Raw genomic sequence first — 114164 nt, 5'->3', positions numbered from 1 at the left:
CGCTCGGCAGGAGGGCTCGCGCTCGTCATCATCACGATCGGCTGCTCCATGCTCATCAAGTCCGGTGCGAGGCACCTGTTCGGACCGGACGAGCGAGCGGTGCCGCCGTTCACTGCCGGCCAGCCGTTGCGGGTGGCAGGCGCTCTCATCGATCCGCAAGCGCTGTGGGTCATCGGCCTCGCGGTCGCTGCGGCGGCCGCGTTGACGGCCGTGTACCGCTTCACCAAAGTCGGGCTCGCGATGCGCGCGTGCTCGATCAGCCACGATGCTGCGCGCATCGTGGGCATCGACACTGCGCGCGTCGTGATGCTCGCGTTCGGGCTCGCGGGGGCGCTCGGCGCGCTCGCGGGGGCAGCGGTGGCCCCGGTGACGCAGACGGCCTACGACGTCGGAGCGCGCATGGGACTCAAGGGCTTCGCAGCCGCACTGCTCGGCGGTCTCGGTGACCCGGTGGGCGCGATCGTCGGCGGATTCGCGCTCGGCCTTCTCGAGAGCGGCGCTGTCGCGTTCGTCTCCGGCACGTACAAAGACGCGGTCGCGCTGGTCGTGCTGCTCGCCGTGCTCGTATTGCGGCCGCAAGGCATCGTCGGACGGCACCTCGGGGAGAAGCTGTGAAGGCGCGGTATCGCCAGGCGCTCGTGGCGCTCGGAGCGGCGGCGCTGCTCGCGGTCCCGCTCGTCGTCAGCGACCGGTACGTGCTGAAAGTGCTCACGTTCGTGGGAGTGAACTCGATCATCGTGGTCGGCCTGGCGCTGCTCTTCGGGTTCGCAGGGCAGGTCTCGCTCGGACATGCGGCGTTCTTCGGTATCGGCGCGTACGCCTCGGCGTACCTCGCAGGGACGCTTCGGATGCCGTGGCCAGCGTCGCTCGCTGGCGCGGTCGCTGTGGCCGCTCTAGCGGGGTGGGCCGTGGCCATGCCGAGCCTGCGCCTCAAAGGGCACTACCTTGCGATGGCGACGCTCGGCTTCAACGAGATCATGAGCGTCGTCTTCATAGAGGCCAAAGCAGTGACTGGCGGCATCGACGGGATGGGCAACGTCCCGTTCCCGTCGCTCGGTGCGCTGGAGCTGCGGACTCCCGCGACCCTGTACCTGCTCGTGTGGGGCGTGGCGCTTCTTGTCATCGCTGCTGCGGCGAACGTCGTGCGGCGCAAGCCAGGTCGAGCGATGCGGGCGCTCCACGCCACCGAGCCCGGCGCCGCGGCGTCTGGCGTGAACGTCGCGGCGGTGAAGGTGCAGACGTTCGCGCTCTCTGCGGCGCTCGCGGGACTCGCGGGAGCGCTCTATGCGCACACCGTCGGATTCATCTCTCCGTCCACCTTCGGCCTGGACCTCTCGATCCTGCTGATGGCGTCGGTCGTGCTCGGTGGGCGCGAATCGCTCGCTGGGCCGCTCGCGGCGATGGCGGTCTTCACGCTGCTGCCGTATGCAGGCGCGCTCGTTCCTGGCGTGTCGCGCGTCGCCGCGGAGACCATCCAAGACTGGGTGCCGGACCTGGTCGGCCTCACCGTGGTCGTCGTGCTCATCGTTAAGTCCCGCAGAGGTGGACTCACGCGACCGAGCGGCACGACGACGGACGCGGGTGATGTCCGGTGAGCCTGCTTGCGGTCAGAGGGCTGGACAAGCGGTTCGGCGGCGTGCACGCCGTCGACGACGTGAGCTTCGACGTGCACCAGCAGACGATCAAAGCGCTCATCGGCCCGAACGGTGCAGGCAAGAGCACGGTGTTCAATCTGCTCACCGGCTTCGACCGCCCAGATGCTGGAAGCGCCGTGTTCGACGGAGAGGACCTCATCGGCCGCGCGCCGCACGAGGTCGTGGGCAGGGGAGTGGCTCGGACGTTCCAGGAGAGCCGCCTGTTCGACACCATGACCGTCGAGGACAACGTGCTCGTCGGCATGCATCTTCACCTGCGCGCGTCTGTGCTCGCATCGGCTCTGGGCCTGCCGCGTGTGCGCGCCGAGGAGACAGAAGCGCGCGAACGGGCGGCGCACGTCATGCGGCTCGTGGGGATCGAGCAGCACCGGCACGTGCGAGCTGGGGACCTGCCGCACGGCATCCGACGGCTCGTCGAGGTTGCGCGGGCGCTCGCCACCCGTCCGCAGCTGCTTCTGCTGGACGAACCGGCGGCCGGACTCGACGGTCGAGAGACCGAGGAGCTCGCGCAAGCCCTGCTGCGCATCAAGGACACGGGCGTGACGCTGCTCGTCGTCGAGCACGACATGGGGCTCGTCATGGAGGTCTCCGACGAGATCGTCGTCATCGATCAAGGGCGCAAGATCGCTGAAGGCCCGCCGTTGCTCATCCAGAAGGACCCGGCAGTCCTCGAGGCGTACCTGGGCGAGGTGGCTGAGCATGCCTGAGCTCTTGGAGGTGCTCGGCGTTCGTGCGGGCTACGGGCGGATCGACGTCGTACGGGAGGCGTCCCTGTCGGTGAAAAGCGGCGAGGTGGTGGCGTTGCTGGGCTCGAACGGCGCCGGCAAGTCGACGCTGCTCAAGGCGATCGCAGGCATTCTGCGGCCGTCTGCGGGAGCGGTGCGGCTCGCCGGTGACGACGTGACGGCGCTTCCTCCGGAACGGCTCGTGCGGCGCGGGCTTGCGCTCGTACCTGAGGGGCGGATGCTCTTCGGGGACCTCACCGTCGAGGAGAACCTCGCTCTCGGCGCGTACGCGACGGGAAGCGACGCGGCAACGAGGGAGCGGGTCTTGACGCTCTTCCCGGTCCTGGCCGATCGCCTCTCGCAGCGGGCGGCGACGCTTTCCGGCGGAGAGCAGCAGATGCTTGCCATCGGCCGGGCGCTGATGTCCCGCCCGCGCGTGATACTGCTCGACGAGCCCTCGTTGGGGCTCGCGCCGCGCGTGGTGGCGCAGATCTTCGACGTTCTCGACGATCTCGTGTCTGACGGGCTCGGGGTGCTTCTCGTTGAGCAAGATGCGAACCTCGCGCTGAAGCACGCGAACCGAGGCTACGTGATGCGCAACGGACGCGTGGTCCTCAAAGGACTCGCGTCGGACCTCCGTCGCAACGATGAGGTGCGATTGGCGTATCTTGGGTCGTGGCACAGGAAGGAGCCGCCCGATGCCGATATGGAACCCTGAGTACGAGTGCATGTCCCGCGAGGAGCTGAGGGCGCTGCAGCTCAGGCGGCTGCAGGCGACCGTCGCGTGGGTGTACGACCGCGTGCCGTACTACCGGGAGCAGCTCGAAGCGCGAGGCGTGCATCCTAAAGACGTCCGCTCGCTGGACGACGTCCGGCTGCTGCCGTTCACGGACAAGACGGCCCTGCGCGACACCTATCCGTTCGGTATGTTCGCCGTGCCGTTGGACGAGGTGGTGAGGGTGCACTCGTCGTCCGGCACGACGGGCAAGCCGATCGTCGTGGGGTACACGCGGGGCGACCTGAACACCTGGACGGAGCTCACCGCACGCATCGCGTCCGCTGCTGGCGTCACCGCGAAGGACCGCGTGCAGATGGCGTTCCTGTACAGCATGTTCACCGGCGGGTGGGGCATGCACTACGGCATCGAGCGCATCGGGGCGACGATCTTCCCGGCCGGCGCGGGCAACACCGAGCGGCACCTCATGATGATGCAGGACTTCGGAACGACGGCGCTCGTGTGCACGCCGAGCTATGCGCTGTACATCGCGGAAGTCGCGGAGCAGACCGGCGTCGACATCAAATCGCTCCCGCTCCGGGTGGGTCTGTTCGGCGGGGAGCCGTCCGGTGAGGGCATGCGCGAGGAGATCGAGCGCCGGCTGGGAATCCTTGCCACTGACAACTACGGCCTGTCGGAAGTGATGGGTCCGGGGGTCTCAGGCGAGTGCGAGCACCAGTGCGGGCTCCACATGGCGGAGGACCACTTCTTGTTCGAGATCGTCGACCCTGAGACGGGCGAGCCGCTCGACGAAGGGGAGGAGGGCGAGCTCGTCATCACGACGCTCACGAAAGAGGCGTTCCCGGTGCTCCGCTACCGGACGCACGACCTCACGACGATCGACACGAGCCCGTGCGTGTGCGGACGGACGTCGGCGCGCATGCGGAAGGTGCGGGCGCGCACGGACGACATGCTCATCATCCGGGGCGTGAACGTGTTCCCCTCGCAGATCGAAGACGCGCTCATGCAGATCGAGGGCGTCGAGCCGCACTACCTCATCGTGGTGAACCGTGACGGGCCGATGGACGATCTGGAGGTGCGCATCGAAGTGGCGGAGGCCATCTTCTCCGACGCGATGGCGGACCTCGTCGGTTTCACACGTCGTGTCGCTGAGAAGATATACTCTGTCGTCGGCCTTCACGCCAAGGTGACGCTCGTCGAGCCAGGTACAATAGAGCGGACGGCAGGCAAGGCCAGAAGGGTCATCGACAACCGTCGAGCGGAGTGACGTGGACCGCACCCTCATCATCGTTCTTGGGGCAGTGCTCGGAGCGGCCCTCATCGCAGGCGCCGCCATCGGGGCGGTGCTCCTGTGGCGGCGTACGGTCAAGCGCCACCTCATCACGCTCGTCGGCCGTCGAGAAGGCGTGCGTGCGGGTCTGGAGTCGTTTGCCGCGGTCGTCAAGCACCTGGCGGACGCGAGCGACGGCGACCTGATCGCGTTCGCGCTCGACGACGCCCACGAGGACCGGAAGACGCTGCGCGAGGTCGCGTCGCGGATGCGCGTGGACGCGCTGGAGCTCGCGACGATGCCGCTTCCCAAGGAGCTCGTCCCCATCGCGGACGACCTGAGCGATGCCGCCGAGCTCATCATGGAGCAAGCCGAGGCGATCGCGAAACCAGAGGGGCCAGAGACGCTCGATGCGCTCACCGCCGTCGACATTCCTGCCATCCGGAGCTACCTCGATGCGGCCGACGCCCTGCTTGCGGAGATGAAGGCGAAGTATCGGCTGGAAGACGATGTGGTGTACGGCGGGGGGCTGTACATCTGAGGTCATGAGGGGGCGCGATGGACGAGTTCGGGCGCATCGAGGGGCGCGAGGTGCCGAGAGCGGTGCGCGTGATCGCGGCCGTCGGTGCGCTCGTCGTCGTGCTGTGGGTCGTCGCAGCGGCGTTCGCCTCGTACCAGGATGCGGTCTCTCGTTCTCGGGGAGGCTCACGCGAGGCAACGCAGACGCCGTCTGGCGCCGCCACGGAGACCAGCGAGCCGTCGACTGGAAGCCCCACCCAGCAGACGGAGGGGGAGGGGGGTGCGGCGGCCGGTTCCGGCGTGGTCGTTCTCGTCGACGGGCTCAAGCTCCGCGAGCGGCCGAGCACGGCGGCCGCCGTGGTCAAGCGGCTGAAGGCAGGCCAGCGGCTGCTGCTTCTTGAAGAGGGGACCGGTTGGTACCACGTCCGCGACATGGACGGGTCTGAGGGATGGGTGGCTGCCGGCGGCAGCTACACGCGGCTGGAGAAGTGAGAGGCCAGAAGATGGCACGAGTGTTCGGCGAAGCGAGAGATTTCTACCGCCTGCGGCTGATCCGGCTCGACGCGCAAGGGGACCTTGACTTCGAGTGGCGCGACGACATCCTCTGGCGCCGACCGCGCATCGATCTCCCGGAAGAAGTAGCAGAGTATCGCGTCGAGGCCGTCCGCCTGGACGACGAGGAGCGTGTGGCCGTCCTCGCTTCCTTCGACGACTACGACGAGGCCCTTGCCTGGCTGAACGAGACCCAGGCCGACCTCGACGAGATGACGACCGCCGAGTTCGAGGAAACCTACATCGACACGGCGTTCGAGGGGGAGTAAGCCAGCAGCACGAGGCGCAGCAGGTCGACAGGGCGGTTCTGAGACGCACTTAACATAAGATATATTATCACACATAGCGAGCACGTCTGGAGTATGGCCTTTGCGGCGGGAACGCGTGAGCCGGTCTCTTCCGGAGCGATGGTCTCGCGGAGCGCCACGAGCACGTTCGACCATGGACTCGCGGAAGACGACGACGGAGTGCGGCTCGTTGTGACGCGGACCGCACTCCGTCGCATGGACGTTTATGCCTCGCGCGCCGCATCCGACTGGACTTCGGCGGTGAAGTCTGGCGCATCGATCGCTGCGCCCTCCGGCTCCGGCGGCAGGATCAGATTCAGGACGACGCCCAGGAGCGTGGCAAGCGCCATTCCGGGGACGGTGTAGCGCCCGAGCGGGATCGTGAAACCTCCCGTCTCCATGCCGATGCCGACCACTAGCACGACGCTGGACAGGATGAGGTTGCGGCTGTGGCTGTAGTCGATGCCCGAGTCCACGAGCAGGCGAAGACCGCTCGATGCGATCAGTCCGAACAGGAGCAGCGACACGCCGCCCATGACGTTGGTTGGGATCGAGCTGATGAGCGCCGAGATCTTGGGCACGAACCCGCCGATGATGAAGGCCAACGCGCCCGCGTACCAGAAGACCTGCGTGGCGTAGACCTTCGTGACGGCCATGACGCCGATGTTCTCGGCATAGGTCGTAGACGGTGTGCCGCCGACGGCGCCAGACAGCGCGGTGGCGAGGCCGTCGCCGAACAGCGACTCTGGCAGCATGGGCGTGAAGTCCTTGCCCGTGATCTCGTTGATGACGAGCAGGTGCCCGATGTGCTCGACGACCACGACGAGCGCGACAGGCGCGATGATGAGGATCGCGTTGAGGTCGAACTTCGGATACGTGAAGTACTGCCAGGGCCAGTCGATCCACTTGGCCTGCGCGACGCCGCTGAAGTCGACCATGCCGAGCGGGATCGACACCACGTACCCGACGATGATGCCCAAGAGCACCGGTATCGTCCGCGCGAAGCCCTTGAGGTACGACGAGAATGCGATGGCGGCGAACAGCGTGATCGCAGCGACAGCGAGCCCTTTGAGGTCGACGCCCTTGGAGGGGTCGGCTCCCGGGAACATGGCCATCTTCACGGCCACTGCGGAAAGCCCGAGGCCGATGACGATGACGACGGCGCCCACAACGGCCGGCGGCAGGACCTTGTTGAGCCAGTCGGTCCCAAAGTACTTGATGATGCCAGCGACGACCATGTACACGACACCAGCGGCGACCAGGCCGCCGAGCGCAGCCGGGATGTTCTTTCCGCCGGGCCCGCCGCCGACAGCGATGAGTGGTGCGATGAAGGCGAAGCTCGAGCCAAGGTAGCTCGGAATCTTGTTGCGAACGCAGATGAGGTAGACGATGGTGCCGATGCCCGAGGTCATGAGGCCGATCCCAGGGTGCAGCCCCGTGAGGTACGGGACGAGCACCGTGGCGCCGAACATGGCCATGAGGTGCTGGACCGAGAGCGGTATCGCCTGCGCGAGCGGCAGCTTCTCGTCGGTCTGGATGACGCGAGTCTTCTCAGCCACGGCGCTCTCCTAACCGATGAGCTTCTCGATCGCGGGCAGGACGAAAGTGATGGCGAAGGCCACGGAGACGACCCACATGAGCGGGTGCACCTGCTTAGCCTTGCCGTGGAACACCTTGAGCAGCACGTAGCTGATGAAGCCAAGCCCGATGCCGTAGCTGATGTTGTAGGTCAGCGGGATGCCGACGATGGTCAGAAACGCCGGGAACGCCTCTTCAAGGTCGGTCCATGGGATGTCGCGCACCGTGCGCATCATGAGGAAGCCGACGACGATGAGCGCGCCTGCGGTGATGGGATACATGTAGTACGAGCCCTCGGGAACCGTGAACCCTGCGCCCGCGAGCTGCCCGAAGTGCACCGCGTTGCCCACGTCGTAGCCGCCGCCGATCATGGCGATCACAGGAGCGAAGAACGCGGAAAGCGCGAAGAGGACGCCGGTCACGATCGACATGAGCCCGGTGCGGCCGCCTTCCGCGACGCCTGCCGCGGACTCGATGTAGGTCGTGATCGAGCTCGCGCCGAACAGGCCGCCCACGCTTGCGGCGATCGAGTCGACGGTCAAGATGCTCCGGATCCCTGGGACCTTGCCGTTCTCGTCCACGAATCCTGCCTGCTCACCGATGGAGATGACGGTTCCCATGGTGTCGAAGAAGTCGGTGAGCATGATGGCGAAGACCATGAGGAGGAGCGACGGGGTGAAGACCTTGGCGAGCGCGATCGTCCCACCGTCCACCGTCTGGAACGGCGCGAAGAACGTGCTGAAGTCCAGCGGCGCGACGACGCCGCCCTTCGGCAGCGAGGTGACGCCCAAGATGAGCGCCGCTACGGTCGCTGTGACGATGCCCCACAGGATGTCGCCTTTGATTCGCAGCGCCATGAAGATGAGGATGGCGAGAAGCCTGATGAGGGTCACCCAGACGTACTTCTGCGTGAAGTCGCCGAGCGAGATCAGCGTCGCCGAGTTCGGCTGGATGATGCCGCCCTCATTGAGGCCGATGGTCGTGATGAACAGGCCGATGCCGACGCCGATCGCGCGCTTCAAGTCGATCGGGATGGCGTCCATGACCGCCTCGCGAAGGCCCGTGAGGACCAGGGCGAGGATGACGAGGCCCTCGACGAAGATGACGGCCATGCCGACTTGCCACGGCACGTTGGCCTGCTGGAAACCGATGACAGAGAAGGTCACGACAGCGTTCAGGCCCATGCCGGAGGCCAAGGCGAGCGGGCGGTTCGTGAACACTCCCATGCAGATGCACATCAGCGCCGCGCCGAGCGCGGTGGCGGTCGCAGCGCCAGCGAACGGGACCCCGGCCGCAGACAGGATGCCAGGGTTCACGAAGATGATGTACGCCATCGTCATGAACGTGGCGACGCCGGCAAGCACCTCCGTCTTGAGGTCGGTGCCTCGCTCCTTGAACTTGAAGAACTTCTCCATCGCACCAGTCCTTTCTGTTGGTCGTTCGTGTAGGTCACGCGATCTTGATCGAGTCCGCCGCGATGGTACTCACGTGTGCAGTCCTCACCCCCTCCAAGGCAGTCGGAGATGCGCTCGGCCATGTTATGTAAAGTACATGCGCCATCATCTGCCTGGTGACCTTCCGTTTCGGGCGTCGTCCAGATCATGGACCCACAGCGCACCGAGGTACGTGGCGCAGGGCAGTAGGCGGTCGTTGCCGAGCGCGTGCAGCAGATGGCGGGCGATCGGCGGCCGCAAGTCGAGCGACGCGAGCTCGTCGAGGGGAACGACGAGGACGGCGTCGACGGCCGGGTCGTGAGGTGTGAGGCTGTCCGTGGACGACAGCGGGCGTGCAGAGAAGGTCAGGTTGATGACGTGCCTGCTGCCGTCAGGGGCGATCGAGTCGTTCACGAGAAGAAGCTGCTCGACGGCGATGGGAAGCCCGATCTCCTCGAGCACCTCTCGTTCAAGGGCCTTATCGAGCGGCTCTCCCCACGCCACTCCTCCTCCCGGAAGCAGGGCGTACGAGGAGCCGTGCTTGTGTTGAGTGACGACGACGAGACCGCCGGGAGCGAGGATCGCAGCAGCGACGCGCACGCGCGGGGCCTCAGACGCCGGTGCTCCCAAAGCCCCCCTCCCCTCGCGTGGTCGAATCGAGCTCCACTGTCTCCACCAGGCGCACGGCAGCGACCTTCTGGATGACGAGCTGCGCGATCTTGTGGCCGCGCTTGATCTCGATGGGTTCAGTCGGGTCCAGGTTGATGGCGATGACCTTGATTTCGCCTCGATAGTGGCTGTCGATGAGGCCGGGGCTGTTGACCAGACCGAGGCCATGCTTGATCGCGAGTCCGCTCCGCGGTTGGACGAACCCCGCGTACCCCTCCGGTATCGCGACCGCGATGCCGGTAGGCACGAGTGCTCGCGCGAACGGAGCAAGCGTGACGTCTGCGGCTGCGTAGAGATCGAGCCCTGCGTCGCCCTCGTGAGCGTACGACGGGAGCGGCAGGTCTGGATCGAGGCGCTTGATGCGAAGATCCATCACCGCACGCCTCTCAGCGTCGTGGGGAGGTGCGCTTCGCAGCGCGAAGCGGCCTTCGTGAGTGCGTCTGCGCTGAAAGGCAAGACGGCCGCGGCGTCCGGATCGAGCGTCCGTTCAGGACGGAACTGCTGGATGACGTACCGCTCGCCGCCCGCGAGCGCGCGCGCGATGCGCGGGAAGTCTTCGATGGTGAGCGAACCCGGCCAGGCAGTGGTGCGGAACTCGTGCCGCACGCCCGAGCCGATGACGAGGTCGACGCTCCGCGCCACCGCCTCGGCTGAGCCTGCGACGCCGGTGAGCGCGTCGTAGCGCTCGGGCACGGTCTTCACGTCGAGCGCGACCATCTCGACGAGACGTTCTTCGAGGATGCGCTCGAGCACCTCGGGCCTGCTTCCGTTCGTGTCGAGCTTGACCGGAAGCCCCATGTCGCGAAGCGCGGCGAGGAGCTCCATCAGCCCCGGATCGGCCGTCGGCTCTCCCCCCGTGATGGCGACGCCGTCGATCCAGCCGCGACGTACGGCGAGAAGCTCCAAAAGCGGCGTGCTGTCCTGCGCAGAACCCGGAGCGACGAGGTCAGGGTTGTGGCAGTACGGGCATCGGAACGGACAGCCGCTCACGAACACGGTCGCCGCGATGCGGCCCGGCCAGTCCAGCATGCTCGCTGGCTGCCAGGCTGCGATCCGCAGTCTCGGAGCTGTCGTCGTCAGGCTCACGGCGGCCTTCCTAGTTCGCAAGGACAGCGCGGAGTTCGCTCGCATCAGGCGCTGTTCCCCGCCACGCGGCGACCTCACGTCCGGTCGAGTCGACGACGATGACCGTCGGCGTTGCCAGCACGCCGTGGAACGAGGCCTCGGCCAGCCCGTCGATCGAGTCGACGTCGTAGATCCTGAGCTGGTCGATGCCCTCGCACGCCCGTTTGGCTGCCGGGCAACGCGGGCAGTCTTCTTTCACGAACAGCTTGACTTCCACGCTTTGCACCCCTTCACGCGCTCGGCACGCCGGACAGGTCCGTGCGCACCCGGTCGTACAGCTCGGCCACCTTGCTGCGGTTCCAGGTCTGCACCTTGCTGAAGTAGCCGACGATACGCGTCACGCCGTAGACGTCGAGCGATCCGCACAGCGGGCACTGCGTCTTGAGCCCTCTGCTGGTGCGCTGGCAGGTCTCGCACACGGTGAACTCAGGGCTGAAGGCGATCTGCGCGCACTGCGTGTTGCGGAACGTCTTGACGACGAACGACTTGATGGCCTGCGGGTCCGGCTCGCTCTCTCCGAGCCAGACGTGCACGATGGCGCCCGCCTCGATGAGCGGGTGGAACCGCGACTGCTTCTCGACGCGCTCGATGTAGTCGATAGGCGCGTCCACGGCCAGGTGGACCGAATTCGTGTAGTAGCAGTGCCCGCTGGACGGGTCTCCTTTGATCGCGCGGGCGGCCTGCGTCGGCCAGTACTTCAGATCCAGCTTCGCGAGCCGATAGCCAGCGGACTCCGCCGGCGTCTCTTCGAGGACGAGGTTGATGCCGTACCGCTCGGAAAGCTCGCGGCACTTGAGGTTCATCGCCGCGACCACCTTCAGGCCGAACCGCAGCGCCTCGTCGGACTCGTGGAGCTGCTGGCCGGTGTGGACCTGCACGAGCTCGTTCAGTCCGATGAGCCCTGCGAGGTACGTGAGGCGGTCCATGTCGAGGTACGGCGAACCGTCCAGGTCGAGGGTGAGCAGACCGAGCGGGCCTTCCGCTCCGAGGTCCAGAAGTCCGCGGATGAACGCGCGCTTCTGGACGTGCGCCTTCGCGACGAGCTCGAGCGCCCGGTTGAGCTCCATGAACAGCGCCTGGTCGTTTCCGTTGGCTTTGTACGCGATGCGGGGCAGGTTGATCGTCACGTTCTGCAGCGCCGAGAAGCGCATCCGCTCCGGCGTGCTGGTCTCCTTGAGCTGCTCCTCGGAGAGCTTCAACTTGAGGCGGCAGCACTGTGAGACCGTGACCTCATCGCCCCGATCGAAGACGAAGTACGTGATGCCCTGCTTGCTTGCCACCGCGCACGCGAGGTCGAGGAACTCCTCGTGGCCCGGCGTGGTGAAGAAGTCCTCGTTGATATGCAGCAGCGGCTTCGGAAAGACGAACGTCTTGCCGTGTGCGTCGCCGCGCATGTAGACGTTGAACATGGCGCGCAAGAACGCCTGGGCCTCCTGCTCATAGTCCTTGTAGGTCTTGCCCGTGTACACGCCGCCCGGGCCGATGGCCGGCGTGTCGGCGAAGTGCCGCGGAACGTTGAAGTAGAGGTTGAAGTCGGTGAAGACGACCTGCGATCCGCGCGCGCCGGCGAGCTGGTTGAACTCGAAGATGAGCATCTGGGCCAGCTGGTCGAGCTCCTCGTCCGTCTTGCCGACAAGAAACGGCGCGAAGAAGATGTTGACGGCCTCCCAGCCGACGGCACCAGCGTAGTGCGCTTGGAGCGCGCTCGCCATCTTCACCATGTGGCCGATGAGCACCTCCGGATGTTTCGCGGGTCTGCTCACGCTCGTGATGTTCGGCAGCTTGAGCCCGTACTTCTTGATGTACTCGAGGCTGTGGCCGCCGCAGTACGGCCGGATGATGAAGCCGAGGTCGTGGATGTGGATGTCGCCCACGTAGTGCGCTTCGGCGACGTCTTCCGAGAACACCTTGCGCAGGGCGTACTCCTTGAGGATCGTCTCCGCGAGCGTCAGGTTGATCGACTCAGGGTTGTGGGTGGTGTTGCTGTTCTCCTTGTTGGCGTTCGTGATGATCTGTTCGACGTCCCACATCGGCAGGCCCAGGTGCGTATGGCGCTTGAGCGTGGTCGTCAGGCCGCGCTCGAGGAGCTCCAGGTCGACGAACTCGCGGATGATGGCCGTGGTGACCGTCAGGAGGTTCGTGCGGTCGATGCGGTCCTCGACGGCAAGCGCGATCTCCTCGGCGAGCGCCCGGTCGCAGCCGGTCTCCTTCACGAGCGAGTCTGCGATCTTCGAGCGGTCCCACGCGTCGATCTCTTGACGGGACGATGTGGCCACGAGGAGCGCGATGTCGGTCGTCTCCGCTGCCCGAGGGGCCGGCGCCGGCTTGATGACGTTGACTGTGCGTTCAAGAACCATTGCGACCTGCCTTCTGTGACGTCTTCTCCGTCCCGTGCGCCGAGCCAGAGCTCCGCTGTTTCGGCTCAACCAAGCTTCTTGAGCTCGGACGTGAACTCATCAAGGTCCTGGAACTGCTTGTACACGGACGCGAACCGGATGTACGCGACCTTGTCCAGCTCCAGGAGCCGCTTCAACACCATGTCTCCGAGGTCTTTGGCGCGGACCTCGTATCTGAACGAGTTGTGCAGCTCGGTCTCGATGTCGTCGATCAGCGCTTCGAGCTGCGCCGTGGTGACGTTGCGTTTGGCGGTGGCGACCACCAGCCCGCGCAGCAGCTTCCCGCGGTCGAACGGCTCGCGGCGCGAGTCCTTCTTGATGACCATGAGCGGCACGTCCTCGCGGCGCTCGTAGGTCGTGAACCGCTTCGCGCACTGAAGGCACTCGCGACGCCTTCGGATCGCGTCCCCCGACTCAGAGACCCGGGAGTCGACGACCCTCGTCTCTTCGTGACCGCAATACGGGCACCGCATCTGCCACCCCCACATCTAGGCCGCCTCCGAGACTAGCACACAAGATATTGCGTCGCAATGGCCAAGTCGGAATGCGTGCGGAGTTCACGACGGGCAGTGGCGAAACGGGCGCGTGCGGCAGGCATCACCTCGTCTCGTGCGGCCCGGAGCCGTCCCTGGAAGCGAGCTCGGACGCCTCCGCCACCCGGTCGCGGCCAGCATCGTCGCCGATGACGGGTATCGAGAGGGACTGCCCCGGCGAGAGGGACGCCGAGTGCAGCCCGTTCGCGGCGCGGATGGCGGCGACCTTCTCGGGAATCGTGTCGCCAGGCACAGCGCACCGTCGTGCGATCGACCACAGCGTGTCGCCCCGCTGCACGACGATCGTCACGCTCTTGACGTCCGTCGGAGGCGTTGCTGCGGCGCCCGCCGCGTGGACGATCGCAGCGATCAAGAGCGCGAGCGAGAGCACCGCCCCGAGCATCTCCAGCGTGACGGCGCATCGCGGCTCGCGCCTCGTCCTCGTGTGTTCCCTGCTCCTCATCCTCGGCTCCTGTGTCGTCGTGCGCATTCCACGCGTCATCGTACGGACGGGGTCTGACATCCATCGAACAGCCGTTCGATGGAAGCATACCGAACACGTGTTCGTATTGCAAGACGACATCGAACGCATGTTTGCATTCGTGCATGCAAGGCTGTAGACTAGGCGCGAGGGTCCCGAAGCAAGGGGGCGACATGGAGTATCAGCCACGGCTCACCCGGCGCCAGGAGCAGATCCTGGACTTCATCCGGGCCGAGATCCACCGCAAAGGGTATCCGCCGTCGGTCCGCGAGATCGGCGAAGCGGTCGGGTTGTCGTCCTCGTCCACCGTCCACGCTCATCTCGCGGCGCTGGAGAAGCACGGCTACATCCGGCGCGACCCGACCAAGCCGCGCGCGCTCGAAGTGCTCGATTTCCGGGACACCGAGCGCGGCGTGGATCCTCGGTCCGTGACGGCGGTACCGCTCGTGGGGTCGGTGGCCGCGGGGCAGCCGATTCTCGCCGCGGAGAACATCGAGGCCACGCTCCCCTTGCCCGCCGAGTTCGCAGGCGATTCCACCTTCATCCTGCGCGTGCGTGGGGACAGCATGGTCGAGGCGGGCATCCTCGACGGCGACTACGTGGTCGTGCGTCAGCAGCCTGCGGCGGACAACGGCGACATCGTCGTCGCGCTCATCGACGACGAAGCGACCGTCAAGCGGTTCTTCCGCGAACCGGACAGGATCCGGCTGCAGCCGGAGAACAGCACGATGGATCCGATCTACGTGCGCGAAGCGCGCATCCTCGGCAAGGTCGTGGCGCTCTTCCGTCGGCTCTAGCCCTGCTCCGCCTCACTGCGACGGAACGGCTCGAGACGGGCCGCAAGGTCGTGCGGAACGCGCGCGATGATGACGGTGCCATCAGGCGTGTGCTCCTCGGACACCACCGTGCCGCGCTCGTGCACCGCCGAGACGAGGTCGCCGCGCGAGAACGGCAGCGTGACCTTGATCGGCTCATCGAGCCGCGCGGCCTCCTGCGCAAGGCGCTCCACGAGGCGGTCGATCCCCTCCCCCGTGGCCGCCGCGATGAACACCGCGTTCGGCCACGCTGCAGCGAGCCGTGCGCGGCTTTCGGCTGAGAGCAGGTCGCACTTGTTGAAGACGAGCACCTGCCGCCGCTCGTTCGCGCCGATCTCCGTGAGCACCTCGTTGACGGCCGTGACACGCGCAGCAGCGTGCGGCGAGGACGCGTCCACGATGTGCAGCTGCAGATCGGCCTCCCTGGCCTCTAGCAGCGTCGATCGGAACGATTCCACGAGGCCGTGCGGCAGCTTGTTGATGAAACCGACGGTGTCGGTGATCGTGGCCTCCCTGCCCATCGGGAGCTCGAGCCGGCGCGTGGTGGCGTCGAGCGTCGCGAAGAGCTTGTCCTCCACCAACACGCCAGCGTCCGTGAGCGCATTCAAGACCGTCGACTTTCCCGCGTTGGTGTAGCCGACGAGCGCGATGCGGAACACGCCGGATCCCACGCGAGCGCGCCGCTGCGTCTCGCGGTGGCGAGCGATGGAGGCGATCTCGCGCTTGAGTTCGGCGATGCGCTTGCGGGTGAGCCGCCGGTCCGTCTCGAGCTGCGACTCGCCTGCACCGAAGCGCGCGCCTCTGCCGCCGCCAAGGCGCTCGCGCTCGAGGTGCTCCCACATGCCCTTCAATCGCGGCAGCTGGTATTCAAGACGCGCGAGCTCCACCTGCAGCTTGCCCTCGTAGCTGACGGCGTGCTGGGCGAAGATGTCGAGGATGAGCGCGGTGCGGTCGATGACGCGAACGTCGGGAAGCAGCCGCTCGAGGTTCGCCTGCTGGCTCGGCGTGAGCTCTTCGTCGAGCACGACGACGCCAGCGTTACGCTCCTTCGCCAACCGCGCGACCTCTTCGGCCTTGCCTGTGCCGATGAAGGTCTTCGCTTCCGGACGCGCGAGACGCTGCGTCACCGTGCCGACCACCTCGAGCCCTGCTGTATCTGCGAGGCGCGCAAGCTCGGCGAGGTCCTCTTCGATGTCCCACGCGTACGGACGCGCGTCTCCGACCCGTTCGACGCCGACCAAGACGGCGCGCTCCCGGCGTTCGTCCGTGGCAGGTTCGTATCCAGTGGCCCGTTCGGGCATCCGGTCCGTGTGCGACCCCCTCAGAGGGTGTTCTTGATGCGCTCGAGGGCCTCCTCGAGCCGGTCGTCAGGAGTGGTGAGGCTGATACGGACGTACCCCTCGCCGCTCGGTCCGTACGCGTTGCCGGGTGCCACGATCACGTTCGCCTCGTCGAGCACCTTCTCGGCGAATGTGGCGGAGGTGTACCCCTCGGGCACCCGCGCCCACACGTAGATGGTGGCCTTCGGGGTCTGCGCGTGAAGCCCGATGCGATGCAGGGTGTCGATGACGAGGTCTCGGCGACGCTGATACAGCGCGCAGAGCTCCTGGATCGAGTCCTGCGGCCCGAGCAGCGCCTCGATCGCGGCGTCTTGGATCGCGGTGAACACACCGGAATCGATGTTGCTCTTCACGGTGCCGAGCGCCTTGATCGCCTGAGCGTTGCCGGCGGCGAACGCCACACGCCAGCCGGTCATGTTGTACGCCTTCGACAGGCTGAACAGCTCGATGGCGACGTCCTTCGCTCCGGGCCGTTCCAGGATGCTCGGTGCGCGATACCCGTCGAACCCGATCTCGGAGTACGCGTTGTCGTGGATGAGGAGCAGGTCGTGCTCGCGCGCGAACGCGATAGCGCGATCGAAGTACTCCTCGGTCGCGATGGCTGAAGTGGGGTTGTTCGGGTAGCTCAGGAACATCATCTTCGCCTTCGCGAGCACCTCAGGCGGCGTGCTCTCGAAATCAGCGAGGAATCCGTTCTCTTCGGTCATCGGCATGAACCAGCTCTGCCCGCCCGAGAGGATGCCGCCGGTGTGGTACACGGGGTATCCAGCGCCCGGCACGAGCGTGTAGTCGCCCGGGTCGACGAACGCAAGGAAGACGTGCGCGATACCTTCCTTGCTGCCGATGAGTGCGAGGACTTCGGTGGCCGGGTCCACGTCGACGCCGAAGCGGCGTCGCATCCACTCGGCTGCCGCCTCGCGGTAGCGCTTGGCACCGAAGTACGAAGGGTACTGGTGGTTCTTCGGGTCGCGGATGGCGCGTGCCATAGCGTCCACGATGTGGTCCGGCGTCGGCGTGTCGGGGTCGCCGATGCCGAGCGAGATGACGTCGATGCCCTGCGCCTGCTTCGCCTCCTTCTTGCGGTCGATCTCGGCGAACAGGTACGGCGGGAGGTTCGCGATACGGGAAGCGGTTCTCACGGGCGTGACATCTCCTTCGTTGCTCGCATCGGCGCGTTCGGTCGGTCGAAGCCGGGTTGCGCGTAATGGTAGCAGAACCCGCTCACTCTTCGGCTATGTCGATCGCGCCAGAAAAGACGGTGGTCGCTGGGCCGGTCATATACACACGGTCGTCCTCGTGCCAGCGGACGACGAGCTCGCCGCCGGGCAGCTCGACGGTGGCGGAGCGGCCGGTGCGGCACGACAGCACCGCTGCCACGACCGTCGCGCACGCGCCCGTGCCGCACGCGAGCGTCTCGCCGACCCCCCGCTCCCAGACGCGCAGGCGGATGCGCGAGTCGTCCACCAGCTCGGCGAACTCGACGTTCGTGCGCTTCGGGAACGCGGGGTGCGTCTCCACGGCCGGGCCGACGGTGTCGACCGGCGCCGAGTCTACGTCGTCGACCCAGATCACGGCGTGCGGATTGCCCATCCCGACGGCGGTGATGCGGACCGTCCCCTGCGGCGTCTCGAGCGGGCAGTCGTATACCATGTCCCCAGGCAGGTCCACCGGCACGTCTTCAGGCGCCAGCGCAGGGACCCCCATGTCGACCGTGGCGACCGTCATGCGGCCGGCACCGTCCCGTTCGAAGGTGACGTGCTTCACGCCCGCGAGCGTCTCCACGGCGACGCGTGTCGCGTCCGCGGGCACGATGCCCGTGTCGACGGCGTGTTTCACCAGGCATCGGATGCCGTTGCCGCACATCTCGGCGAGCGAGCCGTCGGCGTTGAAGAAATGCATGTACAGGTCTGCGTCAGCGCGCATCGCGCGGCGCACGACGATGAGGCCGTCTGCGCCGACGCCGAAGTGCCGGTCGCAGATCCATTCCACCGCGGTCGGGTCGAGGTCCAGGCCCTCGTCGAGATCGTCGATCACGACGAAGTCGTTGCCGATACCGTGCATCTTCACGAATTCGAGCCGCATCGTTCCTCCTCGGCGTCGGTGTCGTGCGTGTCCGCTGATTCTACCAGCCGAAGCGCGTCGGCACGCACGTCTTCGGGCGACCGTCCGGTGACGTCGATCCAGCGGATGCGGGGGTCAGCGCGGAACCAGGTGAGCTGGCGTTTCGCGTAGCGACGGGTGGCCTGCCTGATGGCCGCTACGGCCTGGTCGAGCGGAGCGCCCTTTTCGATCACCGGCACGAGCTCTTTGTAGCCGATGGCCTGCCGTGCGGTGAGCGCTTCACGGTAGCCGCGCACGAGCAGCGCCCGGACCTCGTCGAGGAGCCCCGCTTCGAGCATCGCGTCAACGCGCGCGTCGATCGCGGCGTACAGGAGATCGCGTCGCATCACGAGGCCGATGAGCACCGTCGGGTAGACGCTCGTCCGCACGGAGAACCGCGACGCCTGTTCCGCGTATGAGACCCCGTGCGCGGCCATCTCGAGCGCGCGGACCGTCCGGCGGACGTTGTTGGGGTGGATGAGCGCGGCTGAGGCCGGGTCGATGCGTGCGAGGTGTGCGTGCAGCCCTTCTGCGCCGAGGCGTTCGGCGAGCGCCTCGATCTCTTCCCGCACAGGCGAGGCGATCTCGCCGGACGGGAAGCGCATGTCGTCGAGCGCAGCGCGGACGTACAGGCCCGTCCCGCCGCACAGCACGGGGACCCGGCCGCGGGCCACGATGTCGTCGATGGCTCGCCGGGCGTACTGCTGGTACATCGCGGCGGAAAACGGCGTCCCGGGATCGGCGAGGTCGATGCAGTGGTACGGCACGCGCCGCTCCGCCGGAGGCACTTTCGCGGTGCCGATGTCCATCCCGCGATAGACCTGCATCGAGTCGGCGCTCACGACCTCGCCGCCGATGCGCTCAGCGAGAGACTCGGCGAGCGCTGACTTGCCGACGCCGGTCGGACCGACCACCGCTATGACGCGTTGGATGCGCTGGCGCCCCGCAGTCCCTGCCATCACCGGTACCGGTCCACCTGGAAGCGTTCGAGACGGACGTGCTCGCCTGGCGCGATGCCGGCTTTGCGCATGGCGATCGCGACCTGCTGCTCGGGCGTGTCGACGCCCTCGAGGTCCGGGAGGAGGAGCCCGCGACGCCAGTCGGCGCTCACGATGACTCCGTAGCGCTTCGGGTCGAGGTCCGCAAACGAGCACGGCTCTGGCTCGTGCAGAACGTCTACGGAGATCTCCAGGTCGTCGAGCTCCTCAGGCGAAAGCGGCGGGAAGCGAGGATCAGCAGTCGCGGCCTGGATGGCGTTGTGGACGATCTCTTGCGCGAGCGTCGGCGCCGTGGGGGCGATGGTGCCGATGCACCCGCGAAGCTCGTGGCCGCGGTGGAGGCTCACGAACGCCCCGGCAGGCTTCGCGAGGAGCCCCTCTGCTGGCCCCGGGTCGATGACGCGCCTCGTGCGCACGTACGACTCGATGGCGCGACGCGCGAGCGCCACCGGCGGGGACTCCTCGTCGCCAGGCATCCCGCCGCGGACGCCGGCCTCGGGCGTGGCGAGCTCGTCGAGGAGCGCGGCGTCTCCCGCCACCGCGGTGAGGTAGCCGACGCCCCACGGGCCCTCGTACGCGAGGACGCGCGTGGCCGCGTTCGGCACGAAGCCGGAGAGCGTGACGAACGAGCGAAGCCCGCACTCTCCTGCTTCCTCCGCAAAGGCGAGGTCGGTGTTGGCGAGGTCGTCCAGGCGGCCGTGTTTGAGAGCATCGACGAGCATCGCGTCGAACACCGCGCCGCGGGGAGAGTATCCGGCAGGCGCGCTCGGTGTCAGGCGATGGCTGCAATCGCCGCTCGCGACGAAGGCCGCCCGGCGACCGAGGCGTTCGGCCGCTTCAGCGATGACGTTCCCGAACCGGCGGTGCTCGGCAAGCGGAAGCCACGACAACGAGAGCACGACCACGGGACAGCGGCCGTCAGGATCGAGGAAACTCATCGGCACAAGGTATCCGTGGTCGAGGACGCCGGGATGCAGCGCCGGATACCCTGCGCGGTCGATCACGGGGATGCCTGCGTCTGACGCGTCTTCGAGGATGGCGCTCGCGAGCGCTTCGTCGGTACGGGCGGCGATACGGACCTCCGGTGCGCGGAACTGCGCAAGCGAGCCCGCAACGCGCGGGGACGTCTCCACGACGAACGCGTCGGAGACCGCAGGAGCGTGCGGGGACATCACCACCAGCACGTCGGGGTCGAAACGCCGAAGCATCTGCGCGGTTTCACGCATCGCTGCAGCAGAGGCCTCGGTGACGCGCGCGTCCGCTCCGCCGACCTCGGGCACCATGATCGGCGGATGCGGCGCGATGACGCCGAAGAACCTGCGTGACATCGTGCTCACCTCCGGCACGAGCGTTCCCTAGCGGTGTTGATACCCAGCGACCCGGCCGACGAGGTGCCAGGCGTGCGCTTCGGTGACCTCCACGGGGACGAGCGTGCCGACGAGACGGTCCGGGTCTGCGTCGTCGGGCACAGGCGCGTGGACGAGCTTGTTGGTGCGCGTGCGCCCAGCGAGCATCGCAGCGTCGCGCTTCGAAGAGCCTTCGACGAGGACCTCCACCGTGGAGCCGACGAGGGCGAGGTTCTTCTCGAGCGCCGTACGCTGCACGATCTTCACGAGCCGGTCGAAGCGCTCCTGGGCGACATCGCGCGGGACTTCGTCTCCCATCGTGGCTGCTCGTGTGCCGGGGCGTGGCGAGTACAGGAAGGTGAAGAGCTGGTCGTAGCGGCAGCGGCGGACGAGGTCGAGCGTGTCTTCGAAGTCCTCGTCGGTTTCGCCCGGGAACCCGACGATGATGTCGCCTGAGAGCGCGAGTCCCGGTACCGCGGCGTACGCCCGCTCCACGGCTTCAAGGTACTGCTCTTTCGTGTAGCGGCGATTCATCGCCGTCAGGACGCGCGTCGAGCCGCTCTGCGCAGGCAGGTGCAGGTACTCGCACACGGCAGGCTCTTCAGCGATGGCGGCGAGGGTCTCGTCCGAGAGGTCTTTCGGGTGGCTCGTGACGAAGCGGACGCGCGCGACGCCGGTGCGCGCCACGGCCCGCAGGACCTCCGCGAAGCGCGGCGTGCCGTAGAGGTCGCGACCGTACGAGTTCACGTTCTGACCGAGGAGCGTGATCTCGACGACCCCATCGTTCACGAGGCGCTCCGCTTCGGCCACGACGTCCTCGAACGGCCGGGAGCGCTCACGTCCTCTCGTGTGCGGCACGATGCAGTACGAACAGAAGTTGTCGCATCCGACTGCGATGGGAAGCCACGCGTGCCAGCGGGTCTCACGGATCGACGGCGTTGCCTCGAGGTCGCGCCTCTGCGAGTCCGGCACGGCCGCCACGCGCCCGCGCGAGTCCGCCGCGCGCCGGACAAGGTCCGCGATCTCCGCGACATTGTGGGTGCCGAAGACGACGTCGACGTGCGGGAGGAGCGCGAAGAGGCGCTCCTTCTCGTGCTGCGCAACGCAGCCGCCGACGGCGATGACGAGGTCCGGGTTCGCGGCCTTGAGCGGTTTGAGGGTCGCGACCTGGCCGCGGAGGCGCTCCTCGGCGCCCTCGCGGACGGCGCAGGTGTTGAAGACGATGACGTCAGCGCGGCGCAGGTCGTCGACGGGTTCGAGGCCGAGCTCGGACTCGAGCAGCCCGGCGATGTGCTCAGAGTCGTGCTTGTTCATCTGGCAGCCGAACGTCACGATGTGGTAGGTCTGCACAGCTCACACTCCCTGGTCGTGGCAGGCTCGTGACTCGGCTCGCGCCACGATCTCGGCGATGACGGTGTCGGGGGCGTCTCCTGCGCCGAGGCGCGCCGTGTCACCGGGGTGGCCGTGGAAGTCCGAGCCGCCCGTCGCGACGAGGCCGCGGTCCATCGCGAGCCGAGCGAGCGCGAGGCGCTGCTCATGGGTGTGCTGCGCGTGGTATGCTTCGATGCCGTCGAGGCCGGCGGCGATGAGGGTGTCGATGAGGTCGAGCACGCCGCTCACCGCAGGGTGCGCGATGACTGCGAGGCCTCCCGCTTCGTGCACGAGGTCGATGACGGCGGCGGCATCGGGGACGTCTTTCGGCACGTAGTGCGGCCGCCCGCGCCCGATGAGCTCGGTGAAGGCAGCGCCTACGGACGGGACAGCGCCGTTGTCGACCAGCGCGAGCGCCACGTGGGTGCGCCCCACGGACCCTCCGTTCGCGTGCGCGAGCACGGCGTCCATCGAGATTGGAAAGCCCGCCGATGCGAGCGAGGCGACCATGCGTTCCGCTCGCCGCACGCGCTCCGCGCGCTGGTCCGACAAGAACCGCTGGAGCGAGCCCGAGTGCGGGTCGATGCAGTACCCGAGCACGTGCACCGAACGGCCGTCGTCCGCGCGCGCGGAGAGCTCCACTGCTGGGAGGACGCGCAGACCGCCTCGCCGCTTCGCTTCTGCGCGCGCCGCAGCAACCGAACCGACGCTGTCGTGGTCGGCGATCGCCATCGCGACAAGCCCGGCGTATGCCCCCATCTGGACGAGCGTTGCGGCGTCGTATGCTCCGTCGGAGGCGATGCTGTGTATGTGCAGGTCGACCGCCATCGCGGTTCGGAAGCGCTAGCCGTGACGCGCTGCGCGCGGCTCGACGAGGAGGCGGATCGCAGTGCGCTCCTCGCCGTTGATCTCGATGTCGGCGAACGCCGGCGTGCACACGAGGTCCTGGCCCATTGGAGCGACGAACCCTCGGGCGATGGCTACGGCCTTGATCGCCTGGTTCAGCGCGCCAGCACCGACGGTTTGGATCTCGACAGCTCCGTGTTCGCGGATGACGCCCGCAAGCGCGCCTGCGACGGAATTGGGGCTGGACTTGCTGGAGACCTTGAGGACTTCCACGTGCGCCTCCTGCTGCATCGATCGTATGGTCTCGCTACGGCGTGGGCTGCGATGTTCGAGCGTGGCGACTGGTTCTTGGGGCACATAGAGTATACCGTCAGACCGGGCAGGCCCGCCACGGTCCTATTCGTCCTTCTCGATGAGGAAGCGGACCCGGATCTCGTCGCCCAAGACCTTCACCTTCGGGTCACCTTTGAGGCGAAGGTAGTACCGCTCCGCGAGGACGTCGAAGGCTTCCTCCAGTTCGGCGGCGAACGCCGCTAGGTCGTGCGCTGCGATCTTGAGAGAGCGGCGGTCGCGGTAGATGTCAGGGCGCGCCTGCGCAGGCGTTCGGGGCCGTGGCGCGACGGCGTCCAAGACGCACGGCAGCGGGTCGATCTCGCCAGCAAGGATGCGGTGCGCGGAGCGCTCGGAGATCTCCAGCCCGATGTCGCAGCACACCTCGGCGAGCTCTTCGGCGTCCGCGCACACGGCGGGACGCTGCCAGATGGGGACGGCGGAAGGATCATCGCAGAACAGCAGGTCGCTTGGCTCGAGCACGGATCGCGCGACAGAAGCGAGCGTAGCGACGATCTCGACGACCGAGCCCAGGTAGACCTCGACCTCGGGGTGCTCGCACGAGAACTCGGTGACGCGGCGAGCGATGTTGTGCGGGCCGCGGACGACGTGCAGGTTGCCAGCCTCGTCAGGCTCGACGTCGGGCCACGAGGACTGATCAGCGCGCTCGAGCAGATGCGTCAGGTCGGCTGTGACCGATATCGCGCACCCTTTGTGCGGCGCCGAGCACGCGATGCGCGCGGTGCGTGCGTTGGAGCGGACCGAGAACAGCGCCATGCCCCTGCCGTGGACCCCCCAGCGGTCGACGACCATGGTCTCGAGCTTGCTCGTGACGCGCGGCTCGAAGACGGCCTCGTGCAGATGCTCCGGGATGCCGACGCCGTCGTCGATGACCGTCATGCGTCGCTCGTCCCCCTCGCGGGTCGTGGCGACGAAGATGCGCTGCGCGTGCGCGTCGCGGGCGTTGCGGAGGAGCTCGACGACGACGTCTTCGACGCTGCGGATGTCGTGCTTGGCCTGCCGCCGCTCAGCCTCGGAGACCTTGAGCCGGACGAATCCGTCGCCCAAGGTCTCCTCGACTTTGAGGTATGCGTCTCCAGAGACTGACGAAACGAACTCTATGAGCCGCTCCGCATCGTCGCTCATCGCGCGTGCACCGTTCTACTTCGCGTACTCGACGGCCCGGCTCTCCCGGATGACCATGACCTTGATCTGGCCGGGGTACTGCAGCTCTTCTTCGATCTGCTTCGCGATCTCGCGAGCCAGCACCGTGGATTCGGCATCGGAGATCTCGTCCGGTTTGACCATGACGCGGATCTCCCGGCCCGCCTGCATCGCGTACGACTTCTCCACGCCCTTATGGGACTCAGCGATCTTCTCGAGCTTCTCGAGGCGCTTGATGTAGCTCTCGAGCGTCTCGCGGCGGGCGCCCGGACGTGACGCCGAGACAGCGTCAGCGGCCTGGACGATGACGGCCTCCACCGTGGCCGGCTCCACGTCGGCGTGGTGTGCTTCGATGCAGTGGACCACTTCCGGAGACTCGCCCAAGCGTCGAGCGAGGTCGGCTCCGATCGTGGCGTGCGGACCTTCGATCTCGTGGTCGATCGCCTTGCCGATGTCGTGCAGGAGGCCGGCTCGCTTGGCGATCTTCGGGTCCACGCCGAGCTCGCTCGCGATGACGCTTGCGAGGTACGCGACCTCGAGCGAGTGCTTGAGGACGTTCTGGCCGTACGAGGTGCGGAACTTGAGGCGCCCGAGCGTGCGCACGAGGTCTGCGTGCAGGTTCGGGATCCCGACCTCGAGCGCGGCCGCCTCGCCAGCGTCGCGGACCTGCTGCTCGACGAGCGCTGTCGCCTTGGCGAACATCTCTTCGATCCGTGCGGGATGGATGCGACCGTCGGCGATGAGTCCCTCGAGCGTCACGCGACCGATCTCGCGACGCACTGGATCGAACGACGACAGGATGACGGCTTCGGGCGTGTCGTCGATGATGAGGTTGATGCCGGTGAGCTGCTCGAAGGCGCGGATGTTGCGGCCCTCGCGTCCGATGAGCCTGCCCTTCAGGTCATCGGACGGGATGTGCACGACGGACACTGTCGACTCAGCGGTGTGGTCGGCTGCGACACGCTGGATCGCGATGCTCACGATGTTGCGCGCCTTGCGCTCGGCTTCCTCGCGGGCCCGGGTCTCGGCCTCGCGGATGATCATCGCAGCGTCGTGCGTCACGTCCTGGCGGATGCGCTCCAGGAGCACTTGGCGTGCCTGCTCGGTCGTCATGCCTGCCAGGGCCTCGAGGCGTTCGCGCTCCTGAGCGATGGCTTCCTGGAGGTCCTTCTCCATCTTCTGGACCTGGCCCTGCATGCTGGAGAGCTGGTGCTCGCGCTTGTCGAGGGCCTCGGCGCGGCGCTCGAGGGCCTCCTCGCGCTTCATCAGGCGGTTCTCAAGGGCGGCGAGCTCCTTGCGGCGCTCGTTGCTCTCCTCCTCGGCCTGAGCCTTCATCTTGAAGATCTCGTCCTTGGCCTCGAGGAGCATCTCCTTCTTGGCCGTTTCGGCCTGGCGCTTCGCGTCTTCGAGGAGCCGTTCGGCGGATTCGCGGGAGCGCGCAATCGCGTCGGAGACGAAGTAGCGGTGAGCCAGGTAGCCGATAGCCACGCCGAGGACGAGGGAGACGATGATGTACACGAAGACCATGTGTCCCCTCCTTCCATTCGCGTCGAACGATGCGGGCGCGTGGGCTCTGTGCTGTGCGCGCGGCCTGCGCCGGAAGGGAGGGGTGCGATCTCCCCATCTCGACCGGTCAGCGCCGGACGCCCGTGCGCCCGGCAAGTGCGATGGAACACATGAGGACTCGGCTCGACGCCTATGTGCGTTCAGCAGGGCCACAAGACCCTGCATCAGAAGTGGTCGGTACCGGTTCCTGCATGTATAACGATGTCTGCGAAAGACATCGCTTCGATCACATTTGCCGTGCTCATGGTACCTGGCAGACGGGTGCAGCGTCAAGGACACGACCGGGCGTGTGGACGCCGATCACTCATCGGCAGGGCCGTCGTCAAGATCGTCGCCGGCGTCACCTACGACCTCGCGAGCGGCCCGGTACGCATCGGTGGGCTCGAAGCCACGGCGGACCAGGCGCGCAGCCAGCCGTCGCGCGTCGTCACGAGGCCGCACGAGGCGCCTGGCCGCCGATGTGGCGTCCGTGCCGATGCCTTCGTCTGCTGCTGCGCTCAAAGCAGAAGCGATCGACGCGTCGGGCAGTCCGGCGCGCGCCAGGTCGCGCCAGACGACACGCGGACCGTATCCGGCGCGCAACCGCGACCGCGCGACGGCCTCGCCGAAACGGGCGTCGTCGAGGAGGCCGGTCTCGACAAGGCGAGCGACGACGTCGTCGATCGCCGCACGCTCGTACCCGTCTTCCGCGAGCCGCTGAGCGACTTGCGCCGTGCTGAAGTCGTGGTACGACAGCAGCTTCAGGGCGCGCTCGCGTGCGGCCGTGCGCTCGGCCTGCTGGCATCGGGTCGCGAGGTCATCGAGATCCACGTCATCGCCGACCTGGATCGACAACGCGGCGACCACCGCGGCAGAGGTGGTGCGGAAGGGCGCCCCGTCGATCCAGATGCGCCGCGCTCGCTTCGAGCCGGGCAGCCGCTCGATGTCGGTGATGCGCCCTAGGCGCGTCATGCCTCGTTGTCGTCCTGTCGAACGGGATCCGGCAGGCCGATCTTCTCGCGGATCTCGCGTTCGATGCGGTCCCGGATGTCCGTGTGCTCACGCAAGAAGTCCTTGGCCGCCTCCCGGCCCTGGCCGAGGCGTTCTTCGCCGTAGGTGTACCACGCACCGGACTTCGCGACGACGCCCTCTTCGACGCCGAGGTCGAGGAGGCTTCCTTCCTTCGAAATCCCCTGGCCGTACATGATGTCGAACTCGGCCTGCTGGAATGGCGGCGCGACCTTGTTCTTGACGACCTTCGCACGCACCCGGTTCCCGACGATCTCGGACCCCTGCTTGATCGAGTCGATGCGCCGCACGTCGATGCGCACCGACGCGTAGAACTTGAGCGCTCGGCCGCCGGAGGTGGTCTCCGGGTTGCCGAACATCACGCCGACCTTCTCGCGGAGCTGGTTGATGAAGATGCAGGTCGTGTTCGACTTGTTGAGCGAGCCAGCGAGCTTGCGCATCGCCTGGCTCATGAGGCGCGCCTGGAGGCCTACCGTCGTGTCCCCCATCTCGCCTTCGAGCTCCGCGCGCGGTACGAGCGCCGCGACGGAGTCGACGACGACGACGTCGATCGCGCCGGAACGGATGAGCATGTCCGCGATCTCCAGCGCCTGCTCGCCCGTGTCTGGCTGCGAGATGAGGATCTCGTCGATGTCCACACCGAGGCGGGCCGCGTAGGTGGGATCGAGGGCGTGCTCAGCGTCGATGTATGCCGCGATGCCGCCCATGCGCTGCGCTTCCGCGACGATCTGCAATGCGAGCGTCGTCTTGCCCGAGGACTCCGGGCCGAAGATCTCGACGATGCGTCCCCGCGGGACGCCGCCGATTCCAAGGGCTGCGTCCAGCGCGAGCGACCCCGTCGGAATCGCGCTGATGCCTGCGACGGCGGCGTGCTCGCCCAACCGCATGAGCGAACCCTTGCCGAACTTCCGCTCGATCTGCTCACGCGTCAGATCGAGCACCTTCTCCTTCTCGCTCTCCATGGCTTCTCTGCTCCTTCGACCCGTGTCGGGCGACCCCTGAGGCACCTACCACGCTATACGAACATCTGTTCGATGTCAATCCCCGTGAAGCGGCAGACGGCCGATGGCTTCGTAGACCGGCCCACGAGGAGTGAGCGTGCTCGAGTAGAGTATGACCTCCCCCACTGACACGATGCCCTCGGACGCGCGTTGCGAGAGGACCTCGGATGCTTGAGCGAGTGCATCGTCTGGCGCAGTCCTCGGCCGCCGTGCTCGAACGAGCGTGACGTGCGCAGCGAACGGCCTCCGCGGCGGTTCGATGCCGTAGTTTTCCGCAGCGTCGGTCACGATGCCGGCAATCTCTGCTGACTCGTGCTCCCCTGCTGCGAGCGTCGCCCAGAGCATGGTGGCAGAACGCCCCCGCGGGGACGCGACGACCGTCCCGAGCGCAACCGTGAACGGCCGACGCGTGCGCAGTCCGTCTGCCGCGTGCGCGGCGATCGCCTCGACCCGCTCGCGTGGATGCTCGCCCAGGAACGCGAGCGTGAGGTGGTAGTTCGCTGGAGGGACCCACTTCTCACAACGCCAGGACGGCGCAGCGTCGCGGAACGCGTCGCACGCGTCCGCGAGCAGCGAGCGCGCGGGCTCGCTCAACGCGATGCCGAAGAACGCCCGCACGGCTACATCCGTTCGAGCGCGAGGCGAAGATGGTCGAGCGCGTGGACGGTGGCGCGCTGGCGCACGCCCTGCCGGTCGCCCGTGAGCATCAGTTGGTGCGCCTGGACGCCCTCAGGCGTCGCAACCGCGACCCATACCAGGCCGACAGGCTTCTCGGGCGTGCCGCCGCCAGGCCCAGCGATGCCCGTGGTCGCGACCGCCACCCGTGCGCCCAGCCCGCACGCGCCGCTCGCCATCGCCTCGGCCGTCTCGCGCGAGACGGCGCCGTGCGTCCGAAGCGTCTCGTCGGGGACACCCAAGAGCGACTGCTTGAGGTCGTTGCTGTACGCGACGACGCCGCCGACGAAGACGTCGGATGCTCCCGGCACGTCGGTGATGGCCGACGCTACCATCCCGCCGGTGCACGACTCGGCGGTGGCTATCTTCGCGAAGGTCGCGCGCGCAAGGCGCACGACCGCCTCGGGCAGCGACGCGCCGTCCATCGAGTAGCACGCTTCGCCGAGCGCGAGCGCGGCGGCCTGAGCGGCCTCGACGAGCACGTCTTTGCCTGCTCCGGCGTCAAGCAGGACGACGTCGACGAGCGCTGGCGATGCGAGCAGCGTGAGGTCGACGCCCGGGAACGCCCTGATGGCCTCTTGGACGCGGACCTGGGCGTCCGACTCTGCGATACGAGCGCAGCGGAGGACGACGGGCTCGGGCACATGCTTGGCTGAGGCCAGGACCTGCGCGAGCATCGGCTGCATCTCCGAAGGCGGTCCGGGAAGCAGCACGACGGTGCTCGTGGCGGTCTCGATGATCTGCCCCGGCGCCGTGCCGGTCTGAGGCTCGATCACGCGCGCACCGTCGAGCACGTCTGCCTGTCGCAGGACCTGCGCGCGTGCGCGCTCATCGACGTGGCGCTCGGCGGCCGCCGCAAGGCGCTCTGAGAGCGCTGGGTCGCGCCGGAGCGGACGGCCGAGCGCCTGCGAGGCGGCTTCGCGCGTGACGTCGTCGTGCGTGGGGCCGAGGCCCCCAGTGACGATGACGAGCGCGTTGTCGCCCGCGAGGCGCGCGATTGCACGGGCGACCGCATCAGTGTCGTCGGCCACGCTCACGGCTTCGGTGACACGGTAGCCGGCCTGCGCGCAGGCCGCCGCGATCGATGCGGTGTTGGTGTCGACACGAAGCCCGACGGTGAGCTCCGTGCCGACGGTGACGATGGCTGCTTCACGGCGATCAGGCATCGGTCCCTCCCTGCGACCACGGTCCAGCAAGGATGTCCCGCGCGTGGTAGAAGTAGTCCACCATCGATGCGACGGTGGCGATCATCGCCGCCGCCATGACGACCCAGGCCACGATGCCGAACGCGTGCGCGACCGAGGCGCCCGCGACGTCGGTGATAAGCGAGCTGTCCTTCACGATGAACGCAAGGATCGCGACCGTCTGCAGCACCGTCTTGGCCTTCCCGTAGACCGACGCGGCGATCACCCGGCCCTCGGCCACTGCGACGAGTCGAAGCCCTGAGACGACGAGCTCGCGGCTGATGATGAGCACCGCGATCCACGACGGCAGCCGTCCAAGCTCCACCAGCGCCACGAGCGCGGCCGTGACGAGCAGCTTGTCGGCGATCGGGTCGATGAACTTCCCGAAGGTCGTCACCTCGTTGCGCGACCGCGCGAGGTACCCGTCCACCGCATCGGTCCCCGCGAGCAGCGCGAAGACCGCAGCGGCAAGCCACGGCCCCCACACGGGGAGCTTCGCCAGCAGGATCGCCAGGAAGATGGGTATGAGCACGACGCGAGCGAGCGTCACGCGGTTCGCGATGCTCCGAAGCGGGCTCACGGCACCACCTCCCCGTACAGGTCGTATCCGTGGGAGTCGACGATCCGGACAGACACGAAGGTACCCGGACGCGCTGTTCCGGGAAAGAGGGTAAGCCCGTCGATCTCCGGCGCCTGACCCTCGGTGCGACCGGCTGCGAGGCCGTCCTCCTCCCCTTCGACGAGAACGCGGAGCGTGCGTCCCACCCAGGTCGATGCGCGCTCGACGCCGATTGCGTCCGCGAGGTCGCGGACCTTCTGAGCGCGCGCCTTCCTCGTGCGTGCCGGGACCCGGCCGGGAAGCTGGGCGGCTTTCGTGCCGTCTTCGGGCGAGAACGCGAACACGCCGACGTAGTCGAACCGCGCGACGGAGAGGAACCGCACGAGCTCGTCGACGTCAGCCCGCGTCTCGCCAGGGAAGCCGACCATCACTGTGGTGCGCAGGACGACGTCGGGCACAGAGGCGCGGATGCGCTCGACGAGGCGCAGGAGCGATCCGGCGTCGCCTCGCCTGCCCATCGCGCGCAAGACGCTGCGTGATGCGTGCTGGACGGGCACGTCGAGATACCGGCAGACCTTGTCGTGCGAGGCGATGGTCTTGAGCAGGCGGTCGGTCACGCCGTCTGGCTGAAGGTACATCAGTCGCACCCGGAAGTCGCCGTCAAGAGCGGCGATGCGAGCGAGAAGGTCGGGCAGCGTCTCGCCATCGCCGAGGTCGACGCCCCACCGCGACACGTCCTGGCCGACCAAGACGATCTCGCGCACGCCCGCCCGTACGAGACTGTCCGCCTCCGCGATGAGCTCGTCTGCCGGACGGCTGCGGTAGCGCCCACGGATGGCGGGGATCGTGCAGTACGAGCATCGCCGGTCGCACCCGTCGGAGATCTTGAGGTACGCGGTCGGCGTCGGGATCGCACGCGACGCGGGGCCCGGCTGCACCGGGACGCCCATCAGCTCGGCGATGACGGCAGCGATGCGTTCTTCCTCGGCGACGGGCACGAACACGTCCACCTCGGGAAGCTCGGTCGCGAGCTGCTCGTCGCGGTAGCGTGACGGGAGACAGCCTGCGACAATGAGCCGCCGTCCCTCGCGCGCGGCTTTCCACTCGGCGGCAGCGAGGATCTCGTCGATCGCTTCCTCGACGGCGCTTTGGATGAACGCGCAGGTGTTCACGACGAGGACGTCGGCATCATCGGGCGAGGCTGCGATCCGGAACGTTCCGGCAAGGGCGCCTGCCATCGCGTCGGAGTCCGCCTCGTTCTTCGGGCACCCGAGCGTGACGAAGGCGACAGACGGCCTCATGTGCGGGCGCTCATCGGTAGTTGGTGAACTGCAGCGGGATGCCATAGTCCTGTGCCTTGAGGTGCGCGATGACACCTTGGAGCTCGTCGCGGCTCGCGGAGAACACGCGGACCTTGTCCCCTTCGATGGCAACCCGCACCTTGCGCTTGAGGTCACGGACGTCTTTCGAGATCCTCCGAGCGACGTCGTCCGGGATGCCGTTGACGATCGAGGCGGTGACGCGGACCGTGCCGCCCGACGCGGACTGCACGTTCCCCCAGCTCAGCGCCTTCAGATCGATGCCGCGCCGCACCAGTTTGCTCGCGAGCACGTCCTTGACCTGCCGCAGCACGAAGTCGCTCGGGGCCGTGAGGGTGAGCTCGGCCGCCTTTCGGTCCAAAGACAGCGTGGCTCCCGTGTCTTTCAGGTCGTAGCGCTGCGCGATCTCCTTGACGGCCTGCTGGACCGCGTTGTCGACCTCTTGGAGGTCGACCTGCGAGACGACGTCGAAGCTCTGTTCCTTGGCCATGGCGTTCCTCTCAGGGCGATACGGTGATGGTGGCGACGCCGACGCCGCCAGCGCTTGCGAATGATACCGGAACACCGTCTTTGGTGAGCGTGACGGCGCTCGGCTTGCCGGCTCTGACGACGGCCTGGCGCTCGGCGGTCCACTCCTTGGCGGAGCCGCCGGTGAGCGTCCCTTCGTATGCGACACGGCCGTCGATGGTCACGCGGATCCATGAGGCCGCGCCTGCGGCGACGGCGACCTTCACGACGAACGGCTGTCCGGCGGCGACGCTCTCTTCTGCGGCCGGCGCTTCAGAGGCGTTGGGCGTTTCGGCCTCGGTTGAGACGGCCCCGGGCGAGACCGAAGCAGGTGCCGATTCCGGCGCGGTCTCCGCCGGCGGCACAGGAGGGACCTGGTCGGACGGTCCGCCCAGCAGACGCGCGACCCATGCCACGAGCGACACGGCGATCACGACCGCGATGGCCGCGATCCAGATACGCTTCGGCACCGCGTGTGCCTGGTGGCCGAGCGGGACGACCGACTCCATCTCGGGCATCTCAGAAAGCCGAACGCCGGGTGCCGCCTGTCCGATGTCGCGCTCGTACTCTGCGAGGAATGGCGCAGGATCGAGGCCGAGCGCCTTGGCGTACGCAGAGATGTAGCCCCGGGTGTACGCAGGCGCTGGCAGCTCGTCGTGCCGGTCGTGCTCGAGCGCGTCGATCTTGGAGGCCATGATGCGCGTCGCAGCGCAGATGTCGGCCATGCTCTTGCCACGAGCCCGTCGCTCGTCGGCCAATCGTTGCCCGACAGGCACGGCGACCTCCTTCCTCGTTGCGCGCTCACTCGTCCGACGCGCGGTCCTCGCGGTCGAACGCCTTCATCGCCTCAAGCTCCTCCACGTCCACGAGCACCTCGCGGGGCTTGCTCCCGTCCGGCGGCCCGACGACGCCGCGGGCCTCGAGCATGTCCATGATGCGTCCGGCACGGGCGTACCCGACCTTCAGCCGCCGCTGCAAGAGCGAGGTGGATCCCATCCCCGTGGTGACGACGAGATCTGCGGCCTCCCACAACAGCGGGTCCTCGTCGGCGTCGGCGTCGGCCGCGCCTCCCTGCGTCACTTTGAGGTGCAGGATCTCCTCGTGGTAGTCGGGCTCCGCCTGGGCCTTCAGGTGCTCCACGACGGCGACGATCTCGTCTTCGGTGACGAACGCGCCTTGGATGCGTTTGGGTTTCGGCCACACCGGCATCGAGAACAGCATGTCGCCTTGGCCCACGAGCTTCTCGGCCCCTGGCTGGTCGAGGATGACGCGGCTGTCGATGCCGGAGGAGACGGCGAACGCGATGCGGTTCGTGATGTTCGTCTTGATGAGCCCGGTGATGATGTCGGTGCTCGGCCGCTGGGTCGCGACGACCAAGTGGATGCCCGCGGCCCGCGCAAGCGCCGAGAGGCGGCAGATCGAGTCTTCCACCTCTTTGGCTGCCACGAGCATGAGGTCGGCGAGCTCGTCGATGACGATCACGATGTACGGCATGGGCTGCGCGCCATCGGGGGCGCGGCCATCGTGGACGGCGGCGTTGTACTGCGCGATGTTGCGCGCATTCGCCTTCTGCAGCTGCTTGAGGCGGGCCTCCATCTCCCCGACCGCCCATGCCAGCGCAGAGGCGGCTTCCTTCGGCTCGGTCACGACCGGCACGTACAGGTGAGGGACGCCGTTGTACAGGCTGAGCTCGATGCGCTTGGGGTCGATGAGGATGAGCCGCACCTCTGCCGGCGTGGCACGCATGAGCAGCGACATCAGGATGGCGTTGATGCACACGCTCTTGCCGGTGCCAGTGGCGCCCGCGATGAGAAGGTGCGGCATCGGCGCGAGGTCCACGAGCACGGGCTCCCCGGCGACGTCCTTGCCGATGCCGAGCAGAAGCGGGCTCGGGTGCGCAGCGGCCCCGGTCTCGAGCACGTCAGCGAGCGTGACCGTGAGCCGGCGTTCGTTCGGCACCTCGATGCCTACGTAGCTCTTGCCCGGTATCGGCGCGAGGATGCGGATAGTGGGCGCAGCCAGCGCGAGCGCGAGGTCGTCGGCGAGGCGGGCGACCTGGCCGACCTTCACGCCGCGGGCGATCTCGACTTCGAACATCGTGACCGTGGGACCGGGGATCCAGTCCACGACGCGCGACGGCACGTCGAAGGTAGCGAGCGTCTGCTCGATGGCCTGCGCCGTCGCTTTGAGCTCGCGCTCGTTCGCGCGGTGCGCCCCCGGAGCCGATGCGTTGCGTTTAAGCAGGCTCATGGGCGGGAGCTCGAACCCTTCGGCCGGTCGGGGCGCAACGACGGCAGTCGTCGGCACCGTGACGCGCCTCGCCTCCGGATCGGTCCGCCGCCGCTGACGCGCGGCCGGAGGCTCGACGTCCGGTGTTGGGGACGCATCGGAAAGCGGAAGCGTCGGCTGTTCGGGCGCGCGTCTGCGCTTCGCGTGCGGTTCGAGAGCGGCAGGCTCTGCTGGCGTCCGGCGAAGCACGCGCGCCAGCCGTTCGAGCAGCTCCGAGACGGACATCCCGGCGATGACGAGCCCGACGAATGCGAGGGCCACGAGGAGCACGTACGCTATAGCGCCGCCGAAAAGCGTCCGCACGGCCCACGCAAGCGCGCCGCCGACGTATCCGCCGCGCGCGACGAGCACGTCCGGCTCCCAGAAGACGGCAGACGGCGCGCCGACGGAGGCGATCGAGATGACCGACAGCAGTAGCAGGCCGAGCCCGCCGCCGACACGGACCTCGTTCACGCGGACGGAGCGGACGAAGAAGCTCGCGCCCCAGAGCAGCACCGCGATCGGCAAGACGTATGCGCCGATGCCGATGCCGAGCGTGAGCGCGCGGGCGACGTATCGCGGGACGAGCCCGGTCTGCGGGCTTACGACCGAGATCGCGAGCGCGAGCGCTGCTGCGCTGAGGACCACGCCGGCGATCTCGTTACGGGTGTCCTCGTCCAAAGCGCGCGCAGGCGGCACGGAACGGCTCCGCGTACGACGCGCGTCGGTAGAGCGCGCTGGGCGGCGCGTGCGTGCGTCTGAGCGTGCCATCGTCACCCCTTCTGCGCGAATCCCGCGAACACGAGCATACCTGCTCCGAGCAGTCCCGTATACGCCGCAAACACCCACAGGCCGTGCCGCTTCACGAGCCCCAGCAGTCCGGCGATCGCTGCATAGCCGGCGATGGCGGCGGCAGCGAATCCTGCAATCGACGGCGCCAGGCCAGGGAGCGACGCGGAGCCGGACAGAAGATCGAGCCCGTCTTTCGCTGCAGCAAGCGCGATGATCGGGATACCGCACAGAAACGAGAACCTGGCGGCCGTCTCGCGCGACAGTCCTGCGAACATCCCGGCGGCGATCGTGGAGCCCGACCGTGAGACGCCCGGCAGAGGGGCGATACCTTGCAGGGCGCCGATGAGGAGGACGGGCGCTGCTCCGAGCGAGGCCGGGGGCTCAGCGCGGGGGCGCATGCGGGAAAGCCCCTCCCCTGCAGCCAAGAGCGCGGCCGTCAGGAGGAACCCCGCTCCGATCCACGCGATCGATTCGCTCGCTGGCTGGACGACAGGAGAGATCGCGAGCGCGACTGCTGCGCTCACGACGGTCACCCCTGCGATCCGCACGAGCGTCCGCCGCTCCTGCGCGTCTTTCGGCCGCTTCGAGGTCACGGACCTGGCGAGCGCCAGAAGGTCGCTTCGGAAGTACACGACCATCGCGAGCAAGGTGGCGACGTGCAAAAACACCTCGAAAGTGAGGTCGGGCTTCATGCGGAACAGGTGGTAGACGAGGGCGAGGTGGCCGTCAGAGGAGATCGGCAAGAACTCCGTCACGCCTTGGACGGCTCCGAGCACGATGGCTGCGAGCACGTCCACCTCAGACCTCCAAGACGACGGGGATGATCATGGGCCGCATCCGGCTGCGCTCCCACACGAACGAGGACAGCGAGTCTCGGAGCACCTTCTTGATGACACCGTGGTCTGTCACGCCTTCGGCCGCTGTGCGCGCGAGCGCCTTATGGACGCGCGCCCGCATCTCCGAGACGACGTCGACCTCGTCCGACCCGGTGAGCACCACGCCCCGCATCACGATCTCGGGCTCTGCCGCGACAGAACCCGTCTGCGAGTCGATGACCACCACCACCATCGCGATGCCGTCGCTGGAGAGCACCTGCCGGTCGCGCAACACGACCTGGCCGACGTCGCCGACCGACAGCCCGTCGACGTACTTGACGCCGCTTTCCACGTGTTCCGCGACGCGTGCCCCGGTCTCGTCGATCTCGAGGCACTGCCCGTTTTCGAGCACGAAGACGGAGTCCTCGGGCACGCCAACGGAGGCGGCGAGGCGGGCGTGCGCGTGCAGGTGATGCGTCTCCCCGTGGACAGGCACGAAGTAGCGTGGACGCGTCATGTTCACCATGAGCTTGAGCTCCTCGGCAGCTCCGTGACCCGAAACGTGAACCTGAGCCGAACCCTTATCGATGACGTTCGCGCCGGCCTTGTACAGGCGGTTGATGACGCGCGAGACGGCCTTCTCGTTGCCAGGCACCGGAGACGCGGCGATGATGACCGTGTCGCCCGGCTCGACCGAGACCGTCTTGTGGTCGCGGTTTGCGATGCGCGCGAGCGCGGACAGAGGCTCGCCTTGGCTTCCAGTGCACAGCACGACGACCTTCTCTGGCGGCAGGTCGCGCATGTCGTACGCGTCGAGGATCTCGCTTTCGGGGACGTTGAGGTACCCGAGCTCGCGCGCGATGCGGGTGTTGTTCACCATCGAGCGGCCGGTGACGACGATCTTGCGGCCCGATGCGAGCGCCGCGTCGCAGACCTGCTGGACGCGATGGATGTGCGACGCGAACGAGGCCACGATGATGCGCCCAGAGGCCTGCGCGAAGATCCTGCGGAGCGTCTCTCCTACCACCGCTTCGCTCGGCGTATGGCCCTGCCTGTCGGCGTTGGTGGAGTCGCTCAGAAGCAGCGTGACGCCGCCCCGTCCTGCCTTGGTGAAGCCCGCGTAGTCCGTGAGCCGTCCGTCGATCGGGGTCTGGTCGAGCTTGAAGTCGCCGGTGTGCAGCACCGTGGCCACCGGCGTGCGGGCGAGCACGGCCACGCCGTCCGGGATCGAGTGGTTCACTGCGAGGAAGTCCAGCCCGAACGCGCCGAGGCTGACATGGCTTCCAGGCTTGACCTCGCGAAGCTTCGCTTTCGTGAGGCGGTGCTCTTCGAGCTTGCCCTTCACCAGGCCGAGGGTGAGGCGGGTACCCAAGACCGGCACCGGCTGACCGAGGTCTTTGAGAAGGTACGGGAGCGCCCCGGTGTGGTCTTCGTGGCCGTGGGTGATGACGATGCCGCGCAGCTTCTCTTTGCGCTTCAGGACGTAGGAGTAGTCGGGGAGGATGAGGTCGACTCCTGGGGTGTCGTCGTCCGGGAACATCAGCCCGGCATCGATCACGATCATGTCGTTGCCGAGCTCGAGCACGGTCATGTTCTTGCCTATCTCGTCGAGCCCGCCGAGCGGGACGACGCGCAGGCGTTCTTTTCGTTTCGTCATACTGCTGTCTTCGTTCTCCTTCTCTCCCGTTCGCGCGTCCTGCGCGGCAACGGTCAGGCGATCATGCCGAGGTGTCGCATCACGCGCGCGAGCTCGGCAGTCTGTTCGGGCGTGGCTTCGACCAGCGGCAGCCTCAGGCCGCCGACGGGAAAGCCGAGCAGTTCGAGCGCCTTCTTGACCATGATGGGGTTGCTCGTCAGGAAGAGCGCTTTCATGAGCGGCAGCAGCTCGAGGTGGATCCGGAGCGCCTTGGTGTGGTCGCCGTCGGCCTGGGCGTACACCATCTCGCGGAAGCGACTGCTCGCGATGTTGCCGATGGTCGAGATGACGCCGGTGCCGCCGAGCGCCATCATCGGAAGCGTGAGCTCGTCGTCGCCAGCGAAGACGTCGAATCCCTCCGGCGCTTCGGCGATGACCGCCGCGGCCTGCGCGAGGTCCGGGTTCGCCTGCTTGAGCGCGACGATGTTCTCCACGTCGTGCGCGAGGCGCAGGATCGTCGCTGGCTCCATGTTGATGACGCAGCGGCCGGGGATGTTGTACAGCACCACCGGCAGGTCCACCGCCTCGGCGATCGCCCGGAAGTGGCGGTACAGCCCTTCTTGCGGCGGCTTGTTGTAGTACGGCACGACCGCCATCAGGCCATCGACGCCGAGCTTGGCCACATCGCGAGCGAAGGCGACCGAGTCCTCCGTGCAGTTGTCGCCCACGTTGGCGATCAGCGGCGCCCTGCCGTCCACGGCCTCGATCACGGCCCGGAACAGGTCCATCTTCTGGTCGTAGAACACCGTGGGCGACTCCCCCGTGGTGCCGCACAGCACGAGGGCGTCCGAGCCCTCGTCCAGGATCCGAAGCGCGAGCTCCTGGGCGCGGGGCAAGTCCAGCTCGAGGTCAGGCGTGAACGGCGTGACCATCGCAGTGATGAGGCGGCCGAATCGCGGTGTTTCCATGGCGTGCTCCCTATCCGTCATCGCGGCAGGACGCGGCGGTACCTCCGCGGGTCCCACGCGAGTATTGTGCCACACCCCGCGCGAGGATTCCTGCCCCGCCTCACGCGTCCGAGCCGAGCCCGAAGCCCTCGTGCAAGGCCCGGACCGCGGTCTCGGCTGCGTCGTCCGGTACCAGCACCGAGATGGTTGTGTGGCTGTCCGCGGACTGCAGGATCGGGACGCCCGCCTCGTGCAGGTACCGTGCGACGCGCGCCATCACGCCCGGGACTCCGTGCATGCCCGCCCCGATGAGCGTGACCTTGGCGAGCGGCTGCTCGATAGCGAACGCTCGACCCAGCCGCTGGAGCGCGTCGCTGGCAGTCGGGACGTCGGAAGCGGCCACGGTGAACACGAGCCGGCCGTCGGTCGGAGTGAACATGTCGAGCGAGACGGACGCGTCCGCCATGGCCTCGAAGACGGCCGTCTGGGCGCTCGTGTGCGCGAGCGACCCGGCGGGAGCGTCGAGGTCGACGGCGAACCGAGCGACACCGCGCATGTGCGACACAGCGGTGGCCACCGAGCGAGGCTGGTACGCGGCGATGTCGGCGACGAGCGTCCCCGGGTGGTCGGAGTAGGTGTTCTTGACGCGGACCTCGATGCCGCTTGCGGCCGCGAGCTCGGCTGCGGGGGTATGCACGACGCGCGAGCCGTGCTGCGCCATCTGGTGCAGCTCGTCCGAGCGTATGACGGCGAGCACAGACGCCTCAGCGCACGCGCGAGGATCCGCCGTCATCACGCCGTCCACGTCCGTGTAGATCTCCACCGACTGCGCGTCGAGCGCGATGCCGAGGGCACAGGCGGTCGTGTCGCTGCCGCCTCGCCCGAGCGTCGTGACGCTGCCGTCGGGGCCGACGCCCTGGAAGCCCGCGACGACCGGCACGGCCCCTTCCGCGAGCGCAGCCAGGAGCGCGCCCGGGCGCACCTCCAAGACGGTGGCGTTCTCGTGCGCCTCGTCGGTGATGACGCCTGCTTCAGCTCCCGAGAACGCGCGCGCCTCGACGCCTGCAGACCTGAGCTCGCTTGCCACGACGACGGCCGAGATGGTCTCCCCGACCGAAGCGAGGAGGTCGCGCTCGCGCGGCGATACCGGACGGGCGGCAACCAGGTCGAGGAGCGTGTCGGTCGCGTACGGAGCGCCCCTGCGTCCCATCGCGGAGACGACCACCACAGGCCGCGTGCCCGCTTCGAGGTGTTCGACGACGCGCCGAGCGAGCACCTGGCGGCCCTCAGGCGTGGCGACAGAGGTGCCGCCGAACTTCATGACGACGATCGGGCCTGAGCTGCTAACCGTCACAGGATCTCCTCGAGACCGACGACGAGGCCAGAGCGCTCGCGGACGGCCCGGATCGCCATGACCACGCCAGGCATGAAGCTGGTGCGGTCGAGCGAATCGTGACGGATGGTGAGCGTCTGGCCCGGGCCGCCGAAGATGACTTCCTGGTGCGCGACGAGGCCCGGCAGCCGCACCGAGTGCACCGTGACGCCGGCGACGACCGCGCCGCGCGCCCCGTCGGCGACCTCGGACTCCCGTCCGGGCGCAGCGGGGACGACCGTGCGCGCCTGCGAGATCCCCTCTGCAGTCCTGATGGCGGTGCCGGACGGTGCGTCCGCCTTGCGGTCATGATGCAGCTCGACGATCTCGACGTGCGGTAGGTAGCGAGCGGCCTCGCGTGCGAACCGCATCATGAGGACAGCACCGATTGCGAAGTTCGGCGCGACGAAGACGCAGACGCCCTCAGGCGCGCCTTCGGCGATTTCCTCGAAGGTCGCAATGGGGACGCCCGTGGTGCCCACGACGCAGTCGATACCGGAAGACGCTGCGGCGCGGACGTTGGCTGCGACCGCTTCGGGACGCGTGAAGTCGACGAGCACGTCAGGCGAGCTTGCTTCTATTGCGTCTCGCAGGTCTCCCGTCACGCGGATGCCTTCGACCGCCTCGCCTGCGTGCAGCGGATCGACGGCGGCCACGACCGTCATGTCGGGTTCTGCGGTGACCGCCCGAACCACCTCACGGCCCATCTTCCCGCTCGCTCCTGTGACCACGACTCGGATCATCGTTCCCACCCCCGGTGCTCACTGAACAAGGTCTGCCACCGCGTCGGCTTGCAACGGCGCGATCATCGCGAGCGTCTTCGGCTGCGAGAACAGCGACTGCGCAAGCGCGTGGACGTCGCTGGCCGTGACCGCATCGATGCGAGCGACGAGCTCGTCGATCGACAGGATCTCGGTGTCCGTGGCGGCGCTCTTGCCGAGGCGGGTCATGCGCGAGCGCGTGTTCTCCAGTGACAGCACGAGCTGGCCTTTCATGTTCTCGCGCACGCGCTCGAGCTCCTCGTCGCTCACGCCGTCTGATGCCAGTCTGGCCGCTTCTTCGCTCACGATGCGGACGACCTCGCGCGCGTTGTCCGGCCGGGTGCCAGCGTACACCACGAACTCGCCCGCATCGAGGTACAGCGAGTGGTACGAGTACACCGCGTACGCAAGGCCGCGCTTCTCGCGGACCTCCTGGAAGAGGCGCGAAGCCATGCCGCCGCCGAAGATGCCGTCGAGCACCGCGATGACGAACCGCTGGTCCGATCCGGCAGGAAGTCCGGGGACGCCCCAGCAGATGTGCGCCTGCTCGGTGTCGCGCGTGACGACGGCGAGCCCGGGACGAGCGCTCGGCTGCGAAAGGGCCCGCGTCGGCCGTTCCGCTTTCGGGAGCGCAAGCCAGCGCGTAGCGGCGTCCCTCACGCGTTCGTGGGCGACGTTGCCGGCGGCCGCGACGAGCACGGTGCCTGTCGTGTAGTGTCGCTGCTTGAACGACACCGCCAACGGGCGGTCGAACGCGCCGACCGTCTGGCGGGTACCGAGCACCTCCTCGCCGAGCGGATGTCCCTTGAGGAGCTCCGCGGCGAACAGGTCGTGGACCGCGTCATCGGGCGTGTCGTCGTGGCGCGCGATCTCCTCGAGCACCACTTCGCGCTCCGAGAGGATCGCGTCCTCGGCCAGCGAGGCGTTCGAGACCATGTCGGCGAGCACTTCGAACGCTTCTTCGAACCGCTCGTCGATGACGCGGACGAAGAAGCAGGTGTACTCCTTGCTCGTGAAAGCGTTGAACTCTGCGCCCAGCCGCTCGAAGTGCGCTGAGATCTCCTGAGCGCTTCTTTTCGGGGTGCCTTTGAAGGCCATGTGCTCCATGAAGTGGGACATACCCGCCTCGTGCGGCGCCTCGTCGCGGCTGCCCACCCGGACCCAGATACCGACCGCAACGGACCGGACGGCATCGATAGTCTCGGTCAAGACCTCGATGCCGTCGGCGGTCGTGCTGCGATCGTAGAAAGCAGCGTTCATGCGGCCCCCGCCCTACCGGCGGCGGCGCGGTCTGCGGTCGTGCCCGTGCGCGTCGTCGCGGCGCGCGGACGGCGCAGAGGGCGACGCGCTGCCCTCGGGGACGTCGAACTTGTTGACCGCGTCAAGGCTCACCTTTCCACGGTCGTCGATCTCCAGGACGACGACCTCGACCTCGTCTCCGACGTTCAGCACATCTTCGACCTTCGCGAGGCGGCCCTTGGCCATGCGTGAGATGTGGAGCAGGCCGTCTCGGCCCGGCAGAAGCTCGACGAACGCGCCGAACGGCTGGATGGCCACCACGCGGCCGGTGAACCGCTCGCCCACCTCGACGTCGCGCGTGAGCTGCTTGATGCGCTCGACTGCCTCAAGGCCGCCAGCGTCGCGCGACGCGACGTAGACGGTGCCGTCGTCGTTCACGTCGATCTCGGCGCCGGTGGCTTCGATGATGCTGCGGATCATCTTGCCGCCGGGGCCGATGACGTCGCGGATCTTGTCGGTCGGAATCTTGATGGTGATGACCCGCGGAGCGTACGGCGAGAGGTCGGGACGCGGCTCAGGGATCGCTTCGAGCATCTTGCCGAGGATGAAGGCGCGCGCCTCCTTGGCCTGCATGAGCGCTTGGCGCAGGATGTCCACGGACAGGCCCTTGGCCTTGTTGTCCATCTGCAGCGCCGTGATGCCGTCAGCGGTGCCCGCTACCTTGAAGTCCATGTCGCCGAGGAAGTCCTCGAGGCCCTGGATGTCGGTGAGGACGGCGACGCGGTCGCCTTCCTTGATGAGGCCCATCGCCACACCGGAAACCGGCGCTTTGATCGGCACGCCCGCGTCCATGAGCGCCAGCGTCGAACCGCAGACCGAGGCCATCGACGACGAGCCGTTGCTCTCGAGCACCTCCGAGACGATGCGGATCGTGTACGGGAACTCCTCCTCCGGCGGGATGACCGGGAGCAACGCGCGCTCGGCGAGCGCTCCGTGCCCGATGTCGCGGCGCTTCGGCCCGCGCATGAAGCCGATCTCGCCGGTGCAGAACGGCGGGAAGTTGTAGTGGTGGAGGTAGCGCTTCCCTTCCATCACGTCGATGGTGTCGATGCGCTGCCACTCGGAAAGCATCCCGAGCGTCAGCACCGAGAGCACCTGCGTCTGGCCGCGCGTGAACAGGCCGGAGCCGTGGCTGCGCGGCAGGTAGCCAGCGACGCACGAGATCGGCCGGATCTCGGTGAGGCCGCGGCCGTCGGCGCGCTCGCCCTCGTCGAGCACCATCGCTCGCATGGTCTCCTTCTCGAGGCGCTTGAGCAGCGCCTTGATGTGCTTACCGTGCGCAGCGAGCTCCTCTTCGGAGAAAGCGGCCTTGATCTCTTCCTTGACGGCGGCGACGGCGTCCATGCGCGCATGCTTGTCAGGGTTGTGGAGCGCCTGGCGCATCTTGTCTGCGCCCAGCGCTCGCACCCGCTCCCACAGATCCACAGGAGGCTCGTCCAAGGCGACTTCCATGGGCGTGATGTCGATTCTCGACAGGAAGCGCTGCTGCACCGCGCAGAACTCCGCGATAGCGGTCTGCGCGAACTCGAGCGCGGCGAGCATGTCCTCCTCGGAGACCATCTTCGCGCCCGCCTCCACCATGAAGATGGCGTCTTTCGATCCGGCGACCACAAGGTCGATGTCGGAGTCCTCCGTCTCCTCGAAGGTGGGGTTCACGAGCCACTCACCGTCAGCGGTGCGCGCGATGCGCACGCCGGCGAGCGGGCCCTCGAACGGCACGCCTGCGATCATCAGCGCTGCTGACGCGCCCATGATCGAGATGACGTCGACCTGGTGCTCCTGGTCGGCCGAAAGGACGGTCGCGATGATCTGGACCTCGTTGCGGAACCCGTCGGCGAACGCCGCGCGGATCGGCCGGTCGATCATCCGAGCGGTGAGGATCGCCTTCTCGCTCGGACGGGCCTCGCGCTTGATGAAGCCCCCCGGCAGTTTGCCTGCCGCGTACATACGCTCCTCGAAGTCGACCGTGAGCGGGAAGAAGTCGAGGTCCTTCGACTCCTTGCTCGCCACGGCTGTGACGAGGACGACGCTGTCTCCCTGGCGAACGACGACTGCGCCGCCGGCCTGCTTCGCGAGCTCGCCCGTCTCCAGGGTGTAGTGCTTTCCGTACAGTTCGAACTGCTCAGTGACTTTTCCCATGCCTCTTCTTCTTCCTCTTCGTCAGCTCCGCTGCAGGAGGTTGTACCCGTGCGGCGCCCCAATCGGCAAGAAGGCGGGAGGTCTCTCCCGCCTTCTGCGAGCCGTCTTCGTCGCGGTCAGCTGCGAAGGCCGAGCTTCGCAACGATCGCGCGGTACCGTTCGATGTCCGTCTTCTTGAGGTAGTTCAGCAGCCGGCGGCGTTGGCCGACGAGCTTGAGAAGCCCGCGGCGCGTGTGGTGGTCGTGCTTATGGTACCGCAGGTGCTCGGTGAGGTCTTTGATCCGCTGCGTGAGCAGAGCGATCTGCACCTCGGGCGAGCCCGTGTCGCCCTCGCTGCGCGCATGCTCAGCGATGATCTGCGCCTTGACGTCCTTCGACAGTGCCATGTCCACCCTTTCGTCTTCGTCCGCCCACGACCGAGACGAGCGTCGGTGGGTCGCTCATCCAAGTCCTGGGTAAGTCCAGCGGACAATGATAGCACAACCTGCGTGACGCTGCCCGCTCAGCGCTCGCGGACCTGCGCAAGCAGCACCCGCGCGCGCTCCACGTCGCGAGCGATCGCGGACGAAAGCGAGTCCTCGTCCTCGAAACGCTCGAGGTCGCGGAGCCGCTCGACGAAATCCAAAGCGAGGTCGGCGCCGTACAGGTCCTCGCTCACCGGCTCCAGGAGGTGCGCTTCGATCGCAGCCGCTGCAGCGGGGAACGTCGGGGGCGACCCGACGGAGACGGCCGCAGGATACCGCTCGTCGCCGAGGACCCCCCACGCCGCATAGACGCCATCGGCCGGCGTGGCAGCATACGGGTGAGGACGCAGGTTCGCCGTCGGAGCGCCGAGGCGCGCGCCTGCCCCGCGTCCATGCACGACAAGCCCGCGCACGCGGTGCGGCCGCCCCAGAAGCATCGCCGCCGTGGCGACGTCTCCTGCACGCACGAGCGAGCGGATGCGCGTCGAGGTCACGGGCTCACCATCGACGCGGACGAGGGGCTGCGGCACGACCTCGAAGCGCCGCGTCGCGCCGAGCTCGCGCAAGGCGTCGACGTCGCCTGACGCGTTGCGGCCGAAGCGGAAGTCCTCACCGACGACCACGGCGACGGGCGTGCACGCGCGAAGGAGCGTCTCGTCCACGAACCGCTCGGGCGCCATGGACGCCGTGGCCGTATCGAACGGCACCACGACGACGGCATCGACGCCAAGTTCGGCCAGGAACGAGATCTTGTCTTCGAGCTCGAGAAGCTGCGGGGCCGCGCGGTCAGGCGCGACCACCCGGTCCGGGTCGCGGTCGAAGGTGATGACGGCAGAAGCCACGCCCTCCTCCGACGCGCGTTCGCGGCAGGCCCTGACGAGCGCCTGGTGGCCGAGGTGCACGCCGTCGAACACGCCGATGGCGGCAACGGCCCGCCCGAGCGGCAGCATCGTCGGAGCGAAGGTGAGGATTCGCGTGCTCACGGCGTCGGGACCTCCGGGAAGACAGCTTCCGGCACGAGCCATTCGCCTGCCCGCCGATAGATCGCGGCGAGCCGCCCCCGAACGCGCACGGCGACGAGCGGTTCGTCGCCGCCAGCGCTCCGGATCCGGCGACCAGCGAAGACGTCGGACGGATCGGCGTCCACCACCGGCAGGCCGAGCGCTGCGAAGGGGTCTGCGAGCACGCGGTGGATCTCTCCTGACGCGGCGGCCTCAACGCATTCGTCGAGCGGGTGCGCGTCGTCGAGGGCAAGCGCGCCTGTCGCCGTGCGGACAAGAGCGGCGAGGTGTGCGCAGGTGCCAAGAGCGCGCCCGAGGTCGCGGGCGATTGCGCGAACGTAGGTCCCTGCGGAGACAAAGACCTCTATGTCCCAGGTGCGGTGCACGGAGGAGACGCCGATGAGGCGGGCTTCGAGAACCTCGATGCTCCGCGGCTCCAGCACAAGCGGTGCGCCTCTTCGGGCGGCGCGGTGCGCCGTCACGCCGCCACGCTTGATGGCCGAATACGCGGGCGGGACCTGTTCGTGAGTTCCGACGAGCCCGGTCACCACCGCTCGAGCACGCTTCTCGTCGAACACTTCCCCCGGCACCGGCAGCTCCTCGATAGGACGTCCCTCGGCGTCGTCTGTGTCGGTGGCGATGCCGAATCGCACCGTCGCTCGGTATCGCTTCGCCGACTTCGAGAGGTACGGCTCGAGCCGCGTGTACGGGCCGATGAGGAGCACGAGGAGGCCGGTCGCCGACGGATCGAGCGTGCCGGCGTGCCCGATGCGCCGCTCGCCGGTGGCCCGCCGCATCGTCGCGACGACGTCGTGGCTGGTCATGCCAGCCGGCTTGTCGACGGGCAGGACGCCCTCGAGCCCAGTCGCCTTGCGTGCGGCCATCACGACCTCGCAGGCAGCAAGGGCAGGACGGCCGCGAGCGCGTCTGACAACGTGCCGGTGAGCGTGAAGCCGGCGGCAGCGCGGTGGCCTCCCCCGCCGAGCGCGCGAGCGACGGCTCCCACGTCGGCGCCGCCCTTGGCGCGCAGGCTGCCCTTGACGCGACCAGGCGAACACTTGAAGAGCGCCACGACGTCCGGGCCATCGACGACGCGGACCGAGTCGATGAGGTCTTCGGTCTCTTCGGGAAGCGCACCGGTCTCGTGCAGGTCGTCGTCCGTTATCCAGGAGTACGCGACCGCACCGCCTTTGACGAAGGTGAGCCGGTCCATCGTGCGGGCCTGGAGCTTGAGCGCTGCGTGCGATCGGCGCTCATAGACGTTGCTGTACACCCAGGAGGTCCGAGCGCCTGCCTGAGCGAGCTCTGCGGCAAGCAAGAACGCGCGCGGGGTGGCGTTCGCATACGAAAAGCGGCCCGTGTCCGTCATGAGCCCGCAGAAGATGCAGTCGAGCATCGCGTGGTCCGGCTCGACGGCCAGGTGCTTCAGGACTTCCCAGATGAGCGCGCTCGTCGAGGGCGCTTCCGCGTCAACGAGGTTCACGGTGCCGTATCGCGCATTGTCGGGGTGGTGGTCGATGACGACGAGCGTGGCGTTCTCAAGAAGCGCAGCAGCTTCTCCGAGCCTGCCTGGGTTCGGTGCATCGAGCGCGAAGATGAGGTCTGGGCGTCGGTCGAGCGCGCTAGCGCGCACGAAGAGCGCGGCCCCTTCGAGGAACGCATAGGTGACCGGAGCGCGCTCTCCAGACGCCAGGACGCGATCGACCGCGTGGCCCGCCCGCTCCAGCGCATGGGCGAGCGCGAGCACGCTCCCGACCGCGTCTCCGTCAGGATCGACGTGCGAGCACACGGCGATGCGCTGGGATCGGCGCACCGCGTGCGCGACAGCTTCGAGCGCAGAGACCTCAGACGTCATCGGGTCCGACCTCTCCCTGGTCGTCAACCCACTCGGGATGCCGTCTGCGCTCACGCCGGATGGCGTTCTCGATCCGCTGCCCCGCGTCGACGCTCTCGTCGATGTGGAAGCGCAGCTCGGGCAGGTACTTCATCGCAACGCGCTCCCCCAGGGTCGCACGGATCCTGCCCTTCGCGGAGTCCAGTCCGGCCAAGAGCTCGGCGTAGCGCCTTTCTCCACCGTGCGCCGTCACGAAGACGTCGGCGTAACGCATGTCGGGACTCACCTCGACGCTCGTGACTGTGGCGAGCTCCAGGCGAGGGTCCTGGAGCTCGCTCACCAGGATCTCAGCGAGCGCGGTGCGAACGGACTCATTCAGCTTGCGTACACGAGGAGCGGGCATCGCGCCTCACTCCTTCCGGGCGACCTCGACGGTCTTGAAGCCCTCGATGTAGTCACCTTCCTTGATGTCTTGGAAGCCATCGATGGCGATGCCGCACTCCGAGCCGGCGCGTACGCTCGTGACGTCCTCCTTGAAGTGGCGGAGCGATCGGATCGTGCCTTCGTGGATGACGGCGCCGTTGCGGACGACGCGCACCTGGTCGTCTGCGTTGATCTCGCCTTCGGTGACGACGCAACCTGCCACGACGCCGACCTTCGGGATCCGGAACAGCTCGCGGACTTCCGCACGTCCGGTGTCCCGCTCCTCGATGGTGGGCGCGAGCAGACCTACGCGGGCCGCGTTGATGTCCTCGATCGCCTGGTAGATGACGCGGTACAGGCGCAGGTCGACCTTCTCCTGCTCCGCGAGCGCCTTCGCCTTGGGCTCGGGTCGCACGTTGAAGCCGATGATGATGGCGTCGGATGCGTCGGCGAGCATGACGTCGGACTCGGTGATGCCGCCCACGCCCGAGTGGATGACGTTGATGCGCACCTCGGACTGGTCCATCTTGTCGAGTGCGTCTTTGAGCGCCTCGATCGAGCCCTGGACGTCGGCCTTCACGACGAGGTTGAGCTCCTTGAGCTCACCTTCGGCGATGCGCGCGAACAGGTCGTCGAGGCTCACGTGCGTCTTGCGCTGCTCCGCGAGCAGGCGCTGCTTGAGCGCGCGTTCCTCCGCGATGCGGCGCGCCTCGCGGTCGTCAGCGACGACGCGGAACTCGTCGCCGGCAGCAGGCACGCTCGACAGGCCCAGGATCTCCACGGGGTCTGCAGGACGGGCGGTCTCGACCTGGTTGCCCTTCGGGTCGACGAGTGCGCGCACACGCCCGTGACTGGTTCCGGCCACGACGGCATCTCCGACGCGCAGCGTGCCGCGCTGGACGAGAACGGTCGCAACCGGTCCGCGTCCGCGGTCGAGCTTCGCCTCGATGACGACGCCGTGGGCAGGGGCGTCTGGATTCGCCTTGAGCTCCAGCACCTCGGCCTGGAGGAGGATCATCTCCAGAAGCTCGTCGATGTTGATGCGTTTCTTGGCGCTGACGTCGACGAAGATGTTCGATCCGCCCCACTCTTCCGGGATGATGCCGTGCTCGGTGAGCTCCTGGCGCACGCGGTCCGGGTTCGCGCCGTCCTTGTCGATCTTGTTGACGGCGACGATGATCGGCACGCCTGCCGCCTTCGCGTGGTTGATCGCCTCGACCGTCTGCGGCATCACGCCGTCGTCAGCGGCGACCACGAGGACCGCGACATCCGTGACCTTCGCGCCGCGGGCGCGCATGGCCGTGAACGCTTCGTGGCCGGGCGTGTCGATGAAGGTGATCTGCTTGCCGTTGTGGTGCACGACCGACGCGCCGATGTGCTGGGTGATGCCGCCTGCCTCCGTGGCAGCGACGCCTGTCTCACGGATGGCATCGAGAAGCGACGTCTTGCCGTGGTCAACGTGTCCCATGACCGTGACGACTGGCGGGCGCGGCTTCAGGTCTTCTGGGCGGTCCTCGTAGACGATGCCCGCCTCTTCTTCAGGGGAGAGCACCTTTATCGATATACCGAGGTCCTCGGCGAGGATCTCCATGGTGGTGCGGCCGATCGGTTGGTTCACCGTAAGAAGCTCGCCCAGCATCATCAGCCGCTTGATGATTTCCGTCGTCGACAGACCCACCGCTTCGGCGAACTCGCCGACGGTGGCGCCTTCAGGGATCGCGATCTCGTTCACGGCCACGGCGGGCTTCGCTGGCTGGGTAGGCTGCGCGGCTGAAGGCGTCTCTTTGTCAGCAGCCTTCTTGGCTTTCTTCTTCTTCTTCGTGCCACCGGTGCCGGTGGCGGCGAGACGGGCCGCTTCTGCGAGCAGCCGTGCGTGACGCTCGGCCTCCTCTGCCTCACGCGCCATCTTGCGGTAGCGTTCCGCCTCCTCGGCCTCGAGCCGGGCGGCCTCTTCTTCGAGCCGCTTCCGTTCCTCGGCGGCGCGCGCTTCGGCCTCGAGGCGCTTGCGCTCCTCCTCGATGCGGCGCAGGCGCTCCTCGGCTTCGGATTTCGCTTTCGCGCGCGCTTTGTCGACCGCGGAGATGCGTGCTGGCTCGGGCCGCTCTTCGGGTTCCAGAGCGCGTTCGGTGGCAGCCTTCGCCACACGGGCTGCAGCGTGCCGCTTCGCCTCCTCTTCGGCGGCCTTGCGTGCGGCCTCTTCTTCTGCCGCCTTGCGTGCGGCCTCCTCTTCGGCGGCCTTGCGTGCGGCCTCTTCTTCTGCCGCCTTGCGTGCGGCCTCCTCGGCTTCTTGCTTGGCGCGCTCGGCCTCCATCGCCGCCTGACGCTCTGCGATGATCGGCGCCAGGTCCTTGCGGATCTTCTGGACGTAGGCGTCGTGCAGCGTCGAAGAGTGGCCCTTGGCCGGGATCTTCAGCCGCTCGAGGTGCTCCAAGAGCTCCTTGGAGCTCATCCCGAATTCCTTTGCAAGTTCGTGCACTCGAATGGCAGGCATCCGCATCACCGTCCCGATCCGAAGCGAGCGTCGCTCCCAGCGATCTGCTCGAACTCGATCCTCAACCGCTCGATGTCTTCCTCCTTGACGACGGCCCTGAGCGCGTGGCCGAGGCGGTTCTTGCGCACCGCCGCCTCGAAACACGCTTCTTTCGGGCAGACGTATGCCCCGCGCCCGCTCTTCTTGCTGGTGGGGTCGACGAAGACGTCGCCATCCGGGCCACGCACGATCCTAACGAGCTCGCGCTTGTCCGCCTCGAGCCCGCAACCCAGACAGGTGCGGAGGCTTGTCTTGGTCCGTCTCACTGGCTAGCTCTCGTCCTCCCCGCTGTGAATGCGGCAGTACCGGCTTCCCGGCAGGGCCTGGTTCCGGCAGCGGATCCCGTCTTCGGTGACGTGCGCACAGCGCCCGTCGGTCGGTTCGGCAGCGTGTCCCGCGGCCGGCACGGCCAGCCCGCTCTCCTGCGCCTGGGTCACGCTCTTGATGTCGATCCGCCAGCCGGTGAGCTTCGCCGCGAGACGCGCGTTCTGGCCTTCCTTCCCGATGGCGAGCGACAGCTGGTCGTCAGGGACGATGACCGTCGCGGTGTGCGTGTCTTCGTCGACGAGCACGGTGGAGACCTTCGCGGGCGACAGCGCGTTGCCGACGAAGGTCGCCGGGTCGTCAGACCACGGGATGACGTCGATGCGCTCACCTTTGAGCTCGGCGACCACCATGCGCACGCGGCTCCCTTTCGGTCCGACGCACGCACCGACCGGGTCGAGGCCGGGCTCACGCGAGGCGACGGCGATCTTCGAGCGCATGCCGGGCTCGCGCGCCACGCTCTTGATCTCGACGATGCCGTCGTAGATCTCGGGCACTTCGAGCTCGAAGAGGCGCTTGAGCAGGTTCGGGTGCGTGCGCGACACGACGATGGACGGCTCGTTGCCCGAGGACTTGCGCACGTCGATGATGAGCGCCTTCAGGCGCATGTTGTGGTCGTATCGCTCGTTCGGCGGCTGCTCGGACGGCGGCAGCAGCGCTTCAACGCCCTCGCGGATCTTGATGAGCGTGTAGCGGCTGTCCGACTGCTGCACCGTGCCCGTGATGCTGTCGCCGATCCTGTCGGCGTACTCCTGGAAGATCTGGTCACGCTCGGCCTCCCGGATGGCCTGCGTGATCACCTGCTTGGCGGCCAGCGCAGCGAACCGCGAGATGTCCGACGGGGTGATGTCGCGCTCCTCGTAGACCGGTTCCTCCTCGGTCCCGCCGACCGGAACGAGCTCGAACACGCGGATGCGGCCGGATTCCCGGTCGATCTCCACCCGGGCCTCGTTCTCCAGATCGAGCGTCTTGCGGTAGGTCTGCGCGAGGGTGTGCTCCAGCCGGTCGAGCATCTCGACCTCGTCGATGTTCTTCTCCCGCGCGAGCTGCTTCAGCGCTTCCATCAACTCTGAGCTCATCGTGACTCCTTGCTCTCGAACGACGAGAAGTCGAACACCAGGTGCGCCTTGCGGACGAGCGAGAACGGGATTCCCACCGTCTCGCCCTCGACGGCAAGCAGCGCCTGATCTTCGGTCCTGCCGACCACCGTCCCGGTGAGCTTCTTGTGCCCAGCGAGCGGTTCGGCGAGCGTCACCTGGGCGGTCCGGCCTGCGAACCGCTCCCAGTCCTGCGGCCTGCGCAACGGGCGCTCGACGCCCGGCGAGGAGACCTCGAGGACGTACGGCCCGACGAACAGGCCCGCGTCCTCGATGGCGTCGGAGATCCACGGGTTGGCGGCCGTTATCGCGTCGAGGTCGATCCCGCCTTCGCGGTCGAGGAAGACGCGGACGAGTGGCCGGCCTGCTCGGCCGGCGACCTCGACGGCCACGAGCTCGAGCCCGTGCTGCTCTGCGAGCGGTGCAAGCACGCGCTCGATGTCGCCTACGATGTCTCGTGCCACGCCTGCCTCCTTCCGCCCGTGTCCAGAACAAAAGAAGCGGGGGTCAGCCCACTTCTCGCAAGAACCGCAGATTTCTCCGTGCGAACGGATTCTACCATAGCCCAGGCACGCGGTGAACCCGGTGGAGCTCAGCGTTCGACGGTGAGGCGGAACACCACGGGGTTCGCAGGATCGGGACAGCACACGAGCGCCTCCCCTTCCGCTTCCCACGGGAACGCGCCGCCGAAGCGGAGCGGTTGGAGGAAGGGAAGCATGGCAGCGTACGCCCATCCGCACATGCCTGTCGGGACGAGCGCGGAGTCCACCACCCACGAGTCCCCGACTGCAAGGCCGATCGAGCACGCGCCCGAGCCGAGGATCTCGACGATCTCGATACGGACGCGCCGCCCTTCAGGCGGAGCGATGCGCTCGCTTTCCACGGCGCGTCAGCTCCTCTGGCTTTCGACGAGCATCCGAGTGCGTGCAACGGCATCGTCCACAGGAACGCTCTCGCGCTCGCCCGTTGCACGGTGCTTGATCTCCACGACGCCGGCCGAGAGCCCCTTGCGGCCGACGATGACCTGGTACGGCCACCCGATGAGGTCCGCGTCGGCGAACTTCACGCCCGCCCGTTCGTCGCGGTCGTCGATGACGGTCTCGACCCCGGCGTCCGCGAGCTCGGCGAATATGCGCTCTGCGGCGTCGGCGACATCAGCGTCGTTCGACAAAGGCAGCACGATGGCCTCCGCGGGCGCGACCGAAACGGGCCAGCAGATACCGGCGTCATCGTGGTGCTGTTCGATCACCGCGGCGAGCGAACGCGTGATGCCGACGCCGTAGCAGCCCATGATGAACGGTCGCTCCTGCCCGTTCTCGTCCGTGAACGTCGCTCCCATTGTCTCGGAGTACCGCGTTCCGAGCTGGAAGACCTGCGAGACCTCGATGCCGCGGGCGCCTTCCAGCGACGCGCCGCAGCGGGGGCAGAGGTCGCCTGGTCTGGCGGTGACCAGGTCGGCCCACACCTCGACGGCGAAGTCGCGGCCAGGGCAGGCGCCGAAGAGGTGGTAGTCGTCCTCGTTCGCTCCGACGACCCACGAGCGCTCCTCGGCAAGCGACCGGTCCGCCACGACGAGCGTGCCGTCAGGCGGCGCGACCGGGCCGAGCGAGCCTTTCGGGATGCCGTACGCGGCGAAGTCCTCCTCGTCGAGCAGCACGACGCCGGGCACCGCGCGCCCGGCCTTCACCGGGTTGAGCTCCCGGTCGCCGGGCACGCAGAAGAAGACGAGCCGCCCGTCCTCGGTCTTCCCGGCCATCGTCTTGACGGTGTCACGCTCGTCGAGGCCGAATGCAGCGGCGATGTCCGCGATCGTCCGCAGGTCGGGCGTGTGCACCTTCCGGAGCGTCTCCTCGCTCATGTGCCGCGGGCGTCCAGGCACGATGGCCTCGGCCGCCTCGACGTTCGCAGCGAATCCGCAGGAGCAGTGCACGAGCTCGGCCTCGCCCGTATCGGCGAGCGCCATGAACTCGGTCGTGACCTTGCCGCCGATCTGACCGGAATCGGCCTCGACGGCGCGCCAGACGAGCCCGAGCCGGTCGCAGATGCGGCCGTACGCGCGCGCCTGCTCGTCGTAGTGCTCCTGCAACGACTCCTGGGTGGCGTGGAAGGAATACGCGTCTTTCATGATGAACTCGCGGCCGCGCAGCAGCCCGAACCGCGGCCGCATCTCGTCTCTGAACTTGACATTGATCTGGTACAGCGAAAGCGGCAGGTCGCGGTACGAGCGCACCTCGTTGCGCACGAGCGCGGTGATGACCTCTTCGTGCGTCGGGCCGAGGCAGAAGTCGCGTCCCGCGCGGTCTTTGAGGCGCGCGAGCTCCGGGCCGTAGAGGTCCCAGCGCCCGGACTCGTGCCACAGCTCGGCCGGCTGCACGACCGGCAACAGCAGCTCCTGGCTACCGATGGCGTCCATCTCCTCGCGCACGATGCGTTCGATCTTCGCGATGGAGCGCCACGCGAGCGGCAAGAAGTCGTAGATGCCCGCCGCGACCTTCCGGATCATCCCGGCGCGCAGCAAGAGCCGGTGGCTCGGCACTTCGGCTTCGGCGGGATCCTCGCGAAGCGTGGGCGCGTACAAGCGCGACATCCTCAAAGCGGTCCGCATGCGTTCTCCTTCGTGCGAGCGGCGTGCGTGCTCAGTCCTGCGCGGCAGGTCCGATCCCCCGGTCGTGGGGGTGGTAGGTCTGAGCCAGGTGGTCGGCGCCCGTGGCAAGACTCAGGATCAAGCGCGCGACGAGGTCGTGGACGATGATCGTCGTGGTGTTGCCGTGCAGCGCGAAGGCGCGCTTGAGCGCAGGCTTCACGGCAGGGTCGCCCGTCACCTCGATGATGATGTCGATCTCGTCGCCCTTCGCCGTGAGCACGTCGGGGTACTCGGTGAAGAAGATGCCGCGCTCGCGCGCGATGCGCGCACCGGCACACTCCGGGTTCTTGTCGGCGATCCCGACGACCTCGACGTACGGCAAAGCGAGCAGCGCTTCGATGAGCGGAGCACCTGTGCGTCCCGCTCCGACGACGGCGACGCGTACCTTCTCGGCTGCCATGGCTCCTCCCTGGTCGGCAGTGCGTTGCGTGAAGGATACCAGCGCCGCCGGACGCTCGCAAAAAGGCGCGTCAGCCGCGCTCGCGCACGATGTCGTCGATCTCGGCGAACAGCGCCTCGACGATGTCGGCCTCGTCGACCTTCCGCACGGGCCGGCCGTTGCGGAACACGAGGCCGACGCCTCGACCGGCAGCGACGCCCACGTCGGCATCGCGCGCCTCGCCCGGACCGTTCACGACGCAGCCCATGACGGCGACTTTGAGCGGGACGTCGAGCGAGCGTAGACGCCGCTCCACCTCGCCGGCGATCCCGACGAGGTCGACCTCGCACCGTCCGCACGTCGGACAGGAGACGAGCTCCGGCGTGCGGCGGCGAAGGTCGAGCGCAGCGAGGATCTCCCACGCGACGGCGACCTCCTCGACCGGATTCGCGGTGAGCGAGACGCGGAGCGTGTCGCCGATGCCTTCTTCGAGCAGGATGCCGAGGCCGACGGAGGACTTCACGGTGCCGGAGAACGCAGTCCCGGCCTCGGTGACGCCGATGTGCAGCGGATACGGTACCTCGCTCGCCAGGCGCCGGTAGGCCCGGACTGTGGCCAGCACCGATGAGGCCTTGGCCGACACGACGATGTCTTCGAACCCGCGAGAGGCGACGTGCTCGCAGAAGCGCACAGCGCTCGCGACGAGCTTGTCCTCGAGCGGCCAGTCGAGATCGCGGTGCTCGGGCGCGAGCGAGCCGGCGTTCACGCCGATGCGGATCGGGACGCCTGCTTCGCCCGCCGCCTCGACGACGGCGTCGACGCGCTCGAGCGACCCGATGTTGCCGGGGTTGATGCGCACCTTGGCCGCGCCTCTCGCGATGGCCTCGATGGCGAGGCGGTAGTCGAAGTGCACGTCCGCGACGACCGGCAGCGGCGAGGCCTCGCACACCGCTTCGAACCCATCGAGCGCGTCTGCGTGCGGGATCGCCACCCGCACGATCTCGCACCCGGCGTCAGCGAGCCGCGCGATCTGTGCGAGGGTGGCCTTGGCGTCGCGGGTGTTGGTGTTCGTCATGGACTGCACGGCGACGGGCGCCCCGCCGCCGAGAGGGACGCTGCCGACGAGGACCTGCCGCGAGATGCGAGAAGGCATCGCTCTCCCTACCCTGCGAGCCGTGCGATGTCAGCGTACACGAGGTAGCCGATGAGCGAGAACAGGAGCGCAGCACCGACGACCGTGACCGCCGTGGTCAGACGACGACCGAACGGGCGGCCTGCGACGCGCTGCAGGATCTCGAAGGCGATCTTCCCGCCGTCGAGCGGCGGGATGGGCATCACGTTCATGACGCCGAGCGAGAGCGAGAGCAGTGCGACGAGCCAGGCGTAGTCGAGCGGGCCCGTCTTTGCGGCGTCTGCCGCCATGACGCTGATGCCGACGACGCTTCGGGCGTTTCTCACCGACTCGCCGAAGGTATCGGGCCGGAAGAATCCCACGATCGCCTTGAAGACGAGGCCGGTCCACACGAAGCTCTGTGACAAGGCCTTCCCCAGCGAGTAGCGCACTTTGGTCAGGCCCACGCGCACGCCGACGTACCCGTGCCCGTCCATCTGCCCGAGGGTGACGGTCACCGTGCGCCGTGCACCGTCACGGAGGTACGCGATCTCGAGCGTATCGCCCGGCTTTGACGACGCAACGGCTGCCTGGAACTCCTCCCAGGCACCGATGGGTTTGCCGTCCACGGCGACCAGGGTGTCACCCGCGCGGAGGCCAGCGGCCGCGGCCGGCGATCCAGGCTGGACCTGGTCAAGGGTCAGGCTCGGCTCGTACGTGCCGAAGGCCGACAGCACCACGGTGAACACCAGGATCGCGGCGAGGATGTTGGCGACGACGCCTGCCGAGAGCACGGCGATGCGCTTCGGCGTCGAGAGCCCCCGATAGGTGTGGGAGCGCACCTCGTCGAGCAGCTCGCGGGCGGGCCTGTGCGCGTCGAGCCCGTCGGCGAGCGAAAGCGCGTGCAGCTCGTCGCGCACGACAGCGCCCCAGTCCTCCAGGACGGCCGCGATGTCCGATGCGCGCTCGCGATCGACCATAAGAGCGCGGGAAAGCTCGCCGACGGTGATCGGGCCGCGCTCCGCGATGACGCCGAGCGCCTCTGGCAGCAGCGGGTCTTCCTCGCCTGGCTCCATGCCCGCGATGCGGACGTACCCGCCGAAGGGCACCGCTGTGATGCCGTACGTCGTCTTCTTGCCGCGAATCCGCAGAGCAGGTCCCGGGAGCCCGATCATGAACTCGTGGACCTTCACGCCGAACGCGCGAGCCATGAAGAAGTGCCCGCCTTCGTGCAAGACGACGAGTATCGAGAAGGTCACGACGCCCCAGAATATCGCGTCAAGGCCGGAAGGCCCCATTGCCGTCCTTTCGTCGTTCCGATCCTGCCCGGTTCCGAGCAAGCAGGGTGCCAGGAGCGCTCGGTCTAGAGGATACCCGCAGCTTGCGTCCTCGCCCAGGCGTCGACGGCCTCGACCTCATCGACGGTCGACGCGCGGAAGGGCTCGTGGCGCTCCATCACCGTCTCGATGACGCGCGGTATGTCGGAAAAGCCGATGCGACGCTCGAGGAAGGCCGCAACGGCGACTTCGTTGGCGGCGTTCATCGCTGCCGGCATCGTGCCGCCGGAGGCGCCCGCTTGGAGAGCGAGGTCGAGGCACGGGAAGGCCACCCGGTCCGGCTCTTCGAAATCGAGCCGTCCGATTGCGGCGAAGTCTACGGGGGGAACCGGCGCGTCCCACCGGTCCGGGTAGCTGAGCGCGTACTGGATCGGGATGCGCATGTCGGTGGCGCCGAGGTGGGCCTTCACGCTGCCGTCTGAGAACTCCACCATCGAGTGCACGCACGACTGCGGGTGCACGACGACGGCGATCCGGTCGTAGCTGACGCCGAAGAGGTGGTGCGCCTCGATGGCTTCCAGGCCCTTGTTCATGAGCGTCGCAGAGTCGATCGTGATCTTCGGCCCCATCGACCAGCGAGGGTGGCGGAGCGCCTGCTCCACCGTGACCTGCGCGATCTCGTTGGCGCTCATGCCGCGGAACGGTCCGCCGGACGCAGTGAGCCAGATACGCGCGACGCGATCGCGTCGCTCCCCTTCGAGGCACTGGAAGATGGCCGAATGCTCGCTGTCGACTGGCACCAGGGCGTCGTGCGATCGAACGAGCGGCATCACGAGGTCGCCCGCGACCACCAGGGACTCCTTGTTGGCGAGCGCCAAGCGCTTCCCGCATTCAAGCGCGGTCACGGTGGCGCGCAGTCCCGCAGCACCGACAAGCGCGTTGACGACGACGTCGGCGTCCTCGAGGCCGGCGAGCGCCGCGACCGCGTCCGGTCCTGCGCTCACGCGGGCGTCGGGCAGAAGCGTCCGGAGGTGGTCGGCGGAGGCGGCGTCGGCGATAGCGACGTGTGCTGCTCCTGTCGCAGCGGCCTGCTCGGCCAGACGCTCCACGGAGCGGTTCGCAGCGAGCGCCACCACGCGCACGCGATCCGGGTAGCGCTGGGCGACGTCGATGGTCTGCTGGCCGATGGAGCCGGTCGATCCGAGGACGGCGACGCGGATCATCGCGCACCTGCCGCAATGAGCGCGTAGTACGCCACGATGGCGACCACGATCATGCTGTCGAAGCGGTCCAGGAATCCGCCGTGGCCCGGCAAGAGCCGCCCCGAGTCCTTCACGCCGGCCTCGCGCTTGAGCCTGGACTCGGCCAGATCCCCGAGGACGGCCGCGCCGGAGGCGGCCAGACCGACGGCCGCCATCGCGCCGAGCGGAAGCCCGACGTCGGCGACCGCTCCCGTGACCGCCCACACGGCGGTGGTGAACAGGGTGCCTGCGACGAAGCCCTCCCAGGACTTCTTCGGCGAGATGGTCGGAGCCATCTTGTGGCGGCCCACGGTCGAGCCGATGAGGTACGCGAAGCTGTCGTTGGCCCACACGCTCACGACGGTCGCAAGCACGAGCTCCGTGCCGGCGTCGAGTTCGCGGATGAGCACGAGGTGCGCGAGCGAGAACCCGACGTAGGCGGCCCCGAAGACCGTCGCCGCAGTGTCGGACGCCTTCACGCGGGGGAAGGCGAGGTGCCACGCGAGGGACGCGACGATGAGCGCCCCGAAGGTGGCGCCGAGGCCTGAAAGCCCATGCATGGCCGCAGCGAACGGCATGGCGAGCACGGCGGCGATGCCGAACACCTCGTTCGGCAGGCGGTGCTCCCGCCGGAAGAGCGCGAAAAGCTCGGTGGCGGCAAGCGCCCCGACGACCGCCGCCACCGCAGCGAGCCCGTACGGACCGCCGAAGAAGATGGCGCCGAGGAACGCGACGCCGATGGCGAGCGCAGAGGCGACCCGCGCCCAGAAGTCCTTGAGCGGACGCGTGCGGGCCACGCTACAGCCCTCCGAAGCGGCGCGACCGGCGTTGGTAGTCGACGACCGCCTTGAGCAGGTCGTGCCGGTCGAAGTCCGGCCACAGCGTGGACGTCACCCACATCTCGCTGTACGCGATCTGCCAGAGCAAGAAGTTGGACACACGCAGCTCCCCGCTCGTCCGTATGAGGAGGTCCGGGTCGGGAAGCCCTGCCGTGTACAGGTGGTCTGCGACCATCTCAAGATCGATGCCGGACGGGTCCAGCTGCCCGGTGGCCGCTTTGACAGCGATCGCTCGCACCGCATCGGCGATCTCCTGACGCCCGCCGTAGTTCAGCGCGACGACGTACGTCAGCCGGTCGTTGTCGGCCGTTTGCCGCTCCGCGCGCGCGAAGGCCTCAGCGGTGCGCTCCGGAAGGCCCTCCCGGCGGCCGATCACCCGCACGCGCACGCCGAGCTTGTCGAGCGTCGTCATCTCCTGCTCGAGCACCTCGACGAACAGGTCCATCAGGTGCGACACCTCGTCTTTGGGGCGCCGCCAGTTCTCGCTCGAGAAGGAGTAGACGGTGAGGACGTCGATGCCGAGCTCGAGGGCGGCCTGTATCGTCTCGCGGATCGCCTTCACACCGGCGCGGTGTCCGGCGATGCGCGGGAGTCCGCGCTTGGTCGCCCATCGGCCGTTGCCGTCCATGATGATGGCGACGTGGCGCGGGACACGTTCGAGCGCGAGCTCGGCGAGGAACTCGCGGTCGCGTTTGGACGAGAAGAAGGCCTCGAGCGAGGCTCGGTCAGGCACGAGGTCAGACCTCCATGATCTCCTGCTCTTTGCGCTTCAGCAGCTCGTCGATCTCCTTGATGTGAGCGTCGGTCTCCTTCTGGACCTCTGCCTCCAGACGGCGAAGCTCGTCTTGCGAGATCTCGCCGTCCTTCTCCTGACGCTTGAAGTGATCGTTGACGTCGCGGCGGATGTTGCGGACCGCCACGCGCGCCTCCTCAGCGTACTGGCGGCAGAGCTTGACGAGCTCGCGACGGCGTTCCTCCGTGAGCGGTGGGAACGGGAGACGCACCACCTGCCCGTCATTGGAAGGAGTGAGCCCGAGGTCAGAGCCAAGAATGGCTTTCTCGATCGCGTTGATGGCGCTGCGATCGTACGGCGTGATGACGAGCATCTGCGGCTCAGGAACGCTGACCGAGGCGATCTGGAGGAGCGGCGTCTGGACGCCGTAGTACTCGACGGTGACTTTTTCAAGGATGGCGCTCGACGCGCGGCCCGTGCGCACACCTGCGAACTCGTGCGCGAGGGCGGCGACCGCCTTACGCATGTGGTCCTTCGCTTCGGCGAGATTCTTCACAGACATCTAGGAACCTCCTCGCACCAGGGTACCGACGCGCTCGCCATTGATGGCGCGTTCGATGTTGCCGGGTCTCTTCACGTCGAACACCACGATAGGGAGCTCGTTGTCCATGCACAGCGAAATGGCGGTGTTGTCCATCACGCGGAGTCCGCGGTTCAGCACCTCGATGTACTCGAGCTCGTCGAACTTGACGGCGTTCGGGTTCGTCACGGGGTCGTCGTCGTACACGCCGTCGACCTTCGTGGCCTTCATGATGCACTCCGCGCCGATCTCGAGCGCCCTTAACGCCGCGGTCGTGTCCGTGGTGAAGTACGGGTTGCCGGTGCCCGCGGCGAAGATGACGACTCTCCCCTTCTCGAGATGCCGTATCGCGCGACGCCGGATGTACGGCTCGGCGACGGCCTGCATCTCGATCGCCGACATCACACGGGTGAACACCCCGTGTCGTTCGAGGGCGTCTTGCAAGGCGAGTGCGTTCATCACGGTTGCGAGCATTCCCATGTAGTCCGCCTGCGCTCGGTCCATCCCCTTCGCTGAAGCCGCAAGGCCTCGGAAGATGTTGCCGCCGCCGACGACGATCGCGATCTGCACGCCCGCCTCGTTCAGGGGCTTGATCTGCGCTGCGAGGGACTCGAGCACGGCCGGGTCGATGCCGTACGAACCGTCCCCCATGAGCGCCTCGCCGGAAAGCTTGAGCAACACGCGGTGATAGCGGTGTCCGGACATCGTCCTCCTTTGCTCCGGTTCGGGCGCGGTCAACGCGATTCTAGAACAACGAGGCGACGCGTGCGCCGCCTCGTTGTCGTACGGTCACAGGATGGGGCCTCAGCAGGCCGCAGGTTCGGCGTCGCTCGTCTCGCCAAGCTGGAAGCGCTCGACACCGACGATCGATACGGTGTCGCCGAGCTCCTTGGAGACGCGTGCCACGAGGTCGCCGACGGAGATCTCAGGGTCCTTGACGAACGCCTGCTCGAGAAGGCAGACCTCCTTGTAGAACTTGTGGAGGCGCCCTTCTGCGATCTTCTGCTGGATCTGCTCGGGCTTGCCGGACTCCGCTGCCTGTGCGCGGTAGATCGCGAGCTCGTGCTCGACGGTCTCTGCCGGAACGTCCTCACGCGACACAGCGATCGGGGACGCAGCAGCCACCTGCATCGCAACGTCTTTCAACAGCGACGCAAGGGCGTCAGCGCTCGCCGTCTCGGGCTTGGTGAACGCGGCTTCGACGAGAACGCCGATCTTGCCGCCCATGTGGATGTAGCTCGCGATCGCGCCGGTGCCCGAGACTTCGCGGCGAACGAAGCGCGTGATGTTCATGTTCTCGCCGAGCTTGCTCACGGTCTCGCCGAGGACTTCCTGGACGGAGTGCTCGCGGCCGGTGAAGGTCTGGGAAGCGAGCGCCGCGACGTCGGCCGGCGCAGCGGCAGCGATGTGGGCGGCGAGGTCGTTCACGAACGCAAGGAAGTCGGCATTGCGAGCGACGAAGTCGGTCTCACAGTTGACCTCGACGAGCGCGCCAATGCGCTTGTCTTCAGAGACGTGGGCGGCCACGACGCCCTCGTTGGTGGCGCGCCCGGCCTTCTTCTGCAGCGCGGCGAGCCCTCTCGTGCGGAGGATGTCGACGGCCTTCTCGACGTCGCCGTCGGCCTCGGTGAGTGCCTTCTTGCAGTCCATCATGCCTGCGCCCGTCATCTCGCGCAGCTCTTGCACCATGCGTGCGGTTATCTCCATGGATGCCTCCTCGTGTCGTCGTGGATCGGGGCGTGTCGGCCAGGTCACTCGTCGTCGAAGACGTCTTCGATGTCCACGTCCTTGGGCTCGGCGTCAGCTGCAGCGTCGGCGTCAGCGTCGTTCGCCGGCTCGGCAGCGGCAGGCCCCTCTGAGACGGGCGCTTCTGACGGCTCGACGGACATGCCTGCGGCGCTCCGGCCGTCGATGACGGCGTCTGCGATGACGCCCGTGACCAGTGCGATCGAGCGGATGGCATCGTCGTTGCCGGGAATCACGTAGTCGACCTCGTCAGGATCGGCGTTGGTGTCGATCAGGCCGATCAGCGGGATCCCAAGGCGACGGGCCTCGGCAACGGCGATGGCCTCGCGCTTCGTGTCGACGACGAACACGGCCGACGGCAGCGTGGTCATCTCGCGGATGCCGCCCAGGTTCCGCACGAGCTTGTCGCGCTCGGCGCGGAGCTTGAGGGCCTCCTTCTTCGGCAGCGAGGCCATGGTGCCGTCGGCCTCCATCTGCTCGAGCTCGTTCAGGCGTCCGATGCGCTTCTGGATGGTGGCGAAGTTGGTGAGCATGCCGCCCAGCCAGCGGAAGTTGACATACGGCATCCCGCAGCGGCGGGCATTCTCCGCGATCGTCTCTTGCGCTTGCTTCTTCGTACCGACGAACAACACCGTGCCGCCTCTGGCGGCGAGGTCGCGGACGAAGCGGTAGGTGACGTCAAGCTCGTTGAGCGTGCGCTTCAGGTCGATGATGTAGATGCCGTTGCGTTCCGTGAAGATGTACGGACGCATCTTGGGGTTCCACCGGCGGGTCTGGTGTCCGAAGTGGACGCCCGACTCGAGCAGTGCACGCATCGATACCTTGGTCATGCGTTCCTCCTAGCGGTTGTGTCCTCCGCCTGCTTCTGCTCGACGCGGGACCGCCACGGCGGCACCGTCCGCGTCGATCCGCAGGCGTGCGTGGTTAGAAGCCGGTATAGGGTAGCACGGGCCGGCGGGCAGCGGAAGGGCCTCGCTAGAACTCGCGGCCGCACATCGGGCAGATCACGTGCGCGTCGTACCAGCCGGGCCGATCGCCTTGCGGAAGGAGTTCGATGGCCAGCTCGACCTCGCACGCGGGACACCAGAAACGGCGCGGCAGTCGTGCGTCAGCAACGAAGCATTCCGCATCGGCCTGGCGGTCGCGGACGAGGAGCTTGTACGACTTCGTGTCGGCGCTGCGTCCGCCGAGGTTGTCAAGTGCAAGCCGGATCTTCGCGGCGACATCGGCAGGCTTCGCCTGGTTCTTGATGAGGTAGTCGACCGCGCCGAGCTCGATGGCCCGCTCGACCGAGGACTCCTCGCCCAGGTTCGTGAGGATGACGACCGGGATGCCTGACAGCCGCGGGTCGGCCTTCATGGTCTCGAGCACTTCGAGCCCTCCCATGCGCGGCATGATGAGATCGAGGAGCACGAGGTCCACGGGCACCGCGCGCATCTGCTGGATGGCCTCCAGGCCGTCTGAGGCCGTGTAGACGGTGTACCCCTCCTGAGCGAGGCGGTCGTGGTAGATCCGCCGTAGGAGCTCGGTGTCCTCGACAATCAGAACATGCTCGCCAGCCATGACCTCTCCTGCCTTTCAGACTGCAGGTGCCAGTCCTTGTGCGGCGCGGATGCGAGCCCGCAGGCGCAGCACCGCCTTCGTGTGGAGCTGGCTTACCCGTGACTCGGTGACGCCCAGGATAGCACCGATCTCTTTCAGCGTGAGACCTTCGTAGTAGTACAGGGTGATGACGGCGCGTTCCCGTTCGGGAAGGCGCTCGATGGCGTCGGCCAGGATCTGGCGCAGCTCCTTGTTCTCGTAGACTTCGACGGGGTCCTCGGCTCGGTGGTCCTTGATGGCGGATGCTCCTTGTGACCCGCGGTCGTCGCGATCGTCGCGTCCGGACCAGAGCTCCTCGAACGAGACGATCGACGTGTACGAGAGCCGTGCGAGCAGGTCGTCCAGCTCCTTGATGGAGATGCCGAGCTCGGCCGCGATCTCCGCGTCGGTCGGGACGCGCTTGAGGCGGTTCTCGAGCACCAGATACGCGTTCTCGATATCACGTGCCCGGGACCGTACGGACCGGGGAACCCAGTCCAGTGCGCGGAGCTCGTCGATGATGGCGCCTTTGATGCGCGCGATCGCGTAGGTCTCGAACTTGATGCCGCGTTCGGGTTGGAACTTGTCGATGGCATCGATCAGTCCGAACACGCCGTAGGAGATCAAATCGGCGGTCTCCACCGTCTGCGGCAGGTTCGAAGAGAGGCGGCCGGCGACGTACTTCACGAGGGGCGAGTAGTTCAAGATGAGCTTCTCTCGGGCCTCGGGATCGCCAGTCTCTTTGTATGCAGCCCAGCAGCGCTCGATGTCGCTCACGGGTTGCTGCTTCATCCAGGACGCCCCTCCTGAGTGCTGCGCGGATGTGCACGTTCGTGCACTTCCTGCAGCCGCCGTATGCTGACGTGAGTATAAATCTGGGTCGTGGACAGGGCAACGTGGCCGAGGAGCTCCTGGACGGTGCGCAGGTCGGCCCCTGACTCGAGCAGGTGCGTCGCGAACGCGTGCCTGATGGCGTGCGGCGTCATGCCGGCATCGGCGGCAAGCGCGGAGAGGTACCGGGCCAGCATGCGACGGATGCTGTTGGTCGAGTAGCGGTGTCCGCGGCGGCCGACGAAGAGAGCGTCTTCGTCCTTCCCGGCAAGGAGCTTCGGCCGCGCGTCACGAAGGTACGCCCGGAGGATCTGGACAGCAAGCCGGTGCAGGGGCACGATGCGCTCCTTGGAGCCCTTCCCGAACAGGCGTGCCTGTCCGGACGCAAGGTCGACATCGGCGACGTCAAGCGCGGAGATCTCCGCCACGCGCGCGCCGGTGGCGTACGCGAGCTCGAGAACGGCCCGGTCCCGCAGACCCAGCGGTGTCGAGACGTCCGGCAGCTCCAGCAGCCGCGCGATGAGGTCGACGGGAACCGCAGGCGGCAGGCGCTCAGGGAGCTGCACGGACGCCATGGCGGCCGCAGGGTCCCGGTCCGCGAGACCGTTCTCGACGGCAAACGCGTAGAACGACCGGAGCGAGGACTGCTTGCGGGCGATGGTCGTCTTGGCGTAGCGAGCGGCCGCGAGCTCGGCGAGGTACGCGCGCAGGTCTCGTCGCGTGGCCTGTGCGACATCAGTCCCTCGGCGCTCGCACCAGTCGAGGAACTGCACGAGGTCGGTCGCGTACGCGCGGACCGTCGCAGGCGACAGGTTCCTGACTGCGGATAGGTGCGTCAGGAACGCGTCGAGAAGCGCGCTGTCCGACGGTGTGCTCATGTGGCCGAGCCTTCAGACGCGGTCGAAGCCGCTGTGCGAAGCGCTGCGAGTCCTGGTGCGACGAGCGCTTCGTGCCGGTGCGCCCAGACCGCGATGGCCTGCCTGCCTCTTGCCGCAAAGGCGGCCTTGCGGGCCCGCTTGTCTTTGATGCGCTCTTCAAGTGGCGGCAGAAGTCCGAAGTTCACGTGCATCGGCTGGTAGGGCCGGGTGGCCGGGTCGGTCGCGTAGGCGATGAGCGAGCCGAGCGCGGTCTCGCGCGGGAGCGACGACGGCGGGGCGTCGTGCGTGAGCTCGCCGGCCAGGACGAGGGCCGCCCACAGACCGGTGGCAGCAGCTTCGAGGTACCCCTCCGTCCCCGTGATCTGCCCTGCGAGCCGTACGTCCCCGTGCATGCGGACGGCGAGCCGCTCGTCCAGCACCCGCGGGCTGTCGACGTAGGTGTTGCGGTGCATGACGCCGTACCGCAAGAACTCGGCCGACTCGAGCCCTGGAACCATTCGGAACACGCGGGCCTGCTCGTCGAAGGCAAGGTTCGTCTGGCAGCCGACGAGGTTGTACATCGTCCGTTCGCGGTTCTCCGGGCGCAGCTGCAGCACAGCCCATGGCCGGGTCCCGGTGCGCGGGTCCGTGAGGCCGACAGGCTTCAGCGGCCCGAAGCGCAAGGCGTCGCGGCCCGTTCGTGCGATCTCCTCGATCGGCTGGCAGGCAGAGAAGAGATCGTCGGGCTCGAAGTCTTTCCTCACGACCCGCCGTGCGGACGTGAGCGCGTCGATGAAGCGCTCGTAGGACTCCGCATCGAACGGGCAGTTGAGGTAGTCGCTCCCCTCGCCCTTACCGTAGCGGCTCTGGAAGAAGCACACGCTCATGTCCAGGCTGGTCGCGTCGACGATCGGTGCGGCCGCGTCGTAGAACGAGAGGTACCCCGCTCCGACGATCGACGCGAGGTCGGCGCTCAGCGCGTCTGACGTGAGCGGCCCGGTCGCGACGATCACCGGTCCCGTCCGTGGCACCTCAGCCAACTCGGCGTTGATGACGCGAACGAGCGGATGCGACGCGACGATCCTCGTCACCGCCGCAGCGAAACGTTCGCGGTCGACAGCGAGCGCAGCGCCCGCCGGGACCGCGTGAGCGCGTGCGACGGCCAGGATGACGCTTCCAAGCGTTGCGAGCTCCTCTTTGAGCATGCCGGGCGCGGTCGCAGGATCCGAGCTCTTGAAGGAGTTCGAGCACACGAGCTCCGCGAAGAGCCCGGTGTGGTGAGCAGGCGTCATGCGCGCCGGTCGCATCTCCACGAGCTCGACGTCGATGCCACGGACGGCGAGCTGCCACGCGGCCTCAGAGCCGGCAAGCCCAGCTCCTATGACGGTCACGGTCGGCATGAGGGGGCGCCCTTCCTGGCGTAGAGGTCCGTGCAGTCGTCACATTCTATCCCCTGCCCTCGGTAGGTGCGTAGCAGTACCGTCCGTCGATGGACCGCCGCACGGCTCCCGAAAGCTCGAGCCGTGCGAGCGCCATGGCTGCGTCGTGGACGCTTACTGCGAGCTCGGCAGCGATCTCCTCGATGGAGCGAGGACCGGCGGCGAGCATCCGCTCGATGGGCCCGGCGCTCGCCGTGAGTTCCGCGGAGACGTGCGAGCGAGCGCCAGGTTCGAGCAGACCGCAGCGTGCGAGCGCGAGCGCGAGGTCGTCGACGTCCGCGATGACGCCGGCCCCGTCGCGGATCAGGCGATTCGTGCCCCGCGACAGAGGTGAGAGGATCGACCCGGGAACGGCGAGGACCTCGGTGCCCGCCTGGAGGGCGTGGTCGGCCGTGCTGAAGGTGCCGCTCGGAAGCGACGCCTCCACCACGAGCAGCGCGGCCGCGAGACCAGCGATGATGCGGTTCCGCTCCGGAAACGTCCATCGTGCCGGCGGCGTGCCCCACGGAAGCTCGGACACGACCAGGTGGTCGCGCCGGACCGTCTCCAGCAAGCGGCGCGCGCTGGGCGGGTAGTCCAGGTCCGCGCCGCATCCGAGGACGGCCACCGTGCGTCCGCCGCTGTCGATGGCCGCCCGATGCGCTGATTGGTCGCAGCCGACGGCGGCACCCGAGATGACCGTCACCCCGTTCGTGGCCGCCCAGCCGGCGAGGATCATCGTGCAGTCACGTCCGTACGGCGTTTGGCGGCGCGAGCCGACCACGGCGAGTCCCGGTGCGAGCAGCGAGAGGTCGCCGACGCAGTACAGCGTCGCGGGCGGCCTCTCGACGCGGAGGAGCTGCTCAGGGTAGAGCGAGTCGCCCCGGCGGACCTCGTGGCGGACGCAGCGCATCACGAGTGCTCCTCCATCCGGTACGAGAGCGCTTCCAGGAGGTGGTCCTCTTCGACGCGGGCGGCCTGGTCCAGGTCGGCGATGGTGCGCGCCGTGCGCAGCACTCGCGTGATGCCACGACCGGAAAGCCGGTGGGTGCGCGCCGCCCGTTCGAGCAGGTCCGAGGTGCGCGTGTCCAAGCGGCACGCCGAGAGCAGGTCGGCGCCGCTAAGAGAGGAGGACAGCGCGCCGCGTGTGGAGAGGGCGTGCTCGCGAGCGGCGATGACACGCTCGCGCACTGCTGCTGTGGGCTCGCCAGGTTCGGCTGCGACGATCGAGCGCGGGTCGGGCCTGTCCACGCGCACCACGAGGTCCATGCGGTCCACGAGCGGCCCGCCGATGCGTGCACGATACCGCGCGATGGCCTGCTCGGTACACGAGCACTCGCGCTCGCGGTCTCCTGCGAAACCGCACGGGCACGGGTTCATGGACGCGATGACCGTGAACCGCGCGGGGAAGGTCAGCCGTCCCTCTGCGCGGACGAGCGTGACGCTGCCGTCTTCGAGCGGGCCTCGAAGGGACTGGAGCGCAGAAGGCGCGAACTGCGGCATCTCGTCGAGGAAGAGCACCCCGTTGTGCGCGAGGCTCATCTCCCCCGGGCGCGGCGGGCTGCCGCCTCCCGCGAGCCCCGCGACGGAGCACGAGTGGTGCGGAGCACGGAAGGGTCGGACGCCGTCGAGGACGCCCCGTTCGTCGAGGCCGCAGACCGAGTAGATGAGGGCGGTCTCGAGGCGCTCTTCTGGCGTCAAACGCGGAAGGATGCCAGGCATCCTCCTCGCGAGCATCGTCTTGCCGGAGCCGGGCGGACCGACCATGAGAAGGTTGTGCCCGCCCGCAGCGGAGATCTCCAGGGCCCTGCGAGCGAGCGGCTGTCCCGCCACGTCGGCCAGGTCCGGGACGCGCGGGGCACGGTCGGCGCGGCGCCGGACAGACGCCGGCGCGACACGCGAACCGGTCTTGAGCTCTTTGAGGTGGCTGACGGTGCGGCACGGAACGCTGCCGGCCGCCTGCGCAGCGTCGTCGATACCCGGAGGCCCGACGAGCGACATCTTTGCGCGCTTGGCCGCGAGCGCGAAGGCGAGGAGCCCATGGATGCAGCGCACCGATCCGTCCAGCCCGAGTTCGCCGACGACGAGGGAGCCTGCGACCGAGTCGCCGGGAAGCTGGCGCGTCGCGACCAGTATCGCGGCGGCGATGGGCAAATCGAACCCCGTGCCGTGCTTGCGAAGCAGCGCAGGCGCGAGATTCACGAGCACCCGGCAGTTCGGGAACTCGAAGCCCGCTTCGCGAAGAGCGCTCCGAACGCGGTCCCGCGACTCTTGCAGAGCGGCATCAGGCAGCCCGACGATCCCGAACGAGGGAAGTCCGTTGGAGACGTCGGCTTGAACCTCGACGGGCAGCGCTTCGACGCCGTGGACTGACGCGGTCATCACGGTGGCCTGCATCAGACCTCCGCGGAAAACGCGTCCTTGAGGTGCCGAAGCAAGGCACGGTCGTCCGAAAGCACGCGCAGCGTGACGACGTCGAACCGCACGCGCTGCGGCGTGAGGCCCGCGTGCGACGCGTACGTCCTGGCGATGCGCACTATGCGCTGCTGCTTCGCAGGCGTCACGGCCTCCTCAGGCGTGCCTGCCCGCGTGCTCCGCCGGGTCTTGACCTCGACGATGACGAGGTCGTCCCCGTCGAGGGCGACGATGTCCGCCTCCCCCGCCTGGCATCGCCAGTTCCGCTCGATCACGGTCATGCCGACGCGCTCCAGGAATGCTGCTGCGGCGTCCTCGCCGCGTGAGGCAAGCTCTCGCCTGTCCATCTCAACCACCTCCGCGTAGGAGCATGGCAGAGGGGCCTTACCGGCATCGAAGCGCAACCTTATCGTTCGGAGTTCAGCGCCGGCGGAGGCGAACGCATCGTGGTGCCGCTGCGCGCGCGAGGCCGCAGTCCCGGAGCCTGGCCTGGCGTGCGTCGGCTAGAACAATCGACGCTGCGAGCAGGGAGCGAACGACATGCGGTGGACTGGGCTTGGGCCGAGACGTTCGAGGGCGGCGAGGTGCTCCGCGGTCCCGTATCCCTTGTGCACCGCGAATCCGTACCCAGGGTGCGCCTGGTCGAGCTCCGCCATGAGGCTGTCGCGGGCGACCTTCGCCACCACGGACGCAGCAGCGACGGAAGCCAGGAGCGAGTCGCCTTTCACGAGGGCGTACGCTTCGATGCCGAGCTCCACCGGAAGTCCGTCGATGAGCGCCAGGTGCGGGTCGACGCTCAGTCCTGCGAGCGCACCGAGCATCGCCCGCCGCGTCGCTTCGGCGATGCCGACGGCGTCGATGACGGCCGGTTCGACGTGCGCGACCGAAACGGCGATGGCGACCTGCTGCACGGCTGCCGCGACGGTCGTGCGCCTGCTGGGCGTGAGCGTCTTGGAGTCTGCAAGCCCCTGTATCTCGACGTCGCGCGGCAGGATGACTGCTGCGGCCGTGACCGGTCCTGCGAGCGCGCCGCGTCCGACCTCGTCGATCCCTGCGATCAGGCGATCGGGCCGGACGCCGAACTGAGCGAAGGGATCGAGGAAGCCCGTCCGTGGCGCCTTCCGGGAGCTCGTGTCAGACGTGCGGGGCATCGTGCCTCCGGCCTGTCGGGGAACCACGCATACGCATGCCACCGCAGAGTATAGCCCGCAAAGGCAACGGCCGCCCGGCAAGCAGGCGGCCGTTCGTCAGGCAGCGGTCGTGGGCTACCGGCGCTCCTTGATGCGGGCTGCTTTGCCCACCTTGTCGCGCAGGTAGTAGAGCTTCGAGCGGCGCACCTTGCCGCGCGAGATGACCTCGAGCTTGACGATCTTGGGCGAGTGCACCGGGAACGTGCGCTCGACGCCGACCGCGAAGGAGATCTTGCGCACCGTGAAGGTCTCACGTGCGCCAGAGCCGTGACGGCGGATGACGACGCCCTGGAACGGCTGCACTCGCTCGCGGTTGCCCTCCACGACCTTGTAGCTCACCTTGACGGTGTCGCCCACGCCGAACTCGGGGATGTCATCACGCATCTGCTGCGCTTCGATCGCGCGGATCCTGTTCATGATCGTCCTTATCCTGAGTCACTCGTCCGTCCGGTTTCAAGACACGGCGACACAGTATAGACCAGCGGTTCTTCTCGGCGCAATGGGCGCGGATCCGGGCGGTCTCAGAGCGTCGCGAAGCGAGAGAGCGGCCAGATGCGCAAGATAGCCTTGCCGTGGATAAAGCTCATGGGCACGGGGCCGAACACGCGCGAGTCGCTGCTGTTGGGGCGGTTGTCGCCCATCACCCACACGTAGCCCTTCGGGATGGTGATGGGCAGCGGGACAGGACCGGGCTCGGTGGGCTTGCCGTGCGTGTACGGCTCGTTCAAGCGCACACCGTCGACGATGACGGCGCCGTTCTCGATGTCGACGGTCTGGCCCTCGACCGCGACGACGCGCTTGATGAGCGTCGGCACCTGGCCGGTAGGATCGTCGAGCACCACGATGTCGCCGGGCTTGGGCTTCTCGAACCGGTAGATGAACTTGTTCGCGAGCACGCGCTCCTGGATCTCGATGGTGGGGATCATCGAGCCGGTCGGGATGACGTACGGCTGGACGACATAGGTCCTGACGACCGTGGCGAGCGCGAACGCGACCGCCACCATGACGACGAGCTCGAAGAGCCAACGGCCGAACGACTGCGGCTCGGAGTGCTGATCCGAGGCGTCTGCCTCCGAGGCGCTCTCGACCGCTTCAGTCGGCTGGTTCACCGCGGCATCCGCGTCCGTCTCGGCGATGTCGGCCGGGTTCGTCTGGATCTCGTCAGTCACTGCAAGGTCCCTTCGCTTGGTCCGATCTCTCTTCTATGATGCGCTCCGCGAACGCGCGTTCCTCGTCGGTGAGGTCGGCCGACGCCAGCAGGTCCGGCCGCCGCAGCGCCGTGCGCCGGATCGCCTCCAGCCGCCGCCACTGCGCGATGCGTTTGTGGTCGCCCGACAACAGGATCGGCGGCACGTCACGGCCTTCGAAGGACGCCGGCCGCGTGTACTGAGGATACTCGAGGAGACCCCACGAGAACGACTCCTCCTCGGCGGACGCAGGGGACGCCAGCACCCCCGGCTGAAGCCGCGTGACGGCGTCCACGATCACCATCGCGGGGAGCTCGCCGCCGGTGAGCACGTAGTCGCCGATCGAGACCTCGAGGTCCACGATGTCGCGAACGCGGTCGTCCACCCCCTCGTAGCGGCCGCACACGATGAGCAGGCGCTCCTTGGCTGCGAGCTCTTCGACGAGCCGCTGGTCGAGCCGACGGCCCTGCGGGCAGGTGAGCACGACGAACGGCCTCCGAGGGTCGCGCGACGCTAACTCGCGCACGGCCCGGTAGATCGGCTCGGGCTTCATGACCATGCCCGGCCCGCCGCCGAAGGGGTAGTCGTCGGTCGTGCGGTGCTTGTCGTCCGTCCAGTCCCGCAGGTCGTGCACCGCGAACTCGACGGCGCCCTTGTCGCGGGCGATGCCGAGCATGGAGCCGCCGAGCACGGGCTCGAAGATCTCGGGGAATATGCTGACGATGTCGATGCGCATGCTAGTCCTCGTCGATCAGCCCAGGCAGCAGCCTCACGGACGCGACGCGACGCTCATGATCGACGTCGAGCACCACGTCGTCGATGACCGGAAGCAGGACCTCGCCGAGCGGGCCGTGGACCACCCAGACGTCGTTGGCGCCGGTGACGATGACGTCCACGACCGTCCCGAGCGGGCCTCGCTCAGCGTCGATGACCTCGAAGCCGTCCACCTCGTCCGGCGCGGGCTCCTCCGCAGCGGGAAGGTCGCTCGCGCGAGCGAGCAGCAGCGAACCCACCAACCGCTTCGCGGTCCCCACGTCGCTGGCTTCCTGGAACGCAAGCAGGCACCCGCCCGCGTCTGCGCTTCGCACGCGCGAGACGTGCAACGGTCTCGGTGCGCCCCGCGGGGGCACCGGCCAGAGCTCAGCGCCGTCGAGGGCCGAGGCGTCAAGGCCGCGCAGCAAAAGCGCGGCGTGCACCTCGCCGTCCAGACCGTGCGTCTTCACGACTCGCGCCACGGCTGTGAACGGCGAGGCGTCCATGACCTCAGTCCAGCACCTCCACCGTGGCGTCTGAGCCGGTGAGCGAGGCAGCGGCGCGCACGAGCGTGCGCATGGCCTTGATCACCCGCCCCTGGCGTCCGATGACCTTGCCCGTGTCTTCGGGATTCGTGGCGACCTCGTAGACGACGCCGCGCTCGGAGTCGCGCTTCTGGATGCGGACGTCCTCAGGACGATCGACGAGCGACGTGACGAGGTACGTGACGAGCCCGTCGATGTCGACCGTTTCGGGCATGCTCACTCGGCCTCTTCGGCGGCCTCGGCCTCAGCAGCAGGCTCGTCGGCAGCCTCCGCCGCCGGCTCCTCGACGGCTTCCGCAGCAGGCTCGTCGACGGCTTCCGCGGCAGGCTCGTCGGCAGCGGCCTTCTGGGCCTTCACCGATGCCTGCTCCGGCTTCGGTGCGTAGGTCTTCTCGCCGCGTGCGATAGCGATCAGCTTCGCAGCGGTCTCGGTCGGCTGGGCGCCCTTCATAAGCCACGCGTCGACCTTCTCGAGGTCGATCTCGACCGTGGAAGGCTTCGTCCGCGGGTTGTAGCGGCCGAGGATCTCGATGAAGCGGCCGTCACGGGGCGCGCGGGAATCGGCAGCGACCACGCGGTAGAACGGGGCCTTCTTTGCACCAGCACGAGCAAGACGGATCTTGACAGCCAACAGTTCACCTCCGTGTCAAGCGGCAACGCCGCTGTCTGTGGACAAGAGCAGCGACCAATGATACGACACGTCCACCACGCGGTCAAAGCACGAACACCCAAACCGAAAGTGCGTTCCGACCGGTCCGTGACGCTGCATCACGCAGCGCGCATCGGCCGCCCGCGCTTGACGAGCCGCCTCACCCAGGCAGGCCCCACGGGCCAGGCAGCCGGGGCGCGCGCTTCCCCTTCTTGCCCTGCGCCTGCATCGCGGCGATCCGCTTCATCAGGCGATGCGCCTCGTGGTACTGCTTGAGCACCTGGTTCACGTCGAACACGGTCACGCCGGCGCCGGCAGCGATGCGCTGGCGGCGGGAGCCGTTGATGATCTGCGGCTTGGCGCGCTCGGCCTTGGTCATCGCCGTGATGATGGCCTCCGTGCGCTTCAGGACGCCCTCGTCGACCTCGATGTCCTTAGGAAGCTTCGCCGCCCCAGGCAGCATCGACAGGACGTCTTTGAGCGGGCCCATCTTCTTGACGGAGCGCAGCTGGTCGAGGAAGTCGTCGAGCGTGAACTGGCCGGCCTTCAGCCGTTCTTCTGCCTTGCGCGCGGCCTCCTCGTCGAACGCCGCCTGGGCCTTGTCGATGAGGCCGACGACGTCGCCCATGCCGAGGATCCGCCGCGCCATCGCGTCCGGCCTGAACGGCTCGAGCGCGTCGAGGCGCTCTCCCGTGCTCGCGAAGACGATGGGCTTGCCGGTCACCGCCTTCACAGACAGCGCCGCGCCGCCTCGGGCGTCGCCGTCGAGCTTCGTGATGATGACACCGTCGAACGAGACGCGCTCAAGGAATGCAGACGCAGCGTTGACCGCGTCTTGACCGGTCATGGCGTCGACGACCATCAACACCGCATCCGGTGCCACGGCCCTCACGATGCGCGCGGCCTCGTCCATCATCTGTTCGTCGACGTGGAGCCGGCCTGCCGTGTCGATGATGACGACGTCGCGCAGACGGTCCTTCGCGACGCGGATCGACTCCTTCGCGATGTCCACCGGATCGGCGCCGTCGTGGCGGTGCACCGGCACCCCGATCTCGACGCCGAGCGTCTCGAGCTGGTCGGCCGCCGCAGGACGGTAGACGTCGCACGCGGCGAGCAACGGATGCCGGCCCTTCGACTTCAGGTGCAGCGCGAGTTTCGCGGCGGCGGTCGTCTTGCCCGAACCTTGCAGGCCGACAAGCACGATGATGTTCGGTACCCGGCCAGACAGCGCGAGCTCCGCGCGTGTTCCTCCGATGAGCGCGGTGAGCTCCTCTAGGACGATCTTCACAACCATCTGGCCCGGGGTGAGGCTCGTGAGCACGTCTGCGCCGACGGCACGTTCCCGAACGCGAGCCAAGAACTCCTTGACGACCTTGAAGTTGACGTCGGCTTCGAGCAGCGCGAGGCGCACCTCGCGAAGCGCGGCATCGACGTCCGCCTCCGTGAGTGCGCCGCGGTTCGTGAGGCGGCTGAAGATGGCGGTGAGCCGTTCTGTCAGGTTCTGGAACATGCGCGAACAGTCCTTCCGGTTCAGGCGGGGGCGCCGACGAGCGCCTGGGCGAACTCGCGCGCATCGAAGGCGTGCATGTCCTCGATGCTCTCCCCCACTCCGATACGGACGATCGGCACGCCGAGCTCGCGCGCGATCGCGACGACGATGCCGCCTTTGGCGGTGCCGTCGAGCTTCGTGAGCACGATGCCGTCCAGCCCGAGCGACGCGTGGAACTCGCGCGCTTGCTGCACGGCGTTCTGGCCTGTGGTCGCGTCCAGGACCAGCAGCGAGCGGACCGGGACGGTCGCGCGCTTGCGCACGACGCGGTCGACCTTCTTGAGCTCCTCCATGAGGTCCTTCGAGGTGTGGAGGCGACCGGCCGTGTCGACGATGACGAGGTCGGCGCCGGACTCGGCCCCGGCGGCAACGGCGTCGAAGGCGACCGATGCCGGGTCGGATCCGCGCTCGCGCTCGACGATACGGGCGCCGCTTCGCTCCGCCCAGATGCGGAGCTGCTCGATGGCCGCGGCCCGGTAGGTGTCGGCGGAGCCGATGACGACGCTATGCCCGGCGGCGCGCGCTTCTTCCGCGAGCTTCCCGGCCGTCGTCGTCTTGCCGCTTCCGTTCACGCCGACGAGCAAGACGACCGCCGGCAGGTCGTCGAGCGGGTCCGTCCCGGCAGGCGGGAACTCGCGCGCGATGAGCTCGACGAGCTCGGCGATAGCGTCGTTCGGCTCGCGGATCTTCTCTTTGCGGGCCGCGGCGCGCAGCTTCTCGACGAGCTCGGCAGACGCGAGCGCGCCGACGTCGGCGGCGATGAGCGCTTCTTCGACGCCTGCGAAGAACTCGTCGTCGAGCGCACGCGAACGCCCGATGGCGGACGAAAGCCGCAACTGCAGCGTCTCGCGGGTCCGGGAAAGTCCGCTCGAGAGCCGGTCGAACCACGCAGCGGTCATGCGGACACCTCCGCACGCGCGCCGCGCACGGCCTGCTCCAACTTCTGGCTGACGACCTTGCTCACGCCGTCTGCTTGCATCGAGACGCCGTACAGGACGTCTGCCATCTCCATCGTCCGGCGCTGGTGCGTGACGATGATGAACTGGGTGTGCGTGCGCATGCTGTCGATGAACGTGATGAACCGGCGAAGGTTCGAGTCGTCGAGCGCGACCTCGACCTCGTCCAAGATGTAGAACGGGCAGGGGCGCGTCCGGTACAGCGCGAACAGCAGTGCGAGCGCGGTCAGCGACTTCTCGCCGCCCGAGAGGAGCGACATCTTCTGGAGGCGCTTCCCTTTCGGTTGCGCTACGACCTCGACGCCGGTGTTCTCGGGATCGTCGGGATCGGTCAGCGAAAGCGACGCCGAGCCGCCGGGGAAAAGCACGGAGAACACGTCTTGGAAGTGCTTGTCCACAAGCTCGAAGGTCTCCAGGAAGCGGTCGCGCATCTTGCGGTCGATCGCAAAGACCACCTTCTGGAGGGCCTTGCGCGACGCCAAGAGGTCGTCGAGCTGGTTCGACAGGAACTCCCGCCTGCGCTTGAGGGCCTCGTACTCCTCGACGGCGACGGGGTTGACCGGGCCGAGGTCCGCCATGCGCTTACGGAGGCGGGCAGCGGCGTCTGCGGCGGCCGCGCGATCCGTCGGCGGCTCTGTCGTGAGCGCGACCTCGAGCGGGACGCCCATCTCTTCGACGATGCGCGAGGCAGCGGCCTTCACCTGCACCTCGAGCTGGGCCTTCTCGACCCGGACCTCTGCCGTGCGCTCTGAGAGCTCGTCGATCGCGGCCTGGGCGTCGCGCACCGCCTGCTGGGCCTCGTGGATGGTGGTCCTGAGCGACTCGGAGTCCGCTTGCTCGAAGCGTGCCCGGTCGCGCAAGCGCGCCGCCCAGTGCTCGGCACGTTCGAGCAGGAGCGTGTAGAGCTCGTGCAGGGGCTGGACGCGCTCGCGGAGGACCTCGAGCGCGGCCTCGGTCTGCCGTGACTGCTCGAGGAGGCGCTCCAGCTCCTCGAGCTCGGCGATGGTGGCGGAGTGCCGGCGTTTGAGGTGCACCTGGCGTTCGGAGACGGCGGCGATCTCGACCTGGCACTCAGACAGGCGTGTCGCGAGGTCCGATTCCTCGCGGAAGCGAGCGTCGCGCTCGTCCCGGCGCACCGCGGCGACGTCCTCGAGCTCCTCGATGCGTGCAAGTCCGCGCTCGATCGTCTCCTCGAGGTGGCGCTCGAGCGGACGGTCCTTGACGGTGCGCTCCTCGATCTGCCGGAGCCTCAGGTCGATGCGCGCACCTTCCGCGTCGATGTCGGCGATGTTCTGCTCGAGGCGGCCGATCTCCTCGCGGGCCGCTGTGGCGTCGGCCGTGAGCGTGGCGATGGCCTGGGTGAGCTCGAGCAGGTCCTGCTGGGCGGCAGAAAGCGCCTCTTCGGCCGTGACAAGGTCGGCCTCTGCCTCTCCCACCGCCGATTCCGCGGCCGCGACCTCGTCCGAGAGCTCGGCTATGCGCCGCTTGCGGCTCAAGACCTGCGCGTCCTGGCTCGCCTGCGGACCCGAGCAGACCTTGCCAGACGGCCAGACGATGATCCCGTCTTGCGTGGCGTAGCGGCACGCGGGGTGCGTGCGTGCAGCCGCGAGCGCCTCATCGGCGCTCTCTACCACGCGGATGTCGCCGAGGAGGGCCGCAAGCGCACCCCGGGCGCGCTCGTCGATGGTGCGGACGACGTCGATGAGCGGGACGCCGGGACCGTCCGGGCACGCGAGCGGCTCGACGTCGACGGGCACGAGCGAGTACTCCCCGATACCGTCGTGTGAGAGGCGCGCCACCAGAGAGCCGACCACGTCCCGGGAGCTCAGCGCCACCGCGAACATGTCGCTCGCGAGCGCGTGCTCCACGAGGCGCTCGAACTCCTCGGGGACGCTGATGAGGTCGGCGAGCGGTCCGAGGACCTCGGGCGTGCGGTGCTGCTCTTGCAGCAGCCACGCGAGGCCAGGAGACGCCGAGGTGAACGCGCGGTCGATCTCTTCGAGCGCCTTGAGCTCGGCGCGGACGTCGGACAGCCTCGCACGGCGAGCCTCGAGCTCTGCGCGCCTAGACTCCACGAGCCGCACCCGCTTGTCGACGTCGGACTCGGCGAGCACCGCCTCTTTGCGCGTGCGCTCCAACCGGGCCGCAAGCGCGTCGACCCGCTCGCGGCGGGCAGAGAGCGTCTGGGCGAGCGCCGAGCGCTGCTCTTTGAGGGCTGCGATGCGCTCCACGAGCATGTCGCGCTCGAGGGTGTACGCAGAGAGCGCTTGCTGGAGCTTCGCGAGCTCCGCACGCGCGTCGTCGACCTCCTTGCGGAGCCGGCGCTGCTCACCCAAGGCCGCAGACAGCGAGTCTTCCGCTGCGAGGCGCTCCTTCTTGGCGGCCTCGGCCTGCTTGCGGAGCTCGTTCAGCTGCGCGTACAAGGCCGCGAGGCGGGCATCGGTGACCGCGCGTTCCTCGGCGATCTGCTCGAGCTCTGCGGAGCGCGTCTTGAGCCGCGACTCGCTCACGTGGATCTTCTGGCGCAGCTCGGAGAGGCGCTCGACGAGGTTCTTGCCCTTCTCTTCGAGGAGGAGAAGCCCCGAGTTCAGCCGCTCGAGCACGGACTGCAGGCGTCGGCGCTGCTCGGACAGGTCGCCGACGAACAGACCTTTCTCCTCGAGGAGCGACTGGAACTTCTGCAGTTCGCGCTCCTTCTCGGCCAATCGGTACCGGGCAAGCTCGACTTCCGCGTCGTGCTCCCGCTCGCGCTTCTCCGCGGCGTCCCACTGCTGCTGGAGCTCTTTGAGCTCACCGACAGCGAGCGCGATCTCGATCTCGCGAAGCTTCTCGACGAGCTCGCGGTGCTCCGCCGCCTTCGACGCCTGCCGTTCGAGCGGCCTGAGCTGGCGGTCGATCTCCGCCAAGACGTCACGGATGCGGTCGACGTGGACGTCCATCGATACGAGCCTGCGCAAGGCGCGCTCTTTCCGTCGCTTGTGCTTGAGGACCCCGGCGGCTTCTTCGATGAGCGCGCGCCGGTCTTCCGGCTTGGAGTTCAGGACCTCGTCGAGACGGCCCTGGCTGATGATCGAGGGGGTGTCTTTCCCAAGGCCCGTGTCGTGCAAAAGCTCCTGGATGTCCATGAGCCGCACGGGCGACTGGTTGAGGAGGTACTCGCTCTCGCCGCTGCGGAACATCCGGCGCGTGATCGTGATCTCGCTGAACTCGAGCGGCAGCGTGCCGTCGCTGTTGTCGAGCACGAGGTCGACCTCGGCCACTCCCACCGGCTGACGCGCGGAGGAACCGGCGAAGATGACGTCTTCCATCGCGTTGCCGCGAAGCGATTTGGCGGACTGCTCGCCGAGGGCCCAGAGCACGGCGTCGGAGATGTTCGACTTCCCTGAGCCGTTGGGGCCGACGATGACGGCGACGCCAGGCTCGAGCGCCAGGCGTGTTCGGTCAGCGAACGACTTGAACCCTTTGAGCGTGATCGACTTGAGGTACAACGGACGCCTTCCGGTCCTCGCCGGCGACCCAGCGCCGGTCGGTTGCGCCAGGTAATGCTATCACAGCGCGAGACCTCAGCGGGGGTCTTCGGACCGTTCGAGCGCCTCGATGGCGCGTGACGCCGCGGCCTTCTCGGCCGCACGCTTGGAGGGGCCCTCGCCACGGCCGATGGCGCGGTCTCCCACGCTGACGTCCACGACGAAGCGCGGCGCGTGGGGCGGCCCGGACGACTCGACGACGTGGTAGCGAGGCAGGCCGAGGCCGCGGGCCTGGGTCATCTCCTGGAGTGCGGACTTCGGGTCTGCAGGAGGCGCTTCTTCGACAGACGCGATGTCGCCGAGCAGCCGCTCGACGACGACGCGCGCGGCGCGCAGGCCGCCGTCGAGGTAGACCGCGCCGATGACGGCCTCGACCACGTTCTCCAAGATGGAGTCCTTCACGCGGCCGGATCCTTGCTCGCCGTGCCCGAGCGCGATCGCGTGCTCAAGCCCTGCCTGGCGCGCAGCGGCGGCGAGACGCGTGCCGGACACTGCAGCGATCTTGCGGCGCGTGAGCTGACCTTCGGGTGCGTCAGGGAAAGTCTGGAACAGGTGCTCTGCCACGACGAGCCCCAGCACGGCATCGCCTAAGAACTCGAGGCGCTCGTAGTCGGAGGCAGACGGGTTCTCCGCGGCGTACGAGGGATGCGTGAGCGCGGCAGCCAAGAGCGCCGGCTCGGCGAACGAATGGCCGACCGTGCGCTGGACGTCGTCGAGGATGTCGCGAGGGACGCTCACGGCCGTGCGAACAGCAGGCACGCGTTGTGGCCACCGAAGCCGAAGGAGTTCGACAGCGCCGCATCGACGCGCATCTCTCGCGCCACGTTCGGGACGTAGTCGAGGTCGCACTCGGGGTCGGGCTGGTCGTAGTTGATGGTGGGCGGTACGACGCCGCGCCTGATGGCCTGGACGCACACGACGGCCTCAAGGGCCCCGGCGCCGCCCAGGAGGTGGCCCGTCATCGACTTCGTGGAGGAGACGGGCGGGGCATCAGCGCCGAACACGGCCTTGATGGCGCTCGTCTCGGCGATGTCGCCGAGCGGCGTGGACGTGCCGTGTGCGTTGATGTACGAGACGTCGCGTGGCGCCATCTGCGCCTGCGCGAGCGCTTCGGCCATCGCGCGCTTGGCGCCGCTCCCATCAGGCGCAGGCGCCGTCATGTGGTACGCGTCAGCGGTGGCGCCGTACCCGACGAGCTCGGCGAGTATGTCTGCGCCCCGTGCGACGGCCGAGTCCCACTCCTCGAGCACGAGGATGCCGCCGCCCTCACCCATGACGAAACCGTCACGGCCCGCGTCGAACGGACGCGACGCGCCGGCCGGGTCCTCGTTGCGGGTCGAGAGGGCGCGTGCTGCGCAGAAGCCGGCGAGCCCGAGCGGTGTCACACCGCAGTCGAAGCCGCCGCAGATCACCGCATCGGCGGCTCCTCGGCGGATCGCCTCGGCGGCCTCTCCGATGGCGTGGTTCCCGGTCGCACACGCGGATACCGGCGCGTAGTTGATGCCCTTCGCGCCGTGGCGGATAGAGATGTGGCCGGCCGCAAGGTCGACGATCATCATCGGCACGAGGAACGGGGTCACGCGCGATGGCCCGCGCTCGAGCAACACCGAGTGTTGCTCCTCGAGGGACTGCAGGCCGCCGACCCCGGATCCCACGATCACGCCGACGCGCTCACCGTTGTTTTCGTCGATTACCAGGCCGGACTGAGCGATGGCCTCGTCGGCCGCTGCGATCGCGAACTGCTGGAACCGCGACAGGCGGCGCGCCTCTTTCGGCTCGAGCCACGGCGAGGGGTCCCAGTCGTCGAGCGTCGCGGCGAACCGCGTGGTGTACGCCGAGGCGTCGAAGTGGGTGATGTGGTGGACGCCCGACTCGCCAGCGACGAGCCGGTCGTAGATGGCGTCGGCGCCGACGCCGAGCGCGCAGACCGCGCCGATCCCAGTGACGGCCACCCTGCGTGTCATTCGCGGCTCCTTCTCATTCGGCCGGGCTCTCGGCAAGCGTCGCCTCGCGCCACTCGTCGATGAGGCGAGCGATGAGCTCTTTCACGGTCGGGACGTCGTGGACGCGGGCGGCCGATGAACCCGCGAACACGAGGCCGTTCACCACGTCCCCCTGCTGCGCCTTCACCAGTTTGTCCATGATGCAGTAGTCGCGGTGGCACTCCTTCAGGCACGCGACGCAGCGCTCGATGCGCGGCACCTCGCCCCGCTCCAGGTTCTGCACGAAGGGGTTGCGGATCGCCCTGCCGGGCAGCCCGACGGGGCTCTTGACGATCACGATGTCAGAAGCGGTCGCGTTGACGTACATCTGCTTGAATGCTTCTGAAGCAGACGACTCGACCGTCGCGGCGAAGCGGCTGCCCATCTGCACGCCCGCCGCGCCAGCGTCCAAGACCCGCTTGATGTCTGCGCCGGTGACCACGCCGCCCGCCCCGATCACCGGGACGTCGACCGCCTCGAGGATCTCGGGGAGCAGGTCGAGTATGTACCGGTCCGTCCCGAGGTGACCGCCTGCCTCGTAGCCTTCGACGATGACGGCGGAGGCGCCGAACCGCTCGGCGAGCTTCGCGACTCGCGCGCTGCCGACGATCGGCACGATCTCCACGCCCGCGTCGTGGCACCACCCGAAGACGTCGCGCGAGAATCCTGCGCCTGCGATGACGATGTCGATGCCCTCGGCGATGGCGGTCTGGACGAGCTCCTTGAACTGCCGGACGGCGACCATGACGTTGACGGCAAGAACGCCGTCCGTCTCGGCCCTGGCGCGACGCACCTCCTGGGCGAGCTCCTCAGGGGTGAGTCCCGAGCCGGCGATGACCCCGATGCCGCCCTCGCGCGCCACCGCCGCAGCCAGCGGAGCGAGCGAGATGCGCACGGCCATGCCGCCTTGCACGATGGGAAGGCGAGCGGTTCTAGCTCCGATTGTGAGATGCGGCAGTTCCACGGGGCTCCTCGTACGATGCGCCCGCCCCGCCCGATCGCGTGACCGGGCGGGGCGGATGACAGCTAGGCGTTCGCGGCGATGTAGTCGACCGCGTCGCCGACGGTCTTGATGTTCTCCGCCTCCTCGTCGGGGATGGAGATGCCGAATTGCTCTTCGAGAGCCATGACGAGCTCGACGATGTCGAGCGAATCGGCTCCCAGGTCATCGACGAACGACGCTTCGAGCGTCACCTCGTCCTCGTTCACGTTCAGCTGATCGACGATGACGTCTTTGACCTTCAGGAAGATCTCCTCGTTGTCCACCAGTCCACCTCCTCTCCCCTGCCTTCGCGAATGATACCGGAGGAATCAGACGAAGGTCATCCCGCCGTCGACGGCGATGACCTGTCCCGTGATGTACTTCGCTGCGTCGGACGCCAGGAACGCCACGGCATCGGCGATATCTTCGGGCTCGCCGAACCGCTTGAGCGCGATCGAGGAAAGGGCCGCTTCTTTGACGCTCTCAGGCAGATCGGCCGTCATGTCAGTGGTGATGAATCCTGGCGCGACGGCGTTGACCCGCACGTTGCGCGGCGCGAGCTCCCGAGCGAGCGAGCGGGCAAGTCCGAGCAGGCCGGCCTTGGCAGCAGCGTAGTTCGCCTGGCCTGCGTTGCCCACCAGCCCGACGACGGAGGAGATCATGACGATCGAGCCAGAGCGCTGCCGCATCATGACCTTCGCGGCGGCCCGCGAGACGTAGAACGCGCCTGAGAGGTTGGTCCCGATGACAGCGGCCCAGTCCTCGTCAGACATCCTCACGGCGAGGCCATCGCGGGTGATGCCGGCGTTGTTGACGACGACGTCCAGACGGCCGTAGCGGTCGGCGACCTCCGCGACCATTCGCTCAGCGGCTGCCGGATCGGACACGTCGGCCACGAACACGCCGTGCGGAGCGCTGCTGCCTTCCGACGCGAGGCGTTCGATGACCGCCTGCGCGCCAGAAGCGTCGCCTCTCACGTTGAAGGCGACCGTTGCCCCCAGAGAACCCAGCCGATGCGCGATGGAAGCGCCGATGCCGCGGTTGGCTCCCGTGACGAGCGCCACCTGTCCTTCGAGCGAGATCATGAGAGGACCTCCTCTACTGCTCGAGCAACGCCTTCGGTCTCGGCCGCGAGGGCGTGGACGCCGTCGATGCGGCGCGCAAGCCCCGTGAGGACGGCGCCCGGTCCTGCCTCGACGAAGACCTCGGCGCCGAGGTCACGCAAGGCGAGCATCGTCTCGGTCCAGCGCACAGGGCGTGCGATCTGCGCGGCGAGGCGCTCGCGGATGGCTGCTGCATCGCGCGCAGGCTCGGGAACGGCGTTTTGGACCACCGGGTAGGCCGCATCGCGGAACGGAACGTCGCGGAGCACCTGAGCGAACGCGTCAGCCGCCTGCTGCATGAGCGGCGAGTGGAAGGCGCCTGACACGGCAAGCGGGACGATCCGGCGAGCGCCTGCGGCCGAGAGCTCGCGCACGGCGTCGTCGATGCCGGCGCGGGTACCGGAGATGACGACCTGTCCGGGGGCGTTGTCGTTGGCCACCCACACGCCGGGGATTCCGTCCACGGCGGCCCGGACGACGTCCCCCTCGAGCCCGAGGACGGCAGCCATCGCGCCGGGTCTCTCGGCCGCTGCGTCGGCCATGAGCCGGCTTCGCAGCACGACGAGCTCGAGCCCTGCTTCGACCGAGAAGCACCCAGCGACCGCGAGGGCCGCGAGCTCGCCGAGGCTGTGACCTGCGAGTGCGAGCGGCTCCAGGCCCTCCGAGAGCAAGGTGACGCCCCACGCCCAGTCAGCGAGGTAAAGCAGCGGCTGCGCGACGCGAGTGTCGGCCAACGCTGCCTCATCAGTTCCCGAGGCGAGTTCCTGCAGCGGCAGGTCTGCGAGCGCTTCTGCCGCATCGAGGAGACGATCGAGGTCGGCGACGTCCGGCAGGCGCTCGAGCATCCCGAGCCGCTGCGATCCCTGTCCAGGGAAGACGATGGCGCAGGTCCGTGGCATCACGCCTCCGGCAGTCGCCCGAGCGCGCGCATGACCTCTTCGGCCTGCGCGACCATCTCGGCCACGATCTCGGCGGCAGGCTGGATGCGCTTGACCATCGCGGCTGCCTGCCCCGCCATGACGCTGCCCATCGCGACGTCGCCCTGGCGCATCGCGAGCGCAAGCTTGCCGGTCCCGAGCGCTTCGAGCTCCTCTGGCTTGTTCTCGCGGTCGAGCTCTTCGAGCATGCGGGACAGCTTGTTCTTCAGCACCCGGACGGGATGGCCGGTAGACCTGCCGGTCACGACGGTGTCCCGATCTTTGGCGCGGAGGACCATCTCTTTCACCGCGGGATGGATCGTGCACTCGGTCGCGCACATGAAGCGGGTGCCGACTTGGACGGCCTCCGCGCCGAGAGCGAACGCGGCGGCCATGCCACGACCGTCTGCGATGCCGCCGGCTGCGATGACAGGCACGCTCACGGCGTCCACGAGCTGAGGCACGAGCACCATCGTGGTGAGTTCGCCGATGTGCCCGCCCGCCTCCATGCCCTCGCCGATGATGGCGTCAGCTCCGGCCGCCTCAAGACGCTTCGCGAGCGCCACGCTGGGTGCGATCGCGAGGACCTTGATGCCGCGGTCGTGCAGGTCGTCGATGTACTTCGCGGGGTTACCGGCACCGGTCGTCACCGCGGGAACGCCCTCTTCCAGGACCATCGCTACGATGTCGTCGATGTGCGGGGTGAGGAGCATGAGGTTCACGCCGAATGGCTTGTCGGTGAGCTTCTTGGCCGTGCGGATCTGCTCGCGCAGAAGGTCGGTCGGCATGTGACCGGCGCCGATGATACCGATGCCGCCTGCGTTGCTCACGGCCGCCGCGAGCTCGGCGGTCGAGGTCCACGCCATGCCGCCTTGGATGATGGGATGGTCGATGCCGAGAAGCTTCGTCACCCGGGTGCGTAGCGCCATCTAGCGAGCCTCCTTCGTCCACCTGAGAAGCGCAGAGCCCCACGTCAGCCCAGCGCCGAACCCCACGAGGCCCACGATGGAGCCAGGACGCAGGTTCCGGCCAGTATACAGGGCATCCAACGCGAGCGGTATGGACGCGGCCGACGTGTTGCCGGTTTTCGCGATGTTCGAGAACACGCGGTCGTGCGCAAGACCGAGCCGGTCAGCGATGGTATCGAGGATGCGCTGGTTGGCCTGGTGCGGCACGAGCCAGTCGAGGTCGCCGATAGACAGCCCAGAAAGCGCGAGCGCGCGGCGGACGGAGCCGGGGATCACGCGCACCGCGAACTTGAAGACCTCTTGCCCGTCCATCTTGATGAACTGCAGGCGGCTCGCAACGACCTCCTCTGACGCTGGCATCGCGGAGCCGCACCCGGGGATCTCGAGCACGTCTGCGCGCGTGCCGTCGGCGCCGAGGTCGATCCCCAAGACGCCCGGCTCGTCGCCCGCTTCGACCACCACGGCCCCCGCCCCATCGCCGAACAGGACACAGGTCGCGCGATCGGTGAAGTCCACATGGCGCGTGAGCGCATCAGCGCCGACGACGAGCACCCGCTTCGCGCGGCCTGACTCGATGGCGGTGGTGGCCGTGTGCAGCGCGTACACGAAGCTCGTGCAAGCGGCCATCGCGTCGAGCGCAGGGCACGAAGCGCCGATCTTGGCGGCCAGGAGGCACGCAGTGGAGGGGAAGATCTTGTCTGGGCTCGAGGTGCCGACGACGATGAGGTCGAGGTCGGCTGGCGAGAGCGACGCGTCCGCGAGCGCGCGGCGCGCGGCCTCGGCGCCCAAGTCCGAGGTGGCTTCAGCTGGGTGCGCGAGGCGGCGCTCACGGATGCCCGTCCGGGTGACGATCCACTCGTCGGTAGTCTCGACCATCGTCTCGAGGTCCTGGTTCGTGAGCACCGTCTCGGGGAGGTACGAACCGATGCCGGTGATGCGTGCGTGGGTCATGCGCGTCCTTCGTCCGGGGGTGGTGCGACAGTCTACCCGTTCACCAGGCGGTCACGCGAGCCCTGACGCGGCGATGTCGCGCGCGATCTCGTCCACGAGCCCGGAGCGCGCGGCGCGCGCAGACGCTGCGATTCCCGCCGCGATGGCCTCAGGGCCAGAAGACCCGTGGCCGATGAGGCACGGCCGGCTGATGCCGAGAAGCGGCGCGCCTCCGTACGCGTCGGGGTCGAGCCGGCGTTTCATGTCGCCGAGCGCTCCCTTGAGCACTGCGGCAGCGGCGGTTCGGAGCGGCGAGGACGTCATCGCCGCTTTGATCTCAGCGAACAGGACGGCGGAGAGCCCTTCCATGACCTTCAGCGTGACGTTGCCGGTGAAGCCGTCTGTGACGACCACGTCCACCGACCCCTTCGGGACGTCGCGCCCTTCCACGTTGCCGACGAAGCCGGGGACGTGCTCGGCCAGCATCGCGTGCGCCGCCTGAGCGAGCGCCGACCCCTTCGTCGGCTCCTCCCCGATGTTGAGCAGTCCAACGGTGGGCGCGGTTGCACCGAGCATCGCGCGCGCGTACGCGGCCCCCATGAGCCCGAACTGCACGAGGTGCTCCGGCTTGCAGTCCGCGTTAGCACCGATGTCGAGCAGCACCACGGGTCGCGAAGGTGTCGGGATCACGGCTGCGATGGCCGGACGCGACACGCCCGGCGCCCTCCCGATGACGAGCGTGGCGGCGGCCATGCACGCGCCCGTGCTTCCGGCGGAGAAGAACGCGTCCGCGGCGCCGTCGCGCACGAGGCGGCACCCCACGACGATCGACGAGTCCGGCTTCTGCCGGACGGCCTTCGCGGGATGCTCGTCCATGGCGATGGTCTGCGAAGCGACCATGGGCGTGACGCGGTCGTGCTCGTTCGCGAAGGGGATGACGACCTCCTCCGGCCCCACGAGAGCGACCGCGATCGCTGGATCGTCCGCCAACGCTGCCACGACGCCCGGCAACACGACGTCAGGCGCCCGATCGCCTCCCATGGCGTCGACAGCGATCGTGAGGGAGGTGGTTCCCATGCCGTCCCTTCCAGTCAGTCCTGTGGGATGCCGCATGCGGCGAGCATCCGGTCGACGTCGACCGATGCGATGAAGATGCGGTGCATTGTATCAACCTTCGCAGCGTCATGCAGGCGGGTGTGGCCGAACAGCCCCTCGAGACGCTCGACGGCGGTCAGCGTGTCGTGCTCGACCATCACCATCGGCACGCCGAGCTCCTCTGCACGCGACATGACGATGGACGACGGCGGCATGTTGCCGGTGAGCACGATGCAGCGGGTGCTCGTCTCGAGCGCAGCGAGTTGCACGTCGGAGCGGTCACCGCCGGTGACGACGGCCTTGTTCGCCTTGCGCCGGAAGAACCGCAGCGCCTTCTCCTGTCCCATCGCTCCCACCATGAAGGTTTCGACGGGAAGGTCGAGGGAGTCGTGGGCCGTGAGAACCGTGCCGCCGAGCTCGTCAGCTATCTCCTGCACGGTGACCGACGACAAGAGCGGGTCGAACGGGACAGCGCCGAATACCGGCACGCCGACTGACGAGAGGAACGGCGTCGTCCTGCGCGCGATGAAGTCGGCGGTGTGCTCTAGGACCGCGTTGAAGATGACGCCAGCAAGCCTGTCGCCGAGCCTGCTCCGCTCGCAGACGATGGCGTCCGGCAAGTCCGCCATGCCGCTCGGGCGGTCGATCAGGACCACTTTGGCCTCGAGCATTTCGGCCACCTCGGGCGCAGACACGCCGATCGAGCTGCCTTGCGAGAGGTCCCATGGGGCCTCGACGACGAGAACGTCGTGACCGCTGCCGCAGACCTGCGCTGCCCGCACGACGGTCGGCTTTACGTCGTCGAGGCGATGCGCCAAGACGTCCTCGACGAGCGCCTGGGTCCTCACGACCGGGCAGACGGCCTCGATGGGGGCGGGCGACGGCAGCGTGGAGTTGATGTACGCGGCGTCCTTGTCGGTGAGGACGCCGCCCACTTCTACGGGCATGGTGCCGTACGGCTTGAAGTACCCGACGCGCACACCACGGGCGACGAGCTCCCGGATGAGCGACAACGCGACGCCGCTCTTGCCCGAGTAGGCCGCTGTCGAAGCGATGATGATGGGGCGCATGGTCTCACTCTCCGATCCCGATACGGACATCTGCGGCGACCGCTCCCTCGCCTTTGGGCAAGACGATGAGCGGATTGATGTCGAGCTCCGCGATCTCCGGGAAATCGCGTGCCAGCGCGGCGACGCGCACGATGGTGTCAGCGATCGCTTCGACGTCTGCGGGTGCCTGGCCCCGCGCGCCTTTCAGAAGCGGATACGCGTGGATCTCGGCGATCATCTCGGCAGCGTCGCGATGGCTTACCGGACAGAGGCGGAACGAGACGTCATGCAGCACCTCGACGTAGATCCCGCCGAGGCCGAACATGAGCACGTGACCGAAAGTGGGATCGCGCGTGAGTCCGACGATGGTCTCGGCGCCCTTCGGGATCTGCTGCTGGACGGTCACGCCCCAGATGCGGGCTTCTGGCATGCGCGTCCGTGCGCTCAGAAGCACGCGCTCGTACGCCGCGCGAAGACCGTCAGACCCGGTGACGCCGGTGATGATGCCGCCGATGTCGGACTTGTGAAGGATGTCCGGGCTTGCGATCTTCACCACCACGGGGTACCCGACCTTCTCAGCAAGGGCGATCGCTTCGTCCAAGTCGCGCGCGACGCCGCCTTGCGGGACCCGGATACCGTAGGCGTCGGCGATCCGCGTCGCTGAGATCTCCGTGATGAACCGGCGCTGAGCGGCTCGAGCGTGGTCCATCGCAGCGCGGACGACGTCACGGTCGCCCTCGACGGGCGGCGCATCGGCAGGGGCGGAAGTCTCAGCGTCCAGGCGGGTCATCATCGCGCGCAGGGCCTGCACCGCCCGCTCGGGGTACGGGTAGTTGGGCACGCCGCGCTCGCGGAGGGCGCGGATGCCCTGAGCGACGCGCTCGCCGCCCATGAACGACGCGAGGGTGCACAAACCCCGCTTCGAGGCGACGTCGGCGACAGCAGAAGCGACGCCCTCGGCGTCTGTCATGGCTTGCGGGGTGAGGACGGCGAGGACGGCACCGACGCTCGCGTCGTCGGCCACTGCGTCGAGGGTCGTCGCGTACCGTTCCGGCGGCGCGTCTCCGAGGACGTCGACCGGGTTGTACACGCTTGCTGCAGCTGGAAGCGCAGCGCGCAGGCGGCGGGTCGTCGTGTCCTCCAGCGTCGCCAGTCCAAGCCCGATGCGTTCGGCCGCGTCCGTAGCGAGGATCGCTGGGCCTCCTGCGTTGGTGACGATGCACACGGTGCGCGCCCGCGGCAACGGTTGCGTCGCGAACGCCGCTGCAAGGTCGAACAGCTCTTCGGCGCTGTGGACCTGGATGGCGCCTGCTTTGCGGAGCGCGGCCTCGTACACGTGCTTGGATCCGGCAAGGCTGCCGGTGTGGGACGAGACCGCCCGGGCGCCCGCATCGGACAGGCCGGACTTCAGGACGACCAGGGGCTTGGCGCGCGTGACCGCTCGGGCGGCATCCACGAACCGGCTGCCGTCGCGCACGGCCTCGATGTACGCGACGACCACGGCGACGGACGGGTCGTCGGCCCACGCGAAGAAGAGGTCCGCCTCGTCGACGTCCGCCTTGTTGCCGAGCGAGACGAAGTGAGAGAGACCGAGGCCTTGGCATGCGGCCTGGTCCAGGAGCGCAGTGCCGAGAGCGCCGGACTGCGAGACGAACGCGACGTTGCCCGCTGGCGGCATCGTCGGAGCGAACGACGCGTTCAGTCGCGAGCCGGGGACGATGACGCCGAGGCAGTTCGGGCCTATCAGGCGGATGCCGACGTCGCGCGCTGCTGCCGACACCGAGCGCTCCAGCGCTGCGCCCTCAGGACCGGCCTCCTTGAACCCGGCGGAAATGACGATAACAGCGGGGACTCCCATCTCCCCGCATCGTCGTACCAGTGGCTCGACGGCCGCTGCCGGCACGACGATGACCGCAAGATCCGGCGTCTCGGGCAGCGAATCGACTGATGGGAAACACGGAAGGTCGGCGATGGTGTCGGCCTTCGGGTTCACCGGGTAGAGCGCGCCTGGAAAACCGCCGGCGATGAGGTTGTCCAGCACTGTGCGTCCGACGGCACGAGGGTCGCGGGACGCTCCGATCACTGCTACCGAGCGCGGTGCGAAGACCGGTTCGAGCACGTGTGCTGCACCCCCGGAAGCAGGACGGCGCCGAAACGGCGCCGTCGTCCTACTCGGTCTCCACGATCTCCTTGCCGTCGTAGTACCCGCACTCAGGGCACACGCGGTGCGGCAGCTTGGGCTGGTGGCACTGCGGGCACAGCGAGCGTGCGGGGGCTTCGATTGTGTGGGAGGAGCGCCGGTGGTTGGTGGCCGAGCGGCCCTTCTTCCTCTTCGGGACTGGCATCGTCGTGCTCCCTTCTATCGCCACGAGGGCATTCGTCCGGAAAGATCGGTTCAAGGCGCGACGCCGAATGATAGCACAGCGGCGTCGCGGCGTCGCAACCTCAATCGTCCTCGGTGTCGAAGATGTCCTTCAACGCGGCGAAGGGCGAATCGGCGGGCGCGTCGTCGCACGTGCACGCCTCTGGTGGCTGTCCGCAGCGTGGGCAGGGAGCGCTGCAGCCGGAGGCGTGGACCGGCGCGAACGGGAACTCGACGATGAGCGCAGAGCGGACGGCAGGCAGCACATCGACCGTGGTGCCCTCGATGAACTCGTACTCTTGCTCCTCGGGAAGCTCGTCCTCTGTGCCGTGCGGCACGTAGAACCCCTCGATGGTGCCGTGGACCGGAAGGTCGAGATCGCCAAGGCAACGGACGCACGTCGTGCGCACGGTGGCATCCACGCTCCCCTCAGCAAGGACCGCGGTGCCCACGAACGTGAGCGTGACGTCGACGTGGACAGGGCCCTCAGGCACGAACTCGCTCGGACCGACGTCGATCGCGTCGAACGGGACGTCCAGCTCCTTGCGGACGCTCTCCGAAGTCGCGTGCAAGATGTCGGTCACATCGAGCAGGATCCCCGTCGGAACGGGATCAGCCACGCTGCCCGACCTTTCCCTGCAACCGGTCGCGGCCGCGCTGCACGGCCGTCAAGAGCTTGCCGAGGTTCACTTCGAGGTTGGCGAGCATCTCGTCGGCGTAGTCCTCGGCGCCGAGCCGGATCTCACGCTCCTTGGCCCGCGCATTGTCGAGGATCTCGGCCGCCTGCTGCTCTGCCAGCTTCACGATCTCCTGCTCGCTCGCGATGGCCGCAGCACGCTCGCGTGCTTCCTCGAGGATGCGGTTGGCTTCCTTCTCGGCCTCCTCAAGCATCTCCTGACGCTCCTTGACGATCCAGCGCGCCTGCTTGAGCTCGTCAGGGAAGTTCGCTCGGATCTCGTCGATGATCTCGTAGATCTTTTCCGGATCCACGAGCCGCTTCGTGGAAAAAGGCAAGCTCCGACCTTCCTCGAGGATCTCCTCGATCCGATCGATCAGCGCCAAGATGTCCATCACAACCTCCCTATCGGGGCCGCTTCAACCGCTCGGCGAGCGCTGCGCACACCTCGTCGGGCACAAGGCCACGCACGTCGCCTCCGTGCTTCGCGATCTCCTTCACCGCAGACGAGCTCAGGTATGCATACTCCGGGATCGACATGATGAACATCGTCTCGATGTCCGGGTCGAGCCGGTAGTTGAGCTGTGCCATCTGGAACTCGCGTTCAAAGTCCGTGACCGCGCGCAGCCCCTTGATGATGACGTGCGCATCGAGCCTCTGCGCGAGGTCAACCAGAAGTGTATCAAAAGGTTCGACGGAGACGTTGGGCAGATGTCTGGTCGCGTTGCGGATGAATGCGCAGCGCTCGTCCAGGCCGAAGAGCGGGCCGGAGCCCTTGTCCGCGCTCAGCGCCACGGCGACGACCAATTCGTCGAACAGGCCAGCGGCTCGCTCGATGATGTCGAGGTGGCCGTTCGTGACTGGATCGAAGGTCCCCGGGCACAACGCGCGCTTCATTCGTCGACGCTCCCCTTCCACCTGGCGATCGAAAGCCGTGTCGAACCGTACGCCTTCTCGACGGTCTCGTCGAACCCGCGCGGCCATTCGACCTCGTTGGCAGTGCTGAGCTCGTAGGCCACGACCGCCCCGGTCACGAGGCGCCCGCGTGCGCCGAGCGCGAGCACGGCCTGGACCACCTCGCGCGGTTCGATTCTATAGGGAGGGTCTGCCAAGAGCAATGAGAACGGACGCGCGGCCAGGCGGGCCGGCAACGAACGAAGCGCGTCGGCCCTCAGCACCGTCGTTCTGTCCGACAATCCGAGGGACGCGAGGTTCTGGCGGATGAGCGCCACGGCCCGCTCGTCGGAATCGACGAAGGTCGCGTGTGCGGCTCCACGCGAGAGCGCCTCGATGCCGAGCGCGCCCGTGCCTGCGAAGAGGTCGAGCACGACGGCGCCGTCCACGCCGCCGTAGCGCGCCTCCAGGATCGAGAAGAGCGCCTCGCGCACGCGATCGGACGTGGGCCGCGTGTCTCTGCCCCTGGGCGCGGCGATCCGACGGCCGCGCAGCTGACCGCCGACGACCCTCATCCGCTGTCTACCACCGTTCGTCCTGTCTGGAGCGCGCGGAGGCGGGCCCTCAGCAAAGCGTGCTCGGGGCTCGCCAGAGTTGGGTCAGCGTCGACTGATGCGCGGGCGTCCTCGCGTGCGAGAGCGAGCAGGTCCTCTTGGCCGGCGAACGAGGCGATCTTGAACGGAGGCAGGCCGCTTTGCCGCACCCCGGCGATGTCGCCCTCGCCGCGCAAGCGGAGATCGGCCTCCGCGAGCGCGAAGCCGTCCGAGGTCTCGGCGATGGCCTGCATGCGGCGACGCCCTTCTTCGGTCCGCGGGTCGGCGAAGACGAGGAACTCCCCAGGGTGCTCGCCACGCCCGATGCGGCCGCGCAGCTGATGGAGCTGCGCGAGGCCGTAGCGCTCGCCGTTCTCGACGATCATGACCGTCGCATTGGGGACGTCGACGCCCACTTCGACCACCGTGGTGGAGACGAGCACGTCGATCTTCCCTGCGCGGAAGTCCTCCATGACTGCCCGCTTCTCTGCTGGCCGCATCCGGCCCGTCAGCAGGCCGACGCGGAGGTCGGGGAATACGCTCGTCTGCAAGCGGTGCGCTTCGCGTGTCGCGGCGCGGGCCTCGGCGGAGTCCGACTCCTCCACGAGCGCGCAGATCACGTACGCCTGCCTGCCCGCGCGGACGGCGCTGCGTACGCGCTCGTACGCGTCGGCGCGTCCGGTCCGCGGGACGATGCGGGTGACGACGTGGCCCGGCCCGCGCGAGCCGGGGCGGGTCGTGAGGTAGGACGCGTCGAGATCGCCGTAGAGCGTGAGCGCCAGACTCCGGGGTATGGGGGTGGCCGTCATGACGAGGAGATCGGGCGTCACGGCGCCGCCTTTGCCGCGCAGACCGAGCCGCTGCTCGACGCCGAAGCGGTGCTGCTCGTCCACGACGACGAGCGTGAGGCGAGAGAAACGTACGTCGCGCTGGATGAGCGCATGGGTGCCGAACACAACGGCAAGCTCGCCCGAGGCGGCCTGCGCAAGGATCCGCGACCGTTCTGCTCGAGGCGTCGAGCCGGTGAGCAGGGCCCACGGGACGCCTGCCTTTTCGAGAAGCGGCCCGAGCGCGCGCGTGTACTGCTCTGCCAGAACCTCTGTCGGCGCCATCATGGCCGCTTGGGCGTGCGTGTCCGCGGCTGCGGCGAGCGCGAAGGCGGCAACGACGGTCTTCCCGCTTCCGACGTCGCCGAGCAGCAGCCGGTTCATCGGCCGCGCCGCAGCCATGTCGGCCAGGATCTCGGACACAGCGCGCTCCTGGTCGTCCGTCAGCGGGAACGGGAGCGCACGCCGAAGCGCTTCGACGCGTGCGCCGTCGACGGTGTGGGCGACCGCTGTCGTCGACGCGAGCCGTGCGTGGCGTCGCGTGGCCACCACGAGCTGCAGGTCGAAGTGCTCCTGGTAGGCGAGGCGTCGTCGGGCCACCTCGATGTCTTCCGACGAACGCGGCAGATGGATGGCACGGACGGCCCACTTCAACGGAGGAAGGTCCCGACGCGCACGGAGTCCGGAGGGCAGCGGATCGGGCACGTGCGCGAACTCCAAGACGGCGGATTCCACGATGCGCCTGAGCCAGTTCGTCGACAGGCCCTCGGTGGTGCGGTACACGGGAAGGATGCGTCCGAGCACGACCGGCGTGCCCGCGGCGCCGAGGCGCTCCAAGAACGGGTTCTTCATCTGCTTGAGCCCGTAGTCGAGCTCCATCGTCCCGGCCATGGCGACGCGGTCCCCGACCTCGTAGCGTTGGGCGATGTAGGGCTGGTTGAACCACACGCCGACGACGACACCGGTGTCGTCTGCGACGGCGATCTCGGTGACGGACAGGCGCGGGCGGGGCTGCTTCACCCGCACGTCCGCCACGGTGCCCACGATGGTCGCCTCGCTTCCGAGGGGGGCCTCGCGGACAGGGCGGACCGCGCTCAGGTCGAGATACCGGAACGGATAGTGCGTGAGGAGGTCGCCGATCGTGTGGATGCCGAGACGGCCGAGCGCCTCAGCGCGACGCGCGTCCACGTTGCGCACTACGGTGACAGGCGAGTCCCACGTCTCGGCACAGCGCGGATCGCTCGCCGTGATGCGCGAGACGAGCGCTTCTGGCATCACGGCTCCGGATAGTACACGGCTCCGACGGCGCCGGGTCCGGCGTACGTGCCGATCACCGCGCCGACGCGCCCGGTCAACACGAGCTCGTAGCGCGCGCCGGCGGCGTCCAGGGCGGATCCGAGCTCGCGGGCCAGGTCCTCGGAGGTGGAGTGGAACAACGCCAGGCGCACCGGCCTCGACGCTGAGTCCTTGGCGACTTCAGCGGCGATCTCCGCGATTGCGGCCTTCGTGCCGCGGACCTTCTTGAACGGCTCGATGATGCCGTCTTTGTTGAAGGTCAAGACCGGCTTGATGTTGAGAAGGTTCGCTGCCAGCGCCTGGGCCTTGCCAGCACGACCGCCCTTGACCAGGTACTCGAGGGTGCCGAGCGCGAAGAGCAGCCGCTGCGTCTCGACGACGTGACGGGCGGCCGCCTCCACGGCATCGGCATCGCCGCCCTTGTCTCGTTCCGAGACGGCGGCCATGACGGCAAGAGCCGTCCCAGCGGTGACGATCTTCGTGTCGATGACGCGGACAGGGACGCGCGAGGTCGCCGCAGCAAGCGTCGCGGACTCGATCGTGCCGGAAAGCGCGGACGAAAGGTGGATGGAGACGATCTCGTCCGCTCCCCTTTCTGCGAGCGCTTCGTAGACTGCGGCGAACTCCGCAGGCGACGGCTGCGAGGTCTTGGGAAGCTCGGGCGCCGCCGCGAGCATCTCGAAGAACGTGTCCGGGTCGAGGTCGATCCAGTCCAGGTACGTGCGGTCCCCGAAAAGCACCTTCAGGGGGACCATCGTGACGTCGTGCTCGGCGAGCCACCGTGGGCCCAGGTCGCACGTGCTGTCGCTAACGATGCCGACCTTCATTCCCCTCACCCCTCGCTTCGCGGGATCACTCCAGACCGATGATCAGCGGGTAGAGCGGCTGTCCTCCTCGATGCGCGTCCACCTCCAGGTGCGGGAGCTCTCGGGACACCTCGTCGACGAGGTCGGCAAGCTCCTCGTCTGAGAAGTCCTCGCCGGCGAGCACCGTGAGCGTCTCCCGTCCATCGGAGAGCTTCTTGATGAGCTCGAGCGCCACCGTCTTGACGTCTTCGCCGACGACCACGATCTCGTGATCCGCGATGCCGATCACCTGGCCTTGCTTGATGTCGCCGACCGGGCTCTTGGCGTCCTTCACGGCCGTGGTGACCTCGCCAGTGACGACGGCGTTCGCGGCCTCGGACATGGCCTCTACGTTCTCGTCGAGGGTGGCGTGCGGGTCGAACGCGAGGAGGGCCGCGAAGCACTCAGGAACCGAGGTCGTCGGCACCACCGCGATCCGCTTGTCTGACAGCGCGATGGCCTGCTGTGCAGCCATGACGATGTTCTTGTTGTTCGGGAGGACGATCACGGCGTCGGCACCCACCTCTGCGGCAGCGTTCACGAGTTCGGCGGTGGAGGGGTTCATCGTCTGGCCGCCGTTCACGACCCTGTCCACGCCGAGAGACCGGAGGATCTCTGCGACGCCGTCACCGGAAGCGACGGCCACGAAACCGACGGGTTTGGAAGGAGACGACGGTTCCGACGCGGCTCCTGCGCCGAGTTTCTGCGAGCGCTCAGCTGTCTGCCGCCGCATGTTGTTGATGTGCACCTCGGAGACTTCGCCGAGCGATGTCGCCCAGCTCAACACGTCGCCAGGACGGTCGGTGTGGACGTGGATCTTGTAGGTGTCGCGGTCGCCGACGACGAGCTCGGAGCCTCCGACGTTCGAGACCCACTCTTCGAGGAATGCTTTGTCCGCGTCGGCGCCGTGGAGCAAGAACTCCGTGCAGTAGAGGTACTCCTGGTCGTCCCAGTCGTCGACCGGCGTGACGGTGAGCTCGCCAGTCGCGAGCGCGATGTCCCGCTCGCTGAACTCGTGACCTTCGAGGGCTGCAACGAAGCCCTCAGCGAGGATCGCCAGCCCGAAGCCGCCTGCGTCAACGACGCCGTGCTCCTTGAGGACAGGCAGAAGGTCCGGGCCTCTGCGCACCGACTCGAAGGCGGCGCGCACGGCGGCATCCAGCACCTCGTCGATGTCTGCTGCGGCGGCGAGCGCAGCGGCGGCAGCGTCGTGCATGTCCTTGAGCACGGTGAGCATCGTGCCCTCGACGGGCTTGCGCACCGCCTGGAACGAGACCTCCACAGACCGTTTGAGCGCCGAAACGACGAGGTTCGCGTCGATCGTGGAGGCCTGGGCGATGACTTCGCACAGCCCGCGGAGCATCTGGCTCAAGATGACGCCCGAGTTCCCGCGCGCACCCATGAGCGAACCGTGCGTGACGGCCTTGCACACGTCGGCGAGCGACGGGAACGGCGGGAGCGCGTCGAGCTCGGCGATCACCGCCTGCATCGTGAGGCTCATGTTCGTGCCGGTGTCGCCGTCCGGCACCGGGAACACATTCAGGCGGTTGATCTCCTCTTTGCGCTCTTCGAGGGCGGCTGCCGCAGATCGGACGAGATCGCCGGCGAGGGGGGTTTCAGCAGTCTGCGTCATGTTCGATAGAACCGTCACTTCCTGACTTTGATGCCCTGCACGTGCACGTGCACGTCTGCCACGTCGACGTCAGCGTCGTGCGTGAGGGCGTACCGTACGCGATCGACGAGGTTCTTGGAGACTTCTGCAAGGTTGGTGCCGTGCTCAGCGACGATGTACAGGTCGACCTTCACGCTGTGGTCGTCCACGTTCGTGATGACGACGCCCTTGCGCAGCTTGTCGCGGGACAGCAACTGTGCGACGCCGTCGCGCAGCGTGGGGCTCGCCATGCCCACGACGCCGTAGCACTCGAGCGCAACGTACCCCGCGATGTCGGCGAGCACGTCGTTCGCGATGGTGACTTCTCCGCGCACGTGAGGGGCAGCCACTGGAATACCTCCTCGTCCGGCCGGCCTGACGGGCGATCAGACGCGGACAGGCCGCGTCGCAGGGTTAGTATACAGAACCCCGCCGTTGCGGACACGTTCTCCGGTGGTCGGGTGCTTGATGGCGGTCATCTGCAGTGGTAACCTATGCCCGCTTTGGCCATGACCGCGTCCGAGGACGCGCATCAGTTGCACGGAAGGACGGCTGGACACCATGTCCCAGGTTTGCATCGTGTGCGGCAAGAAGCCGACCGCTGGCCGGAACGTCAGCCACTCGCACCGCGTCACCAAGCGCGTGGTGTATCCGAACATCCAGAAGGTCACCATCGTGGTCGACGGCGTTGCCAAGAAGGCGAACGTCTGCACGAAGTGCTTGAAGGCCGGCAAGGTCCAAAGGGGCTGATCCGCACGGCATCGACGCCCGCGCGTCGATCCGATCGCGTCGACTAGCGCGCTTCCCGACGGGGGGCGCGCTCTTCGTTTCCCCTGACGACGCGCTCGAGCGCTTCCACCACTTGCGGGTCGAACTGCGTCCCTGCCTTGTCGCGCATCTCCGCGAGCGCTTGCGCGACGCTCATCGCAGGGCGGTACGGCCTGTCAGACGTCATGGCGACGAACGCGTCCGCGGCCGCAAGCACGCGTGCGCCGAGCGGGATCTCCTCGCCCTTCATCCCGTCGAGGTACCCGCTCCCGTCGTACCGCTCGTGGTGGTGGTAGATGATCGGCACTGCCTCGCTCAGCGCAGGCAGATCGGCAAGCATCTCCGCAGCGATACGAGGGTGGGCCTTCAGAAGACCGCGCTCCAGGGTGGTGAGCGTCCGGTCGATCGAGCGCAGATCGGCGCCGGTGGCGAGCATGCCCAGGTCGTGCAGGAGCGCCGCGACGTGGAGCGCGTCTGACTCGTTGTCGCTCATGCCGATCTCACGTGCGATGGAAAGCGCGTATTCGAGAACGAGTTCGGAGCCGCCTTGTGCGTTCGGGTCCTTCGTCTCCAGTGCACGCACGAGGGCAGCGAGCGACTCGAAGAACAGCTGGCGGGTGCGCTCCGCGACCTGCGCGTTCCTGAGCGCGATGGCCGCCTGGCGCCCGATGATCTCCACGGTCTTGAGATGGGACTCCGTGAGGCGAGCGAGGAATGACTTCGTGCCGACGTTGAGCACGCCCACGACGTCGTCGCCGTCCGCAAGAGGAACGCTCACGGCGGAGCGCACGCCGTGCCTGAGCGCTCGCGCGGGCCGTTCGGGCAGGTCCTCGACGAGCAGAGGCTGCCGGGTCGCGTACACCCAGCCCGCTATCCCCTCTCCCGGCAGGAGCGTGGCGTCCAGGGCCGACGTCGGCAGGCCGACCGCACGCACGATCCGCAAGACGCCGTCGCGCTCGTCGAAGAGCATCACGCTGCCAGTGGCCGCGCCGACGAGGGCCATCGCCTTGTCGAGCGCGGTGGTGATGACGTCGTCCGGATCCAGCAGCCGGCTCATCTCGCGAGCGACGGCGAGCACGGCGTCCGCTTCCTGCGCTTCAGTTCGCGCGATGTGAACCGTCAGCGCTGCTGCGCAGTTCGGCAGGAACGGAGTGACGACCTCCTGGAGAGCCGCTGACGACGGCGCACCGTCGCTCGCGACGTCGAGAGCGAGGACGCCGCCGGCCGAGTCTGCGCGTTCCAGGGGGACCGCGAAGCGCCACACCACGGCGTCGCGCTCGTGGGTCCGGATCCGCGCGAGCTCGCCGAGCGATGCGCGCAACTCGCGCGCGGCGGCTCCCAGGGTCGGGTCTTCGAGAGGCACGGGCCGCTCGGCAGGCCGCATGGTTCCAGCGGAGGCGATGGGTCGGAGCGTGGCGCTCGGCGGGTCGAGGAGCCACAGGTGCGCAGCGACAGCATCGAGCCCGCGATCGGAGGCGGCGTCAAGAAGCGCGCTTACAAGCGGCGTCGGCTCGACGGTGGACGGCACGCGGATCGCTGGCGCCGGTGCGACGGTCTTGATGGCCAGCGCAGGCGCTTCTTCAGGCGCGCGCGAATCGCCCGACGCAGAAGCGCGAAGCCGGCGTGACGCCATCCACGCGAAGGCGCAGAACGCGACCAGCGCGACAACGCCTGCTGCCCGCGAACCGGTCACGACGGCAAGCGCGCCGAGCGCGACGACTATGACGGCGTACGCTGCCAAGCATCCCTCCCCGCACGGATCCATGCCGTGACGGTGGCGAATCGATGCACCACCGTCCCAGGGTATCGGCACGGGCGCCGTGCGGCTACAGCGTATTCTGGAGGGAATGCAGGAGCATCACAAGCGCGGAACCTTCCTGAAGCGAGACACGCACGGGCTCGCCGACGGACTCGTTGCTGATCGTACGGCCGCTCAGCAGGTCGACGGCGATGCTGTCGGCGCTGAACCGCGCGTTCCTGACGGAGAGTCCGCGCACGGGCTCCAGGGCAACGACGGACACCACAGCGCCCGCAGGCGCGTCCACGGTGAGCGCCGCACGCCCTTCTTGTGCGAGCAGCCACGCCGAGAAGTCCGGCTCGAAGGCGACAGGCCCACAAGCGGCGTGCCGGCGCATCGTCCCGAGCGCAGCTAACGTGTGGTCGAGGCGTCCGCTGAAGGCCGCCGTGAAGGCGAGCGACTCGACGCCGAGCGCACGAGCGTGCGCCGCAGCGAGATCGAGGTCCGTCTCGTCCTTCTCTGACGGAAACGCGAGGACCTCGACGCCAGCGGCAGCGAGCCGCGCGGCAGCGCCTCGCGCTGCGGAGTCGAAGTCTCCGATGGCGTACTGCGGGGCCCGACCCAGCGAGAGCGCCCACTCTGCTGCGGCGTCGCACGCGATCACGAGTTCGAAGCGAGCGAGGAGGGCTCGATAGAACTCCATCGAGCCGAGACGCGGAGCTGCGCCGACGATGAGCGCCTCTTGAGTCACGACGTCATCGCCTCGTCGGACATGAGAAGCGGCATCAACACGACCGCAGCAGCGAAGCAGGCCGCGGCCGATATCGGCACGTAGAGGTTGTACAGCAGGGAGTACACCAGCACCGGCCCTTTCGCATACTGGGCGAAGAACACGACGCCCGAGACGACGTGCACCGCGTAGCGAGCAGCGGCGCCGATGAGGATCGCGCCCGCCAGCGGGAGCACCCACCGCCGTGTCCCCGTTGCGAAGGCGGTACGGACGGGCCCTGCCAACAGACCGGCGAGACCGACGCCAGCGTAGGCCACGGGGTAGTCCAAAGCGAACTGCACCCAGTGCACGGGCGGGTACGGGTCCACGAAGAAGTCGACGACGCCGTACAGAGCGCCCGCAAGGACGCCGACCGCCGGTCCGCGTCGTATCGCGAGCACGAACAGCGGAAGCATCCCGAGCGAGAACGTGCCGCCCTGGGGCATGCGCCAGAGCTTGATTGCGTTCAGCACCGCCGCGAGCGCGACCACGAGCGCGATCTCAACGAGCAGGCGAAGACGGGACGAGGACGCGGTCATGACGTCTCCTTTCCTCGACAGCGCGACGCATCGCGCTTCGGGGAGGAGCATGGGACTGATGGGGACCCGTAGGTCCCGCACCGTTTTGCCGCTCCGCATTACCGGAACGGTCGTTCGGTCGCGGTCAAAAGACCGCCTCTCAGCCGCACACGCAGCTCCCGATACGGTTTTCAGAACGGATGCATTCTACTGCATTTGACGAAGGTATGGGTAGGGGTCGACGGCAGCACCGCCGTTCGGGTGGATCTCGAAGTGCAGGTGCGGCGCTCCGCCGCGCGCGTTGCCGGTGTTCCCGACCCTTCCGATGACTTCGCCAGCGGCCACGCGGCCGGAGGTCCGCACGTAGCTGTCGAGGTGCGCGTAGTAGAACGCCCATCCGTTGTCGGCGGTCAACCAGAGCGTCTTTCCGCCGAGGGAGTTGTAGCGTGCCCGCACCGTGCCGGAGAGCACCGCCACGCACGGCGTGCCTCGCGCGGCCATGATGTCTGTGCCTTTGTGCCTACGTCCGCCAGAACGTGGGGCGCCCCAGGTATCGGAGTAGTAGCACGGCCCTGCCACGGGGAAGACCATCCCGTTGGGTCCTGGCGGGTACCGGCGCGAAGAGCCGCCGCTCGATCCAGCACCGGAGGCTTGTGCGAGCTTGCGTTGCACGGCCTCGTACTCTTTCTGGAGCGACTTGAGCTTCTTCTCGAGCGCGTCGGCCTTCTTCTTGAGCGCAGCAGCGTCTTTCGCTCGCTTCGCTTTGAGGTCGGCCACCTGGTTGCGACGCGCCTGGAGCTCGTCCCGGAGGCGGCGCGTCTTGTCGACCGTCTGCGCATCGAGCATGCCGACGCGCTGCGCGTACTCGACACGCATGAGCATGTCGTCGAGGGTCTCGCTGGTGAACAAGAGCTCAAGGTAGTTCACGTTCCCTTGGCGGTAGAGTTCAGCCAGATGCTTCGAGAGGCGGCCGGACGCGGCAGCGAGCTCGGCTTCCGTCTTCTTGAGGTCGCGGGTGGTCTTCGCAAGCTCCGAGTTGGTCTTCTCGAGCTGCCCGTATGCCTTGGAGTACGCGTCGCCGACGCGCTTGGCCTCCCGGTTGATCTGGGCGAGCTGCGCCCGGAGCTGGTCCGCCTGAGACTTGGCCGCGAAGCCAGGCGACGCCCAGAGAAGCGCCACGCACACCACGGCCGCGACGACAGCAGAGCGTACGCTCGCGGGCCTGTCGTGGCGATGCGCAGACGCGACGATGACGCGACGAAGGCCCATCAGCGCGGCCCCCGTCCGAGGCCGACACCGAGCCCGCGGTAGACCGCTCGGGCCACGGTGTCCGCCCAATCAGGATCGCCGAACCGGGCCACGTCAGCGGGATCGGCGAGGCTCCCGAGCAACACGCGGATCCCCGGGCACGAGACCACCGAGAGGATCGGGTCCCGAAAACGTCCTGCGTCGCGCGATGCAAGCCCCGCGGCAGACAGCGCTTGGGCCGTGGCCGACGCTATCGAGCTTGAGACGGTGGCCGACGGACCGGTCTTCGAAGGATCGAGCGACAGTGCGAGGCCGCTCTGTCCCGACGATGCCACGTCGAGCACGACCGCGACGGTCGCGGTGGCGGCGCGCGCAGCTGCGACGCGGTCAGCGAGCGCCGTCGACGTCGCTGATGGGGATCGGCTGACCACGACGGTGCCGCCAGATGCCTCGATGAGCGCGCGGATGCGGCGCGCGACCTCGTAGGTCACGTCCGGTGTCGTGCCCCGCGGCACGGGGTCGAGGAAGACGGTCGCTCCCACGAACGAGTACTGTGCGATCTCCGAGGGCGACACGGGCTGGCCGGCGATGGAGAGCCGCACGGGTGTGCCGGCGCGCACCTCTGCGCCCGGCGCCGGGAAGGACTCCAGGACCGTTCCAGACGCCAACTGCGACTCGACGACTTGCGTGGACACCGTCAGACCCAGCTCGCTGAGCTCGCGTGAGGCCTCGTCAGCGGAGCGGCCGATCACGTCGGGCATCGCAAAGGTCTCTGCTCCTGCCGACAGGACGATGCGTACGCTCGTTCCGCGCTCGACGGTGCTGCCAGCGGCCGGCTCCTGAGAGATGACGTGATTGCGAGGGACGTCGTTCGAGAACAATGTCCCGCCGTCTTCCACGACGAGGCCGGCCTTCTGGAGGCGGTTGATGGCGTCGGGCTGCGGCAGGCCGACGACAGCGGGCACGAGGACGCGGGAGGCCCGAGCGGCAACCGACACGCCCACGATGGCGAGCACGGTGACGCAGACGAGCACGATCGATCCTATGACGACCCACCGCGGTACGAGCGGCGGTCGGGGAGGCCGAGATCTCATGCGCGCCATTATAGCAGGTGCGCGCGCGGCGCCCTTGCCGGAGGCGTCGGTAGCGCGCTATGCTTCGCCCTTGCGCCGCACGGCGCCCGAGAGAACGGATGGAGGTGGCCATGCCGAAGTACGACTACAAGTGCGAAGCGTGCGAGACCGTCTTCGAGGTGACGCGCCCGTTCGGCGACACCTCGCCTGAATCCTGCCCGCAGTGCGGCGGAGCCACCAAGCGGCTGTTCGCCCCGGTGGGCATCGTCTTCAAGGGCAGCGGATTCCACAACACGGACTACAAGCCGCGGCCGAAAGAGGGCGGCTCCGGCGACGGATCGTCGAGCGGCGCTTCGTCGTGCGCCGGCAACGGCTCTGCGGCGTGCTCGTCGTGCCCTGCTGCGGAGGCGTGACCTAGTCCCTCCGCACCCAGAACCTCTCGCCACCGGTACGGTGCACCGTCTCGATGAAGCGCACCGTGCCGGTCTTGTTGTCCATGGCGATCGAGTGCGTCCGCGCGCCCTTGCCGAAGAACTTCACTCCGCGCAGAAGCTCGCCGTCGGTCACCCCCGTCGCGATGAAAGCGGCCTCATCGGTGTTGACGAGGCAGTCCATCGTGAGCACGCCGTCGATGTCGCACTTGGTCATCTGCTCTGCGCGCTTGCGCTCTTCGTCGTTGCGGAAATTGAACCGCCCCATGAAGCAACCGCCGATGCAGCGCATCGCGGCCGCCGCCAGCACGCCTTCGGGGGCGCCGCCCGCACCCATGTACAGGTGGATGCCGGTGCCCTCGATCGCGGTCGCCACCGCCCCGAAGACGTCGCCGTCGCTGATCAGGCGGATCCGCGCGCCCGCCTGGCGGACCTCCCGGATGAGGTCGGCGTGACGGTCGCGATCGAGGATGCACACGACGATGTCCTCCACGTCGCGGCCGAGCGCCTTGGCGACGTTGCGGACGTTCTCGGTGGGAGTGGCGTCGATGTGGACGACGTCCGCAGCGGCCGGGCCGGTCGCGATCTTCCACATATAGGTGTCGGGCGCGTTCAGGAGCGTGCCTTTCGGTGCGAACGCGAGCACGGCAAGGGAGTTCGGCTGGCCGTAGGCGGTGAGGTTCGTCCCCTCCAGCGGATCGACGGCGATGTCGACCTCCTCGCCGCCTGCGCCGACGTGTTCGCCGATGTACAGCATGGGCGCTTCGTCACGCTCGCCCTCGCCGATGACGATCTCGCCAGATATCGGGATGCGGTCGAACGCTGCGCGCATGGCCTCGACCGCTGCCTGGTCGGCGGCGTGCTTGTCGCCCTTCCCCATCCACCTGGCCGCGGCAAGCGCCGCCGCCTCAGTGACCTCGAGCATCTCGACGATACGCGTGGTGAGCATCCGGTCCTCCCCTTCCTCGTCCGGCCGCAGCCGGTCAGCCTGACTTGCGCAAGCGGGCCACGAAGTGCCCATCGGGTCCGTCCACCGACGGCCACGAACGGAAGAACCCCTCTGTCGTCACGAAGCGGTTCCACGCATCGGGCGGCACCGGATCCAAAGGCTCCACAAAGAAGCTCGAACCGCCCGGAGAAGCGAGGAAACCGCGCACGACGTCGCCGTTCTCTGCCGTAAAGACGCTGCAGGTAGAGTATACCAAGAGGCCGCCTTCCCGCACGTACACGGACGCGGCTTCGAGCATCTCGCTCTGCAGCGCGGACAGGCGCCCGACGTCGTCCGGCACGACCCGCCAGACGGCCTCAGGGTGCCGTCGGAGGGTTCCCGAACCGGTGCACGGCGCATCGACGAAGACCACGTCCGCTGATTCCGGAACGAGGTCGCCGGAGGGCACGTCTCGGACGTCGGCGACGACGACGGCGAGCGACTCGACACCCGCAGCGGCCAGCCGCTGCTCGAGCACCCTGGCGCGCCACGCGTTGGGCTCGACGGCGACGACGCGCACGGATGCGCGGCGCATACGCAAGGCTCCGAGGACGACGAGCGTCTTCGTTCCGCGGCCGGCGCCGATCTCGACGATCGTGCGCGCGGCGTCCGAGGCGGCCTGAAGCGCGGCGTACTGCGCAGCCGCGTCGCACACGAAGACGTGGTCGCGAGCGAGCGCTGTGCTCCGGGCGAACGCAGCAGCGTCCAGCGCTCTGAACGCGAGGCCATCGGGCGGTGCCGGCTCCGTAGCAACGCCCTCGGCAGTCAAGGCCGCGAGGATCGTGGCCGGTTCACCGACAAGGGCGTTCGCGCGGCCGTACAGCGGCGGCTCGGCCCCGAGCGCGGCGAGGGTCTCGCGGGCGGCGGTCGGTCCGAGATCCGCGGTGAGAGCGTCGACGAGCCACCGCGGCGCGCCCGACGCGCGTGCGAGCGCGTCAGGGTCGGTGGCAGGATCCCCCCACGGGAAGCTGTCCGCCTCCTGAGCGAGCCGGCGCAACACGGCGTTGACGAGCGAGGCGGCCTGCGGTCGGAAGCGCTTCACGGCAGAGACCGCTTCGTCGACGGCAGCGTGCGGGGCCGTCCGCAAGAACAGCAGCTCGAACGCGCCGAGCCGCAAGACGTCGAGCACATGCGGCTCGAGCCTCTCGAGCCGCGTGAACCGGCCGACGGTGTCATCGAGCGTGCCGCGGGTGCGGGTGACGCCCTTCGCCAGCAGAACAGCGAGCGCGTGATCCGACGGGCTGAGAGAGCGGCTCGCGGCGGCCCGCTCGACGAGCGGCGCCACGTACCCCCCACGCCTGCGGACCTGCGCGAGCGCGTCGAGAGCGGCACGGCGGGCCGGCGAGGTCACAGCGCGCTCCAGGCGAACTGTGCGGGGAGGCGAGCCCCACGCGCGAAGTCGCCGCCGCTCATCTCCCGCCTGCCGGCCGGTCTTACACGCGTGACGAGCAAGGCGCCGTCTCGAAGACCGAGCACCGGCCCTTTCGCGCTCAGCGTCGCGCGTCCCGCGTCGAGCGAGGTTTCCGACCGCTGGGCGGAGATGACGACTATGTCGGTCGCGTCGGCAAGGCGGACGCGAACGGTGGCCCGGCCCGACGAGGCACGGACGCGACGAAGGGCAGACGCGACGTCGAGGTCGGGCGCGAGCCGAACGTCGTCACGGGTGACCTTGTGAGCGTAGCTAGCGCGGGTGTCGTCTTGAGGAACCCACATCGCACGTCCCCACGCGATGTCGTCGAGGGCCGCCACCAGCGCGTCGGCCGATACGGCCGCGAGGCGAGACGACAGCTCGACAGAGTTCATCGAGCCGATTTCGACGGCGACCTGCAAGCACACGGGACCGGTGTCGAGCCCCTCTTCCATCCGCATGATGCTCACGCCGGTGACGGCATCACCGGCGAGGATCGCCCGCTCGATCGGGGCTGCGCCGCGATGAGAAGGCAAGAGCGACGCGTGCGCATTGATGCAGCCGTGAACGGGTATGTCGAGGACTTCCGGCGGGAGCAGAGCACCGTACGCCACGACGCAGATCGCCTCAGGAGCGGTGCGCCGAAGCTCGCCGACGAGCGAGGGGTCGCGCAGGGTGAACGCTTCGTGCACGGGAACGCCAAGCTCGAGGGCGGCCGACTTGACGGGCGATGGCGTGGGAGCGGAGCCACGGTCCGCGACGGCGTCCGGTCGCGTCACGACCGCGACCACGTCGTGTCGAGCAGCAAGCGCTCTGAAAGCGGGTACTGAGAACGAGGGCGTGCCCATGAAGACGATCCTCATGGCCTGCCCTCCTCACACGGTCTGGGTCTGCGCCTCACGGTACGCCCTGAGTGCGGCCTTCCGCTCCTCCGGTGACAGACGGTCGAGGATCACCACTCCGTCGAGGTGGTCGATCTCGTGCTGGAAGAGCCGTGCGAGCAGGCCTTCTGCGTGGATCACCACCCGCTTCCCGTCCAGCGATACGCCTTCGCAGACCACGGAGGCTGCGCGCTCGACCGGCACGGAGATGCCCGGCACAGAAAGGCAGCCCTCGTCCCCCACCTCGGTCTGCTCGGAGCGGTCGACGATCCGAGGATTGCACACGGCGTGGAGCCCGTCTTCGAGGTCGTAGACGATGACGCGCTTCAGGACGCCGACCTGCGTGGCCGCAAGGCCGATGCCTTCAGCGTCGTACATCGCGCGAGCCATCCGGGTGACGAGGTCGCGCAAGGACGGATCGGTGGCAGGATCCACCTCGACGGCGCGCTGCTTCAGCCCAGGGTCCGGATAGGTGAGGATACGCATGCGAAGCCCTTCGGTGACGATGATGACGAGCGGTGCAGCGAGAATCATACCACCCGCTTACAGCATCTCGTACGGATCGACGTCGATCGCGAGCCGGACTCCCGTGCGTGCTGCGCCGTCCGTCAGCGCGGCCCAGAGCGTGGGACCGAGCGGGACGCCAGGCGGCGCCTTCACGACGATGTGACGCCGGTACAGCCCTTTGAGGCGGCCGATAGCAGGCTCCGTCGGACCGAGAAGCATCCAGTCGGCAGGCACGCTCGCAGCGAGCCGCGAGGCGATCTCGTCGGCGGCAGACAAGGCGGCGCTTCGCGACGGTGACGCCACGAGCACGCGCGCCAGCCGCCCGAAGGGCGGGTAGCCGAGCTCGCGCCGCTCGGCGAGCTCCCCGGCCACGAGCGCGGAGCGGTCACCGGACACGACGGCCCGCACGGCCGGGTGGTCCGGCCAGTAGGTCTGCACCACGACGCGCCCCGGCCGCGCCGCGCGGCCTGCACGCCCGGAGACCTGCATCAGGAGCTGGAAGGTGCGCTCCGTCGCTCGGAAGTCCGGCATGTGCATACCGGTGTCGGCATCCACGATGCCGACGAGCTCGACGTCCGGATAGTCGAGGCCCTTCGCGATCATCTGCGTTCCTACCAGCACGCCGAACGGGGCCTGCTCGAATTCGGCCAAGACGCGCTCGTGCCCGCCTTTCCTGGCGGTCGTGTCTGCATCCATCCTCACGACAGGGACATCCGGCCACCGTGAGACGATCTCGGCTTCGACGCGCTGGGTACCGGTCCCGAACCTTCTAAGGTACGGGCTCCCGCAGCGTGGGCAGCGCTGCGGGAGGGCCTCGGTATGGCCGCAGTGGTGGCAGACGAGCGACGACCGGTCCTCGTGGTACGTGAGCGACACGGAGCACGATTCGCAGTGCGGCACGAAGCCGCACTCGCGACACAGCACGAACGACGCGAAGCCCCGGCGGTTGATGAACAGAACGGCCTTGCCCCGTCGCGCGATGACGTCGTCCAGTGCGGCAGCCAGCGGCCGAGAGAACATCGTCCGGTTGCCGTCTGCGAACTCCTGCGTCATGTCGACGACAGTTACCGCTGGCATCGGCGCGCCGGTCGCACGGGCGGGCAGCACGACCCTTCGGACTTCCCCCGTCTCGGACGCGTGCAGGCTCTCCAGCGACGGTGTCGCCGAGCCGAGAACGAGCACGGCCCCCTGCCGCCTGACAAGTTCGCGGGCGACGTCGCGAGCGTGGTACCGCGGTTCCGAGCTCTGCTTGTACGAGGGCTCGTGCTCCTCGTCGATCACGACGAGGCCGAGGTCGCGCACCGGCGCGAACAGGGCCGACCGCGCGCCGATGACCACACGTGCCTCGCCGGAAGAAGCGAGCTGCCACTGGTCGTACCGCTCGCCGTCGCTCAGCCGGCTGTGCAGCACGGCGAGCTGTGCACCGAACCGCGCGCGGAACCTCCCGACCGTTTGCGGCGTCAGCGATATCTCAGGCACGAGGACGATCGCCCGGCGGCCTTGCCTCAGGACCGCGTCGACGGCCTGCATGTAGACCTCTGTCTTCCCTGACCCCGTGACTCCGTCGAGCAGCACGACCGAGCCAGGTGAAGCTTTGACGATGGCCTCGACGGCCTCCGCTTGCGCCTTCGTCAAGGTGTGGCGTCGGTCCTCACGAGCGAGCCCCCCGGACACAGACCGCCACCGGCGTTGCTCGAAGATGGCGACGACGCCTTTCTTCTGAAGCGCTGCAAGCGCCGCATCGGGCGGGCCGATGGCTGCGCGAAGCTCCGAGACGCGGAGCGGCCCGTTGACGAGGGCCGCGACGATGGCGCGCTGTCGGTGCGCGGCCGCCGGCGGTCGGTACCCGGGATCGAGCAGCTCCACGAGGCGTTCCGTGGCCGGCGAGGTGGGAGGCGGCTTCAGCCGCCAGCCGTCCTCGCGCTTCGCGACTTTCGGGGACGACCCGGGAGGCAGGAAGAGCCTGAGCGCGTCGATCGGCCTGCACGCGTACTCGCGTGCGATCCACGAAGCGAGATTCCAGCGCGCCTCATCGAACAGCGGGTCGCCGAGGACGTCCACGATGTCTCTCAACCCATCGGTGACCTGCGGTTCTCCGACCGACACCACGTAGCCGACCGCCGGACGGGAGCCGAGCGGCACGAGAACGGGTGCGCCGATTGCGACGCTGTCGGCAAGCGACTGCGGCACGGCATAGTCGAGCGGCCGCGCAAGCGAGCGCGGCGTCACGTCGAGCAAGACCTGCGCAGCGAACAGCACCCAGCACCTCCGTTGCTTCGCCCACAGCATACGACGAGCCGCCGACACGGTGCCGGCGGCTCGTCGGTGCGTCACGCTCTGTTATTGGACTGCAGCCAGCAAGTCGTCCACGCGGTCGGTCCGCTCCCAGGTGAACGCGGCGTCGTCGCGTCCGAAGTGACCGTACGCCGCCGTCTTGCGGTAGATGGGCCTACGCAGGTCGAGGTCCCGGATGATGGCACCGGGCCGAAGGTCGAAGACCTCGAGAACGGCCTTCTCGATGCGCTCGACCGGCATGGTCTCGGTACCGAAGGTCTCGATGGTGACCGAGAGCGGATGCGCGACGCCGATGGCGTACGCGATCTGGATCTCGCAGCGCTCCGCGAGCCCCGCGGCAACCACGTTCTTCGCGACCCACCGGGCCGCATAGGCAGCGGAGCGGTCGACCTTGGTGCAGTCCTTGCCGGAGAAGGCGCCCCCTCCATGGCGACCCATGCCGCCGTAGGTGTCGACGATGATCTTGCGCCCAGTGAGACCCGAGTCGCCCATGGGTCCGCCGATCACGAACCTGCCCGTCGGATTGACGTAAATCTCCGCGTCTCGCCACTCGATGCCCTCGAGATCGAAGACCGGCTCGATGACGTGCTCGATGAGATCCGGGCGCATGAGGTTCTCGATGTCAACGCCGTCAGCGTGCTGCGACGAGATGAGGATCTTCTCGACGGCGACCGGCCTGCCGTCGACGTAGCGCACCGTCACCTGCGTCTTTCCGTCGGGCCTCAGATACGGCAGGACCTCGGCCTTCCTGACGGCGGTGAGCCGTTCTGCGAGCCGGTGCGCGAGGTATATCGGCATCGGCATGAGCTGCGAGGTCTCAGTGCACGCGTACCCGAACATCATCCCCTGGTCGCCAGCACCGATGAGGTCGAGCGGGTCCCTGTCGCCGTGCTTGGCCTCGTACGCTTCGTCCACGCCGATCGCGATGTCGGGGCTCTGCTCATGGACGGAGGTGACGACGCCGCAGGTGTCGTAGTCGAAGCCGTACTTGGCGCGCGTGTAGCCGATGTCCTTCACGGTCTCGCGGACGATGGTGGGGATGTCGACGTAGGCGTGCGTCCTGATCTCCCCTGCGACCACGACGAGGCCGGTGGTGACCAGCGTCTCGCATGCGACCCGGACGTAGTCGGGCGAAGCGGCCGAGCCCTTGTCCGTCACGTAACCCTCGTCGGCGAGCTGCTGCTCGCGCTCGATGATGGCATCGAGGATGGCGTCAGAGATCTGATCGCACATCTTGTCGGGGTGGCCTTCGGTCACCGACTCGGACGTGAAGAGATACTCGCGTGGCATGGCCTCTCCTTCTCTCGCGGCGCAAGACCGGCCGTCGGCGGCAGAAAAAAGCCCCTTGCCTGCACAAGACAAGGGACATCGCGCACTGCTCCGCTATTCCCTCATCTTCCAGGCATCTCGCCTGCCGCAATGTGGCACCGTGGCACGTTTTCGAGCCCGGTTGCCGGGGCCTCCTCGGGTGCGGTCCCTACGCCCTCTGCAGCGGTTACCCGCTGCCTCGTGATGAGTCGTGATGAGGGTAGCATCGCGAGACGGCGTTCGCAAGAAGCGGGCTGCGCTCAGGCCCTCGAAGCGCATCGTGCGGTATCATGTCCGAGACATCGATAGGAGGTCTCGTGGTTACGAAGCTGCTCGACCGTGCAGTTCACTACGTGGAGTTCGTCGTCGCGGCCCTGCTCGTCGTCATCGCTGCTCTGGGCGCCGTCGACCTCATCGTGGAGCTCGCCGCAGCGGTGTCTGCAAAGGGGTACCTGACGCCCGAGAGCGTGCTGCGCGTCCTCGATTCAGTGCTCGTCGTCTTCGTCGTCATCGAGCTGTTCAGCATCGCGCTCGCCTACCTCGAGAAGCGGAACATCATCGCGACGGTGATGGAGGCCGGTCTGGTCGCCGTCGTGCGCAAGATCGTCGTGTTCGAGACCGGTTCTGACGCGAGCTACGTCCTGCTCAAGTCCGTCTCGTTGGGCATCCTGATTCTCGCCATCGGGACCACGTGGTTCTTGCTGCGCAAGTCCGGCGTGTGCGAGATCGGGTCGGCCCACGAGCAGTAGCGCTCTGCGCTCGACGAACAGCAACGGAGGTATCACAGTGCCTGAGCAAGTCCGTGTCCGTTTCGCACCCAGCCCGACAGGCCACCTGCACATCGGGGGCGCACGCACCGCGGTGTACAACTGGGCCTTCGCGCGACGCCATGGCGGGTCGTTCGTGCTGCGCATCGAGGACACGGACCCGGAACGATCCACTGAGGAGAACACGCAAGCGATCCTGCGGGCCATGGAGTGGCTCGGCCTCGATCACGACGAGGGGCCGGACGTCGGCGGACCGTACGGCCCGTACCGGCAGACCCAGCGCTCGCACCTGTACGCCGAGGCGCTCGAGACGCTCAAAGAGCGAGACGCCGTCTACCCGTGCTTCTGCACACCCGATGAGCTGGAACGCAAGCGCGAGGAGGCACGTGCCCGCGGCGGGTTCGCTGGTTACGATCGCACGTGCCGTGCCCTGCCCGCAGATGAGGCGGCCCGGCGCATCCAGGCAGGCGAACCGCACACCTGGCGGCTGAAGGTCCCGCTGGACAGGGGCGACATCGTCTTTTGCGACCTCGTTCGGGGCGAGATGCGCTTCCCGATCTCGGCGATCGACGACCTCATCGTCGTGCGCTCGGACGGGACGCCGACCTACAACTTCGCTGTCGCCGTGGACGACGCGACCATGCGCATCACGCACGTCATCCGCGGAGACGACCACATCTCGAACACCCCGAAGCAGATCCTCATCTACGAGGCGCTGGGCCTCGAGGCGCCTGCGTTCGCGCACCTGTCGATGATCTGGGGTCCCGACGGCAAGCGCTTGTCCAAGCGCCACGGCGCGACGTCTGTGGAAGCGTACCGCGACATGGGCTATCTTCCTGAGGCGCTGCTGAACTACCTCGCGCTTCTCGGCTGGTCGCTCGACGGCGAGACGACCGTGATCGACAAGCAGACCCTCGTCGCTAATTTCAACCTCGAGCGCGTGTCGCGCAACCCGGCGATCTTCGACGCTGAGAAGCTGGAGTGGTTGAACGGCGTCTACATCCGGCAGATGACGCCGGAGCAGTTCGTGGACCGCATGGTGCCGCTCCTCGAACAGGCGGGGCTCATGGCGCCTGGCGATGCGTCCGCGCGCCGCGAGTGGCTCCTGGCGTTGGCCCCGCTCGTCTCCGAGCGCATCAAGCGCCTGGACGAGGTCGTCCCGATGGTGCGCTTCCTGTTCGAGGAGGTCCCGATAGACGAACCTGCGCGAAGCGCAGTGCTCGCGAAGCCCGGCGCGTCGGCCGCGCTGTCCTCCGCAAAGGAGGCCCTTGAAGCGACCGCTCCATGGGAGGCTGGTGCGATCGAGGCCGCTTTGCGCGCGCTTCCAGAGCGCCTCGGCATGAAGCCGAAAGCCGTGTTCCAGGCCGTCCGCGTGGCGGTCACGGGCAGCACGGTGAGCCCGCCGTTGTTCGAGAGCCTGGAGCTGCTCGGCAAAGAGCGCACCCTCGCGCGTCTTCAGGCTGCGCTGGCGTACGCAGCTGAGTGAGAGCGCAGTGGC

At 68.0% G+C, this 114164-nt stretch carries 117 protein-coding genes (1 of these 117 running past the window's edge); 13 read left to right on the top strand and 104 right to left on the bottom strand.

Features of this window, described 5'->3' with window-relative positions; translation table 11 throughout:
• The 8 genes in view from MX659_RS08655 to MX659_RS08620 are tightly spaced (at most 17 nt apart) and all read left to right on the top strand, a layout consistent with a single transcriptional unit that may run on beyond the window.
• A protein-coding gene (locus tag MX659_RS08655; RefSeq protein ID WP_267193090.1) for a branched-chain amino acid ABC transporter permease crosses the window boundary here: on the top strand, positions 1-615 show its 3' portion. Its footprint begins 264 nt before the window's first position; the window shows 615 of its 879 coding nt (coding positions 265-879); its start codon lies beyond the left edge, outside the window; the stop codon is at positions 613-615.
• The gene (locus MX659_RS08650) at positions 612-1595 is read left to right on the top strand and encodes a branched-chain amino acid ABC transporter permease (RefSeq protein WP_267193089.1); all 984 of its coding nucleotides are present in this window, start codon (positions 612-614) and stop codon (positions 1593-1595) included. Before MX659_RS08655 ends, MX659_RS08650 begins: the two co-directional genes overlap by 4 nt.
• Entirely contained in the window at positions 1592-2362 is a 771-nt protein-coding gene (locus tag MX659_RS08645) for an ABC transporter ATP-binding protein (RefSeq protein WP_267193088.1), read from the top strand. The genes MX659_RS08650 and MX659_RS08645 overlap by 4 nt, the downstream gene beginning before the upstream one ends.
• Entirely contained in the window at positions 2355-3098 is a 744-nt protein-coding gene (locus MX659_RS08640; protein ID WP_267193087.1) for an ABC transporter ATP-binding protein, read from the top strand. The genes MX659_RS08645 and MX659_RS08640 overlap by 8 nt, the downstream gene beginning before the upstream one ends.
• On the top strand, positions 3079-4383 hold the full coding sequence (locus tag MX659_RS08635) for a phenylacetate--CoA ligase family protein (protein ID WP_267193086.1): 1305 nt from the start codon (positions 3079-3081) through the stop codon (positions 4381-4383). The genes MX659_RS08640 and MX659_RS08635 overlap by 20 nt, the downstream gene beginning before the upstream one ends.
• A gap of 1 nt (position 4384) precedes the next feature.
• A complete protein-coding gene (locus MX659_RS08630; protein ID WP_267193085.1) occupies positions 4385-4927 on the top strand; it encodes a hypothetical protein in 543 nt (180 codons plus the stop codon).
• A gap of 17 nt (positions 4928-4944) precedes the next feature.
• Entirely contained in the window at positions 4945-5397 is a 453-nt protein-coding gene (locus MX659_RS08625; protein ID WP_267193084.1) for an SH3 domain-containing protein, read from the top strand.
• An 11-nt stretch (positions 5398-5408) separates the two neighbouring features.
• Entirely contained in the window at positions 5409-5726 is a 318-nt protein-coding gene (locus tag MX659_RS08620; protein ID WP_267193083.1) for a hypothetical protein, read from the top strand.
• A gap of 242 nt (positions 5727-5968) precedes the next feature.
• Here the strand turns inward: MX659_RS08620 and MX659_RS08615 are convergent, their stop codons facing one another.
• The 9 genes from MX659_RS08615 to MX659_RS08575 form a co-directional block, all read right to left on the bottom strand.
• Complete coding sequence (locus MX659_RS08615) at positions 5969-7303, bottom strand: solute carrier family 23 protein (RefSeq protein ID WP_267193082.1); 1335 nt, start codon at positions 7301-7303, stop codon at positions 5969-5971.
• Between the two features lie 9 nt (positions 7304-7312).
• Complete coding sequence (locus tag MX659_RS08610) at positions 7313-8737, bottom strand: NCS2 family permease (RefSeq protein ID WP_267193081.1); 1425 nt, start codon at positions 8735-8737, stop codon at positions 7313-7315.
• A gap of 144 nt (positions 8738-8881) precedes the next feature.
• Complete coding sequence (locus MX659_RS08605) at positions 8882-9385, bottom strand: NUDIX domain-containing protein (protein WP_267193080.1); 504 nt, start codon at positions 9383-9385, stop codon at positions 8882-8884.
• Positions 9366-9797 (bottom strand): dUTP diphosphatase, encoded by a 432-nt coding sequence (gene dut, locus MX659_RS08600; RefSeq protein WP_267193079.1) that lies wholly within the window; start codon positions 9795-9797, stop codon positions 9366-9368. The genes MX659_RS08605 and dut overlap by 20 nt, the downstream gene beginning before the upstream one ends.
• Positions 9797-10510 (bottom strand): anaerobic ribonucleoside-triphosphate reductase activating protein, encoded by a 714-nt coding sequence (locus MX659_RS08595; RefSeq protein ID WP_267193078.1) that lies wholly within the window; start codon positions 10508-10510, stop codon positions 9797-9799. Before MX659_RS08595 ends, dut begins: the two co-directional genes overlap by 1 nt.
• A gap of 10 nt (positions 10511-10520) precedes the next feature.
• Positions 10521-10766, bottom strand: a complete 246-nt coding sequence (locus MX659_RS08590; RefSeq protein ID WP_267193077.1) for a thioredoxin family protein — start codon at positions 10764-10766, stop codon at positions 10521-10523.
• Between the two features lie 13 nt (positions 10767-10779).
• Positions 10780-12906, bottom strand: coding sequence for an anaerobic ribonucleoside-triphosphate reductase (nrdD, locus tag MX659_RS08585; RefSeq protein ID WP_267193076.1), 2127 nt, complete (start codon positions 12904-12906; stop codon positions 10780-10782).
• 65 nt (positions 12907-12971) lie between these two features.
• Positions 12972-13418 carry a transcriptional regulator NrdR gene (gene nrdR / locus MX659_RS08580; RefSeq protein WP_267193118.1) on the bottom strand — a complete coding sequence of 149 codons (447 nt, stop codon included), beginning with the start codon at positions 13416-13418 and terminating at the stop codon, positions 12972-12974.
• Between the two features lie 124 nt (positions 13419-13542).
• Positions 13543-13941 (bottom strand): LysM peptidoglycan-binding domain-containing protein, encoded by a 399-nt coding sequence (locus tag MX659_RS08575; protein ID WP_267193075.1) that lies wholly within the window; start codon positions 13939-13941, stop codon positions 13543-13545.
• Positions 13942-14132: 191 nt separating this feature from the next.
• On the opposite strand from MX659_RS08575, the gene lexA reads away from it, so the two are divergent.
• Positions 14133-14756: a transcriptional repressor LexA gene (gene lexA / locus MX659_RS08570; RefSeq protein ID WP_267193074.1), complete on the top strand. Its 624-nt coding sequence runs from the start codon at positions 14133-14135 to the stop codon at positions 14754-14756.
• Here the strand turns inward: lexA and hflX are convergent.
• The 84 genes from hflX to MX659_RS08150 form a co-directional block, all read right to left on the bottom strand.
• Positions 14753-16075, bottom strand: a complete 1323-nt coding sequence (gene hflX / locus MX659_RS08565) for a GTPase HflX (RefSeq protein WP_267193073.1) — start codon at positions 16073-16075, stop codon at positions 14753-14755. The genes lexA and hflX overlap by 4 nt on opposite strands.
• A 20-nt stretch (positions 16076-16095) precedes the next feature.
• Positions 16096-17253: an LL-diaminopimelate aminotransferase gene (locus MX659_RS08560; RefSeq protein WP_267193072.1), complete on the bottom strand. Its 1158-nt coding sequence runs from the start codon at positions 17251-17253 to the stop codon at positions 16096-16098.
• 82 nt (positions 17254-17335) lie between these two features.
• The gene (gene dapF, locus MX659_RS08555) at positions 17336-18196 is read right to left on the bottom strand and encodes a diaminopimelate epimerase (protein ID WP_267193071.1); all 861 of its coding nucleotides are present in this window, start codon (positions 18194-18196) and stop codon (positions 17336-17338) included.
• The gene (gene miaA, locus MX659_RS08550) at positions 18178-19173 is read right to left on the bottom strand and encodes a tRNA (adenosine(37)-N6)-dimethylallyltransferase MiaA (RefSeq protein ID WP_267193070.1); all 996 of its coding nucleotides are present in this window, start codon (positions 19171-19173) and stop codon (positions 18178-18180) included. The genes dapF and miaA overlap by 19 nt, the downstream gene beginning before the upstream one ends.
• Positions 19173-20540: an AmmeMemoRadiSam system protein A gene (gene amrA / locus MX659_RS08545; RefSeq protein WP_267193069.1), complete on the bottom strand. Its 1368-nt coding sequence runs from the start codon at positions 20538-20540 to the stop codon at positions 19173-19175. The genes miaA and amrA overlap by 1 nt, the downstream gene beginning before the upstream one ends.
• Before the next feature lie 27 nt (positions 20541-20567).
• Entirely contained in the window at positions 20568-21908 is a 1341-nt protein-coding gene (gene miaB, locus MX659_RS08540; RefSeq protein ID WP_267193068.1) for a tRNA (N6-isopentenyl adenosine(37)-C2)-methylthiotransferase MiaB, read from the bottom strand.
• Positions 21909-21911: 3 nt separating this feature from the next.
• Entirely contained in the window at positions 21912-22757 is an 846-nt protein-coding gene (locus MX659_RS08535; RefSeq protein WP_267193067.1) for a PHP domain-containing protein, read from the bottom strand.
• Positions 22758-22772: 15 nt separating this feature from the next.
• On the bottom strand, positions 22773-23048 hold the full coding sequence (locus tag MX659_RS08530; RefSeq protein ID WP_267193066.1) for a stage V sporulation protein S: 276 nt from the start codon (positions 23046-23048) through the stop codon (positions 22773-22775).
• A 123-nt stretch (positions 23049-23171) separates the two neighbouring features.
• Positions 23172-24251, bottom strand: a complete 1080-nt coding sequence (locus MX659_RS08525) for an ATP-binding protein (RefSeq protein ID WP_267193065.1) — start codon at positions 24249-24251, stop codon at positions 23172-23174.
• Between the two features lie 15 nt (positions 24252-24266).
• Positions 24267-25796 (bottom strand): ribonuclease Y, encoded by a 1530-nt coding sequence (rny, locus tag MX659_RS08520; RefSeq protein ID WP_267193064.1) that lies wholly within the window; start codon positions 25794-25796, stop codon positions 24267-24269.
• Positions 25797-26135: 339 nt separating this feature from the next.
• Positions 26136-26786, bottom strand: a complete 651-nt coding sequence (locus MX659_RS08515) for a regulatory protein RecX (protein WP_267193063.1) — start codon at positions 26784-26786, stop codon at positions 26136-26138.
• Positions 26783-27805 carry a recombinase RecA gene (gene recA / locus MX659_RS08510; RefSeq protein WP_267193062.1) on the bottom strand — a complete coding sequence of 341 codons (1023 nt, stop codon included), beginning with the start codon at positions 27803-27805 and terminating at the stop codon, positions 26783-26785. The genes MX659_RS08515 and recA overlap by 4 nt, the downstream gene beginning before the upstream one ends.
• A 75-nt stretch (positions 27806-27880) precedes the next feature.
• A complete protein-coding gene (thpR, locus tag MX659_RS08505; protein WP_267193061.1) occupies positions 27881-28462 on the bottom strand; it encodes an RNA 2',3'-cyclic phosphodiesterase in 582 nt (193 codons plus the stop codon).
• A 2-nt stretch (positions 28463-28464) separates the two neighbouring features.
• Positions 28465-29685, bottom strand: coding sequence for a nicotinamide-nucleotide amidohydrolase family protein (locus MX659_RS08500; RefSeq protein ID WP_267193060.1), 1221 nt, complete (start codon positions 29683-29685; stop codon positions 28465-28467).
• Positions 29678-30283 carry a CDP-diacylglycerol--glycerol-3-phosphate 3-phosphatidyltransferase gene (gene pgsA / locus MX659_RS08495; protein ID WP_267193059.1) on the bottom strand — a complete coding sequence of 202 codons (606 nt, stop codon included), beginning with the start codon at positions 30281-30283 and terminating at the stop codon, positions 29678-29680. The genes MX659_RS08500 and pgsA overlap by 8 nt, the downstream gene beginning before the upstream one ends.
• Entirely contained in the window at positions 30280-31563 is a 1284-nt protein-coding gene (gene rimO, locus MX659_RS08490; RefSeq protein ID WP_267193058.1) for a 30S ribosomal protein S12 methylthiotransferase RimO, read from the bottom strand. Before rimO ends, pgsA begins: the two co-directional genes overlap by 4 nt.
• A gap of 10 nt (positions 31564-31573) precedes the next feature.
• Entirely contained in the window at positions 31574-32071 is a 498-nt protein-coding gene (locus tag MX659_RS08485) for a YajQ family cyclic di-GMP-binding protein (protein WP_267193057.1), read from the bottom strand.
• 10 nt (positions 32072-32081) lie between these two features.
• Positions 32082-32864 (bottom strand): helix-turn-helix domain-containing protein, encoded by a 783-nt coding sequence (locus MX659_RS08480; RefSeq protein ID WP_267193056.1) that lies wholly within the window; start codon positions 32862-32864, stop codon positions 32082-32084.
• 25 nt (positions 32865-32889) lie between these two features.
• Positions 32890-35055 carry an FtsK/SpoIIIE family DNA translocase gene (locus tag MX659_RS08475; protein WP_267193055.1) on the bottom strand — a complete coding sequence of 722 codons (2166 nt, stop codon included), beginning with the start codon at positions 35053-35055 and terminating at the stop codon, positions 32890-32892.
• 74 nt (positions 35056-35129) lie between these two features.
• Positions 35130-35945, bottom strand: coding sequence for an undecaprenyl-diphosphate phosphatase (locus MX659_RS08470; protein WP_267193054.1), 816 nt, complete (start codon positions 35943-35945; stop codon positions 35130-35132).
• Position 35946: 1 nt separating this feature from the next.
• Positions 35947-37620 (bottom strand): ribonuclease J, encoded by a 1674-nt coding sequence (locus MX659_RS08465; protein ID WP_267193053.1) that lies wholly within the window; start codon positions 37618-37620, stop codon positions 35947-35949.
• 53 nt (positions 37621-37673) lie between these two features.
• The gene (dapA, locus tag MX659_RS08460) at positions 37674-38567 is read right to left on the bottom strand and encodes a 4-hydroxy-tetrahydrodipicolinate synthase (RefSeq protein WP_267193052.1); all 894 of its coding nucleotides are present in this window, start codon (positions 38565-38567) and stop codon (positions 37674-37676) included.
• 100 nt (positions 38568-38667) lie between these two features.
• The gene (locus MX659_RS08455; RefSeq protein ID WP_267193051.1) at positions 38668-39900 is read right to left on the bottom strand and encodes an aspartate kinase; all 1233 of its coding nucleotides are present in this window, start codon (positions 39898-39900) and stop codon (positions 38668-38670) included.
• Positions 39897-40661 carry a 4-hydroxy-tetrahydrodipicolinate reductase gene (gene dapB, locus MX659_RS08450; RefSeq protein WP_267193050.1) on the bottom strand — a complete coding sequence of 255 codons (765 nt, stop codon included), beginning with the start codon at positions 40659-40661 and terminating at the stop codon, positions 39897-39899. The genes MX659_RS08455 and dapB overlap by 4 nt, the downstream gene beginning before the upstream one ends.
• Positions 40662-40679: 18 nt before the next feature.
• Positions 40680-41939, bottom strand: coding sequence for a M16 family metallopeptidase (locus MX659_RS08445; RefSeq protein WP_267193049.1), 1260 nt, complete (start codon positions 41937-41939; stop codon positions 40680-40682).
• A gap of 12 nt (positions 41940-41951) precedes the next feature.
• On the bottom strand, positions 41952-44117 hold the full coding sequence (locus MX659_RS08440; RefSeq protein ID WP_267193048.1) for a polyribonucleotide nucleotidyltransferase: 2166 nt from the start codon (positions 44115-44117) through the stop codon (positions 41952-41954).
• 116 nt (positions 44118-44233) lie between these two features.
• A complete protein-coding gene (rpsO, locus tag MX659_RS08435; RefSeq protein ID WP_267193047.1) occupies positions 44234-44503 on the bottom strand; it encodes a 30S ribosomal protein S15 in 270 nt (89 codons plus the stop codon).
• A gap of 116 nt (positions 44504-44619) precedes the next feature.
• A complete protein-coding gene (locus MX659_RS08430; RefSeq protein WP_267193046.1) occupies positions 44620-45564 on the bottom strand; it encodes a bifunctional riboflavin kinase/FAD synthetase in 945 nt (314 codons plus the stop codon).
• Positions 45561-46466: a tRNA pseudouridine(55) synthase TruB gene (gene truB, locus MX659_RS08425; protein WP_267193045.1), complete on the bottom strand. Its 906-nt coding sequence runs from the start codon at positions 46464-46466 to the stop codon at positions 45561-45563. The genes MX659_RS08430 and truB overlap by 4 nt, the downstream gene beginning before the upstream one ends.
• Complete coding sequence (locus MX659_RS08420) at positions 46466-47437, bottom strand: DHH family phosphoesterase (protein WP_267193044.1); 972 nt, start codon at positions 47435-47437, stop codon at positions 46466-46468. Before MX659_RS08420 ends, truB begins: the two co-directional genes overlap by 1 nt.
• Positions 47427-47819, bottom strand: a complete 393-nt coding sequence (gene rbfA, locus MX659_RS08415; protein WP_267193043.1) for a 30S ribosome-binding factor RbfA — start codon at positions 47817-47819, stop codon at positions 47427-47429. The genes MX659_RS08420 and rbfA overlap by 11 nt, the downstream gene beginning before the upstream one ends.
• A 6-nt stretch (positions 47820-47825) precedes the next feature.
• Positions 47826-50330: a translation initiation factor IF-2 gene (infB, locus tag MX659_RS08410; protein ID WP_267193042.1), complete on the bottom strand. Its 2505-nt coding sequence runs from the start codon at positions 50328-50330 to the stop codon at positions 47826-47828.
• Between the two features lie 5 nt (positions 50331-50335).
• A complete protein-coding gene (gene rnpM, locus MX659_RS08405; RefSeq protein ID WP_267193041.1) occupies positions 50336-50635 on the bottom strand; it encodes an RNase P modulator RnpM in 300 nt (99 codons plus the stop codon).
• A gap of 3 nt (positions 50636-50638) precedes the next feature.
• The gene (gene nusA, locus MX659_RS08400; protein ID WP_267193040.1) at positions 50639-51772 is read right to left on the bottom strand and encodes a transcription termination factor NusA; all 1134 of its coding nucleotides are present in this window, start codon (positions 51770-51772) and stop codon (positions 50639-50641) included.
• Positions 51769-52254, bottom strand: coding sequence for a ribosome maturation factor RimP (locus MX659_RS08395; RefSeq protein ID WP_267193039.1), 486 nt, complete (start codon positions 52252-52254; stop codon positions 51769-51771). Before MX659_RS08395 ends, nusA begins: the two co-directional genes overlap by 4 nt.
• A 128-nt stretch (positions 52255-52382) precedes the next feature.
• Entirely contained in the window at positions 52383-52673 is a 291-nt protein-coding gene (locus MX659_RS08390) for a TIGR04076 family protein (protein WP_267193038.1), read from the bottom strand.
• Positions 52674-52679: 6 nt separating this feature from the next.
• A complete protein-coding gene (locus MX659_RS08385; RefSeq protein ID WP_323745512.1) occupies positions 52680-54395 on the bottom strand; it encodes a proline--tRNA ligase in 1716 nt (571 codons plus the stop codon).
• A 31-nt stretch (positions 54396-54426) separates the two neighbouring features.
• Entirely contained in the window at positions 54427-54834 is a 408-nt protein-coding gene (locus tag MX659_RS08380; RefSeq protein ID WP_267193037.1) for a Gfo/Idh/MocA family oxidoreductase, read from the bottom strand.
• A 70-nt stretch (positions 54835-54904) separates the two neighbouring features.
• Positions 54905-55966, bottom strand: a complete 1062-nt coding sequence (ispG, locus tag MX659_RS08375; RefSeq protein ID WP_267193036.1) for a flavodoxin-dependent (E)-4-hydroxy-3-methylbut-2-enyl-diphosphate synthase — start codon at positions 55964-55966, stop codon at positions 54905-54907.
• Positions 55967-55974: 8 nt separating this feature from the next.
• Positions 55975-57222 (bottom strand): site-2 protease family protein, encoded by a 1248-nt coding sequence (locus MX659_RS08370; protein ID WP_267193035.1) that lies wholly within the window; start codon positions 57220-57222, stop codon positions 55975-55977.
• Positions 57223-57287: 65 nt separating this feature from the next.
• Positions 57288-58424 carry a 1-deoxy-D-xylulose-5-phosphate reductoisomerase gene (locus MX659_RS08365; RefSeq protein WP_267193034.1) on the bottom strand — a complete coding sequence of 379 codons (1137 nt, stop codon included), beginning with the start codon at positions 58422-58424 and terminating at the stop codon, positions 57288-57290.
• Positions 58421-59239 carry a phosphatidate cytidylyltransferase gene (locus MX659_RS08360; RefSeq protein ID WP_267193033.1) on the bottom strand — a complete coding sequence of 273 codons (819 nt, stop codon included), beginning with the start codon at positions 59237-59239 and terminating at the stop codon, positions 58421-58423. Before MX659_RS08360 ends, MX659_RS08365 begins: the two co-directional genes overlap by 4 nt.
• Before the next feature lies 1 nt (position 59240).
• The gene (locus MX659_RS08355; protein WP_267193032.1) at positions 59241-60014 is read right to left on the bottom strand and encodes an isoprenyl transferase; all 774 of its coding nucleotides are present in this window, start codon (positions 60012-60014) and stop codon (positions 59241-59243) included.
• 4 nt (positions 60015-60018) lie between these two features.
• Positions 60019-60576, bottom strand: a complete 558-nt coding sequence (frr, locus tag MX659_RS08350; RefSeq protein ID WP_267193031.1) for a ribosome recycling factor — start codon at positions 60574-60576, stop codon at positions 60019-60021.
• On the bottom strand, positions 60577-61299 hold the full coding sequence (gene pyrH, locus MX659_RS08345; protein WP_267193030.1) for a UMP kinase: 723 nt from the start codon (positions 61297-61299) through the stop codon (positions 60577-60579).
• Between the two features lie 99 nt (positions 61300-61398).
• The gene (gene tsf / locus MX659_RS08340; RefSeq protein WP_267193029.1) at positions 61399-62301 is read right to left on the bottom strand and encodes a translation elongation factor Ts; all 903 of its coding nucleotides are present in this window, start codon (positions 62299-62301) and stop codon (positions 61399-61401) included.
• 44 nt (positions 62302-62345) lie between these two features.
• Positions 62346-63170 (bottom strand): 30S ribosomal protein S2, encoded by an 825-nt coding sequence (gene rpsB, locus MX659_RS08335; RefSeq protein WP_267193028.1) that lies wholly within the window; start codon positions 63168-63170, stop codon positions 62346-62348.
• 145 nt (positions 63171-63315) lie between these two features.
• The gene (locus MX659_RS08330; protein ID WP_267193027.1) at positions 63316-63903 is read right to left on the bottom strand and encodes a response regulator; all 588 of its coding nucleotides are present in this window, start codon (positions 63901-63903) and stop codon (positions 63316-63318) included.
• Between the two features lie 15 nt (positions 63904-63918).
• On the bottom strand, positions 63919-64713 hold the full coding sequence (whiG, locus tag MX659_RS08325) for an RNA polymerase sigma factor WhiG (RefSeq protein WP_267193026.1): 795 nt from the start codon (positions 64711-64713) through the stop codon (positions 63919-63921).
• Positions 64710-65630: a tyrosine recombinase gene (locus MX659_RS08320; protein ID WP_267193025.1), complete on the bottom strand. Its 921-nt coding sequence runs from the start codon at positions 65628-65630 to the stop codon at positions 64710-64712. Before MX659_RS08320 ends, whiG begins: the two co-directional genes overlap by 4 nt.
• On the bottom strand, positions 65627-67009 hold the full coding sequence (gene trmFO, locus MX659_RS08315; RefSeq protein WP_267193024.1) for a methylenetetrahydrofolate--tRNA-(uracil(54)-C(5))-methyltransferase (FADH(2)-oxidizing) TrmFO: 1383 nt from the start codon (positions 67007-67009) through the stop codon (positions 65627-65629). Before trmFO ends, MX659_RS08320 begins: the two co-directional genes overlap by 4 nt.
• 46 nt (positions 67010-67055) lie before the next feature.
• Complete coding sequence (dprA, locus tag MX659_RS08310) at positions 67056-67940, bottom strand: DNA-processing protein DprA (RefSeq protein ID WP_267193116.1); 885 nt, start codon at positions 67938-67940, stop codon at positions 67056-67058.
• Entirely contained in the window at positions 67940-69424 is a 1485-nt protein-coding gene (locus MX659_RS08305; protein WP_267193023.1) for a YifB family Mg chelatase-like AAA ATPase, read from the bottom strand. Before MX659_RS08305 ends, dprA begins: the two co-directional genes overlap by 1 nt.
• A complete protein-coding gene (locus tag MX659_RS08300) occupies positions 69424-69789 on the bottom strand; it encodes a YraN family protein (RefSeq protein WP_267193022.1) in 366 nt (121 codons plus the stop codon). Before MX659_RS08300 ends, MX659_RS08305 begins: the two co-directional genes overlap by 1 nt.
• 156 nt (positions 69790-69945) lie before the next feature.
• Entirely contained in the window at positions 69946-70593 is a 648-nt protein-coding gene (locus MX659_RS08295; protein WP_267193021.1) for a ribonuclease HII, read from the bottom strand.
• Between the two features lie 114 nt (positions 70594-70707).
• Positions 70708-71049 carry a 50S ribosomal protein L19 gene (gene rplS, locus MX659_RS08290; RefSeq protein WP_267193020.1) on the bottom strand — a complete coding sequence of 114 codons (342 nt, stop codon included), beginning with the start codon at positions 71047-71049 and terminating at the stop codon, positions 70708-70710.
• Positions 71050-71153: 104 nt separating this feature from the next.
• Entirely contained in the window at positions 71154-71801 is a 648-nt protein-coding gene (lepB, locus tag MX659_RS08285) for a signal peptidase I (RefSeq protein ID WP_267193019.1), read from the bottom strand.
• Positions 71794-72555 (bottom strand): tRNA (guanosine(37)-N1)-methyltransferase TrmD, encoded by a 762-nt coding sequence (gene trmD / locus MX659_RS08280; protein ID WP_267193018.1) that lies wholly within the window; start codon positions 72553-72555, stop codon positions 71794-71796. The genes lepB and trmD overlap by 8 nt, the downstream gene beginning before the upstream one ends.
• A gap of 1 nt (position 72556) precedes the next feature.
• The gene (gene rimM, locus MX659_RS08275; protein ID WP_267193017.1) at positions 72557-73078 is read right to left on the bottom strand and encodes a ribosome maturation factor RimM; all 522 of its coding nucleotides are present in this window, start codon (positions 73076-73078) and stop codon (positions 72557-72559) included.
• A gap of 4 nt (positions 73079-73082) precedes the next feature.
• On the bottom strand, positions 73083-73331 hold the full coding sequence (locus tag MX659_RS08270) for a KH domain-containing protein (protein WP_267193115.1): 249 nt from the start codon (positions 73329-73331) through the stop codon (positions 73083-73085).
• Positions 73332-73333: 2 nt separating this feature from the next.
• Positions 73334-73747, bottom strand: coding sequence for a 30S ribosomal protein S16 (rpsP, locus tag MX659_RS09220; protein WP_267193016.1), 414 nt, complete (start codon positions 73745-73747; stop codon positions 73334-73336).
• Positions 73748-73925: 178 nt separating this feature from the next.
• Positions 73926-75275, bottom strand: coding sequence for a signal recognition particle protein (gene ffh / locus MX659_RS08260; protein ID WP_267193015.1), 1350 nt, complete (start codon positions 75273-75275; stop codon positions 73926-73928).
• Positions 75276-75295: 20 nt separating this feature from the next.
• Positions 75296-76213, bottom strand: a complete 918-nt coding sequence (gene ftsY / locus MX659_RS08255) for a signal recognition particle-docking protein FtsY (RefSeq protein WP_267193014.1) — start codon at positions 76211-76213, stop codon at positions 75296-75298.
• Complete coding sequence (gene smc / locus MX659_RS08250) at positions 76210-79758, bottom strand: chromosome segregation protein SMC (RefSeq protein WP_267193013.1); 3549 nt, start codon at positions 79756-79758, stop codon at positions 76210-76212. The genes ftsY and smc overlap by 4 nt, the downstream gene beginning before the upstream one ends.
• A 75-nt stretch (positions 79759-79833) precedes the next feature.
• Entirely contained in the window at positions 79834-80556 is a 723-nt protein-coding gene (gene rnc, locus MX659_RS08245) for a ribonuclease III (protein WP_267193012.1), read from the bottom strand.
• Positions 80532-81761 (bottom strand): beta-ketoacyl-ACP synthase II, encoded by a 1230-nt coding sequence (gene fabF / locus MX659_RS08240; protein ID WP_267193011.1) that lies wholly within the window; start codon positions 81759-81761, stop codon positions 80532-80534. The genes rnc and fabF overlap by 25 nt, the downstream gene beginning before the upstream one ends.
• A 13-nt stretch (positions 81762-81774) precedes the next feature.
• Complete coding sequence (locus tag MX659_RS08235; protein WP_267193010.1) at positions 81775-82743, bottom strand: NAD(P)H-dependent flavin oxidoreductase; 969 nt, start codon at positions 82741-82743, stop codon at positions 81775-81777.
• A 62-nt stretch (positions 82744-82805) separates the two neighbouring features.
• The gene (gene acpP / locus MX659_RS08230; RefSeq protein WP_267193114.1) at positions 82806-83048 is read right to left on the bottom strand and encodes an acyl carrier protein; all 243 of its coding nucleotides are present in this window, start codon (positions 83046-83048) and stop codon (positions 82806-82808) included.
• A 42-nt stretch (positions 83049-83090) separates the two neighbouring features.
• A complete protein-coding gene (fabG, locus tag MX659_RS08225; RefSeq protein WP_267193009.1) occupies positions 83091-83846 on the bottom strand; it encodes a 3-oxoacyl-[acyl-carrier-protein] reductase in 756 nt (251 codons plus the stop codon).
• Positions 83843-84763 (bottom strand): ACP S-malonyltransferase, encoded by a 921-nt coding sequence (gene fabD, locus MX659_RS08220; protein WP_267193008.1) that lies wholly within the window; start codon positions 84761-84763, stop codon positions 83843-83845. Before fabD ends, fabG begins: the two co-directional genes overlap by 4 nt.
• Complete coding sequence (fabK, locus tag MX659_RS08215) at positions 84763-85710, bottom strand: enoyl-[acyl-carrier-protein] reductase FabK (protein WP_267193007.1); 948 nt, start codon at positions 85708-85710, stop codon at positions 84763-84765. The genes fabD and fabK overlap by 1 nt, the downstream gene beginning before the upstream one ends.
• Positions 85711-86700, bottom strand: coding sequence for a beta-ketoacyl-ACP synthase III (locus MX659_RS08210; protein WP_267193006.1), 990 nt, complete (start codon positions 86698-86700; stop codon positions 85711-85713).
• Positions 86701-86751: 51 nt separating this feature from the next.
• Positions 86752-87756 carry a phosphate acyltransferase PlsX gene (gene plsX, locus MX659_RS08205; protein ID WP_267193005.1) on the bottom strand — a complete coding sequence of 335 codons (1005 nt, stop codon included), beginning with the start codon at positions 87754-87756 and terminating at the stop codon, positions 86752-86754.
• Between the two features lie 14 nt (positions 87757-87770).
• A complete protein-coding gene (locus MX659_RS08200) occupies positions 87771-88844 on the bottom strand; it encodes a phosphotransacetylase family protein (RefSeq protein ID WP_267193004.1) in 1074 nt (357 codons plus the stop codon).
• A 4-nt stretch (positions 88845-88848) separates the two neighbouring features.
• A complete protein-coding gene (locus tag MX659_RS08195; RefSeq protein WP_267193003.1) occupies positions 88849-90942 on the bottom strand; it encodes an acetate--CoA ligase family protein in 2094 nt (697 codons plus the stop codon).
• Positions 90943-90991: 49 nt separating this feature from the next.
• Positions 90992-91168 carry a 50S ribosomal protein L32 gene (rpmF, locus tag MX659_RS08190; protein ID WP_267193002.1) on the bottom strand — a complete coding sequence of 59 codons (177 nt, stop codon included), beginning with the start codon at positions 91166-91168 and terminating at the stop codon, positions 90992-90994.
• Positions 91169-91268: 100 nt separating this feature from the next.
• Positions 91269-91805: a YceD family protein gene (locus MX659_RS08185; RefSeq protein WP_267193001.1), complete on the bottom strand. Its 537-nt coding sequence runs from the start codon at positions 91803-91805 to the stop codon at positions 91269-91271.
• Positions 91798-92256: an ATPase gene (locus MX659_RS08180; RefSeq protein WP_267193000.1), complete on the bottom strand. Its 459-nt coding sequence runs from the start codon at positions 92254-92256 to the stop codon at positions 91798-91800. The genes MX659_RS08185 and MX659_RS08180 overlap by 8 nt, the downstream gene beginning before the upstream one ends.
• Before the next feature lie 10 nt (positions 92257-92266).
• Positions 92267-92758 (bottom strand): pantetheine-phosphate adenylyltransferase, encoded by a 492-nt coding sequence (coaD, locus tag MX659_RS08175; protein WP_267192999.1) that lies wholly within the window; start codon positions 92756-92758, stop codon positions 92267-92269.
• Positions 92755-93330, bottom strand: a complete 576-nt coding sequence (rsmD, locus tag MX659_RS08170; RefSeq protein ID WP_267192998.1) for a 16S rRNA (guanine(966)-N(2))-methyltransferase RsmD — start codon at positions 93328-93330, stop codon at positions 92755-92757. The genes coaD and rsmD overlap by 4 nt, the downstream gene beginning before the upstream one ends.
• Complete coding sequence (recG, locus tag MX659_RS08165) at positions 93327-95450, bottom strand: ATP-dependent DNA helicase RecG (protein ID WP_267192997.1); 2124 nt, start codon at positions 95448-95450, stop codon at positions 93327-93329. The genes rsmD and recG overlap by 4 nt, the downstream gene beginning before the upstream one ends.
• Positions 95450-96298, bottom strand: coding sequence for a DegV family protein (locus tag MX659_RS08160; protein ID WP_267192996.1), 849 nt, complete (start codon positions 96296-96298; stop codon positions 95450-95452). Before MX659_RS08160 ends, recG begins: the two co-directional genes overlap by 1 nt.
• 25 nt (positions 96299-96323) lie before the next feature.
• Positions 96324-97949, bottom strand: coding sequence for a DAK2 domain-containing protein (locus MX659_RS08155; protein ID WP_267192995.1), 1626 nt, complete (start codon positions 97947-97949; stop codon positions 96324-96326).
• Positions 97950-97963: 14 nt separating this feature from the next.
• Positions 97964-98317 (bottom strand): Asp23/Gls24 family envelope stress response protein, encoded by a 354-nt coding sequence (locus MX659_RS08150; RefSeq protein WP_267192994.1) that lies wholly within the window; start codon positions 98315-98317, stop codon positions 97964-97966.
• Positions 98318-98528: 211 nt separating this feature from the next.
• Here MX659_RS08150 and rpmB point away from each other — a divergent pair, with 211 nt between their 5' ends.
• Positions 98529-98717: a 50S ribosomal protein L28 gene (rpmB, locus tag MX659_RS08145; protein ID WP_267192993.1), complete on the top strand. Its 189-nt coding sequence runs from the start codon at positions 98529-98531 to the stop codon at positions 98715-98717.
• A gap of 43 nt (positions 98718-98760) precedes the next feature.
• Here the strand turns inward: rpmB and MX659_RS08140 are convergent, their stop codons facing one another.
• The 5 genes from MX659_RS08140 to MX659_RS08120 form a co-directional block, all read right to left on the bottom strand.
• Positions 98761-100476 carry an HD-GYP domain-containing protein gene (locus MX659_RS08140; RefSeq protein ID WP_267192992.1) on the bottom strand — a complete coding sequence of 572 codons (1716 nt, stop codon included), beginning with the start codon at positions 100474-100476 and terminating at the stop codon, positions 98761-98763.
• Positions 100477-100561: 85 nt separating this feature from the next.
• A complete protein-coding gene (locus MX659_RS08135) occupies positions 100562-101224 on the bottom strand; it encodes a thiamine diphosphokinase (protein ID WP_267192991.1) in 663 nt (220 codons plus the stop codon).
• On the bottom strand, positions 101221-101781 hold the full coding sequence (gene thiT / locus MX659_RS08130) for an energy-coupled thiamine transporter ThiT (protein ID WP_267192990.1): 561 nt from the start codon (positions 101779-101781) through the stop codon (positions 101221-101223). Before thiT ends, MX659_RS08135 begins: the two co-directional genes overlap by 4 nt.
• Positions 101782-101967: 186 nt before the next feature.
• Positions 101968-103029, bottom strand: coding sequence for a murein hydrolase activator EnvC family protein (locus MX659_RS08125; RefSeq protein ID WP_267192989.1), 1062 nt, complete (start codon positions 103027-103029; stop codon positions 101968-101970).
• Positions 103029-104042: a PASTA domain-containing protein gene (locus MX659_RS08120; RefSeq protein WP_267192988.1), complete on the bottom strand. Its 1014-nt coding sequence runs from the start codon at positions 104040-104042 to the stop codon at positions 103029-103031. Before MX659_RS08120 ends, MX659_RS08125 begins: the two co-directional genes overlap by 1 nt.
• 170 nt (positions 104043-104212) lie before the next feature.
• Between MX659_RS08120 and MX659_RS08115 the strand changes: the two genes are divergently transcribed.
• Positions 104213-104494, top strand: coding sequence for an FmdB family zinc ribbon protein (locus MX659_RS08115; protein ID WP_267192987.1), 282 nt, complete (start codon positions 104213-104215; stop codon positions 104492-104494).
• A gap of 1 nt (position 104495) precedes the next feature.
• Here the strand turns inward: MX659_RS08115 and glpX are convergent, their stop codons facing one another.
• From glpX to metK, 6 genes are all read right to left on the bottom strand, one after another.
• Positions 104496-105461 carry a class II fructose-bisphosphatase gene (gene glpX / locus MX659_RS08110; protein WP_267192986.1) on the bottom strand — a complete coding sequence of 322 codons (966 nt, stop codon included), beginning with the start codon at positions 105459-105461 and terminating at the stop codon, positions 104496-104498.
• A 34-nt stretch (positions 105462-105495) separates the two neighbouring features.
• Entirely contained in the window at positions 105496-106851 is a 1356-nt protein-coding gene (locus MX659_RS08105; protein ID WP_267192985.1) for an RsmB/NOP family class I SAM-dependent RNA methyltransferase, read from the bottom strand.
• On the bottom strand, positions 106848-107771 hold the full coding sequence (gene fmt / locus MX659_RS08100) for a methionyl-tRNA formyltransferase (protein ID WP_267192984.1): 924 nt from the start codon (positions 107769-107771) through the stop codon (positions 106848-106850). The genes MX659_RS08105 and fmt overlap by 4 nt, the downstream gene beginning before the upstream one ends.
• A 12-nt stretch (positions 107772-107783) precedes the next feature.
• Entirely contained in the window at positions 107784-108323 is a 540-nt protein-coding gene (gene def, locus MX659_RS08095) for a peptide deformylase (protein WP_267192983.1), read from the bottom strand.
• A 9-nt stretch (positions 108324-108332) separates the two neighbouring features.
• Positions 108333-110555, bottom strand: a complete 2223-nt coding sequence (gene priA, locus MX659_RS08090) for a replication restart helicase PriA (RefSeq protein ID WP_267192982.1) — start codon at positions 110553-110555, stop codon at positions 108333-108335.
• A gap of 81 nt (positions 110556-110636) precedes the next feature.
• On the bottom strand, positions 110637-111881 hold the full coding sequence (gene metK / locus MX659_RS08085) for a methionine adenosyltransferase (RefSeq protein ID WP_267192981.1): 1245 nt from the start codon (positions 111879-111881) through the stop codon (positions 110637-110639).
• Between the two features lie 335 nt (positions 111882-112216).
• Here metK and MX659_RS08080 point away from each other — a divergent pair, with 335 nt between their 5' ends.
• Positions 112217-112648 (top strand): phosphate-starvation-inducible PsiE family protein, encoded by a 432-nt coding sequence (locus MX659_RS08080; RefSeq protein ID WP_267192980.1) that lies wholly within the window; start codon positions 112217-112219, stop codon positions 112646-112648.
• A gap of 37 nt (positions 112649-112685) precedes the next feature.
• Complete coding sequence (gltX, locus tag MX659_RS08075) at positions 112686-114152, top strand: glutamate--tRNA ligase (protein WP_267192979.1); 1467 nt, start codon at positions 112686-112688, stop codon at positions 114150-114152.
• Positions 114153-114164 lie beyond the last annotated feature (12 nt).

The sequence above is a fragment of the Parvivirga hydrogeniphila genome (assembly GCF_023371205.1).
Classification (GTDB): Bacteria; Actinomycetota; Coriobacteriia; order Anaerosomatales; family Anaerosomataceae; genus Parvivirga; species Parvivirga hydrogeniphila.
Note: the sequence above shows the minus strand (reverse complement) of the source record. Positions and strands in the feature narration are given on the sequence as shown.

What these genes read in the sequence shown, in the direction of transcription:
- plsX (WP_267193005.1), bottom strand. Translation starts at nt 87,756, where the DNA reads ATGGGAACCACCTCCCTCACGATCGCTGTCGACGCCATGGGAGGCGAT.
- rplS (WP_267193020.1), bottom strand. Translation starts at nt 71,049, where the DNA reads ATGAACAGGATCCGCGCGATCGAAGCGCAGCAGATGCGTGATGACATC.
- amrA (WP_267193069.1), bottom strand. Translation starts at nt 20,540, where the DNA reads ATGTCACGCAGGTTCTTCGGCGTCATCGCGCCGCATCCGCCGATCATG.
- rpsO (WP_267193047.1), bottom strand. Translation starts at nt 44,503, where the DNA reads ATGGCACTGTCGAAGGACGTCAAGGCGCAGATCATCGCTGAGCATGCG.
- dprA (WP_267193116.1), bottom strand. Translation starts at nt 67,940, where the DNA reads ATGCGCTGCGTCCGCCACGAGGTCCGCCGGGGCGACTCGCTCTACCCT.
- MX659_RS08440 (WP_267193048.1), bottom strand. Translation starts at nt 44,117, where the DNA reads ATGGGAAAAGTCACTGAGCAGTTCGAACTGTACGGAAAGCACTACACC.
- MX659_RS08295 (WP_267193021.1), bottom strand. Translation starts at nt 70,593, where the DNA reads ATGCCCCGCACGTCTGACACGAGCTCCCGGAAGGCGCCACGGACGGGC.
- MX659_RS08160 (WP_267192996.1), bottom strand. Translation starts at nt 96,298, where the DNA reads ATGAAGGTCGGCATCGTTAGCGACAGCACGTGCGACCTGGGCCCACGG.
- MX659_RS08610 (WP_267193081.1), bottom strand. Translation starts at nt 8,737, where the DNA reads ATGGAGAAGTTCTTCAAGTTCAAGGAGCGAGGCACCGACCTCAAGACG.
- rpmF (WP_267193002.1), bottom strand. Translation starts at nt 91,168, where the DNA reads ATGCCAGTCCCGAAGAGGAAGAAGGGCCGCTCGGCCACCAACCACCGG.
- truB (WP_267193045.1), bottom strand. Translation starts at nt 46,466, where the DNA reads ATGGCCGCACGCAAGGCGACTGGGCTCGAGGGCGTCCTGCCCGTCGAC.
- MX659_RS08640 (WP_267193087.1), top strand. Translation starts at nt 2,355, where the DNA reads ATGCCTGAGCTCTTGGAGGTGCTCGGCGTTCGTGCGGGCTACGGGCGG.
- fabD (WP_267193008.1), bottom strand. Translation starts at nt 84,763, where the DNA reads ATGCCACGGACCTGCGCCATCGTCTTCCCTGGACAGGGATCGCAGCGG.
- MX659_RS08200 (WP_267193004.1), bottom strand. Translation starts at nt 88,844, where the DNA reads ATGCGCCCCATCATCATCGCTTCGACAGCGGCCTACTCGGGCAAGAGC.
- MX659_RS08365 (WP_267193034.1), bottom strand. Translation starts at nt 58,424, where the DNA reads ATGATCCGCGTCGCCGTCCTCGGATCGACCGGCTCCATCGGCCAGCAG.
- MX659_RS08620 (WP_267193083.1), top strand. Translation starts at nt 5,409, where the DNA reads ATGGCACGAGTGTTCGGCGAAGCGAGAGATTTCTACCGCCTGCGGCTG.
- MX659_RS08180 (WP_267193000.1), bottom strand. Translation starts at nt 92,256, where the DNA reads ATGGACATCTTGGCGCTGATCGATCGGATCGAGGAGATCCTCGAGGAA.
- hflX (WP_267193073.1), bottom strand. Translation starts at nt 16,075, where the DNA reads ATGCCCGAACGGGCCACTGGATACGAACCTGCCACGGACGAACGCCGG.
- thiT (WP_267192990.1), bottom strand. Translation starts at nt 101,781, where the DNA reads ATGACCGCGTCCTCGTCCCGTCTTCGCCTGCTCGTTGAGATCGCGCTC.
- MX659_RS08575 (WP_267193075.1), bottom strand. Translation starts at nt 13,941, where the DNA reads ATGAGGAGCAGGGAACACACGAGGACGAGGCGCGAGCCGCGATGCGCC.
- MX659_RS08125 (WP_267192989.1), bottom strand. Translation starts at nt 103,029, where the DNA reads ATGGGCCTTCGTCGCGTCATCGTCGCGTCTGCGCATCGCCACGACAGG.
- ispG (WP_267193036.1), bottom strand. Translation starts at nt 55,966, where the DNA reads ATGCCTTCTCGCATCTCGCGGCAGGTCCTCGTCGGCAGCGTCCCTCTC.
- lexA (WP_267193074.1), top strand. Translation starts at nt 14,133, where the DNA reads ATGGAGTATCAGCCACGGCTCACCCGGCGCCAGGAGCAGATCCTGGAC.
- MX659_RS08305 (WP_267193023.1), bottom strand. Translation starts at nt 69,424, where the DNA reads ATGCAGGCCACCGTGATGACCGCGTCAGTCCACGGCGTCGAAGCGCTG.
- nusA (WP_267193040.1), bottom strand. Translation starts at nt 51,772, where the DNA reads ATGAGCTCAGAGTTGATGGAAGCGCTGAAGCAGCTCGCGCGGGAGAAG.
- fmt (WP_267192984.1), bottom strand. Translation starts at nt 107,771, where the DNA reads ATGAGGATCGTCTTCATGGGCACGCCCTCGTTCTCAGTACCCGCTTTC.
- rpsB (WP_267193028.1), bottom strand. Translation starts at nt 63,170, where the DNA reads ATGACCAAGGTATCGATGCGTGCACTGCTCGAGTCGGGCGTCCACTTC.
- MX659_RS08320 (WP_267193025.1), bottom strand. Translation starts at nt 65,630, where the DNA reads ATGAGCACACCGTCGGACAGCGCGCTTCTCGACGCGTTCCTGACGCAC.
- MX659_RS08420 (WP_267193044.1), bottom strand. Translation starts at nt 47,437, where the DNA reads ATGACGTCTGAGGTCTCTGCGCTCGAAGCTGTCGCGCACGCGGTGCGC.
- rimO (WP_267193058.1), bottom strand. Translation starts at nt 31,563, where the DNA reads ATGAGGCCGTCTGTCGCCTTCGTCACGCTCGGGTGCCCGAAGAACGAG.
- MX659_RS08525 (WP_267193065.1), bottom strand. Translation starts at nt 24,251, where the DNA reads ATGAGCGACGATGCGGAGCGGCTCATAGAGTTCGTTTCGTCAGTCTCT.
- MX659_RS08485 (WP_267193057.1), bottom strand. Translation starts at nt 32,071, where the DNA reads ATGGCCAAGGAACAGAGCTTCGACGTCGTCTCGCAGGTCGACCTCCAA.
- MX659_RS08115 (WP_267192987.1), top strand. Translation starts at nt 104,213, where the DNA reads ATGCCGAAGTACGACTACAAGTGCGAAGCGTGCGAGACCGTCTTCGAG.
- dapF (WP_267193071.1), bottom strand. Translation starts at nt 18,196, where the DNA reads ATGCGGCTCGAATTCGTGAAGATGCACGGTATCGGCAACGACTTCGTC.
- metK (WP_267192981.1), bottom strand. Translation starts at nt 111,881, where the DNA reads ATGCCACGCGAGTATCTCTTCACGTCCGAGTCGGTGACCGAAGGCCAC.
- trmFO (WP_267193024.1), bottom strand. Translation starts at nt 67,009, where the DNA reads ATGCCGACCGTGACCGTCATAGGAGCTGGGCTTGCCGGCTCTGAGGCC.
- glpX (WP_267192986.1), bottom strand. Translation starts at nt 105,461, where the DNA reads ATGCTCACCACGCGTATCGTCGAGATGCTCGAGGTCACTGAGGCGGCG.
- tsf (WP_267193029.1), bottom strand. Translation starts at nt 62,301, where the DNA reads ATGGAGATAACCGCACGCATGGTGCAAGAGCTGCGCGAGATGACGGGC.
- infB (WP_267193042.1), bottom strand. Translation starts at nt 50,330, where the DNA reads ATGCCTGCCATTCGAGTGCACGAACTTGCAAAGGAATTCGGGATGAGC.
- MX659_RS08300 (WP_267193022.1), bottom strand. Translation starts at nt 69,789, where the DNA reads ATGGACAGGCGAGAGCTTGCCTCACGCGGCGAGGACGCCGCAGCAGCA.
- ffh (WP_267193015.1), bottom strand. Translation starts at nt 75,275, where the DNA reads ATGTTCCAGAACCTGACAGAACGGCTCACCGCCATCTTCAGCCGCCTC.
- MX659_RS08625 (WP_267193084.1), top strand. Translation starts at nt 4,945, where the DNA reads ATGGACGAGTTCGGGCGCATCGAGGGGCGCGAGGTGCCGAGAGCGGTG.
- rpmB (WP_267192993.1), top strand. Translation starts at nt 98,529, where the DNA reads ATGTCCCAGGTTTGCATCGTGTGCGGCAAGAAGCCGACCGCTGGCCGG.
- frr (WP_267193031.1), bottom strand. Translation starts at nt 60,576, where the DNA reads ATGTCTGTGAAGAATCTCGCCGAAGCGAAGGACCACATGCGTAAGGCG.
- rny (WP_267193064.1), bottom strand. Translation starts at nt 25,796, where the DNA reads ATGGTCTTCGTGTACATCATCGTCTCCCTCGTCCTCGGCGTGGCTATC.
- MX659_RS08445 (WP_267193049.1), bottom strand. Translation starts at nt 41,939, where the DNA reads ATGAACGCTGCTTTCTACGATCGCAGCACGACCGCCGACGGCATCGAG.
- MX659_RS08270 (WP_267193115.1), bottom strand. Translation starts at nt 73,331, where the DNA reads ATGCCCGAAACGGTCGACATCGACGGGCTCGTCACGTACCTCGTCACG.
- MX659_RS08385 (WP_323745512.1), bottom strand. Translation starts at nt 54,395, where the DNA reads ATGCGGACCGCTTTGAGGATGTCGCGCTTGTACGCGCCCACGCTTCGC.
- fabG (WP_267193009.1), bottom strand. Translation starts at nt 83,846, where the DNA reads ATGATCTCGCTCGAAGGACAGGTGGCGCTCGTCACGGGAGCCAACCGC.
- MX659_RS08370 (WP_267193035.1), bottom strand. Translation starts at nt 57,222, where the DNA reads ATGGGGCCTTCCGGCCTTGACGCGATATTCTGGGGCGTCGTGACCTTC.
- recA (WP_267193062.1), bottom strand. Translation starts at nt 27,805, where the DNA reads ATGGAGAGCGAGAAGGAGAAGGTGCTCGATCTGACGCGTGAGCAGATC.
- fabK (WP_267193007.1), bottom strand. Translation starts at nt 85,710, where the DNA reads ATGGCGCTACGCACCCGGGTGACGAAGCTTCTCGGCATCGACCATCCC.
- MX659_RS08155 (WP_267192995.1), bottom strand. Translation starts at nt 97,949, where the DNA reads ATGACGCAGACTGCTGAAACCCCCCTCGCCGGCGATCTCGTCCGATCT.
- def (WP_267192983.1), bottom strand. Translation starts at nt 108,323, where the DNA reads ATGATTCTCGCTGCACCGCTCGTCATCATCGTCACCGAAGGGCTTCGC.
- nrdR (WP_267193118.1), bottom strand. Translation starts at nt 13,418, where the DNA reads ATGCGGTGCCCGTATTGCGGTCACGAAGAGACGAGGGTCGTCGACTCC.
- coaD (WP_267192999.1), bottom strand. Translation starts at nt 92,758, where the DNA reads ATGAAGCGCGCGTTGTGCCCGGGGACCTTCGATCCAGTCACGAACGGC.
- rimM (WP_267193017.1), bottom strand. Translation starts at nt 73,078, where the DNA reads ATGGACGCCTCGCCGTTCACAGCCGTGGCGCGAGTCGTGAAGACGCAC.
- ftsY (WP_267193014.1), bottom strand. Translation starts at nt 76,213, where the DNA reads ATGACCGCTGCGTGGTTCGACCGGCTCTCGAGCGGACTTTCCCGGACC.
- MX659_RS08635 (WP_267193086.1), top strand. Translation starts at nt 3,079, where the DNA reads ATGCCGATATGGAACCCTGAGTACGAGTGCATGTCCCGCGAGGAGCTG.
- fabF (WP_267193011.1), bottom strand. Translation starts at nt 81,761, where the DNA reads ATGACACGCAGGGTGGCCGTCACTGGGATCGGCGCGGTCTGCGCGCTC.
- MX659_RS08500 (WP_267193060.1), bottom strand. Translation starts at nt 29,685, where the DNA reads ATGCCTGATCGCCGTGAAGCAGCCATCGTCACCGTCGGCACGGAGCTC.
- whiG (WP_267193026.1), bottom strand. Translation starts at nt 64,713, where the DNA reads ATGAAGCAGCAACCCGTGAGCGACATCGAGCGCTGCTGGGCTGCATAC.
- MX659_RS08515 (WP_267193063.1), bottom strand. Translation starts at nt 26,786, where the DNA reads ATGACGCGCCTAGGGCGCATCACCGACATCGAGCGGCTGCCCGGCTCG.
- MX659_RS08535 (WP_267193067.1), bottom strand. Translation starts at nt 22,757, where the DNA reads ATGGCGGTCGACCTGCACATACACAGCATCGCCTCCGACGGAGCATAC.
- dapB (WP_267193050.1), bottom strand. Translation starts at nt 40,661, where the DNA reads ATGATCCGAGTCGTGGTCACAGGAGCGAGCGGGAAGATGGGCCGTGAG.
- MX659_RS08465 (WP_267193053.1), bottom strand. Translation starts at nt 37,620, where the DNA reads ATGACGAAACGAAAAGAACGCCTGCGCGTCGTCCCGCTCGGCGGGCTC.
- MX659_RS08210 (WP_267193006.1), bottom strand. Translation starts at nt 86,700, where the DNA reads ATGACCCACGCACGCATCACCGGCATCGGTTCGTACCTCCCCGAGACG.
- miaA (WP_267193070.1), bottom strand. Translation starts at nt 19,173, where the DNA reads ATGGCAGGGACTGCGGGGCGCCAGCGCATCCAACGCGTCATAGCGGTG.
- MX659_RS08380 (WP_267193037.1), bottom strand. Translation starts at nt 54,834, where the DNA reads ATGGCAGCCGAGAAGGTACGCGTCGCCGTCGTCGGAGCGGGACGCACA.
- recG (WP_267192997.1), bottom strand. Translation starts at nt 95,450, where the DNA reads ATGCCAGAAGCGCTCGTCTCGCGCATCACGGCGAGCGATCCGCGCTGT.
- dapA (WP_267193052.1), bottom strand. Translation starts at nt 38,567, where the DNA reads ATGGAAACACCGCGATTCGGCCGCCTCATCACTGCGATGGTCACGCCG.
- rbfA (WP_267193043.1), bottom strand. Translation starts at nt 47,819, where the DNA reads ATGCCCGCTCCTCGTGTACGCAAGCTGAATGAGTCCGTTCGCACCGCG.
- MX659_RS08330 (WP_267193027.1), bottom strand. Translation starts at nt 63,903, where the DNA reads ATGGCTGGCGAGCATGTTCTGATTGTCGAGGACACCGAGCTCCTACGG.
- trmD (WP_267193018.1), bottom strand. Translation starts at nt 72,555, where the DNA reads ATGCGCATCGACATCGTCAGCATATTCCCCGAGATCTTCGAGCCCGTG.
- rsmD (WP_267192998.1), bottom strand. Translation starts at nt 93,330, where the DNA reads ATGAGGGTCGTCGGCGGTCAGCTGCGCGGCCGTCGGATCGCCGCGCCC.
- pyrH (WP_267193030.1), bottom strand. Translation starts at nt 61,299, where the DNA reads ATGTCCGGACACCGCTATCACCGCGTGTTGCTCAAGCTTTCCGGCGAG.
- dut (WP_267193079.1), bottom strand. Translation starts at nt 9,797, where the DNA reads ATGGATCTTCGCATCAAGCGCCTCGATCCAGACCTGCCGCTCCCGTCG.
- nrdD (WP_267193076.1), bottom strand. Translation starts at nt 12,906, where the DNA reads ATGGTTCTTGAACGCACAGTCAACGTCATCAAGCCGGCGCCGGCCCCT.